The 115,343-nt window shown below is 63.0% G+C and carries 82 protein-coding genes (2 of these 82 cut by a window edge); 30 read left to right on the top strand and 52 right to left on the bottom strand.

Annotated elements, in window-relative coordinates:
• Nucleotides 1-748, bottom strand: partial view of an amidohydrolase family protein gene (locus HPY44_08840; protein ID NSW56107.1) — the 5' portion only. 128 nt of this gene lie to the left of the window's left edge; only the first 748 of its 876 coding nucleotides appear in the window; it begins with the start codon at nucleotides 746-748; its stop codon lies beyond the left edge, outside the window.
• A 155-nt stretch (nucleotides 749-903) separates the two neighbouring features.
• Between HPY44_08840 and HPY44_08835 the strand changes: the two genes are divergently transcribed.
• Nucleotides 904-2,097: a Gfo/Idh/MocA family oxidoreductase gene (locus HPY44_08835; protein ID NSW56106.1), complete on the top strand. Its 1,194-nt coding sequence runs from the start codon at nucleotides 904-906 to the stop codon at nucleotides 2,095-2,097.
• 119 nt (nucleotides 2,098-2,216) lie between these two features.
• Here the strand turns inward: HPY44_08835 and HPY44_08830 are convergent, their stop codons facing one another.
• Nucleotides 2,217-3,326 carry a hypothetical protein gene (locus tag HPY44_08830; protein NSW56105.1) on the bottom strand — a complete coding sequence of 370 codons (1,110 nt, stop codon included), beginning with the start codon at nucleotides 3,324-3,326 and terminating at the stop codon, nucleotides 2,217-2,219.
• Nucleotides 3,327-3,448: 122 nt separating this feature from the next.
• Here HPY44_08830 and HPY44_08825 point away from each other — a divergent pair, with 122 nt between their 5' ends.
• The 3 genes from HPY44_08825 (at nucleotide 3,449) to HPY44_08815 (ending at nucleotide 7,217) form a co-directional block, all read left to right on the top strand.
• Nucleotides 3,449-4,537 (top strand): hypothetical protein, encoded by a 1,089-nt coding sequence (locus HPY44_08825; protein NSW56104.1) that lies wholly within the window; start codon nucleotides 3,449-3,451, stop codon nucleotides 4,535-4,537.
• A gap of 136 nt (nucleotides 4,538-4,673) precedes the next feature.
• Nucleotides 4,674-5,933: an FAD-dependent oxidoreductase gene (locus HPY44_08820; protein NSW56103.1), complete on the top strand. Its 1,260-nt coding sequence runs from the start codon at nucleotides 4,674-4,676 to the stop codon at nucleotides 5,931-5,933.
• A 39-nt stretch (nucleotides 5,934-5,972) separates the two neighbouring features.
• Nucleotides 5,973-7,217 carry a hypothetical protein gene (locus HPY44_08815; GenBank protein ID NSW56102.1) on the top strand — a complete coding sequence of 415 codons (1,245 nt, stop codon included), beginning with the start codon at nucleotides 5,973-5,975 and terminating at the stop codon, nucleotides 7,215-7,217.
• A gap of 5 nt (nucleotides 7,218-7,222) precedes the next feature.
• Here HPY44_08815 and HPY44_08810 read toward each other — a convergent pair whose 3' ends face one another.
• The 4 genes from HPY44_08810 to HPY44_08795 all read right to left on the bottom strand — a co-directional run bounded on the left by HPY44_08810 (nucleotide 7,223) and on the right by HPY44_08795 (nucleotide 13,741).
• Complete coding sequence (locus tag HPY44_08810) at nucleotides 7,223-8,029, bottom strand: sugar phosphate isomerase/epimerase (GenBank protein NSW56101.1); 807 nt, start codon at nucleotides 8,027-8,029, stop codon at nucleotides 7,223-7,225.
• Between the two features lie 22 nt (nucleotides 8,030-8,051).
• Complete coding sequence (locus tag HPY44_08805; protein NSW56100.1) at nucleotides 8,052-9,272, bottom strand: right-handed parallel beta-helix repeat-containing protein; 1,221 nt, start codon at nucleotides 9,270-9,272, stop codon at nucleotides 8,052-8,054.
• Complete coding sequence (locus HPY44_08800) at nucleotides 9,272-9,517, bottom strand: hypothetical protein (protein NSW56099.1); 246 nt, start codon at nucleotides 9,515-9,517, stop codon at nucleotides 9,272-9,274. The genes HPY44_08805 and HPY44_08800 overlap by 1 nt, the downstream gene beginning before the upstream one ends.
• A gap of 81 nt (nucleotides 9,518-9,598) precedes the next feature.
• Complete coding sequence (locus tag HPY44_08795; protein ID NSW56098.1) at nucleotides 9,599-13,741, bottom strand: PD40 domain-containing protein; 4,143 nt, start codon at nucleotides 13,739-13,741, stop codon at nucleotides 9,599-9,601.
• A gap of 221 nt (nucleotides 13,742-13,962) precedes the next feature.
• Between HPY44_08795 and HPY44_08790 the strand changes: the two genes are divergently transcribed.
• Nucleotides 13,963-14,967: a succinylglutamate desuccinylase/aspartoacylase family protein gene (locus HPY44_08790; GenBank protein NSW56097.1), complete on the top strand. Its 1,005-nt coding sequence runs from the start codon at nucleotides 13,963-13,965 to the stop codon at nucleotides 14,965-14,967.
• A 25-nt stretch (nucleotides 14,968-14,992) separates the two neighbouring features.
• Here HPY44_08790 and HPY44_08785 read toward each other — a convergent pair whose 3' ends face one another.
• The gene (locus HPY44_08785; GenBank protein NSW56096.1) at nucleotides 14,993-17,275 is read right to left on the bottom strand and encodes a hypothetical protein; all 2,283 of its coding nucleotides are present in this window, start codon (nucleotides 17,273-17,275) and stop codon (nucleotides 14,993-14,995) included.
• A gap of 119 nt (nucleotides 17,276-17,394) precedes the next feature.
• The gene (locus tag HPY44_08780; protein NSW56095.1) at nucleotides 17,395-18,144 is read right to left on the bottom strand and encodes an IclR family transcriptional regulator; all 750 of its coding nucleotides are present in this window, start codon (nucleotides 18,142-18,144) and stop codon (nucleotides 17,395-17,397) included.
• 180 nt (nucleotides 18,145-18,324) lie between these two features.
• Between HPY44_08780 and HPY44_08775 the strand changes: the two genes are divergently transcribed.
• Nucleotides 18,325-21,360 (top strand): hypothetical protein, encoded by a 3,036-nt coding sequence (locus HPY44_08775; GenBank protein NSW56094.1) that lies wholly within the window; start codon nucleotides 18,325-18,327, stop codon nucleotides 21,358-21,360.
• A gap of 478 nt (nucleotides 21,361-21,838) precedes the next feature.
• The gene (locus HPY44_08770) at nucleotides 21,839-26,278 is read left to right on the top strand and encodes an NPCBM/NEW2 domain-containing protein (protein NSW56093.1); all 4,440 of its coding nucleotides are present in this window, start codon (nucleotides 21,839-21,841) and stop codon (nucleotides 26,276-26,278) included.
• Nucleotides 26,279-26,884: 606 nt separating this feature from the next.
• On the opposite strand, the gene HPY44_08765 is transcribed toward HPY44_08770, so the two are convergent.
• The 5 genes from HPY44_08765 to HPY44_08745 all read right to left on the bottom strand — a co-directional run bounded on the left by HPY44_08765 (nucleotide 26,885) and on the right by HPY44_08745 (nucleotide 29,783).
• The gene (locus HPY44_08765) at nucleotides 26,885-27,181 is read right to left on the bottom strand and encodes a hypothetical protein (protein ID NSW56092.1); all 297 of its coding nucleotides are present in this window, start codon (nucleotides 27,179-27,181) and stop codon (nucleotides 26,885-26,887) included.
• A 30-nt stretch (nucleotides 27,182-27,211) separates the two neighbouring features.
• Nucleotides 27,212-27,889: a response regulator transcription factor gene (locus HPY44_08760; GenBank protein NSW56091.1), complete on the bottom strand. Its 678-nt coding sequence runs from the start codon at nucleotides 27,887-27,889 to the stop codon at nucleotides 27,212-27,214.
• A gap of 45 nt (nucleotides 27,890-27,934) precedes the next feature.
• A complete protein-coding gene (locus HPY44_08755) occupies nucleotides 27,935-28,177 on the bottom strand; it encodes a hypothetical protein (GenBank protein NSW56090.1) in 243 nt (80 codons plus the stop codon).
• Between the two features lie 62 nt (nucleotides 28,178-28,239).
• On the bottom strand, nucleotides 28,240-29,214 hold the full coding sequence (locus tag HPY44_08750; protein NSW56089.1) for a hypothetical protein: 975 nt from the start codon (nucleotides 29,212-29,214) through the stop codon (nucleotides 28,240-28,242).
• Between the two features lie 80 nt (nucleotides 29,215-29,294).
• A complete protein-coding gene (locus HPY44_08745) occupies nucleotides 29,295-29,783 on the bottom strand; it encodes a pilus assembly protein (protein ID NSW56088.1) in 489 nt (162 codons plus the stop codon).
• A 450-nt stretch (nucleotides 29,784-30,233) separates the two neighbouring features.
• On the opposite strand from HPY44_08745, the gene HPY44_08740 reads away from it, so the two are divergent.
• From HPY44_08740 to HPY44_08720, 5 genes are all read left to right on the top strand, one after another.
• The gene (locus tag HPY44_08740) at nucleotides 30,234-31,391 is read left to right on the top strand and encodes a DegT/DnrJ/EryC1/StrS family aminotransferase (protein NSW56087.1); all 1,158 of its coding nucleotides are present in this window, start codon (nucleotides 30,234-30,236) and stop codon (nucleotides 31,389-31,391) included.
• A complete protein-coding gene (locus HPY44_08735; protein ID NSW56086.1) occupies nucleotides 31,391-33,223 on the top strand; it encodes a hypothetical protein in 1,833 nt (610 codons plus the stop codon). Before HPY44_08740 ends, HPY44_08735 begins: the two co-directional genes overlap by 1 nt.
• Complete coding sequence (locus HPY44_08730; protein NSW56085.1) at nucleotides 33,220-35,673, top strand: hypothetical protein; 2,454 nt, start codon at nucleotides 33,220-33,222, stop codon at nucleotides 35,671-35,673. Before HPY44_08735 ends, HPY44_08730 begins: the two co-directional genes overlap by 4 nt.
• 109 nt (nucleotides 35,674-35,782) lie before the next feature.
• Nucleotides 35,783-36,988, top strand: a complete 1,206-nt coding sequence (locus tag HPY44_08725; GenBank protein ID NSW56084.1) for an acetylxylan esterase — start codon at nucleotides 35,783-35,785, stop codon at nucleotides 36,986-36,988.
• A gap of 93 nt (nucleotides 36,989-37,081) precedes the next feature.
• Nucleotides 37,082-37,846 carry a succinylglutamate desuccinylase/aspartoacylase family protein gene (locus HPY44_08720; protein NSW56083.1) on the top strand — a complete coding sequence of 255 codons (765 nt, stop codon included), beginning with the start codon at nucleotides 37,082-37,084 and terminating at the stop codon, nucleotides 37,844-37,846.
• A 162-nt stretch (nucleotides 37,847-38,008) separates the two neighbouring features.
• Here the strand turns inward: HPY44_08720 and HPY44_08715 are convergent, their stop codons facing one another.
• Both HPY44_08715 and HPY44_08710 read right to left on the bottom strand, forming a co-directional pair.
• Nucleotides 38,009-40,729 carry a right-handed parallel beta-helix repeat-containing protein gene (locus HPY44_08715; protein NSW56082.1) on the bottom strand — a complete coding sequence of 907 codons (2,721 nt, stop codon included), beginning with the start codon at nucleotides 40,727-40,729 and terminating at the stop codon, nucleotides 38,009-38,011.
• Nucleotides 40,730-40,784: 55 nt separating this feature from the next.
• Nucleotides 40,785-41,645: a creatininase family protein gene (locus tag HPY44_08710; protein ID NSW56081.1), complete on the bottom strand. Its 861-nt coding sequence runs from the start codon at nucleotides 41,643-41,645 to the stop codon at nucleotides 40,785-40,787.
• A gap of 233 nt (nucleotides 41,646-41,878) precedes the next feature.
• Here HPY44_08710 and HPY44_08705 point away from each other — a divergent pair, with 233 nt between their 5' ends.
• Nucleotides 41,879-43,999 (top strand): beta-galactosidase, encoded by a 2,121-nt coding sequence (locus HPY44_08705; protein ID NSW56080.1) that lies wholly within the window; start codon nucleotides 41,879-41,881, stop codon nucleotides 43,997-43,999.
• A gap of 147 nt (nucleotides 44,000-44,146) precedes the next feature.
• Here HPY44_08705 and HPY44_08700 read toward each other — a convergent pair whose 3' ends face one another.
• Together HPY44_08700 and HPY44_08695 are read right to left on the bottom strand one after the other, a co-directional pair.
• On the bottom strand, nucleotides 44,147-45,661 hold the full coding sequence (locus HPY44_08700) for a sulfatase-like hydrolase/transferase (protein ID NSW56079.1): 1,515 nt from the start codon (nucleotides 45,659-45,661) through the stop codon (nucleotides 44,147-44,149).
• An 88-nt stretch (nucleotides 45,662-45,749) separates the two neighbouring features.
• The gene (locus tag HPY44_08695) at nucleotides 45,750-46,532 is read right to left on the bottom strand and encodes a PIG-L family deacetylase (GenBank protein NSW56078.1); all 783 of its coding nucleotides are present in this window, start codon (nucleotides 46,530-46,532) and stop codon (nucleotides 45,750-45,752) included.
• 185 nt (nucleotides 46,533-46,717) lie between these two features.
• Here HPY44_08695 and HPY44_08690 point away from each other — a divergent pair, with 185 nt between their 5' ends.
• From HPY44_08690 to HPY44_08680, 3 genes are all read left to right on the top strand, one after another.
• Nucleotides 46,718-47,944: a hypothetical protein gene (locus HPY44_08690; protein ID NSW56077.1), complete on the top strand. Its 1,227-nt coding sequence runs from the start codon at nucleotides 46,718-46,720 to the stop codon at nucleotides 47,942-47,944.
• 134 nt (nucleotides 47,945-48,078) lie between these two features.
• The gene (locus HPY44_08685) at nucleotides 48,079-48,957 is read left to right on the top strand and encodes a hypothetical protein (GenBank protein ID NSW56076.1); all 879 of its coding nucleotides are present in this window, start codon (nucleotides 48,079-48,081) and stop codon (nucleotides 48,955-48,957) included.
• Nucleotides 48,958-48,972: 15 nt separating this feature from the next.
• Nucleotides 48,973-49,911 (top strand): VWA domain-containing protein, encoded by a 939-nt coding sequence (locus HPY44_08680; GenBank protein NSW56075.1) that lies wholly within the window; start codon nucleotides 48,973-48,975, stop codon nucleotides 49,909-49,911.
• A 90-nt stretch (nucleotides 49,912-50,001) separates the two neighbouring features.
• Here the strand turns inward: HPY44_08680 and HPY44_08675 are convergent, their stop codons facing one another.
• The 6 genes from HPY44_08675 to HPY44_08650 form a co-directional block, all read right to left on the bottom strand.
• Nucleotides 50,002-51,114, bottom strand: coding sequence for a hypothetical protein (locus HPY44_08675; GenBank protein ID NSW56074.1), 1,113 nt, complete (start codon nucleotides 51,112-51,114; stop codon nucleotides 50,002-50,004).
• Between the two features lie 32 nt (nucleotides 51,115-51,146).
• Nucleotides 51,147-55,880 (bottom strand): VCBS repeat-containing protein, encoded by a 4,734-nt coding sequence (locus HPY44_08670; GenBank protein NSW56073.1) that lies wholly within the window; start codon nucleotides 55,878-55,880, stop codon nucleotides 51,147-51,149.
• Between the two features lie 83 nt (nucleotides 55,881-55,963).
• A complete protein-coding gene (locus HPY44_08665) occupies nucleotides 55,964-57,883 on the bottom strand; it encodes a hypothetical protein (GenBank protein NSW56072.1) in 1,920 nt (639 codons plus the stop codon).
• A 60-nt stretch (nucleotides 57,884-57,943) separates the two neighbouring features.
• Nucleotides 57,944-58,717, bottom strand: a complete 774-nt coding sequence (gene larB / locus HPY44_08660; protein NSW56071.1) for a nickel pincer cofactor biosynthesis protein LarB — start codon at nucleotides 58,715-58,717, stop codon at nucleotides 57,944-57,946.
• Nucleotides 58,718-58,853: 136 nt separating this feature from the next.
• Nucleotides 58,854-59,141: a hypothetical protein gene (locus HPY44_08655; GenBank protein NSW56070.1), complete on the bottom strand. Its 288-nt coding sequence runs from the start codon at nucleotides 59,139-59,141 to the stop codon at nucleotides 58,854-58,856.
• 49 nt (nucleotides 59,142-59,190) lie between these two features.
• The gene (locus HPY44_08650; GenBank protein NSW56069.1) at nucleotides 59,191-60,012 is read right to left on the bottom strand and encodes a sugar phosphate isomerase/epimerase; all 822 of its coding nucleotides are present in this window, start codon (nucleotides 60,010-60,012) and stop codon (nucleotides 59,191-59,193) included.
• Between the two features lie 860 nt (nucleotides 60,013-60,872).
• On the opposite strand from HPY44_08650, the gene HPY44_08645 reads away from it, so the two are divergent.
• A complete protein-coding gene (locus HPY44_08645; protein ID NSW56068.1) occupies nucleotides 60,873-61,862 on the top strand; it encodes a GGDEF domain-containing protein in 990 nt (329 codons plus the stop codon).
• Between the two features lie 148 nt (nucleotides 61,863-62,010).
• On the opposite strand, the gene HPY44_08640 is transcribed toward HPY44_08645, so the two are convergent.
• Complete coding sequence (locus tag HPY44_08640; GenBank protein ID NSW56067.1) at nucleotides 62,011-64,788, bottom strand: right-handed parallel beta-helix repeat-containing protein; 2,778 nt, start codon at nucleotides 64,786-64,788, stop codon at nucleotides 62,011-62,013.
• A gap of 179 nt (nucleotides 64,789-64,967) precedes the next feature.
• Here HPY44_08640 and HPY44_08635 point away from each other — a divergent pair, with 179 nt between their 5' ends.
• The 6 genes from HPY44_08635 (at nucleotide 64,968) to HPY44_08610 (ending at nucleotide 76,179) form a co-directional block, all read left to right on the top strand.
• Nucleotides 64,968-66,380, top strand: coding sequence for an MFS transporter (locus HPY44_08635; GenBank protein ID NSW56066.1), 1,413 nt, complete (start codon nucleotides 64,968-64,970; stop codon nucleotides 66,378-66,380).
• A gap of 35 nt (nucleotides 66,381-66,415) precedes the next feature.
• A complete protein-coding gene (locus HPY44_08630) occupies nucleotides 66,416-66,955 on the top strand; it encodes a sugar phosphate isomerase/epimerase (protein ID NSW56065.1) in 540 nt (179 codons plus the stop codon).
• Between the two features lie 428 nt (nucleotides 66,956-67,383).
• The gene (locus tag HPY44_08625) at nucleotides 67,384-71,211 is read left to right on the top strand and encodes a hypothetical protein (GenBank protein ID NSW56064.1); all 3,828 of its coding nucleotides are present in this window, start codon (nucleotides 67,384-67,386) and stop codon (nucleotides 71,209-71,211) included.
• A gap of 69 nt (nucleotides 71,212-71,280) precedes the next feature.
• Nucleotides 71,281-74,445, top strand: a complete 3,165-nt coding sequence (locus HPY44_08620) for a heparinase II/III family protein (protein ID NSW56063.1) — start codon at nucleotides 71,281-71,283, stop codon at nucleotides 74,443-74,445.
• Between the two features lie 73 nt (nucleotides 74,446-74,518).
• Nucleotides 74,519-75,217 carry a PIG-L family deacetylase gene (locus tag HPY44_08615; GenBank protein NSW56062.1) on the top strand — a complete coding sequence of 233 codons (699 nt, stop codon included), beginning with the start codon at nucleotides 74,519-74,521 and terminating at the stop codon, nucleotides 75,215-75,217.
• 17 nt (nucleotides 75,218-75,234) lie between these two features.
• On the top strand, nucleotides 75,235-76,179 hold the full coding sequence (locus tag HPY44_08610; GenBank protein ID NSW56061.1) for a GNAT family N-acetyltransferase: 945 nt from the start codon (nucleotides 75,235-75,237) through the stop codon (nucleotides 76,177-76,179).
• A 220-nt stretch (nucleotides 76,180-76,399) separates the two neighbouring features.
• Here HPY44_08610 and HPY44_08605 read toward each other — a convergent pair whose 3' ends face one another.
• The 7 genes from HPY44_08605 to HPY44_08575 all read right to left on the bottom strand — a co-directional run bounded on the left by HPY44_08605 (nucleotide 76,400) and on the right by HPY44_08575 (nucleotide 81,827).
• Entirely contained in the window at nucleotides 76,400-77,326 is a 927-nt protein-coding gene (locus HPY44_08605; GenBank protein ID NSW56060.1) for a type II secretion system F family protein, read from the bottom strand.
• 43 nt (nucleotides 77,327-77,369) lie between these two features.
• A complete protein-coding gene (locus HPY44_08600; protein ID NSW56059.1) occupies nucleotides 77,370-78,305 on the bottom strand; it encodes a type II secretion system F family protein in 936 nt (311 codons plus the stop codon).
• The gene (locus HPY44_08595) at nucleotides 78,293-79,645 is read right to left on the bottom strand and encodes a CpaF family protein (protein NSW56058.1); all 1,353 of its coding nucleotides are present in this window, start codon (nucleotides 79,643-79,645) and stop codon (nucleotides 78,293-78,295) included. The genes HPY44_08600 and HPY44_08595 overlap by 13 nt, the downstream gene beginning before the upstream one ends.
• Before the next feature lie 59 nt (nucleotides 79,646-79,704).
• Nucleotides 79,705-80,895, bottom strand: coding sequence for a response regulator (locus tag HPY44_08590; GenBank protein ID NSW56057.1), 1,191 nt, complete (start codon nucleotides 80,893-80,895; stop codon nucleotides 79,705-79,707).
• Between the two features lie 36 nt (nucleotides 80,896-80,931).
• Entirely contained in the window at nucleotides 80,932-81,393 is a 462-nt protein-coding gene (locus HPY44_08585; GenBank protein NSW56056.1) for a pilus assembly protein, read from the bottom strand.
• Nucleotides 81,390-81,557 (bottom strand): hypothetical protein, encoded by a 168-nt coding sequence (locus HPY44_08580; GenBank protein ID NSW56055.1) that lies wholly within the window; start codon nucleotides 81,555-81,557, stop codon nucleotides 81,390-81,392. The genes HPY44_08585 and HPY44_08580 overlap by 4 nt, the downstream gene beginning before the upstream one ends.
• A 99-nt stretch (nucleotides 81,558-81,656) precedes the next feature.
• Nucleotides 81,657-81,827, bottom strand: a complete 171-nt coding sequence (locus HPY44_08575; protein NSW56054.1) for a Flp family type IVb pilin — start codon at nucleotides 81,825-81,827, stop codon at nucleotides 81,657-81,659.
• 629 nt (nucleotides 81,828-82,456) lie between these two features.
• On the opposite strand from HPY44_08575, the gene HPY44_08570 reads away from it, so the two are divergent.
• The 3 genes from HPY44_08570 to HPY44_08560 all read left to right on the top strand — a co-directional run bounded on the left by HPY44_08570 (nucleotide 82,457) and on the right by HPY44_08560 (nucleotide 85,914).
• Complete coding sequence (locus HPY44_08570; GenBank protein ID NSW56053.1) at nucleotides 82,457-83,932, top strand: TrkH family potassium uptake protein; 1,476 nt, start codon at nucleotides 82,457-82,459, stop codon at nucleotides 83,930-83,932.
• A 36-nt stretch (nucleotides 83,933-83,968) separates the two neighbouring features.
• Complete coding sequence (locus tag HPY44_08565; GenBank protein NSW56052.1) at nucleotides 83,969-84,658, top strand: TrkA family potassium uptake protein; 690 nt, start codon at nucleotides 83,969-83,971, stop codon at nucleotides 84,656-84,658.
• Between the two features lie 140 nt (nucleotides 84,659-84,798).
• Complete coding sequence (locus tag HPY44_08560; GenBank protein NSW56051.1) at nucleotides 84,799-85,914, top strand: extracellular solute-binding protein; 1,116 nt, start codon at nucleotides 84,799-84,801, stop codon at nucleotides 85,912-85,914.
• A gap of 196 nt (nucleotides 85,915-86,110) precedes the next feature.
• Here the strand turns inward: HPY44_08560 and HPY44_08555 are convergent, their stop codons facing one another.
• The 3 genes from HPY44_08555 to HPY44_08545 all read right to left on the bottom strand — a co-directional run bounded on the left by HPY44_08555 (nucleotide 86,111) and on the right by HPY44_08545 (nucleotide 89,038).
• Nucleotides 86,111-87,451 (bottom strand): neutral/alkaline non-lysosomal ceramidase N-terminal domain-containing protein, encoded by a 1,341-nt coding sequence (locus tag HPY44_08555; GenBank protein NSW56050.1) that lies wholly within the window; start codon nucleotides 87,449-87,451, stop codon nucleotides 86,111-86,113.
• Nucleotides 87,452-87,562: 111 nt separating this feature from the next.
• The gene (nifU, locus tag HPY44_08550; protein ID NSW56049.1) at nucleotides 87,563-88,030 is read right to left on the bottom strand and encodes a Fe-S cluster assembly scaffold protein NifU; all 468 of its coding nucleotides are present in this window, start codon (nucleotides 88,028-88,030) and stop codon (nucleotides 87,563-87,565) included.
• Between the two features lie 93 nt (nucleotides 88,031-88,123).
• On the bottom strand, nucleotides 88,124-89,038 hold the full coding sequence (locus tag HPY44_08545) for a TIM barrel protein (protein NSW56048.1): 915 nt from the start codon (nucleotides 89,036-89,038) through the stop codon (nucleotides 88,124-88,126).
• Between the two features lie 85 nt (nucleotides 89,039-89,123).
• On the opposite strand from HPY44_08545, the gene HPY44_08540 reads away from it, so the two are divergent.
• Nucleotides 89,124-90,227, top strand: coding sequence for a DUF4139 domain-containing protein (locus tag HPY44_08540; protein ID NSW56047.1), 1,104 nt, complete (start codon nucleotides 89,124-89,126; stop codon nucleotides 90,225-90,227).
• Between the two features lie 67 nt (nucleotides 90,228-90,294).
• Here HPY44_08540 and HPY44_08535 read toward each other — a convergent pair whose 3' ends face one another.
• From HPY44_08535 to HPY44_08480, 12 genes are all read right to left on the bottom strand, one after another.
• Nucleotides 90,295-91,080 carry a creatininase family protein gene (locus HPY44_08535; GenBank protein ID NSW56046.1) on the bottom strand — a complete coding sequence of 262 codons (786 nt, stop codon included), beginning with the start codon at nucleotides 91,078-91,080 and terminating at the stop codon, nucleotides 90,295-90,297.
• A gap of 33 nt (nucleotides 91,081-91,113) precedes the next feature.
• Complete coding sequence (locus HPY44_08530) at nucleotides 91,114-92,457, bottom strand: hypothetical protein (protein NSW56045.1); 1,344 nt, start codon at nucleotides 92,455-92,457, stop codon at nucleotides 91,114-91,116.
• 4 nt (nucleotides 92,458-92,461) lie between these two features.
• Nucleotides 92,462-93,358 carry a DMT family transporter gene (locus tag HPY44_08525; GenBank protein NSW56044.1) on the bottom strand — a complete coding sequence of 299 codons (897 nt, stop codon included), beginning with the start codon at nucleotides 93,356-93,358 and terminating at the stop codon, nucleotides 92,462-92,464.
• 5 nt (nucleotides 93,359-93,363) lie between these two features.
• The gene (locus tag HPY44_08520; protein NSW56043.1) at nucleotides 93,364-94,845 is read right to left on the bottom strand and encodes a hypothetical protein; all 1,482 of its coding nucleotides are present in this window, start codon (nucleotides 94,843-94,845) and stop codon (nucleotides 93,364-93,366) included.
• Nucleotides 94,830-96,047 carry a hypothetical protein gene (locus HPY44_08515; GenBank protein NSW56042.1) on the bottom strand — a complete coding sequence of 406 codons (1,218 nt, stop codon included), beginning with the start codon at nucleotides 96,045-96,047 and terminating at the stop codon, nucleotides 94,830-94,832. Before HPY44_08515 ends, HPY44_08520 begins: the two co-directional genes overlap by 16 nt.
• 4 nt (nucleotides 96,048-96,051) lie before the next feature.
• Complete coding sequence (locus HPY44_08510; protein ID NSW56041.1) at nucleotides 96,052-96,828, bottom strand: hypothetical protein; 777 nt, start codon at nucleotides 96,826-96,828, stop codon at nucleotides 96,052-96,054.
• Between the two features lie 116 nt (nucleotides 96,829-96,944).
• The gene (locus HPY44_08505) at nucleotides 96,945-97,331 is read right to left on the bottom strand and encodes a hypothetical protein (protein NSW56040.1); all 387 of its coding nucleotides are present in this window, start codon (nucleotides 97,329-97,331) and stop codon (nucleotides 96,945-96,947) included.
• An 18-nt stretch (nucleotides 97,332-97,349) separates the two neighbouring features.
• Nucleotides 97,350-98,408 carry a Gfo/Idh/MocA family oxidoreductase gene (locus HPY44_08500; protein NSW56039.1) on the bottom strand — a complete coding sequence of 353 codons (1,059 nt, stop codon included), beginning with the start codon at nucleotides 98,406-98,408 and terminating at the stop codon, nucleotides 97,350-97,352.
• Nucleotides 98,409-98,450: 42 nt separating this feature from the next.
• On the bottom strand, nucleotides 98,451-99,281 hold the full coding sequence (locus HPY44_08495; protein ID NSW56038.1) for a hypothetical protein: 831 nt from the start codon (nucleotides 99,279-99,281) through the stop codon (nucleotides 98,451-98,453).
• A gap of 4 nt (nucleotides 99,282-99,285) precedes the next feature.
• Entirely contained in the window at nucleotides 99,286-101,748 is a 2,463-nt protein-coding gene (locus HPY44_08490; GenBank protein ID NSW56037.1) for an alpha-mannosidase, read from the bottom strand.
• A 153-nt stretch (nucleotides 101,749-101,901) separates the two neighbouring features.
• On the bottom strand, nucleotides 101,902-102,774 hold the full coding sequence (locus tag HPY44_08485; GenBank protein NSW56036.1) for a hypothetical protein: 873 nt from the start codon (nucleotides 102,772-102,774) through the stop codon (nucleotides 101,902-101,904).
• Nucleotides 102,775-103,053: 279 nt separating this feature from the next.
• Complete coding sequence (locus HPY44_08480; protein NSW56035.1) at nucleotides 103,054-106,926, bottom strand: DUF4962 domain-containing protein; 3,873 nt, start codon at nucleotides 106,924-106,926, stop codon at nucleotides 103,054-103,056.
• Between the two features lie 401 nt (nucleotides 106,927-107,327).
• Between HPY44_08480 and HPY44_08475 the strand changes: the two genes are divergently transcribed.
• Nucleotides 107,328-108,077, top strand: a complete 750-nt coding sequence (locus HPY44_08475; protein NSW56034.1) for a M48 family metalloprotease — start codon at nucleotides 107,328-107,330, stop codon at nucleotides 108,075-108,077.
• 58 nt (nucleotides 108,078-108,135) lie between these two features.
• Here the strand turns inward: HPY44_08475 and HPY44_08470 are convergent, their stop codons facing one another.
• A complete protein-coding gene (locus HPY44_08470; GenBank protein NSW56033.1) occupies nucleotides 108,136-108,549 on the bottom strand; it encodes a YjbQ family protein in 414 nt (137 codons plus the stop codon).
• 243 nt (nucleotides 108,550-108,792) lie between these two features.
• Here HPY44_08470 and HPY44_08465 point away from each other — a divergent pair, with 243 nt between their 5' ends.
• Nucleotides 108,793-109,725: an NAD(P)-dependent oxidoreductase gene (locus HPY44_08465; GenBank protein NSW56032.1), complete on the top strand. Its 933-nt coding sequence runs from the start codon at nucleotides 108,793-108,795 to the stop codon at nucleotides 109,723-109,725.
• Between the two features lie 246 nt (nucleotides 109,726-109,971).
• Nucleotides 109,972-110,205 carry a hypothetical protein gene (locus HPY44_08460; GenBank protein NSW56031.1) on the top strand — a complete coding sequence of 78 codons (234 nt, stop codon included), beginning with the start codon at nucleotides 109,972-109,974 and terminating at the stop codon, nucleotides 110,203-110,205.
• Nucleotides 110,206-110,367: 162 nt separating this feature from the next.
• On the opposite strand, the gene HPY44_08455 is transcribed toward HPY44_08460, so the two are convergent.
• The 5 genes from HPY44_08455 to HPY44_08435 all read right to left on the bottom strand — a co-directional run.
• Nucleotides 110,368-111,477 (bottom strand): isocitrate/isopropylmalate dehydrogenase family protein, encoded by a 1,110-nt coding sequence (locus HPY44_08455; protein NSW56030.1) that lies wholly within the window; start codon nucleotides 111,475-111,477, stop codon nucleotides 110,368-110,370.
• 70 nt (nucleotides 111,478-111,547) lie between these two features.
• Nucleotides 111,548-113,017 (bottom strand): IMP dehydrogenase, encoded by a 1,470-nt coding sequence (gene guaB / locus HPY44_08450; GenBank protein ID NSW56029.1) that lies wholly within the window; start codon nucleotides 113,015-113,017, stop codon nucleotides 111,548-111,550.
• A 21-nt stretch (nucleotides 113,018-113,038) separates the two neighbouring features.
• Nucleotides 113,039-113,920 (bottom strand): hypothetical protein, encoded by an 882-nt coding sequence (locus HPY44_08445; protein ID NSW56028.1) that lies wholly within the window; start codon nucleotides 113,918-113,920, stop codon nucleotides 113,039-113,041.
• A gap of 90 nt (nucleotides 113,921-114,010) precedes the next feature.
• On the bottom strand, nucleotides 114,011-114,955 hold the full coding sequence (locus HPY44_08440; protein NSW56027.1) for an ROK family protein: 945 nt from the start codon (nucleotides 114,953-114,955) through the stop codon (nucleotides 114,011-114,013).
• Between the two features lies 1 nt (nucleotide 114,956).
• A protein-coding gene (locus HPY44_08435; protein ID NSW56026.1) for a D-sedoheptulose 7-phosphate isomerase crosses the window boundary here: on the bottom strand, nucleotides 114,957-115,343 show its 3' portion. 279 nt of this gene lie beyond the right edge of the window; only the last 387 of its 666 coding nucleotides appear in the window; its start codon lies beyond the right edge, outside the window; the stop codon is at nucleotides 114,957-114,959.

The following is a 115,343-nucleotide window of genomic DNA, read 5'->3' as shown; positions in this document are numbered from 1 at the left end:
TGTCGGTGCCAAACAGGATGCGGTCGCTGAACTCTTCCAGGAACCAGTAGCCGAATTCCGGGTCGCGGCTGATGGCATTGAACCCGCTGCCGGCGGAGATGTCGCACCACAGGTTGTCATAGCGCCGCAGGAGCTCGATGAGTCGTCCCCCCTCGCGCACCGGGCCTTTCGGGTAGCCCATCCAGTCGTCCTCGGTAACGCCACCGTCGATGGCGGTCCAGAAGGCCATCGAGTGCCCGATAAAGGGCAGCTCCGGGAACATTCCCAGCACCTTCTCCAGCTTCGGCAGGCCGAGCTGGTCCACAAGGCCATACATGCCTCTGTCACGGCTTGCGACGTGAAAGATCATGGGCAGTCGCGCCTTCTCGATATGCTTCAGGAGGTTCAGCACTCGGTCGTCATCCCACCACAGATTGGCAGTCATCTCGCCGACCCCCTTGCACCCAAGTTCCTTGTAGTGCTCGAGCACCGGTGTGAAATCCACGTCGGGCCGGTTGTAATGCCAGCGCGGGTCCAGGTTGCAGAAGGGGATGATGCGGTCGCCATAGTTCGCCTGGATGTCCAGCACGTTCTCGGTAGTCTGCAGAATCATTCCGATTTCGTGATGCACCAGAGGCAGAACAACGCCCCGGTCGATCCCCAGGTCGTCCCACATGGATAGAAGCTCTTCGGGGCTAGTCCAGCGGCTGATCGCGCGCTGTCGGGGGTCATTGAGCAGAATGGAATGGGTGTGGATGTCAATGAACATGGGCTGGCTCCCTACCTATGGTTGTCTGATTGGTGGTTGATGCTTCAGGTTATTTCCCTCCGCGCTCACGGGTGTCCTTCGCGAAAAGTTCGGTTCTGGTCAGTCGACCCTCTTTCCGCTACAATCCGCCAAACACCGCGAAGGGAGTCTCCCCAATGGACGAATTGCGCATTGGCATGGTCGGAGCGGGTTTCGCCGCTGATTTTCATGCTCTCGCGTACCACGATGCCAAAGGCGTCGACGCCCGCGTCGTCGCTGTCACCTCCCAGCGCGAGGAGAGCCGCAATGCTTTCGCCTCGAAGTTCAGCGTTCCCCACGTCTGCGCATCCCTCGAGGAGATGCTGGATACCGTAGATGTGGATGTAATCGACCTGTGCGTGCCCACCAACGTTCACCTGCCCATGGCGCAACTCGCGGCGCAGGCGGGCAAGCATGTGGTCGTTGAGAAGCCCCTCACAGGTTATTGCGGCGAACCCGGACAGGCCCCTGACGAGAACATCGGCGACACGATCCCCCGTGCGCACATGATGGACTATGTGATGGGCGCCTGCGACCAAATGGAGAGTGTTCTGCGAGAGACCGGCGTGAAGTTCATGTATGCGGAGAACTGGGTCTACGCACCCGCGGTACAGAAAGCCCGCAGACTCATGGAATCCAGCGGGGGAACGGTGCTGCGCATGGTGGCTGAAGAGTCACACCCCGGGTCCCACGCATCCTACGCCAAGTATTGGCGGCTTGCGGGCGGCGGATCGCTCCTGCGCACCGGCTCCCATCCGGTGGGCGGGGTCTGTTACATGAAGCAGGCGGAGGGGCTCGCGCGCAAGGGCGCTCCGATCCGTCCGGCCCATGTCATGGCCGATACGGGTTTCCTGACGCGGATCGAGTCCTTCGTGGAGGAGCCGCGCAAGTATCTGAAGACAGGGCTTGTAGACTGCGAGGACTTCGGGGTGGTCATCATCACCTTCGAGGATGGCTCCATGGCACAGGTGTGTTCATCCGACGTGGTTCTTGGCGGCATCTACAATCATCTCGACGTATTCCTGAGCACGGGACGAATCCAGTGTCGCATCAACCCCAACGACGCCTGTATGGCATACGGTCCGTCTGAGGACTCCTGGGGCAATGAGTATCTGGCCGAGAAAATCTCCACACGCGCGGGCTGGAACTTCGCTTCGCCGGATGAGCACTGGGCCAGCGGGTATCACCAGGAGATACAGGATTTCGTGGACTGCGTCGTTCACGATCGGGAGCCGCTTTCGGGCTGGATGCTGGCGCGGGACGTGGTGGCGGTGATCTTCGCCGCGTACGTCTCCGCATCCGAGGGCCGACGGGTGGAGGTCCCGAGGTAGCTGCGCCCTGAGCGACGCCATTGGGCGAAGTTGGGTAAGCGGATTCAGAGCCAATGGTCCCGGCGGGATACGGGGAGGAGCACCGGCCCCCTGTCCTTCGTCGGTCGCATCTGCGTGTCTCAATGTTCCAGCCTCAGCAGTACCCCATCACCTGGCTGGAGAATCATTTCCGCGGTACCAGGTCTGGCCGGTGGCACCATGCATTCCCACCGGCCCTTCTCTCGGTCGAACATCATCGCTTGTTCCTGCGGGAATCTCAAGATGGCGTAACTGGGCCGCGTGATGCTCCGGTTCACGATCATCGCCAGTGTCCGGCCCTCGGGGTCCTCGAAAAGCCCGAGGGTCAGTTCCCGCCCTTGGAGTTGCACGGGGCAGTCAGGACCGATCCCCCGGGCGTTCTTGGGCACCGGGTCCGTGTGGACCACGTCCACGGACTGCAGCCGCACCAGTTCCGGCCCCATGGCGCGCATCTCCCGGTTGAGCTGCGCCACGTCCCTGCCGCCTTTGCGCAGCTGTGGCCGGATCTTCCGTCCGCTGCCATGTTCGAAGATCACGTAGCTGTTGAACCAGAGCACTCCCTTGACCCCGTAAGCGAGACTTGTGTACACGCTCTGGCGTAGTTTGGGACCATTGTCCGGCAGGGTGGTCTGTCCCTTTTCGCCCCACTCCCAGCGCTTGTCGGCATTGCCCTCGATCCAGCAGACCAGCGGGATGCCGGCCTTCAACGCCGCGGCGCGGTGAGCCTCGAGACGCCAGATGTGGTTCTCGGTTCCCCACCACCACTGGTAGTAGTCGTAGCTCAGCACCCGAGGCTGCACCTTGGCGATGTAGTCTTCGAGGTTCATCCACGCCATAAGATTCACGTACGCAGGATGTGACGGATCGGCCTCATGCAAGGCCGCCACCTTCTGCCCAATTTCCTCGAACTGCTCCGCCTTGGGCTCATCGTGCACGAAATACCCCCAGATCGCCGGGTCATCGCGCAGCGCGTTGACCTGCTCAGGACTGTAGTCCTTCAGGAGCACCGTCAGCCCGTGCTGCTTGCACAGGTCCAGCGTCTCGGGCGTGGCGAAGACCGTGGTAAACCCGGCTCTGCGGAAGGCCGATGCCTCGATGTCGTCTCCCGGTTGGCCCCAGACGCCGATCAGGAAAGAGTCCATCTCCCACGCTCCGCAGTGGGTGCAGGTAAGGATCACAAGTCCGGTCAGCGCGGCCAAGGTGCGCAGCATGGCAGCCCCTTCTCTGGCGGGTATCGTGTAACGGGGTGACGGCACCCTTGCAGCCTACAATTCCCTCTTCTATTATAGACGGGCGCGGGCCACAAGCGCCATGACTTCCCGGGAGTGCAACCATGACCAGCCTGATCGCGCGGAACGAGGCTTTCCTGCGGAACATCTACGACAAAGGGCCCTTCGAGGGCCACGCGTTCTGCCTGCATGCCGCATCCACTCCCATCCACACTCTTGAGCATGGCGACTACACCCTCTCGGACCGTCCCGTCAGTGAGTGGGTCCCGTGGATCGTGGACAACTACCAGCGACAGGTGGATATGCTGGAAGCCGTTGGCGATGACGCGGTTCCTACCGCTAAGCTTTCCACGGGCACCCACATCTACGCCGCGGCTTTTGGCTGCCCCGTTCACCTTTTCGAAGAGAGCAACCCCGCTGCCCTGCCCCTGGTTCGCACCGCCGAAGAAGCCGACGCGCTTCCGGAGCCGGACATCTGGAAGCAGCCGGTGCTGTACCGGGTCTTCGAACTGGGCGACCTCGTGCGGAAGGAACTGAGGCCCGACTTCTACTTCGGCCCGTGCGATGTCCAGAGTGGCTTCGACACCGCCTGTCTGGTCTGGAACAAACAGGATTTCTTCATGGCGATGATGGACGACGAAGAGTCACTTGCCGCAGAGCGCCTGATCGGGAAGTGCGCGCGGCTCCTGAAGACCTTTCTCGCCGAACTTCGGCGGGAGTTTCCCAACATGAGCCCCTGCCACTGCCCTGCCGCCTGGGCACCTCCGGAACGCGCTCCGTGGTTGAGCAACGACGAGTGCGGTGCGGTCAACAACGAGACCTACCGGCGGTTCGTCCAACCTGAACTGCTGGATCTGGCCGAGACCTTCGGCGGCCTGGGTGTTCACTGCTGTGCCGATGCTGAGCACCAGTTCCCGCTGTTCAAGGAAGTGCCCGGGTTCTACGCCTTCAATCGCGTTCCAGCACGGCGTGGCTGGGACCCGATCCTGGAGCACTTCGGCGGCCCCGATGCGCCAGTGCATGTGATCAGTTGGATCACGGATGCCGATATCCGCCGGCTTATCGACAATGCGCCCGAGGGCACGCGGTTCATCTTTGTGCGTGACGTAACCGACGTGGACCAAGGCCGCAGGTGGCTGGATGACATGCGCGCCCATTGTCCGCGGACGGACCGCGCGGGTGTAGCGGGGTAGGGCAGACGCACCGCCGACCGGGACGGTCGGTCTACGCGGTCCTCTGCGTGGTGCGGGCGTCTCGCCCGCCGCCGTCTGCTGTCTGTTCGGCCCGGTTGTCCTGCCGGACGCGAAGTCTTGTACTGGAGACCGAGACATGACCGACTTCGTCACCGAACCAGAGCGACACATACCCGTCTCGCACGACGTGGATCTGGTGGTCGCTGGCGGCGGAACTGCCGGTGTCGCTGCCGCTGTCTGCGCCGCGCGACTTGGCCTTTCCGTGGTTATGGTGGAGAACTCCGCCACCCCCGGCGGGATGGTGACTCAGGTCACCACGTGGCTCAGCGATTTCGAAAACAAGGGCGGCTTCGCGAGAGAGTTCCTGGAGGAAATCAACCACCGGGGCATCTGCAAGTGGCCGTACTACAATCCCTTTGAAGTTGTCCCTTACTTCGACTCGCTGATTGCCGAAGCGGGGGTGCGCCCGTTGTACCTGTCCGCCGCGGTCGCGCCACTTATGGTCGAGGATGGACAGCTCGGTGGTGTCATCGTCGAATCCAAGAGCGGCCGCCACGCTATCCGCGCAAAGGTGGTCATTGACGCCACCGGGGACGCCGACATTGCAGCCCGCGCCGGTGCAGACTTTCGCTTTGGCAGGCCGTCGGACGGCGCGTGGCAGTCGATCACCCTGTTCCATCTCATCACAAACTACACGGGTGGTTATATCAAGCGCGATGACTTCGCCCGCCTGGCCCAGGAGGCGGGGGAGAAGGCGGGGATCGCGAAGCTCCTGCCCTACGACCGTGCGGACGTGCGCACTCTGCCCGCCACTGCGCACTCGTACTGGTCCGGGCTGTCTCACGTAACGGATCTCAGTCCGCTGGACGCAGAGCAGCTCTCCCAGGCTATCGTCGCTCTGCGGAAGCAGGCCGACACCATTTTCCACGCTCTGCGCGATCATGTGCCCCAGTTCGCGGGCATCGAGTATGGGCATCTGTCGCCGATCCCGGGCATTCGCGAGAGCCGGCGCATCGTCTGTGATGCGAACATTATGCTCGAGGATGTGCGCGCCGGGACCCGCCACGAGGACGGATTGTTCACCGTCACCCAGGCTATCGACATCCACAAATGCCGCGCAGACGAGCCGGCGATTTATGTGGAGAAGGTGCAGCCGTACCATGTGCCGTATCGTGCCTTGCTGCCCGCGGGTCTGGAAGGCATCATCGTCGCCGGGCGCTGCATCGGCGGCGATCATGAGGCCGAGGCGAGTTACCGGATCATCGCCGACTGCTACGCCATGGGCGAGGCTGCCGCGATTGCTGCCCGTATGGCTCTCGACTCCGGCTGCGGTCTACGCGGCTTTCCGGTGTCTGATCTCGTGGGCGAGATGTCCGCGCGAGGTTACCAGCAGTAGCGCTCGAATCCATTCGTCTAGATGACAGGGAGCCCCCCCATGCCCATGTCCGACTCTGACCGCAACGTCCTTCGGGACCTGGCGAAACGCATCGCTGAGATCTCTGCGCTCCCGGTGCAGGCCGAGCGTTTCTCCCAGTGGAAAAGCCTGAACTCCCTGCGTCCAGTGCGCCCCATGCTGCTCATCTACCAGATCCCGTGGCACGAGATGAATGTAAATGATGAGCTGACGCCGCGCTGCGAAGACCCGGGGCTGCACGGTATGGAGATGGGGATGCGCCAGCGCATCTACCAGTGGGAGCATCTTCAGGACGACCAGGTCTTCGACGGCATCGTCTGGTCGGGGCTGGCCATCCGCGACACCGGGTTCGGCATCTCCGAGGACGCTGACGTCACCACTGAGAGCGGCCTCGCCAGCCGGCATTTTCATGAGCAGTTCCACAGTCTCGAGGATGTTATGGAGATCCAGATCCCGGAGGTGTACCACGACGAGGAGGCTACCGAACGGGGCTTTGAGTACCTGTCCGATCTGTTCGGAGACATCATGCCCGTACGCAAACGGGGCATCACCCACATGTGGTTCGCGCCCTGGGACCTGCTCATTACCTGGTATGGCGTGGAACGCGCCATGCTGGACATGGTGCTGAATCCGGACCTGGTGAACGCCTGCATGGAGCGCCTGGTGGACGGGCACCTGGCGCGATTGGCCCGCTGGCAGGAACTGAATCTGCTGTCGCTTCCCAGTGCAAACGACCGGGCGGGTTCAGGCGGCCTGAGCGCGACTGATGAACTGCCCCCGCCGGACTGCAACCCGGACAAGGTGCGCCCGTGCGACCTGTGGGGTTGCGCAACGCCCCAGATCTTTTCAGAGATCTCGCCCGAAATGCACTGGGAGTTCGCCCTGCGCCACGAGATGCGCTGGCTCACGCACTGGGGACTGACCTACTACGGTTGCTGCGAGCCCCTGCACACGAAGATGGACCTGTTGCGGCAGATACCCAACCTGCGCAAGGTGTCGGTCAGCCCCAAATGTGACAAGGTCTCGATGGCCCGGCAACTGGGGCGCGATTACGTGGCCTCGCTCAAACCGAATCCGGCGATCCTGGCGATGACCACCTGGGACCCGGAAGTCGCGCGGCGAGAGCTACGACGGGAACTGGAGCAGCTGCAGGGGTGCGTGGTGGAGATCGTTCTGAAAGACATTAGCACGGTCATGCGACAGCCGCAGCGTCTGTGGGAATGGGCGCAGATCGCCCGGGAGCTGGCCGAAGAGTTTGCGAGCTGACGGCCTCAGGCACCCAGGTCGCGCAACAGGCTCATCCCGCGCACGTAGTCGTCCGGTTCGGTGACGCCGGGGGCCAGTTCCAGGCAGAGCATGCCCTGATACTCGATCTCCCGCAGCGCGGTCACCAGTTCGAGAAAGTCAATGTGCCCGGCCCCCAGGGCGATGTGGTCCCGCGCGCCGTCAAAGTCGTGAACATGCACATGGATCAGCTTCGGCCCAAGCACCCGGATCAACCCACCAATGGTGCCGAAGCCGCGATACCCCGCGCCGTCGTCCATCGACACGTGGCCCACGTCGAGGGTGATGCCCACCGGCCCTTCGGCTTCGAGGACCAAGTCGTAGTTCGCGGTCAATTCGAACCCCACTGAGGTGCCGATCTCTACTGCCAGGAGCCCCAGTTCATCAACGGATCGCGCAAGCGCCTGCCTGCGAACCTCAAGGGGCGCGTCGGAATGGGTCTGGCCCTCATGCACCGTGACCACAGGCGCCCCGAGCTCCGCCGCCAGTTCGAGCGATCCCCGGAGCGTCTCCACCGAGGCCCGGCGCACCAGTTCATTCGGGCTACACAGGCTCACGTCGTAGTTGTCAAACTCCGCGTGAATGCTTACCTCAGCGAAGCCTGCGACCGCTTTCCGCAGTTTCGCTCGATCCTCAGTCGTCGCAGTGCGCACGTCGAAGCTCGCCCACGCGCCCCTGAAGGCGGGTGCCGTATGGAAGGCAACACCCTCCATCCCGTGATCGCGGAACCACCGGATCTGCTCGAAAAAGCCCACTTCGTCGCCCAGTCGCCAGACCATGCCGCCGATGATCATCGGTGCCCTCGCGTTCCCGTGCTTATTCCTCGGGTGAAGGGGATGGCTGGTCCAGGTTCCCCTCCACAAGTACCTTGCTCTCGGCTTCAGGACTGCATTCGACTGCCCGGTTGCCGTGCGCGTCGATGAGGTTTCCCCGGATCACGCCGCCCACAATACCGGGACCAATGTGCACGCCGACCCCGGCCGCTTCGATGTGGTTGTCGCCCAGGACCAGCCTCCCACCTTCGAAAGACACCGCGGGGGCATCGAAGCCGTCCATGTTCCGCAGGATGCTGCAACCAGTGATGACCACATGGTCCGCATCCCGGACAACCACCGACGGCGCGCCGTTCGATTTCAGTTCCGCGCCGGTCACCCGCACCCGCGATTTTCCGTCCACCACGAGGCTCTCCTGGTGCTCCCAGTAGGTGCCGCCGGTGATGCTGACAGTGTGCTCGCCGCGGATCACGATGCCCTGGGGGCAGAAGTCTGTGGAGCACCCGGTGAGGCAGCCCCAGGTGCCGCCCTCGATCTCGCAGCCTTCGATCTTGTCTTCCAGCAGGAACCCGTATCGCATGGCGAAGGCAAAACAGTCGGTGACGCGGATCAGATCATTCTTACCGAGATGGAACGCGATGCCCTTCTCCATGCCGCGCTTTGTCAGCCCGGCGTTCCAGACCTCGATGTTCCGCAAGGCGGGCACATCCCATGTCCCCGTCACCCGCACGCCCACGTTCCGGGGCGATACGATGAACACGTTCTCGATGTTCAGCCGGCCCACATTGCTCTTGCCGTCGGTGATGATCCCGTCCCACGGGTAGCGAATGCGACAATTGCGCACATATGCACCGATGCCCGAGATGAGTATGGCCGCGGGTCCGGTCTCCCAGTCATCTTTGGGTGAACAGGTGATGTCGATGCCCTGCAGCGACCCTCCCGCCCCGAGATGGAAGGCCGGGCCGTCGGTGTGAGTGGGGATAATCGCCGGGAGCGCGTTGATGTCCGCCGGCCACGCACCCACTGTCGGCCCGGTGATTCCGATGTTCTCCAGGGCGATGGTTGCGGAGATGCGATAGGAGCCACGCGGCACATACACATGGCGGCCGGAGTCCCTCCCGGCGGCTACAGCATTGAGGAAGGCCTGGGTATCGTCAGCCTGGCCGTCGCCAATTGCGCCGAACTCGCGCACATTGAGAAGGTCGGTCTGAGCGAAGGACGCGGCTGAGAGCAAAGCGCAGAGCAGAGCGGTCAGGGGTTTCATCATCGTGGCTCCTGTGTCTTGAAAATGACATGTGCAGTGATAGGCCGGTGGTCGGGAGCGTCCGCGACATTTCCCCAATCGAAGTCACCCTCCACCTGTACGATCCCGGATTCGATGTGCAAGAAGCGTTCGGGCTGAGTGCAGAAAGCGAAGTCCACCACGCTGTCGTGCCGGCTGTTCTGGGTTTTCACGAGCGCGGGGGGCCTGATCCAGACGAATACGCCGTCAAGCGTGAGGAGATCCACCCGGCGTCGTGTTCGGCTTCCCCGTTCTGCACGCGCCAGTCGAATGCGATTCCCCTCCATGCTGACATTTCTTGCGTGCATCTACCGCCACACCCGCTCATTCCGGTAGCCAAGCTCCGGCGTGAGAACCTGGCACTGGGCCACCTGTCCCACGGTGTCTCCCGTGAGTTGCCAGACGATGCGCTGGTCTGGGGTCACTTCGAGGATGTGGGCGCCGATCAGGTCGCCTTCATCCCGGGTATTCCAGTTGCACACGATGGTGTTTCCGTTTTCCAGTCGCTGCATACCCGCAAGAGTGCCAACGTTGATGTCCGCGAGGTCATTGGGCGACAGCTCCCAACAGACCGCGCCGTTCGCGTCATATTCAGTGACCGCGCCACCGGCGGTGATGAGGGTGTGCCCGTCATCCAGCCGCACCGCGGAGACCGGCATGGGCCTTCGGGGGAACTCGCGGATGACCTTGCCGTCGCGGTCCAATTCGCGAACCGCACCCTCGGCGGTGAAGGGCACGAGATACGTCCCCTGCGGGGTCTTACGGCAGAAGCGGAACTGCGCGTGCGGTTCCCTGACCGACGTGGACAGCTTCACTTCGTGGGTAATCTTGCCGGTGCGGTCTATCTCGATCAGGCGACATTCGCCCACGATGCCGATGAGCACCCTACCGTCGGGCAGGGGCTGACAGTTGGGAATCTCATTGGGGGGATCGGTCTTGTACTCCCAGACGGTGCGTCCTTCCCTGTCCACCTCGCGCACGCCGTGGGTCCACGCGACGAGAACATTGCCGTCTGGAAGCATCCACACGTCCTGCGGGTGGGGAATACTGTATTCCCAGCGAACCAACCCGGCAGCGTCGAGGATCACCACGCGATCATGCGCGTGTTCTGAAAGCAGAAGCGGGTGTGGGCCGTACATATTCTCATGCCAAAAGTTCCGTTTCAGCGGCCTGCCGCGGCCCTCGACGCCCAGAATGTTTAGTGGATCCACGTCCAACCCCGGCCAGACCAGTTCGCCCCGCAGTTGCGCGGCTTCCCGTGTGTATGCGCCCAGGCGGAGGGAATTGGAGTCCAGCCACAGGTTCACCGTGCGCCGGTCTCGTTCAGAGACGACCTTCCGGTGCTCTTCGCCCAGCAATGCCTGCCCGATCTTGGAGGCTCTCGCGCCGAAGCGGCCGGGGATCGTGCGCGACCCGCCATGCACGCCGCTGTACGCATTGGCCATGTCGGTGTACATGGCACCGGAGAACCAGAATGTGTAATCCTCCCGCAGGGCCTCGTAGCTCATATCCTGCGGGCCCTTGCCCTGGGCCTGGTGGCATTTCAGGCAGGTGTTTTCGAAGATCGGCTTGATCTGCCGGTAATAGCTGATGGGCTCGATGGGATCGATCTCCGGCTGCAGTTGCGAAGGCTCTCTCAAGAGCGCAATGGGTTTGTTCGCCACTCTCGGGGCGGTCTCTTTTGGCTCATGGCAACCCACGCAACTCAGTTGCTCGCCGGGATGCACGAAGGCCACCGAACGCATGGACTGCACCGCCATGTAGTTCTCGTCCAGCGCCTGGAAGATGAGTTCCTTCGCCACCGGCGCTTCGAAGTACGCGCTCCCGTCCTCCTCGACCGGCACAATCCCCAGCGGGATGCGCGGCGTGTTCTCGCGCTCGTAGCCGATCATCGGTTCGCCCATGGCGTGGTTCTCTTTGAGGATGTTCTGCGTGACCCGCAGCCACTTGATCTTCGTGCCCGGCGGGAAGGGCAGGTCGGAATCGTAGACATTCATCACCGCGACCGTAGCCTTCGGGGCATCCTCAGCCGCGGATTCGCCCTGTCGGGTGCGCGGGGGCATGACAGGCGGCAGCGGTCGTGGCTTCACGGGAATTGGCTCGACTATTCGCAGGCGCTCATCCTGCGGGCATGGGAGGGCTGCTAACTCGCAGAGAAGTTCGGTATTCCCGAAACGATCCACCAGCGCCAGGTCTTCCCACACATTGCACAGGTAGAAATCCTCACTGAGCGGCCAGGGGGTACCGTATTTGTAATGCCGTCGACCAGGAACCTCAGTCTCGGGAAAATGCTCGTCTGGCGTGACACGGCGCACCTGGGACATGTGTCCGTCGTCTTCGACCCGCAGATCCAGCATCGCAAGGGACCCATATACTTCGCCGTGGTGGGGTGCGGCGGTGCAGATGTACTTGTGCGAGCCAGGCACCGCGCGAATGCCCATCTCCACCAGCGGCGCGCCCATTCTGCTGTCGAACTCGCGCCCATTGGGGTAGACGCCCCAGGGCTTGTGATCCGGGAAAGTGTGGTACGGGTGAGGGTAATTGCCGTGGAGTGCGCGCGGGTCGGTGCCATCCGGGTTGCTGATCCAGATGCGGGTGCCCAGGCAGTTCTCGCGGTCAGTGTAGTCCCAGCGCGTGAACACCAGGCGCCCGTCGTTGTCCACCGAGGGGTTCCATTCGGCGGTCTCGTAGTAGCTCAGCGGCACAATGTTGGTTCCGTCGGCCTTCATGGAAAACAGCGTGTAGTTGCGGACCTTGAGATACGCCGCGAAACACCGGATGTGCCCGCCGCGCCGCTCGGAGATAAAGGCGATGCGTCCATTGGGTAACCAGCACGGGTCGAAATCGCTATACGGCCCGTCGGTGAGTTGCGTCAGTTCGCTCCCATCGATGTTCACCCGAAACAGGTGCCAGGCGGTCTTGCGCGAGTACGTCCAGCGATGCTCGGAGTTCTCGGTCCAGGCGAAAACCACGGTTTTCCCGTCGTATGACAGGTCGGGTGTCGCGAAGGCCCCGCGGTCGAGCTTGCGGCCCCTGAGGCGTCCGTTCTGGACCACGGAGTTTTCCAGGATGTTGACCGCGACCGGCTTATCCCGAAAGTTCCTGATGATGAACAATCCGCCGCCGGGCAGGGCATTGAAGCCGAAATACTGTGTGGAGAAATGTCCGCCCTGGTAATCCGCATTTGCCGGGTTCGAGCGTACTGAGCCCGCGAAGGTCCCCCGGGCAACGCAGAGGATGTCGTCGAAATCCAGCAACGGGTTGAGCAGAGAGGCCTTGCGCCGCAGGGCACAGGCAGCCAGATAGTATGGACCCACAGTGACCACATCCTCGTGGCTGGGCTCTCCATTCCAGGCTGCCTTGAGTACTGCCAGGTCCGCCGCCACAGGTTCGAGTTGCTCCCCCGCGCCTAAGTCGCGCAGACGGGTGATGAGCGCCGATGTGCGGCGCAGAGCCGTCCCCACGGGCCCGCCATCGTCCTCCCAGATCAGCGCGTGCGGGTCGAAAACTTGCTCGCGCACGGCCTGTGGATCGGCGGCGGATGGTCGAGAATCCGCATAGTCTCTCTGCCCGTATCCGGAAAGTTCCCGGTTCCACGCGCGCAGGACATTGTCCCGAATCGCCGGGCAGTCCACAGACTGCAGGCTCAGCCGGGCTGTGATGCCCTCCAGCGCGTGCCTCAGCGGCGCAGCGTCTTCAGGCGCAGGGAGGGGCTGCAGATTGGTGGGCATACCGCCCGGGATGCGCTGCTGGCCGGTGTAGACCCAGGCTGTGTCACGTTTGAGAGCAGCATCGTTCCCCAAAGGTGACTGGTCTTTGAACTTGCCGTCAACAGGGGTAGCGAAGACCCACACGCCGACATGATCCGGACCGGCAGGCATATTGACGCCGGAGGGCTCCACTGGGCCCTTCAGCGGCACCTGGGCCCCTCTGAGGATACTGAGTGAGCCGATGCGGCCCCAGCAGGACAACTCGCCGGTCACTAACGCACCCACCGCAAGTCCGCCCGGGATGCCCTCCTTCTCCAGGGCCGTAACCGTCTGGTCTGCTTTCATCTCGCCGTCCACGTACAACCGGACCCGGCGCTCTTCCATGATCATCCCGATCCGGTGCCATTTACCATCCACGATGTCAGTGTTCGCGCGAACATGGTCCGGCCTGCGACCAGGCAGATAGGCGGTGAAAATGCCGTCTCGGGGCGTGGTGAAAAGCTCCCAGTGGGTGGCCGAGGCCTTGGTCTCATTGGCCACGAGGATGTTGTAAGATTGCTTGTCCGTGAGCCGTGCCATGCATTCAACGGTTATCGGCGGCTTGCAGTACTCGGGCCTTCCCGCGATGATCGCGGACTCCCGGGGGCAGTCAAGGCCGAAGTGTGGGTTGTCCATTGCCGCCACAGCCGCGGGGATGATCAGGGCCGCAAGCAGGCCAGGGCGCACAACGCGCAGAGACATGACTCGCATCCTCCGTTGCAGGGCTGACGTCATCGGCAGACGCCGCTTCACAGTGGTGTGCTCCCAGGGCACAACTGCTCTGCGGCAACCGCAGGCGGTTGCAGGTGCGGAAAGCAGTGGCACACTCTTTGCGGAGGCCCCTTCGCCCGCGCCGCCTTTTCCTCCTGCCTTCATCAGCGCCCGTGCTACAATGCCCCCAATTCATCCCGGGAGGTCACCCCATGCCGGAAGTGCGCGTGAACCACATCGAGGTGCTGCTTGAGTCCTCCGATCTGCTCCGCGTTCCGTACTGGGAAGTGCTCAGCGGCGTGGAGGGACCTGCGCTCATGCTCATCGCCGCCCAGCATGGCAATGAGGTGCAGGGGATCGAGGTCATCCGTCGCCTGGTGGATATTGCCCGGACCGACCTGCAGCGCGGCTCGGTCCTCGCGGTGCCCTTCGGGAACCTGGTGGCGATTCGCAAGCGCCGTCCACACATCTCCTCGGGCCCCGAGCGCCCTTACGGTGACGCGGACGGTCACAACATGAATCTCACGTGGCCGGGGGACCCACAGGGCAATGACAGCCAGCGCATGTCGGCGGCAATCCACGACGCCGTTTGCGTGCGGGCCACGCACTGCCTGGACATCCACTGCTGGAATAAGTTCACCACACCCACCGCCCTGCCGCGCCAGGATTACGCGCCCAGCCTGGAACTCGCACGCATTGGCGCGTTGCCATTTGTGAACCCTCGCCCGCGCTCCCAGAACCCAATCAGCCGCGAGCATCCCAACACTATGGGCGCGCTGTTCAATGACAGCGGCCGGGCGGCATTGAGTGTCGAGCTTGCCGGACAGTACCTCGTGGACCTGGACCAGGTGGCCCTGGGCCTGCGGTGCGCAGTGAACATCGCCCGGCACCTGGGCCTGCTGCCGGGAGAGCCGGAGATTCCCGCCGAACCGCAGGTCTGGCTGGACACAGCTATCCAGCATGAGGTCCCCGCGCCGGCGAACGGCCTTTGGGTGCAATCAGCGGTGAAGCTGTGTGATTTCGTGGATGAAGGGCACCTGCTGGGGCATGTGCTGGCGGAAGAGAGTCTAGTGACGCTGCCGCTGACCGCACCGGTGGCCGGACGGCTTTCAGTGCTGGGCTGCCCGCGAGAAAACTGCGATGTGTCCCTGGCAGCCCAGCACCCGTATGTGACGGCAGGGGAGATCGTGGCGAAAGTGGTCGGGCTGGAAAGGTAAGTCAACCCGGCGCATATCCCCTCGTCTATCCCTGCTCCCTGGCCAGCGGGCATGCCAGTACGCACGCCTCGAAGTTGCACGGGCGATGCTTCGGAATTGCCGGCTGCTGCCGCAGGGCTGCATCCAGGGTGTCTGCGTCGATTTTGTCCGGAATTTCCACGTTCATCTCCCAACCCACGAAGTTCACGCCCTCCTCACCCACCAGCGAGTACCGCTTCGCCCAATCGCAGCGATCCCGATCCAACAGGTGAAAGGTTTCGGTGATCCCGCCAAGATCGAGGCGCACCTGGTCGGTGAAAGCGCAGGTGCGGCAGGCGTCCACGCAGCGCGAGCAATTCTCGCAAGTGGAAAGAACCGCCGCATCCGCAGGAAAACCATCCGGGGCAATCTCGGCGTCCGTCACGATCGCTGCGAAGCGTACATTCGGCCCGAACTCCGGTGTCAGCACGAACCCCCCTTTGCCGATGCGCCCAAGCCCTGCAGCCACCGCCGCGAAGCGATTGCAGAAGGCATCGGGCTGCTCGCCGCGAGGGTTACCGACCACAGAACCGGTCCCGGTGAGGTCGAAAGTGAGCGCGGCGCGGTGTCCCCGGTCCTCCAGCCAGCGCATCGCCCGGAAGCCCCAGAGGGCCAGAAGGTTGATGCTCTCGTATTGGGCAAATGCGTACGGGCCCACCGCTTCGGCAGGCTCCAGCGCGGTGCGTTCAACGCTGGCTCTGGGCAGACGCAAGCCCACCACGATTACCGATTTCGCGCCGGGCAGGTGGTCATCCGGCGTTTTCGTCCTGATCGTTTCGACGTGGATTTCCGGCTCATAGGGATGCATCCGCTGGGACTTGTCTCTTGCAACGAGATGCTCTTTTCCGTCGAACAGTTGGGCCAACGCGGGCTGCATCTCCGCAATACGCGAAGCGGGGGCTACTCCCACAAGATCAGCGCCCAGCTCGGTGAGGAATCGCTTCAAAGCCCTCGCCGCCTCGTCCGGACACGCTCGCGGCGCTTCCGGCGCCTTGAGTTCGCGGGAGGTGGGGCACAGCGGCGCGCTGCTGATCACGGTTGCAGTGGCAACCTGCCAATTCCCAGGGATCCCCTGCAATGTTGCCTGGAACGCTTTCTCCGGGAACTCCGTGCAGGACATGGCACTGTAACCCCGGCGCTCCAGCATTCGAGCGACGTCATAGGCCGCGAGCTCTACGAGGTACTGACGGGCTGAAGCCACCGTGTCGCGGCCCTCGGGTTTGCGATAGAAGACCCCGAGTGTCATGGCGCTCACGGCGTCCGGCAGTTCCTTTTTCAGATCGATGCCCTCGGCGGCCAGGTCTTGAGCGGAACTGACCACAACGAACTCCACACCTTGCCCCTGGGCCACCGCCGCAAGCTGATCCTGGAAGCTCCGGTCCACCACCGGCGCCGGCTCAAGGTCCCGTCTGCGCCGCGGGGCATTTGTGTATTCGGGCTGGAAGTAGCGCTTGTTCGCGGGAACGCAGTAGCGCAGACAGCTCCCCATCTCGCCGCCCCGGAATCCGTGGATCGCCACCTGCTCCAGGATCACGTCTTCATCAACCGTGTCGGGGATCGGCAGGTCGAGGTCCAGATCGAAATGTTCACCCCAAGCGCAGCGCCACAGGTTCTTCCGGGCGAAGGTGTAGCGCTTATCCTCGATCTCCACCACATTGAGACCATCGACTTCCTTGGACAGAGCCCCTGAAAGACAGTGCTTCACGCACAGATTGCACATGTCGCAGACGCTGCCGGGCTCCAGCAGCGGCGTGGGCTCCAACACCGCGTCGGTAATGACCGTCACATACCGCTGCCTCGCGCCGAACTCGGGTGTAATCGCGAGCCCGTTGTACCCGTGCTCGGCAAGCCCGGCAGCCACTGCAGCGTGAATGTGACTCACGTCCGGCGCGAAATGGGCTGTGAGGTCCTTGTAGCCCTTGTAGCGCCAGATATTGGAGCTGACAATGGGCACAGCCGCGTAGCCTTCGCGTTCCAGCATAAGCCCGAGACGGTACGAGATCTCGTCCAGCCGCGAGTTCATCCAGTACTGAACCCGGTATGGACCGATCTCCTGGGGATGCTTGATCCCACCCATTTCGATAGCAGCGTCGGGGTGGTGGATGGCCATGACCACCACGGATTTCGCTGTTGGCAGGATGCCCTGGGGCGACATGCGCGCTGGAGCCTTGGCGAAGCGCTCAATGTTGGCGATCCCCACGAGATCCACGCGCAGGGATTGGTAGGCGTACTGCTTGACGCGCCCGGTAAGTGCGCTGTCTACGACTCTGTGGGTGCAGGTGAGGTCCATCGTGGGAAGGGTCCTCCTGGGAAAAGTGGACGGTAGATGGGGCTAGGGCACGGTTTGCTCGCGCCGTCGGGCGAGTAAGGCTCCGCACAGTCGAAAAGCAGTAACGAGCACATTGTGAATCAGTCCAGCGCATGCGTGCCAAGGCGGTCCGCGGAGCTGCGCGCATCGGCGAGAAGGGCTTCCATGCGCTCCGGGTTGGCGCGCATGGATGGGAGGTAGACCCCCAGCGCCGCGAGCACCTGCCCGCCGGGATCGAAAACCGGGACCGCGAGCGCCGCGATGCCCCGGTCTTCCTCGATCTGCACCGCGTGCCCGTCTCGCCGCACCGCGCCAAGAGCTTCGGCCAATTCGGTCTCGCTTTCGATGCCACCCCAGGCTTCTCCGGGCAGCCCGTTCGCGTCCAGAATCTCCCTCAGTTCCTGGGCATCAGCCCAGGCGGCAAGCACGCGACCGGTCACCATTCCCCAGTAGCCGCTGCCTGTCTCGACGCTGGTTGCCACACGCACCACCTCTTGCCCCTCAGCACGCAGGACGGGCAGCCGCTTGCCATGGACCAGCGTGGCGAGCACGACCGATTCCCCTGTGAGCTCGGCGAGGGCGTGAACAGCGCCGGTTGCAGCTGCGATGAGCCCCCCAGAAAGGGCGCTTCCACGGGCGATATCCCTGCAGCGAGGTCCCAGGGTATAGCCGCCCTGATCATCCCGCCCCAGGTATCCGCAGCCCACCATGGTCTTCAGGATGTTGTGGGCTGTGGGAGCCGCAACATCCAAATGCCGGGCGATGTCCTGCAAAGGAGCGCCGTCACCTGACAGTGACCGCAGAACCAGGTAGTCCAGGACGCTGAAGGCCCGTTCGATGGACTGAATCACGGTGCGGCGCTCCTCTGGATATTCATTATAATTGAAGACACTTCAATTATAGTGAAGTCATGCGGAGGGGTCAAGCGGTCATCGAACTCCGGCCACCGGTAGCGGTGGGAGAAGGGAACTCCGCTCTTTCAGCGAAAAGCTGACTGCTGACACAAGGGCGTTCACGGAGGGCTGTCCATCATGCGCAACACCGCCCTGATCGCTGGCGTATTGTGGCTCTCGTGCGGGTTTGGCATCGCGCAGGAGCCGGTATGGTACCCGCCCACGGAACCTTCGCCTTATGTTCCGGATGATGCCCGGTTCATCGGTGCCGGGAACTCGAAGCTGACCCATTTCCGGGGAAGCTGGGAACTCGAAGATGGCATCAAGCGCGCGGTCCTGTGTACTGCGCCGCGAATGACCGTGGCCCTCTACCTCGAGGGCAAACTCATCGCCGAGGGGCACGACACCCATCAGGCGACGCCGGTCTGGATTGACGTGACCGACCTCGTTCACCCTAGAACCGTGCGCCTTGCGGCCAAGGTTCACTCGGACTGGACCCCGCAGTTGTATGTCCAGATGCGCGTGGAGTATGAGGACGGGACGTGGAAGGACTACATCACCGACCTGACCTGGCAGTGGTGCGACGATCCGCCCGAGGGCTGGGAGCGTGGTGAGGGTGGGGGAGAGTGGGTGCCCGTGACCGATCAGGGCGGCTACGCAGCGGGAGACGGCGCTTTCTGGGGCCGGGATTTCGCAATCCTGCCCCGCGAATTGCTTCAGAAACGCTTCGCGGCGCATAATCAGGCGCTTCGCGACTCTTGGGTGGCAGACCGGGCTAATGCTATCCGCATGGATACGCCGCCCGAGCGTCCGGAATGGGCTGCGCAGTTTGCCGACTTCTCGCGCATCGACCCCGCAACCGGGCAACTGCGGGACGGATCGGGCAAGGTGCGACATCTGTTCTTCACCATCTACGGCCAGTCCGGTGGGCTGGGTGTGACAGGCTGGGACCTGGATCAGCTTGAGGCCGACCTGGACCTCATGGCTGACAGTGGCGTGAATCTTTACGTGCGCATGCTGGGCTGGGGATCGCTGCTTGATGAGAATGGCGAGTGGGCGAAGCTGGAAAAGCAACCATCCGGCTCGGTTGCTTTGAACCTCCACTTTGACCGCACCGTGGACCTGCTGGACCATTTCGTGCGCCGCGCCTGGGCTCACGGACGCTACATTGTGTTCGAAGGTGATTTCTACTGGTCTGCGCACCCTATCGTGCCTCCGCCATACCGGGCGCGATACCACCTTTACCCGGAAGTGCTGGAAGCGCAGGCGCTCGCGACCCGGAAGATCATGGCCCGGTACTCCCAGTGTCCCCACGTACTGGGAATGATGATCGGCGAGGAGGACATTGTCCTGGAGCACGACCTGGACAACCCTCACCAGAAGGCGCTCTTCGCGGACTTCCTCGCCCGCAAGTACGGCACTCTCGAGGAGTTCAGACGCCAGACGTCGTGGGGGTATGACTACGCGGACCGCTCGGCATATGATCAGCGCGAATGGACGGCGGAACATTGGCCCGGGAAGCCCCGCGAGCAGGTGCTGGTGCCCGGCTTCAGAGGCAGGGAAGACCCTTTCGCCGATGCCACGACGTGGGAAGATATTCCGCTGCCATTGTGGCCGTGGCCGTTGGGCGTCTCCGAACCCCACGTGCGCAAGGGCGCGTGTACCTCCCACAACCAGTTCTCGCCCGAAGACCCGCTGTGGATTGACTTCTACGAGATGCGCGAGGACGAACTGCTGTTCGACATGCTGGTGAACTGGGCGAAAATCGTGCGTCAGGCGATGCCTAATCAGCTGCTTTTCTACTCCAACGCCCAGGACCTCACTGCAAGCTGGCATTTTCTGCACCTGTACCGCCGGGCCGAGCTGCCCTTTGACGTGATCGGCGTGGGCTGCCACGACAGCAATACCGACTTGGCCGATCTGCCTCCGTGGGCCACGGTGCGCAAGGCGATCAAAGTGATCTCGGCCTACAGGCCGTACGCGTTGGCCCCAGGCAGTCCGTCCGTCGGCATTGCGTCAGGGGAGGGAGAGGGCGGCAACCGCGATCGGCCGCAGGAGATCCTCAACTACTACCGTGGTGCGCTTTTCGACGAGATCGGCGGCGGCGCGGCGTGGACGCAAACCTACGCGTGGCCGCACATGAGCGGTGCCCACGACGGTGCGAAGCCCCACAGGACGCCGGTGCTGGAATGGATGGGCGAATTCATACCCGCCACCGAGGGCATAGAGTTCCCCCTGGACCGCCCGGTGCAGGTGCTGATCGTGCGCAATACCAATCTCGCGCACTCCAACATGAGCGGACTGGACTACGGCAATGTGCGGGCGGTGGCCGAGTTCCTGACACAGCTCAACGTGGAGTTCGACATCGTGCAGGACCGCGACCTGGTGTACGCGCCGGCCGGGGACTGCCCGCCCTTCAAGGTGGACCTGTCGCCCTACCGTCTGGTGATCATCCCACAAATGGCCATCGACTTCCCCGCCTGCGCCTGGACCGCGCTGGACGCCTGGCTCAATGGCGCGACGGAAGACGGCCCGAAAGTGCTCGCACTGGGATGGGTAGGCAAGCGTGGGCCGAGGCTGGAACCGAAGAAGGCGTTCCACCCCGTGCTGCAAAGATGGGTGGGCATGTGGGACTATGCCGGCACAGCGGACCTCAAAGGGAAGCAGACGGTGGAATTGGTCGAAGAGCCCGGGACACGCGAGCTGATGTTGAACTTCGGAAAGGTGCCGCCAGTGGGGACATTCGACCAGGGCGAGCCAGTGCTGAAGGCTGGCGACGGTTCGGTGATTGGTGCGCGCACACGGAGGGGCTACGCGTCAGTCTTCGCTTTCGGCTTCCCGCTTGGGTTCGCGCACGAGCCGCTCTGGGGACTGGAGCCGAGGCAAGAGCCACGGGACGCAATGGCGCCTTTGTTCGACTACCTGGCCGGCGAGGCCTGGATAGATCGTCCGGTGATCGCCCCACACAATGTGCGGGTGTATCTTGCCAGCCGGGGGGAGATGATCCTGATCCGGGAGCGGGCCGGAATTGGCGGCCCCGTCCGGATAGGGCTGATGCGTGATGAAGGGCGAAAGTACCCGGGGCTGGAACTGAGGATGGGTGAAGACGGGTACGTGTGGTTCACGGTGGATCTGGCGCCCTGGGAAGGCAAGTGGTACAAGGCGGAGGGTTGAGGCAAGGCTCGTCCGACCAGACCTTTGCAGGCGGGGCTAATATGCCGCCGGCTGTCTCTCATTGTCTGCCCGTGGATGCGGCAGGATGAGTGAAGGGCCGGGAAGAATGGGGTAGGGCGCTTCGTTCGCCACAGGATGTCGCTGCGAACGCTAGACACCTGAGACCAGTCCCTCCAGGGGTGCCTGAGAACATGGCGGTTGGGATGTGCGGAGGGACCATGTTGTCGCAGATGGCCTCGTGTCTCGCCGTCGAAGTACACGCTGGACGGCTTGGCGTCGACAGCATCCGTCAGGCGGGTCCCGGCGGATAGTTCATAACCGATGACCTGACACTGCGGCCCCTGTATTCCCGGTGACCCGGAATGCGCAGGCAAGCGTGGAGCGACTCTTGCGGAACGAGTGCGGTCGGGGTGAGTCGTGGAGTGTGGGACGCTGCATGTGGCACCCAACATTGTCAAGACGCACGGGAGCTGAACTCATGGGCAACGATCTGCTGTTCTCCCTGGCTCTAGCGATAACTCTTTGCGCGGCCGCCCTTTGCCAACCTGGAGAAAACCAGCCTGTTGAGGGCAGAACATGGTGGGACGCGCCTGACCGCGCGAAGAAAGTGGCCGAGCTGATACCAGGCCGAAAGCTTCCCCCGCAGACCGCCGCCACGCTGTTCGCAGACTGGACTCGCCAACAGGCCGAGCGCTGGCAGGCCGCGCACCCCGAGTCCAGCCCCGAGGCGGACTGGAATGTGCACGTTACCGCAGCGCCCACGGATGATGAGATCCGGGCCGAGTTCCCGCGACACATCGCACCTCTGGCGCGTGTGAAATCTGGGAAGGTGGACCCCTCAAAGCCCAGCGCCGCTCTCTACACTTACTGCCCCTTCTGCGGTTCGTACTCGTTCTCGGTGTTGATGGACCCTGCAAACGAGTACCACGCCACCACCAACTGCTGCAAGACCGACCTCTGGGGCCGGGAGCAGGATGCCCCAGCGGACTATGCGCTCAAGGCCAATGCAACCGCACAATTCCTCCATTTGGACGAGACTGTTCAGGAAGTGCCCTGCACGCTCTACAGGGATCGAGATGGTGTGGAGTGGGAGCTTTTCATCCGCACCTTTTTCGACCAGAAGCGCTGGCTCAGCGTCGGCTGCGACCTCGTGCGTAACTATGGACGGAAGTTCGAGGAGACCGCGGACCCCCTGTACGTTCACAAGATCGCAGTGATTCTTGATCAGGTGGCGGATACCTATTACGGCCTGCCGCTGTGTGACCACAACGAACTGGCCAATGGCAAAGATGGCAAGCCTCTCACCCGCGCCGAATGGGAGGCCGTGCCGCGGCCGGCAATCTTCGAAGTCAGCTATCTCGGAGCGTGGAGCCGCAGACTGCCCGGTGGCAGCCGAGGCTGGCTGAATATGATGGATGAGCACATCTGGGTGGAACCTTACGCCCGGGTACATCTGCATCCGGCGTTCCGGTACTATTCAGAGAGAACCTACGGCGATCCCGATGCGCTCGACCGGAAGATCGCGCAGAAGCTTCTGCGTGAACTGTCGCTCATGTTCAAGAGCGTTTTCTCCCAGAAACTGCTGACGAATTACCAGGAAGCCAACTACGTGGACCTGTGGATGCTCGGGGTTCTTCTGGGCGACGAGGAACTGCTGGACTTCGCCGGGCCTGCGCAGGAAGTGGCGATGTACAATCACACGTACCAGGACGGCATGAACGGTGAGGGCGCCCCAAACTACATGGCCATGCCGGGCGGGTATTTCTACCCATTCCTGCGCGATCCGAAGGGCTGGCTGCAGTTCTACCCCAACTTCCTTGAAGACCACCCGTTCTATTGGGCGGCAGATGCGGAGCTGCGGAAATTGGGCACCGTCCGCGGCATCCAGGTGGAGTTCGGAGATCAACACGAGTTCGCATTTCCCAGCAACTTCATCAACAATCCCAATCAGGTGCGAGAAAACGAAAAGATCGGCAGCCGCAACTGGCCCGGCTACGGTGTCGGGATCCTGCGGGTCGGCGGCCCTGGACACAGACAGGAGGCATGCCTGGCATACACCCGCGCTTCTTTGCATAACGCCCAGGATGCCCTGAGCCTGGAGTGCTGGGTGGATGGCGTGCCGGTCCTGCGCCGGGGTGGCTACGCGGCCCACTGGTGCAATGCCCGGCTGCAGTGGGAGCGACCGGAGTTCGCCGCCCTGAAGAAGATGGATTACCCCTTCGAGATGCAGGAGGGCCCGCGGGGCTTCGACAGCTGGACCTGGGTCTATGCCCACAGCGCATTGTGTCAGAACGGGGCGATTGTCGACCAGATCGGCACGGGGAAAGGCTGGGGTGACAACCGGGGATACGGGGAAGTCATCACCTTCAAGGGTGGCGAGGAAGCCGGCGCGCCTGGATCCGGGTTCCAGGTGCTGGATGTCAAGGACCACTACTCTTGGTCAGGCGTGGGGGTAACCGCGCCCGAGTTCCGGCGCACACTCATCGGTGTGGAGGGCCCTGACGGCAGGCCGTACATTCTGGACCTGACGAAACTCGTGGCGGGAGAGGAGCAGGCGCTTCTCAACAGCGCGTGGGGAGTGCGCGCGGAAGCGAACCTGCCGCCTGTGAAGGAGACGGCGGAGGACCTCGCGGCGGTAATCCAGACGCGGGAGGGCGTGGATGAGAACGTTGATTACCGGGCGTACAAGCAGGTCAAGGAAGTGGCGCGGCTCGGTCAGACCGGCGGTTCCTGGGACGTGACGTGGAAGACCGACATCGCCGCATTCGCTCCCCGCGACCCCAATGACGGCTCCTTCAAGCGCCCGGTGCCCGAGGACGTAGGCAAGGTCCGGCTGCGCATGCTGGGACTGGACGCGGATCCCGAGAACACCGAGCTGATAAGCGCCAGAGGGCCGTGGATTGGTTGGGTGAAGCAGCCCCTGCCCGGTGGTGCGCGGGTTGACGGAAATGTGGCCTTCCTGGGCGCACGGGACTTCATCATTGAGCGACGCACCGCCCGGAATGTGCCCCTCGAGAGCCTGTATGTGCATGTGCTGGAAGGTTTCAGGGAAGGCGAACAGAGCGCCATCAAGTCGGCGCGGCTTCTCAAAGCGGAGAGCATCGAAGGGAACGAGCGGGACATCGTGGCCCTTGAACTGGAGATGACCGGCGGGCACACCGACACAGTGATCTACCAGTCAGAACCGGGACGGATTCGGCTGCCCGGCGGCATTGAAACCGACGCTCGCTATGCGCTGCTCCGGACCGATGCCGAAGGCGAGGTCAGTACCGCGGAGGTCTGCCGCGGCACGGTCCTGAGGGCGCCCGGACTGGAGACCGCGATGCCCGGGGACTTCACCGGCGAGATCGTGGACGTGATTGGCGACCTCACCGGCACCCGCCAGCAGAGCGCGCTGATCATCAAGCCGGACAAGCCCTGGCCGGCGGGAGGCAACCTGCACGACCGGCAACTGCTCATCACCTTCGAGAGCCCGCTACGTGACGCCTGCAATGAGGGCTACCGGCTGGACAAGGTGACCGAACTGCCCGGCGGGTTGGTGCGAGTGGATGTGCAGGATCACGCGCCTTTCGTCACAAGCTGGCACCAGGTGACGGAGATGCCCGAGGACCGCCCCGGGGTCATCCGCACCTGGCGCCCCATGGTGGATCACGGCAACGGGCCCTGGTACAACGGGCTCAGAGTGTGGTTCCCGGAGCGCGACCGCACATACACCATCCGGCGGGTCAATGAGGTGGGCGGGGGATACGGCGGCGATACGCTGGAACTGGTGGAAGAGGTCGACCTGCGCTCCGAAGGCATCCGGATCGGCGACTGGTACGTGATCTACGGGGTCTGGCCGGGGCTGCGAGTCACGGTTGCCAACGACCTGACGTGGCGCAAGGAACGCGCCGAAGGATGGGAACAGCACAGCTTGCGAGGGACCGGGACGGTCACGGTCAGGACACGCGGGACGGAAGGAGCCCTGGCATTCCGCAGCGACGCAGGTACCTGGCAGGACGCGCCGCAGGGTCGCCAGTCATTCTCTCCAGCGGAACTGGGGTCTAGCGGGATCACGATCATCAGCGCCAAGCCGGAGTGGCTCAACCTCAATGACGCGGGGGCGCCGGCAGCGGCTGAGATCGCGCTGGACGGGAAGCCGGTGACGGTCGAAGCGGCGAGAGACCTTGGTTGGATCGACGCACCGCGAAAGCTGACGGTGGCCATCAGGGACGCCGACAATCCGCTGGACACACAGTCCCTCCAGGTCAAAATCAACGGTGTTCCCCCAGACCCTACCGCGGTGGCCCTGGACGATGACGGCCAGGGCGTGCGGCTGGAAATAGACCTGCAGGAGGCGCTGGCCTCCGAAGCGCACAGACCTCGCAGGCACCAGGTCGAGGTGAGCGTGACCGACCGGTCCGTAGAGCGCCATCGCGCCACCGTCTCCATCTCCTTCATCAACAAGGTCCCGCTGGAGACCGGGGTGACTTACCTGAGTGACCTCAAGGCTCTCAGTTCCTTCGCTCACGGCGGACTCATCCGCGATCGCGACTACGTGGGCAATCCGGCGGAAATCGCCGGCCGCATCTATCCCAAGTGCATCACCCTCTGCCCGGAACCCAGTCCGGACGGCGCCCATGGCCGGGTCGTCTACCAGGTGCCGGAGGAGCTGAGAAATGCGAAGCTGCTGGCTGAAGTCGGAATCAGCGATTCCAGCCGGGGCAACGGCAGCGCAACCTTCCAGGTGCAGGTGGGGGAAGCGGCCGAAGGCCCGTGGCGCACGCTGTTCACCTCGCCGACACTGCGGGGAGGAGACGATCCGGTCGCCCTTGAAGTCCCGCTGGATGGCGCGAAGTTGCTGCGCCTGTACACCACGGACGCGGGTGACGGGATCAACTCCGACCACGCGGTCTGGGGAAGCGCGAGGCTGAAATAGCTTCGGAAGCTGCGGCGGCTGGGCGGACTTGAGCACTCAGCCGCCCAGCATCCTTCCGCAGCAAGTCAACCGTCTCCAGCCGGCAGCCCGGATTGCTGCCGTGCTGTTCGCCGTGGTCGGAGTTGAACTCCGCCTGCAAGTAAGCCTGAAGCTGGCCCAGCCTGACCGGAAGCTCTCCCCGCACCGCGGCGCTGTCCTTGATCGTCACGGCCATGCGGTCCCCAAGCACATCGGCCCAGGCTCGCAGGCTTGAGAGCACCGAGCCGGCAGGCGGTTGTCTGGGGCCTCGTGCACCTGCACGGCCTCGCGTGCGTGGCCCGGTGCTCCCCGGCGGGCTTCCGGGCGCCAGTCCCCGTACAAGCCCTTTCAGGTCCGGACATTCCCAATCGGGTCGCCCTTGAAACGCCGCATTTCCCGGCACGGATTTCCAGGGATCCCACCGGGATTGCGACACGATTCGAGACTGTGGTTCGACCGGGTGCTGGGGTTTCTTCGTGAGGCGGGAGAGCGAGGGAAAGGCAGGCAGCCTCACACTTACCGGGCGTGAAACCGACGTGGGGCAAGCCCAGTGTCGCGAAGGCTAATGCGAAGGGAACGCTGAGGCGGCTACCTCCATCGGGGGCGACGTCCCCGTCGTCTCGGAGAGACAGGCTCGTCCCCGCCGTCGTCAGGAAGCGTGATTTGTGGGCCGTTGGTCTGCTCCGGGCCGGGTGGGTGAGCTATGGATGCATCTGCCATCTCGTCGAAACCGTTACACGTGGCGTCCGCACACATGCCGGCCGAATCGCCGATGCTGCCCCAAAGGGCGATGGACGCGCATGCGATGATTCCGAGCAAGAGCGCAAACTCGACGGTAGTCATGCCACGCGCGCCGTGGGGCCCTGCTCGCGTGATCGCCTGCATACTATTCGCCTCCTGCTGGAACGGCCCGGGTCACCCCAGTCGGTACCCGAAGCCTCTCACGGTCTTGATTACGTCTTGCACACCGGCCGCTGCCAACTTCCTGCGTATGGAAGCGATGTGGCTGGCCGCGGTGCGTGTGTGTCGCGATCGACGGTTTCCCAGTGTGCTAGCGAGTTCAGCGGGGCTGACAACTTCTCCGGAGCGTCGGGCGAGCTCGGCGAGAATACGGCGCTCTGCCTCCGTCAGCGCGACCTTGCTGTCCAAGATCTCCACCACGTTCGGCAACGAGCTGGAAACCTGGCCCTCGACAGGCCGGCCACGGTCATCCTCCGGTCCGCTGCTTGCGCTCGCGCGCCGTAGAACAGCCCCTATCCTGCAGGCTAACTCGGACAGGTTGAACGGCTTGGTCACGTAGTCATCTGCCCCTGCTTCAAGACCGACAATACGGTCCGCGTGGTCAGTCCGGCAGGACGTGATCACGATGGGAATATCAGAGCGCGCCCGTATCTCCCGGCAGAAATCGAGCCCGTCCTCGTCCGGCAGTATGAGGTCAAGAACAACCAGACCTGGCTCGGTGTCAGTGATTATCGCCCTTGCGGCACGGGCGCTCCCGGCACGGAGCACCTCATACCCTGCCCTCGCAAGCACACGCTCGACTGCGGCAGCCAGCACACTGTCATCATCGATGAGCAGTATCTGATCGGACATGGTCATCCCACCTCACGTGCCAACTGCTTCAAAACTCAGCCCCGTTCAATACGGCTCGGCGCTACCAGGCCCATCGACCCCGTCCACCGAATCCATTACGGTGGACAGAGCGCGGACCATGCTGCCCGTGAGCGTATGCCATGCCGCTGCCGAACTGACAACGACTACGGCCAGAACCAGCGCATACTCCACGCTGGTGACGCCGTCCTGATCGTTCCAGAACCCGCGGAGCGCCGCCCCCCGTGTCGTGCCTGCCAGAAGCCTCACACACCACTCCAGACTACTCACGCTGCCCATCTCCTCGCCGTTCTATTCTGCCCCGCGTTCGACCCGCTCATCCGCTAGCTAACCTACCTCATCAGCCTTGATGGACTGACGTTGCCGACAGCGCCTCCGGGTCGGATGAAGTCGATAAAGCGCCCGGTGATGCTCTTTGTGCCGCCAGCGTCTACTGCCTCCAGCCAGAAAGCGCCGACCTCAACCACCTCGAAACCCGCGCCGCTGCCGGTTCCGCCGTTGTACCGCACCAAGGGCACCATCATTATCCGCGGGTTATCGGCCCGGAAGTCGCCGAAGGTATCGGTGGCCCATGGAGGGAGTGCCGCGCTGTCGATCCGAGACTGCAGTGCGTTGACCCATTCCCCAACCCTCACGCCGGTATAGGCCGACAAGAGGTCTCCCTGATCGACGCGTTGGGCTTCCCAGTCGTCTTCGGTAGCCGTGCCAGCAAGGAGTTCGGTGAAATCCGCGCCGCCGCGGGGATCGAGAAAACCGAAACTCCCGGGGATGCCGGTTGGCGTATCCTGGATCAGAAGGCTAAGCTGAGTGCCGAACTCCAGCGGTGTCGCTGAATCCACCCAGAGCGGCACGACGCAGGTACTCCCGCCCATGCGCGATGTGACGGCTGACCGCATGACGCGGGTGCCGTGCAGTCCAACGACGGGGAGGAAGTAGTACTGCACGCGGCGCGAGACATTGACCTCCAGAGCTCCGCCGGTTGGGGCAGGTCCCACCTCGGGAATGATCTGTCCACTGGTGTAGACGTTCGTGGTGATCTCGAACTGGGTCTCGGGTGGAACGTTTCGCTCACTGACATCCTGCGCGACAGCGGTCGCGCGCTGAAAACATGGTAACTCCTGGGCTCCCGCCCACGCTCCGGCGTCCGCAATGACCTGGCACTGCTGGCATGCGATGAAAAGAAGACCGAGGTCCACGGCCGCTCCAAGCGCGGCTATTGCAACAGGCATCGCGACGATGATCATGGGCATGATGCCGCCGCGTCGCCTGCCAGGGAAACTCACTGCACCTACGCTGGAACTTTTCACTCTGGTTCACCCCTCCCGATGGGGTTTGGGCCCGCTCGCTGCTCGTACACGCATCGGCTCACGACGTGGCGTGAGTGCCACTACTCGCGGCGAGTGGTGACGCTGGTGTGAAGAAGCTTCACTGCCTCGCCCCGAGGCGTGCTGCCTGTTGCCAGGAACCAACCGAACAGCCCGGGGACGAGAAGCTTGTGCTGATAGCTGACCTCAACCCGAATGAGAGCTCCGTAAGGAGCGGTGTTGGTCACCCCGTCGTCCACAAGAACTTGCCAGGTGTCCGCGGGATAAGACTCGTCGGGCCGGTAAGTCTGGGTAACGGTCAGGCTGCTCGGGTCAAGAACCCCAAGGGATTCCTGAAGACGCGCCTCGACCTGCGCTGGCGTGAGTCCCACCGCTGCTGCGCGTGCCCCTTCGCGCGCCAGATTGTAGAGCTGCCCGGTCGTGCTGATGAGGTATCCGAATTCGATCATGCCGAACAGGATAACCATGAGAATGGGCAGGACCATCGCCAACTCGACCGTGGCCATTCCCCGACTGCGGCGGAGGCTTCGCGACACGACTGTGTTGATCATCTCAAATCACCCCGTCTCTCTCAAAGAGCCGCTGCCCCCGCGCGGACTGTTCTGATTTCTATCTGAGGCTGGTTTCTTCCCCAGAGCCGTTGCTCAATTTCGCTGAACTAAACGAGAGCATCGCTCTCTATTCGCTCTTTTTGACATCAAATCATGAGCTTCTTGAGTACAGGATCTATTCTATGCAAAAGCCAACTCCGTTCAATCCATGTTCAAGAAAGAAAACCTAAAGATTCTATATAGTCTTCTGTCCACCAATTTCAGACATTAGTACAGCAGTCTGCCGTAAAAGTCACACTCCGTCGGAACCTGTGCTAACAGCCGCAGGGAGAAAACAGCGTCGGCTCCGTAAGGGCTCCCGGACCCTAGCAGGGAACAGCCCCGAGATAGGCGAATACGTGGCGGGAAGTCGCGGCCACGGTGCCGGCAAAACCTCTCGGAGGTGGACTTATGCCCGTTCGCAGTTTCGGCGAGCGAGAGCTTGAGAACGTCAGGAAGGTGCTGGAGTCGGGGCAGTTGTCGTGTCTCGGTGGGGGACAGTTCACCGCCCGGTTCGAGGAGGCATTCGCCGGAGCACACGGCGCTCGCTACGGGGTGGCGATGAACTCGGCGATGTCCGTCTTGCATGCATCCGTGATCGCCGCCGGAGCAGGTGCTGGGGATGAGGTCCTGTGCGATCCCGTGTGTGTGTTTGGGGCAATGGCGGTGATGTACAACAATGCGGTTCCGGTCTTCGTGGACGTCAACCCGGTCACGTGGAATATGGACCCGGACTGTATTGAGGCTTGCATTACCGATCGCACCAAGGCGCTCATCGTGACTCACGTCTGCGGTCTCGCGGCCGAGATGGACCGGATCGTGGAGATCGCCCATCGCAACGGTCTGCTGGTTATCGAGGACTGCGCCCACGCGGTGCTGTGCCGTTACAAGGGGAGGTTTGTAGGCACCTGGGGCGATATCGGCTCTTTCAGTTTCCAGGCCAGCAAACAGCTTGGCCTGGGTGACGGCGGAATGGCGATTACGAACCGCGAGGATCTGGCGAAAGAACTGGCGCTACACGCTGGAGCGCCCACCTTCCTTTCCGTGGCCCACGGGCTGCACTTCAACTATCGGATAACTGAGCCGATCGCGGCAATCGGACTGGCCCAGTTGGAGGTGGTGGCAGGCTACATCGAGACAATGAAATGCAACGCGGCCGCATACGATGCCGCTGTTGCCGACTGCGACTGGATCACCCTGCAGAGAGGCCCGGAAGGCTCGGACCACACATTCCACCTGTGGGGCGCCAATTTCAATGGCGCGGAAAGGGGCATTTCGCGAGACGATTTTTCGCGGGTCCTGCAGGAGGAGGGTTGTGGAGTGAGCCTGGGATACACCAACATGCCCGCATATGACCATCCTCTCATACGGAACCGGATGGGCTACGGCCGGGGCTGCCCGCTGGACTGCCCCCTCTACCAGGGATCGGGCAACCAATACCCGCGCGGCCTGTGTCCACAGGCGGAGGCGCTATTCCCGCGGATCATGCTGGCCTACCCGTTCCAGGCCGAAGACGCTGCGAAGGCCGACGCCGAGCGCCTACACAACGCGGTTGGGAGACTGTGCTGATGCCGCCCGGTGCCCGGATAAAGGTCGCCTGGACCTACGATGCGGGGCTGCATGCCCAACTCAATGCCTGCGGACGGAATTACTGGCACCGGTACTGCGAGGAGATACTCAACCGTCTTGGCGTGAACGCTGACTCTCTGCCGCCTGCCCTTCTGGCTGACGAAGAGCGCCTCTCCGGGTACCGCGTCCTCATCGCGGGCGGCATGGATTGCACATCTTTCGACCCGGCGGCTGCATCAGTCCTCATGGACTGGATTTCCGGTGGCGGCACGCTCATCGGTTTTGCGTGCGGAGGACTGAATGAGGTCTTTGGAATTGAGGGCGGAGACTGGTGGCGGCAGAGCCCCGATGAATTCAGCATCTGCGCCTATCTGGAACTGACCGAGACACCGGTCACGCAGGGCATCCATTCGGACCTGCATCCCGACCAGCCATTGATTGCGGTATCACCGGTGCGTCTCGTTATGCCGCGTGGCGCCGAGACGATAGCTCGACTGCTGCGACCAGCACCGGATGATCCCGGTCGGGGCAGGGCCGCACTCCCCACTGGCTTCGCAGCCATCACCGGCCGCGACGTTGGGGCAGGGCACGCATTCTACTTCGCATTCGACGTGGCGCAGACGATGTGGGCGGTCCACCAGGGACGTCCGGTCGAAGCCGACTTCGACGGAGACGGATACCTGCGAGCTATGGACGCCAGGATCATCGAGCAGAACCAGCGCGAAGTGGGCTACAGTGATGAGCTCCACTTTCTGCTGCAGAATATGATCGGCCGCCAGCCGGTACCGATGATCCACCAGATCCCGCCGGCGGATGGTGAAGTGGCCGACGCTCTGATCTCCTTCGGAGGCGACGACGAAGGCACTCCTGAATATCAGGTGACAGCCTCCGATTTCATGCGCAGCCGCGGACTGCCATACCATATCAACTGCATGCCGGTTGAGGGACGTTTCGCCCTGAGCGCCGATGAAATCAGGCACATTGAGGGCAACGGTCACGAGCTTTCGCTGCACTATGATTTCATGGCGGGTTTTGACCACCCAACCGGTTTCACGCGGGAGGATGTGCGCCGGCAGTCGGCCCTGTTCAAGGAGGTCTTCGGGCGTCCGGCGGTGTGTTCGGTGAACCACTGGGTGCGCTGGGTCGGCTGGTGTGAACCGGCGCGGTGGATGGCTGAGGAAGGGCAGCTTGGTGATAATAGCTGGATGGGACTGATATCGCCGCCGGTCAACCCGGTGAATAGCATCGACCTCTCCTTCGGAACCGCCTTCCCGCGACGCGTCTGGGATGACTGGCGAAACGGGAACGAGCGTATCGACTTCGTGGAGGAACATATCGGTGCATACGAGGTGGGGTATCTGCAGGATGAGACGGATCCTGCGAGAATCCACGAGGCCGTGGACCTCGCCCTGCGATACCGACTGACCCTGGGGTTTTTCTACCACCCGATATACCTGGCGACTTTCCCTGCATGCCGCGCGGCAGTGGATGAGCTGCTGCGGTATCTGGCTGAGCGCAAGGCAACCTGCGTTTTCATGGGCAGCGACGAACTTGCCCGCTGGTGGCTGGCAAGGGCCGAAGCAACTGTTGAGGATGTGCGCGAGGTAGACGGACGCGTCTGCTTCCGGGCGACCTGCAATTACCAGGGTGGTTTCGTGGTGAAAGTCTGTACGGGCGAGACACCCGCCGTGTCGGCGATAGTGAACGGTGAGTGCGCGCCGGTGCGGATAGCACGGGAGTTCGGCGCGCACTGGGCCTTCATCGCCTTGCCGCCCGGTGCGCATGATGTGGTCCTCGCCGCCGCAACATGTGAAGACGGAGGCCTCGGATGAAGACAACCTGTGCCGCCGCGATAGTACTGGGAGTGACGCTCGCAATGACCGCACAAGCACAGAAACCCCTACTGCCTGTCGTTGAGGTCCAGGAGACAGTGTACACATACGAGCCGGCGAACAACGGCGCGGGGCCGATGTGGTGCTACGGCTCGACATGCATTGCGCGTATCGGTGACGACGTGTTCGTCAGTGGATTGGAAACCCTGAAAGACCAAAAGCCGCTGAACAACACGCGTTGGATGCTTTTCAAGCGTGGCTCGACGGGCTGGGACCTGATGCAGGCGGACCCGACAGGCCGCACCCGGGAGGGTTGTCCCATCGGCGCTTTCCCGGACGGCCGGCTCTTCATCTCGGCCAACCCGACGCTCACGGAGCCCGGCGCATACAACGGCCCGGCCCAGCCGCAGGTGCTCCAGTTCTCAGCGGCTTCACCGACGGACCCGCCGCAGGTGTTGCTGCCGGCATGGGAGGGTTCGCCGGGATTCACCGAGCACTCGTATCGGGGGTTCGCAGCTGACGGACCTGGGAACGAACTCCTGCTCCTCAATATCCTGCTGCACGAGGCGCAGCACTGGAGCTTCCGCGACCGCCAGGGGAACTGGTCCAAGTGCGGCAGGCTGGTGTTCCCGATGGGCGTGGATTACGAGGTGCCGGAACCGATCCGCCTGTGTTACCCGGTGGTGGCGCTGAAGAACCGCGCGGCGCACGTCTTGGCAATCAGCGACATCATTGAGCCGGTGAAAGCCTGGCGCGAGTACAAGCTGGAACTGAACAACGGGCGAACCTGGGACTACGATTTCCGACGGTTGTTCTACGCATGGACGCCGGATATCGTCAACGAGCCGTTCAGCGAGTGGGTGGAGATAGCCAGCCGAGAGAAGACCGCGGGGCACATCACGAACCTGGACATTTCGGTGGACGAGAGCGGCCGGGCGCACCTGCTTTGGCTGGATCAGAGCGTGTGGAACCCCAAGGTGCGGGACAAGTTCTTCCCGGATGTCCCCATCACCTACTCACTGGAGACTTGTGTGGTGGACAGTGGACAGGTAGTGCAGCGGAGGACCATTGCCGAAGGCGGAGAGGGGAAGTCGTCAGTGATCCCCGGCTACGCGCGTTTCCAGAAAACACCTGATGGCAGGCTCTTCGTATTCTATTACTGCTCGGGCACCGATGAAACCGGCAAAGGCATCGCGGAGAACCGCGTGGTCGAACTCTTTCCCGATGGGACCGTGGGCACGCCCGTGCGCGTGCCTCTGCAGGCACCGTTCACCAGTTTTATGACTGCCACCGAACGCGGCGGCTCGCCCCCGAGTGAAGTGCTTGACGTGCTCGGGCAGGCCAACGGCATGCCTGGGCTTACCTATGCCCGCATCAGACTGCTGAACGAGGTGCTGGCGGACTTCACATGGACTGCGCGCCAGTCGGAAGCAGGCGCGGTGCTGAACCTCGATGCGACCCATTCAGTTGCGGCGCAGGGCGAGATCGCCGGTTACACGTGGGACATCGGCGGAAATGAGGTGACGGGCAGACAGGTCCAGTATGCGCTCGCGGAGAGCGGACCCGTGACGGTGACGCTCACGGTACGGGATGCAGCGGGCCACGAAGCCTCCTCGACGCGCACGGTGCAGATGCCCCCAACTCCAGGGGACTTTGGGCTCGCCAAATGGGGGCTTGTCCTGCGAACCGAGTCTGAGGGGTTCGTGGCTCAGGGCGGCGGGGACATACAGTTGCGCAATGACAAGCTGAATGCGTCGGGGCTGTCGCTGTCCCACTGGAACACCCAGGATCACTGGCTGGAGTGGGAATTGGACATCCCACAGGAAGGCGAGTATTTCCTGGTGGCCCGTTACGCCACGCCCGAGAACGCCACGCGCATCCTGAGACTAAACGGGCAGGAAGTGGCCATGCGGTTCCCGTCTTCAGGAGGGTATGGGTCCCAGGGCGCGGACAATTGGGCGTACGCGGTTCTCCGGGGGGATGCAGGAGAGCCGGTCGCATTCAAGCTAAATGCGGGCAGGCATGCGGTTCGACTGCGCAATCCGGACGGGACCGGGTTGAACCTCGACTATCTGGACTGGATATCGAACACTGATGGCCCAAGAGAAGTCCCGGGCTACCGTATCGTCGATGAGGACGGCTACCGGTACGGGTTGCCGCTCCGGGGATCTCTGGTAGCGGGGAAGATCACGGGCGAGTTGGGCCACTGCTACACGTACCTTCTGGGGCCACGATACCCCGGCGACGGGATCCCGGGCGGCCTCCCGTCTACGCTGCGGCTCTACGAGGATGGAAAAGAGCTTGGCCCTGCCCACGCGCCCCACGTGGACGTGCGTGAGAAGGGGAACGGACGATACTCCCACTGGGTGACCGGCCTGTGGTTCTCGGCGTCAGACAATTCCGACCCGCGCACCAATGGCAAGAAATACACGTGGGAGATAGACGAATAGTGAAACGGAAATGGGGTGCTGACATCGAGTTTGATTCCCATCCTTACTCGGTGCCTGCATCCGTCTCCCTGAAACCCGACCTGTTCTAGCCGCGAGAGGAGGCTTGCTTATGACATCCCTGGTCCTCGCCATTGCCCTGATTGCCCTTTTTCTTTCCGCCTGCTCCGCGCAGCAGCCAGAAGTGCCGAACGCGCAGATGGGCAGCCTGTATCCCTTCGTACGCGCGACCGCTGCCGGCTCCCCGCTGGACCTGTCATTTCTCAATGACCGGTTCACCGACGTGGAAGCATGGAAAGCCCAGGGCCGGGCGAAAGTCCTGGAACTGCTGCAGTACTCCCCGCCGGAGTGCGACCCGAATGCGGAATTGCTGGAGCGCGTGGACTGCGGGGAGTACGTGCGTGAGAAGATTGCTTTCAACACCACGCCGGACATCCGGGTGCCGGCATACGTGCTGATCCCTAAAGGCTTCCCCGGACCGCGCCCGGCGGTAGTGCTCCTGCATGACCACGGAGCGTTCTTCGTGTGGGGGAAGGAGAAGCTTATTGGCCTGCCGGGTGAACACCCCGCGCTCACCAAGTTCAAGACCACGAGCTACTCGGGGCGCTCGGTGGGGGATGAGCTTGCGAAACGCGGCTATGTAGTGGTCGCCATCGACATGTTCTATTGGGGCGAGAGGCGGATGCTCCTGCCAGGCGATCCGCCTGTCTGGCACGAGCGCGAGAAGATGACGGAGGAAGACGTGGCGGCTTTCAACCGGCGCTCGGGGGCGGGAACGACCATTGCCGCCACGGGACTGTTCGAAGCGGGGATCACCTGGTCGGGTGTCATGTTCACCGACGACCTGCGCACCGTGGACTACATCGCCACCCGCCCGGAAGTGGATCCGGATCGCATCGCGTGCTGCGGTCTGTCGGTGGGCGGATTCCGGTCGGCGCATCTGGCCGGCCTTCACCCGCGGATCAAAGCAGCTGTCGTGGTTGGCTGGATGAGTACCTACGAGTCGATGCTGCAGAACCATCTCACAAGCATTGGTTTCATGAAGGTGATCCCCGGCATGTACCGCCACATGGACCTGCCGGACATCGCATCCATGAGCGTGCCCGGGGCGCTGATGGTAATCAACGGAATCCGGGACACGCTTTTCCCGCTGGACGGAGTGCATGCGGCGTTCGACAAGATCGCCCGGGTGTACGCCAAGGCCGGGGTGCCCGAAAAGTTCCGCGGCATCACTTATGACGGCCCGCACGAGTTCAATGCCCAAATGCAGGATGAGGCCCTCGCGTGGCTGGACAGGTGGCTTGAGCCTCAACGGTAGAGAGGGATGGGGAAACTGCGGGCCTCCGGCAGGCGTTCTTGCAGTGGTCGACAGGACCGCAGCCACTGCATCATCCACGGAGGAGCCGCTCGCATGCGGAACCGTTCGCGCCTGGTATGTCTACTGCTGGCAGCCCTTCCTGGCCTGTGCCCGGGAGACGTGGTGCGTTCCACCGGCATCATGGAAGGCACACCGTACGCCACGAAACTGTATGAGCGCTCGTCGGGAGTGCCCGGCCCGACGATCGTCATCATCGGCGGTCTTCACGGCAATGAGCCCGCCGGTTACCTCGCGGCGCGACGATTGGCCAACTGGAAGTGCCTGAGCGGGACCCTCGTGGTCCTGCCCGAGGCGCACATCGAGGCCATCCGGCGCAAGGTGCGGGCGTATCCGGGCAACATGAACTCAATGTTCCCGGGGAGAGAGAACGGCACCAGTATGGAGCGGCTGGCCTTTGAGATCTGGCGCAAGGCGGTGGTCGCCTACAAGCCGGACCTACTGCTGACTCTCCATGAGTCCCTGGATTTCCACGTACTCGACCCCAGCCGGTACGGCCAGAGCCTGGTGTATGACTTCCGTGAGCTCGACCCTCTGATGCAACGTGCGCTTGACCGGGTGAACCCCGACATTCCAGTTCCTCTGCACAGGTTCGTGCTCTTCCCAATTGCGTTCAAAGGGTGCCCGACGTATTCGGCCTGGAAGTGGCTCCGGGTACCGGCCACCAGCATCGAAACCTCACGCACGCTGGACCTCAACACACGTGTCGCCTACCAGCTCATGATGTGCATGGGGTTCCTGGACGAGTTCGGGATGGACTATGCTCAGCAGGACGTGCCCTATCTCAGCACGCGCGGATGAAAGGCACGACCACTGCAGACCAGGGGACCGGCATCGGATCAGAAACGGCCCCGGGCACAGGCATCGATCTCGATATGGCATGATCTCGGAGGCCAGTCCCCAGGGCCGGGGGCGAATCACAGGGCCGTGCAGGACAGACGACAGGTCAATCGGCCCCGTGCGCTACTTCTCCAGCAGCTCCAGCTTTACGTTGTCCACGTAGAACGCCACCGGCTCCACCGCATTGCTCACGAAGCCGACCCACTGCAGCGTCCGCATGGCCGCGTTCCCCGGTAGGTCTCTCAAGGCAATCTCCGGCTGTCCCGGGATCACCACGCGCAGGTCCCACAGTCCGTCGGCTTTCTTTCCAAGCCCTTCGGTGATCTCGATGTGTACCCACGTGTCAGCCGGGATCGTGGCAATCCGTGCGCCGCGCGCGGTGAGGGTCCCGTCTGCGTCGATGACAATGCTCGGGCCTGTGCGGAACGGGCTGGATCCATCGCGCCATTCATGGGCGAGGATCGCTCCATCCTGCATGCGCACGTCGAAGCTCACGCGCACCAGACCGCTGGTGAGATGGGGCATGTAGTAGATGTGGGGGTTCCAGGTCTCATCGAGTCCCGCTGCATCCTGAAACTTCAGGCTGTGCCTGCCGGACGCCGCCTGCTCGTCCGTTACCCGTATCCAGGCCGTATCCGTCTCTCCGTGGGTGTTCGGCCCATCGGCGGTAACGCCCACGGGGGATGTCTCGAACCCGTCATCTACGAGCTGCGGTTGTTCCTGTGGCACCTGTGAGAAGTCCAGCCGCGGCGACTGAAGGTCTCGCGCAGCAGCCACCAATTCGGGCGGGCTCGTGATGCCACAAGCGCTCAGATCGAAGGGCTGAAAGCCAAGGGCGAGGGCCGGCGACCCCGGCTTCAGGCGGAAGTCCCGCGCTTCAGGGGCCATGAAGAGTGGGTCGGCCACAACGGAATTCACGTCAAGGCCTTTCGCGCGCCATTCGTCCAGGGTCAGGTCACCCGGGAAGACGAGCGGCTCCCCGTTGGTCTGCCAGAACACATTGTAGTCGGACTCGAGGTCGCACTCGCGGCGGATGAGGTCGCCGTGGTCGAAGTAGACGATGTTGCGCTCAAGCTTGATGCTGGAATCCTTGTCGCGGCGGCCAAGGTGAATCTGGCTGCTATGGCCGAATGCGAAGATGTTGTTGCGCACCAAAAGCCTCTGTCCGTAGTGCACGGTGAGGCACCCGTGGAGCACGTCATGCACGAGGTTGTTCTCGATGACAATGTCGCTGCTGCCCTCGTCCGGATAGATCCCACCAGCGGTGACGTCGTGGATGTGATTGTGGTGAATGCGGGTGCCGGGTGAGACGCCGAGGGTGTAGATCGCACCCATGTCGGGCTGGAGCCACTTGCCGATCCCGTGCAGATGGTTGTAGCTGATGTCGTTACGGTGAGCCTGGGTCTCGGCATAGCCCCAACTCCAGCCCACTGAGATGCCCATCCAGGTGGTGTCGCTGATGTCATTGTGTGTGATCTGATTGTCGCTGGAATGGCCTACCCAGACGCCGCCCACCGCGCCCCCGTAGACTTTCCCAGAACCGTGGATGAGGTTGTTGGTGACGATATTGCCGCCAGTCTGGGTCTCGAGTGTCGGCGCGCGACCACCTTCACCGAGACGCACTGCGCCCGCGCCCATGTCGTAGATGTGGTTGCCCGCGATGCGGTTGCCCTTGCAACCGCGCTTGAACCAAATGCCGTACAGGCCGAAGTGAGCGATCTCGCAGTTCTCGACGGCGCAGTGGACCGCACCGTTTGCGTGGATCATGCCCGGCACGTCGTGGGCTGCCTGCCAATCGCAGTGCCCCTCGGGCTCCAGTTCGCAGCCTCCGAACATGAAGCGCAGGCCTTCGAATCTGATGTTGGCAACAACCATGCCGGCGTCGGGTTCGCCGGCAAGCACGATGAGCTGGTCGCAAACTGGCGCCGCGAAAGCAGTTGTGTTGGGGTCTTCACCGGGCAGGGGGATGTAGTAGACCTGCGAGCAGTCAGGACTCAGGCACCACTCGCCCGGCTCATCCAGCGCGGAGACCGTGCCCTCCACGTAGTAGGGCTGCTTACCCTCCTGCTGGGTGAAAGGCCACTTGGTGGCATTGCCCACGTGAACCGTGTTGGTCTCGGTATCGACCCGCTTGATGGGGTAGATGCCGGTCTCCCAGGCGTAGTGGACCACCACGTTTGCATTCAGGACATCGGGCCAGTTCTGGATGTCCCCGGGGACGAAGCGAAAGGCGGATTTCGAGACATCAACGGACCTGCCGGTTATGGGGTCAATCGGTGGGACCGCCTTGCCGGCCATGCGGAATGTGCCGGTATTCGGGCTGCGGGCAAGCCGCCGGCGTTCGCCGCCCACGAACAACTGGCGGAACTTCAGCGGATCCCGGAGGACTTGCGGCGCGTCGGCGACCCAGCGCCCAGTGTTGGCCTCAGGCCGCCAGCCGGTGATCCTCTGTGCGCCGGAAATGATGGGTTTTTCGCCGGGATACGCGGTGTAGGTGATCGGACTGTCCTCGGTGCCGGAATCTTCGGGGCCGAACAGGACAGGCGCGGATAGTTCGTAGGTCCCGGCCCGCAGTTGCACGGTCACCGGGCCGGGGAGTGTGCCGTCGTCCCTTCTGAGCGCGCGGACGGCATCCCGTGCGCCTGCGAGGGTCGCCACGGGGCCGTTCTTCCCGGCACCGTCAGGACTAGGCCGCAGACCGGTGCAGGTGTCGTCGCCCTGCGGGGAGACATAGAGCGTCACCGGCTCGGCGGAAGACGTGACCGCGCAGGCGAGTAACCCAAGGACCACCGAGAATCCCCAAGGGTAACGAAGTAACAGCCGGGCGCCGCTGAGTGTGGTCATGTCATTCTCTCCTGATGTCAAAGCGCTAGCGCGTCGTGGCCTTTGCGCTGTCCCGCTATCCTCCAAACAGCTTCCGTATCTCGTCGAACTCTCCCTCGGCGAGCAGGGCTCCGTAGGGCGTCCAGAAGCTGAAGTCGCGCCAGGCCGCCCAGACGTCTCCCGTCTTGCCGGCATGCTCAAGCTGGTGGTTCAGGAACGCCTGCTCGGCGCGCAAGAATGCTTTTCGCCGGCTTTCGTCCCAGGTGGGCATGTTCAAAGCGAGCGTGCCCAGGCGGTGGACCATCACGTCGCATAGCCGCCGGCCCAGTTCCGCTGAACTGTCGCGCTTGGCGTCCTCGCCGCCGATCCCCTGGTATGGTGGATAGCCTTCCAGTTGATCCAGGTCCACCAGGTCGGGCTTCAGCGCCATCATGAGGGATGTCTCGAAATGCCCGCCGTGGTCGCCGGTGTATCCCGCGTCCAGGGCGAGGATGTATTCGGGCGTGCCCAAAATCGGCACGTCCAGGCGCTGCATATTGCGGATTGCGGTCTCCCGGACGATCATCTGCTGCGAGGCCCCGTAGTGGCCGGTGAGGATGATGATGGCGCGGAAACCGTTGCGCACCAGTTCGGCGCAGAGACTGGACAGCCACGGCTCCAGCAGGCGGGAGGTCATAGTAGGCTCAGGTTCCATGACAATGGTGTGGGGCTGATCGACCCCACCGACTCCTCCGAACAGAGGCGGCAGGACGACCCCGGCGAAACGCTGAGCCGCCTCGACGCAGAGCGCGTGAGCCTTCACGGCATCCAGCCCCAGGGCGTTCTGGCGTCCGTGCCATTCGAGGGTGCCGATGGGGACGAGAGCCGTCGGGCAGCGCTCAAGCGCAGCCTCAAGCTCGAAAGGGAGCATGAGTTCGTACTGGACTTTGGCAGGCATCGCACACCTCCAGACGCTGAAACCAGGACCGTCCCAGGTGTGTTCGCCTGCCGAGCGGCAAGTCCTCCAGGCAGGTTTGCGGGGCGATGGCGAGAAAGCTTTGATATTCGGAAATTCGAACGCGGCACCTCAGCACGAATTAGCAGGGGATCAGGCCGATTTGCAGTCCGTGCCCCCCGCGAAGTGGGCATGCGGACCACCGGCCACGCCTCGACAACCAGGGAGGTAGGTCGATGTATCGTACTGTGAGGCCGGCGCTGCTGCTTATGGCGGGTATCATCGCCGGGTGCGCATGCGCCCAGAATACCCCGCTGGTGGCGATCGACGCCTTCGCGTGGCTGGGGAGCTGGTCTGCCCTGCAGTCGCCATCTGTGACGGCACCCGAGACAGACGGGGAAGCCACCGGCTCGCTGAACGGCGTCTTCGACGTCACCTGGAAGCGCGACGGCGATCATTATTCCGCACTCATCAAGCGCGCGAAGGGTGACTGGTGCGGGCGGTTGGCAATTCGCTTCACCTTCGCCGGCGACACCCGCGACTTCACCTATGCGATAAACGAATTGCCCGTCAGAATCCCCCTTCAGAAAGTCAATGCGGGGCACATTGTCTCAAGTTGGGCTTACGGATCGCCCCGCTGGATGATGGCTGAGTCCGGCTCTGGATCGGCGGGCGTGCTCGTCACCACCACTAGTCAGCACGGGTTCTTCGTTTACAGAAGCAAGACGAACACCATCGACGTTCACATGGCGCTGGATTGCAGTAAGGTGGGGCAGGAGGCCCGGATGGACTTCACCGTACTGATGCCTGCCGACGTAACCACCATGCAGGCTGCGGAACGCCAACGGTTCGGTTGGAAGCCCCCGCCGCCGGTAGACAAGAAGGCGGCTGCCACTCTGAGGGCAACGGGTATGGTCCGGGTGGATGACGCAGGTCGGGCTTTCGTAGATGGCACCAGCAAGCCCTGGTATGCGGTGGGGTGCAATCTCGCGCACCTGATGACCCTCAGCGAAGCGGATCAGGAGGAGGAACTCGCCAGGGCGCAAGCCGCGGGCATGACCGTGATCCGCTTCCTGATCCCGGACTGGTGCTACCGGCCAGCGTACGGGGTCTGGAATGAGGAGGCGATCCGCCGGCTACACGCCTGTATTGAGCGTTGCGCCGCCCATGGTCTTCGGGTACTCATTTGTTTGGAGTACAGCGCCATCGGAAGCCAGTTCAACGCCAGCCTGCACCTGTCGCCGGTGCCGGGTGACCTCTATATCCTCAACCGCCCTCTGGATGAATACCGCGAGATTGTGGAGCGCATTGTTGTGCCACTGAAGGATGACCCGGCGGTGTTCGCGTGGGATGTAAGCAATGAGCCGATGATCGAGCCAGACGGGCGCTCACCCCAGTTGAAGGTGAGATTCAGAGACTGGCTGCGCGCGAAGTACGGTACCGAGGATGCTTTGCGGACAGCCTGGGGAGAAGGCGCCCCCGAGGCTTTCGAGCAGGCAGAACTCCCGGGCAGCGACGAGTACGATGCGCAGGAGACGCGGCGCGCAAAGGACTTTTTCGCTTTCGCGGCCCGGGCGGCGGGGGAGAGCATGGTGGCCCGGCTGAAGCTGGTCAAGGCGGCTGATCCGGTGCACCCGGTGACCATCGGGCACTGGCACCACCGGCTCCTGTCGGACGTCGAGGGTGCCGAGGGGTTCGACTTCTGGGCGTACCACACCTATGACCTGTGGATGAACGGGCCCGCGATCTCTCACCATGTGCTGTATCTTACCGAGGGGCTGCGCAATGCCCTGCCGGACCGCCCGCGCCCGGTGATCATTGAAGAGTTCGGCATCGATCGGGGGCCGAAATACCCTGAGGAGATGCGTGCCGAGCATATACGCCAGTTCCTCGAGGCCGGGAAGCGGTGGGGGCTGGCCGGGGTGATGCACTGGTGGGAGATGTCGCCCGCGATGTACGAGGCGTACCGGGATACCATGCCCTATCAGATTGCCGGGGTCGTCGCGGGGCCAGTGCTCGGTGTCTATCTCCCGCGAAGCCAGGAATGGCAAGCGGCGTTCTATCCGCGCTACATGACGCGGCGGCTCTGGGGACAGGTGCTTCAGTCCGCAGCGGAATCGGGTTGGCAGGTGCGGTTTGTGTCCACGACGGCACAGGCGGCGGAATGTGACGCGCTGCTGGTGCTGGCCGACTCCACGGAGCCCGAAGAGGGGGCATTCATCGCCGGCGCCGGGCTGAGAGCACACTTCATCCCGGGCGGCGAAGAAGCGGCTGCGGGAATCTCGGCAGCGTCGGTCATGCCGAAGGATGCCGGCAAATGGACAGAGTACTGGAAGACAGCGCAGGAAGGTCTGTGAGGCGGTGGAGGGCATCAACGACCGGCGGCGCACAAGCCGCCGCCCTACAGGAGGCAACGGTGGCGGGCGGGACGACCGCCCCATGTCGCGAGACGCTGGCCGGTGGGGGAGCTTCGCGCAGGCCGAGCGTCCCCGTCGGCTTGCCGTTCAGCCCTCCCCGTGGTCCTCATCCACATCTGACACGAAACCGTGTTTCATGGCGGCCGCGGACCACTCCGGATGCTCTTCCTGCTGTCCGCGCCGATCCCATCGCCACGGGACCTGGTCCCCGGTCTCGATGAACCAGTCAACCATCGCCGCAATCATCTCGGCCTTGACGCCTTCGAGCCCCGGTTCGTCGATGAGATTGGTTACCTCATCCGGATCATTACGCAGGTCGTACAGTTCGTCGGTATCGTACATGCGGCGCACGTATTTCCAGTCGTGGCTGCGGATCATGACCGCCTTGCCGTGGACCCGGGGTTCGGTGAACTGCAGGTCAGGCCGCCCCCAGTAGATGTTCTCCTTTGGCCGGGCGGTTTCATGAGTGTGGATTTCGGTGGCCAGCGCGCCGCCCTCGGAGAAGACATACCTGCGGTGCTCGCCGGCTTCGCCCCGCAAGACGGGCAGCAATGACCGCCCGAAATGGGTGTGTCCGAGCTCAATTCCGCAGGCTTCCGCAATCGTCGGCAGCAGATCGATCATCTCTATCAGTGCGTCGGACGGGCCGGGCAGTGGCTTGCACCCGGGCACGCGTATGGCGAAAGGCACGTTGGTCAGACAGTCCTCGAAGGTGTTCTGCATCTTCTCGGTGGAGGCGTAATCACCGGCGAAATCCCCGTGGTCCGAGGAGGCAATGAGGATCGTGTTATCCCACTGGCCAGTCTGCTTGAGGGCATCCATAATCCAGCCCAGATTGCGGTCAGTCTTGGTAATCATTCCGTAATAGACCGCCACAATCTCCCGCAGTTCGTTGTCGGTGACTTCGTTCATTCTCATCCGCTCATGGACGCGCTTGATGATCTCAGGCTTGCCCCGGAAGTCCGCGGGCGGCTGGATCGGGAAAGGCACTTGTGCCCGGTCATACATGGAAAAGTATGGCTCATGAACAGCATACGGCGGATGGGGAAAGGTCTGGTTGACCAGGAGAAAGTAGGGCTCCGAGAGCGGGTTCGAGACGAACTCCGCCGCCTGTCGGGCAACGTAGTCATCCGAAAGTGACGGTCCGTAGTTTTCCGGCACCTCGCCCCACAGGAATGTGTGGTAGAGCCGGTCCCCGAGCTTCCAGGGCTCAACCTTCGCCACAGGCTGGCCGCCGGTCCCGACTACGCGCTGATGGCAGGAGTCGGGGATCACCGACTCCGCGATCATGTCGTTCTTGCCTCCCCACCAGACGTAGTAGCCCGCTTCCTTGAAGTACCGGAGCATGTTCGGCTCGTGGCGGCGAAGCATGTGGTGCATGGTGCGATGGCCATTGACGTGGCAATACCAGGCCGAAGCCATGGATGCACGGCTGGGAGTGCTCACCGGATTCTGCACGAAACAGCGCCGAAAGCCCGCACCTTCGGCCGCCAGGGCGTCGATGCACGGTGTCTGGATCACCGAATTGCCCCAGTACCCGGCGTCTTTGGCGCGCCACTGGTCGGTAAGGAAGAGGATCACATTGGGGCGGTCTGCGGGCATGTCGGGGCCTCCCGGTAAGCTCTGGGGCTGGTGGCGCCGCTGGAACCCACTCCGGGCGGCGCCGCCTGGTGGACGTGTCGCTCCGAAACTACCCGGGCAGCTTCTGAACCCGGTCGCCGAGAATCTCGCTGAGCGGGTCGCCGTCCTTACCAGACAGACCCACGTGAAGGTGCTGGCGGAAGCCTTCGGCGTACTGGACGGGCTTTGGAGCTCGCTTGCCCATGATCTCGCAGGCCTCCCGCATGGAAATCAGGTACGCGTCCTTGCCCTGGCTTACGTCCAGCCAGTCCTTCTGAGATGCATGCCGGCGCAGCATCTCTTCCTTGACTTCAATCTTGTCTGTCACATCCACGATAATCGAGGGCGGAATATCCTCGCGCAGTGGCCCAACGCAGCCGTAGGGCATGCAATGATAAAGGAAAACGTCCTGGAGGGTGGGCTCGACCCAGGGGTGGCTGATCCAGTTGCGCATGCCTCGGCAGAAGCAGGCGGAGACAGTGAGTCGTGAGCTGTTGGTGTGATCTTCCATATAGTCTACGGGTGATTGGGTGAGGACGATGTCCGGCTTGATCTGCCGGACGACCGCGGTCACCCGTCGCAACAATTCGGGCTCATAAAAGATCTCGATGTCGTTGACTAGACCCTCGTGGTAGGTGGCGCCGATGACCGATGCCGCCGAATGGCCCTCACCGGCGCGGATGCGAATGATCTCTTCGTGGGTGTGAACTGCCGTGCCGCAGTTTCCGTTGCCAATGGTGAAGATGTGGCACTCAAAGCCGGCGTCTGCCAGCAATGCCAGCGTGCCGGCCATCATGAACTCGACGTCATCGGGGTGGGCAGCAGTGGCAAGGGCAACCTTTGAATCTGCCATTTTCATCGCTCCTGGACTGAGATCTTGCGGGAGAATGCGGACCTTGCGGGAACGCATTCCGCATCCGGCGGTAGCCGGACTGGCTGTAATTCCCCGCACGGGGAAGGGATTCCTCTTGTGGTGTCTGAACTTGTGCGCAGACAAACCGAAACCGCTCACAAAATGAAAAGGAGAAAACGAGAAGCTTGCGGAGCATTCTTGACGATCGATGGGTTGAACTTGTGCGACAAGTGCAGACCAGCGCGCCGATCGACCCGTGCGAACTGGGCTGGGAGCCCGAGACCATCGTGCTCACGCGGGACTGCGACCGCCGGCCCCACGAGGCGGTCTACTGTGAGCGTCTGATCGCGGCGTTCCCGGACGCGAATGTTGTTGACCGCCGGGATATTCCTCACAACCGGGTTCCCGTGCCCGGCGAGACGGCGTCAGAACGCATCGCGCGAGGCAAGACGATGCTGGTCCTGGGAGCTATTCGAAAGCCTGTATCCATCAACCGGGACCCGGAGGCCAGGGACGGCACGCTGTGTGCGCCATACCACGCGGTCCATCCAACGTGGTTCTGCTTCTACGACTGCGAGTATTGCTATCTGGGTGGCAGCCCCGGCGTGCGATTTTCGCCGACGGTGCGGGTCTTCACCAACCAGCAGGACATCCTTGAGTCGATGGCGCGCGTACTGAAGGGCGCGCGGGAGACTGTGAGTTTCTATATCGGGAAAGTTCAGGATGGAACTCAGCTCGATCCGGTCGCAAACTACTCTCAGTCACTGGCGCCATTCGCCATGTACAATAGTCTTGCGCACATTGTCTTCTTGACTAAGAGCCACTCCATTGATAGGCTTACACTGGCGTTATCAGAGCAGTATGGTGACTTGACAGGTGATGAGCGCGGACATATCGCCGTCGCGTGGTCCATCAACGCGGAGGAAATCACAGCCCTGTTCGAGCACGGATGTCCGCCATTAGAGGAACGATTGTCCGCTGCCCGGGAATGGGCACGTGCCGGCGGAGAAGTTCGCTATAACATCATGCCGCTGATTCCGTTCGAGGGCTGGCAGGCGAGCTACGAGGACCTGATCAGACGGGCTTTCGGGGCAGCCATTCCATCGAGGGTGACAATAGGGGGCATCTGTTCATATCCCGGGGCTTTGGGCGAGCTTCGGAGGAGATCGCGAGCGGGCTATCTGTATGGCGCTGGTGCCGCAGCCGGCCACGGACGGCGGCAGCGGTGGCCGCAGGAAACCCGTGAGGAAATGTACGGCCTTATCAAACGCGCGGTCAGTTCTGTCGGGCCCCACACCCCTGTCAGCTTGTGCCTCGAGAACAGGGACGTATGGTGTTCGGTGGGGCTTGACCCGCGGCAGTCCAACTGCACCTGCGTTGCGGGCTGCTGCGATCTTCAGGGGGTGAGCTAAGGGGCCGGGTGAATACTTAGATGGATGAGAAGGACTTGCCGCATTTGCGGCGAATTGTGTTGGTGTGGTACCGAAGTGGGACGTAGAAATCGGCAGGACCGTTGCAGCCATCTCTACAAAAGGGAGTAGGTGCTATGAGAGAGAAAGTTGTCATCAGTTGCGCGTTGGCCCTGCTGGCAGTTCTCATGCTGCCCGCAGCCTTCGCAGCGGACGGCCCGCCCAATCTGGGCAACGCCGCCGTCTGCGGTGAGGACGGAGACAGCCGCTGGTTCGTGGACACCAGGTTCTTTGAGACCGGAGCAGGGGATGAGGACTGGGATAACGCGACGTATTCCATCGGTTTCCAGGCCCCCATCAACTACCACACCGACTTCATCCTGGGCTACTCCGCTATGGACGCCGTCGGGCCCAACCCTATCAATGGCGCCATCCGCAAGAGCGACCGCGATGTTTTGAGTGTGGGCTTGAAGCGGCGCATTTCGGGCGAGAACTCGAACCCGATCTGGGCTCTGACCGTCGGCGCTGACGTTGCGGCCGGCGGCGACACCAAGGGGATGAATACGACTCTGGGAGCCTCCGCGTACCAGAAGACCATCACCCCCGCCGCCAAGCTGCAGCTGGAGTTCGGCGATCCCGGCAGGTTCCAGTTCCAGGTTGCCGGCCAGATCGCCTGGTGGGACACCATGCTGCCGTCTGACAATGGCACGGTCATCGCGGGCTATGGCACTGTTGTCGGCGTCGGTGGCGGTGTTGTCTGGCCGTTCTCCAGCCGCCTTTGCCTGAACGGCGACGCCATGGTGATCGTTGACGGCGAGAATGCTGTCATGGCCGATAACACGCTCGATGATGAGGTCGTGTGGTCCGCCGGCGGCACCTACCGCTTCGGTGACGCGCACGATACCACTCTTAGCGTGTACGCGACCAATTCCATGAGCCCCACTCTTGCCGGCTCAATCATTGCTGCGTCGGAGGATTCGCTCGCTCTGGGAATCGCTCTCCGGCGGAGCCTGTAGGAAAGGAGCGGTACAGTGAAAACACACAAGCTCTTGACGGTACTGGCGAGTCTCGCGGTACTCGCGTTCCTCGCGGGCTGCAGCGGCGACTTCGCTCAGACGCTGCCATCTCCTGACGGGGTGCCGGCACAATCCAACATTCGCTTCCCCCTACAGGATGACCAAGGTAATGACATCAGAGGTGCGAAGTTGAACCAGTTCGCCCTCCAGGAGCGGCCCAGCGGGACCACAGATCCGTACCGAACCGCACGGGTCACTCGCCTCATTGAGACTGGCGGCACCACTGTCACGCAGGCCAATGTCATGCTCAACCTCGACGTCAGCGGTTCTATGGCATCGGGGTCGCGTATCGAGAGCATGCGAGATGCAGCCAAACTGTTCGTGTCGTTGATGCGCACGAATGATCGCACCGCGATCCAGCAGTTCGACGACCAGTGGAACCTGGTGGTAGACTTCACCAGTGATAAGGCTGCTCTCACGACGGCTATCGACACATTGTACCCCGATGGGTTGACCGCGATCTGGTCGTCCTCAATGGATGCGCTCGCGCACCTTGCCCAGGACTCTGCTCCTGGCGCGAAGGCCCTCGTGGTGATGACCGACGGCGAGGACAATTCGAGCTCCCATACGCACACGGACCTCATCAACGAAGCGAAGCGCTTGGGCATCCCCATCTACTGCATCGCCTTCCAAGTCCCGAGTCAGACGGCCGAGGACAACCTCCGCCAAGTCGCCGTGGAGACAGGGGGCCAGTACTTCGAGCCGGCGACGCAGCAGGACCTGCAGGATGCTTTCTTCGCAGTCTCGCAGTCGACTCAGGCAAGCTATCAGCTCTTCTGGAACAGCAACTATGCCCCGGGAAGCTTGGTTGACATCAGTGTGACTTACAGCGGCCCCGGCGGCCCAATCACCTTCGAGCGCAAGAACGTGACAGTGATCGCACCCACCGACTAGGTGGGCTCACGGAAATAACTGTTCGAGCGGAAACGAGCGCGGCCAAACAGCCGCGCTCGTTTCATTTGCTCGCTTGGTCTCAATATCCCATCAGAGCGTCGGGGGCTCCAGAACCCCGTAGCGCTCCGAGCAGTCGAAGTACCACTGCACCGCTTCCGGAGGCACGTTCCACGGAATGTGGTTGCCAATGCACATGAAGTACCCGCGGCACATGCGCCCGACCTCGCACATCTTCCGTGTCATCGTCTCGATCGCGTCCCGATCATTAGTTTGCAGAATGCGATTGTCGCCCTGCCCCGCGAGGAAGATGTCCGGATATCGGCGGGCAATCGCCTCATATTCGCCGAAGGGCTCGGAAATGATCCCGTGGGCGCCGCACGCCAAGACATCATCCACGATAAGGTCCGGGTTGCCATCAGTCATGAACAGGACCTTGATGCCGGCTTGGCTCATGGTCCCAAAGAACTCCTCATAGTAGGGGTAGATAAACTCGCGCATCCAGGCCGGTGAGCACACGGGTCCGCGCGCCATGCAGATGTCGTCGTGGCAGACGAAGTAGTTGATGTCCGTGAGAGCGGCGGCTTGGAAGACCTTGCGCGACAAGCACGCGAAGTCTGCCATTAGCCGCTTCAACTCGGCCTTGTGCCCTCCAGCGAGTTCGAGGAAGATCTCCCAGCCGAAAGTGAGCAGGGGCCACATGAAGAGCGTGTTGTAGAAGCTCCCGCCCTTGAGGTGGGAGGCTCGCGGGCCCCCGGGGCTGGGGAGTGGCCCACCTTGTATATCCCGCGCGATGTCCTCCACGGAGCGGGAATAGTCCATGCGCGCGATGACCTCGGCCTCGCGCAGGTCGAGGTGCTCCAGGGGCTGGTATGCCAGGGCCTGCTCCACCGAGGTGAATCCCTCGCCCCAGGCCCAGTGACCCGTGAGATTCGCGCCCCAACGGACACGGCGCCGACCGTCCTCGCCAACGAAGGATGACTGGTCTTCGGGAAGCGGCACGATGGGGTCATCTGTGGCCGGGACGCCCATGCCCATGTCGATGGGTAGCACTTCGAGGGCCTTGAGGGCGGCCTGTCTGGGGTGTTCGTACGGGTCGATGCCTGACACCAGGCGGATGAAGTCCGGATTGCTGATATGCTCCCAGTGCGGGATGCGATCCACAGGCTCCAACAGGATGCGCCTAAGTGCGCGGTCAGCGCCCATTCGGGATGCCCCTCCATCTGAATCTTGCCGGTTTACCACTGGAACCGGGCAACCTGTCCCTTGCTCGTGCCAACGGTAACGGCCCGCTCCCTTCCAGCGCCTGCCTTGAGGATCGAGACCGGTCTGCCATCCACCTTGCCCTGCATCTGAGCGCTGCCGGCTGCGTCGAGGACCCGGGTGGACCCGTTCTCGCAACCGACGAAGATGGTGCCTGGGACGCCATCGCTTGCCCCGAAAGCCGCGAGAACGGTGGGGGGGCTGGGCGAGCGGGTAGACCAGAGCTTCTCGCAGCGGTGGTTCAGCGCCACCACAAGGCCGCTGGAGAGGGCGACGAGGATCTCCTGCTTGCCGTCACCGTCCAGGTCCGCCACGTCCAGGTCGCGGATGTTGCGCGCCGGTATGCTGTTGCCTGGACCGAAGTTGGCGTTGAACAGGGCATTTCCCGCACCGTCCCAGATGGTAACGCGGTTCCAGACCCCGTTGATCTCGGAGACCACCTCGCGCTTGCCGTCTCCGTCCATGTCCACATAGAAAATGTGGTCGCGGGTCATCTGCGCCCAACTCCCCACGTAGACGTGTCCAGCGGGGACGGAAGTGAAGCCCCAGCCGCTGACCCGGTCTGGGGTGCGGCTGTTGACAATGGCCAGGCGCTCGGAGTCTGTGGGCTCCCGGGCGATAAGCAGGTTGGTGCTTCCTTCGGGGCCGTCGACGAAGGCGAATAGATGTCCGGGCCCCCAAAAGACCGGCATGCGGTGATCCAGCTTTCCGTTTTCGTCGATGATCTCCAGCGTGCAGGCGCTGCCCAGAAACGCCTGCTGCTTGCCGTTTTCAAAGGCCCCGCTGGTTATGGCGTGGACGCCCTCGTGACCCGGCGCGGACTTGAACCAGTAGGTCTTCGCAGCGCGGAAGACTTCGGGGTCCATGATGGAGGTGAACTCCCACTTGCGTTGCCAATTGCGGTCAAATGCGACGACTCTTTCGTCCCGGCAGCCGACGAGGAGCAGGGCGGGTTCGGGCCACCAGTGTAGGGAAAGAACTTGATCGGCCAGAATCAGCGTGGTCACGGTCTGCCCAGTGGAATCAAGGACCGCCACTGACTTGCCCGCCGCAACCGCCAGCAGGTTCCCTTCGTCGCCCGGGATTGTAACCTGCAATGCTGCCGCGCCGTCGACGGCCGCGCTGTACCCGGGCTCGAGAGAGGGAAGATCCGATGCAGCGCCGGCCTTGCGCGCGGCCAGAGCTTGGGTGCGTGACTCCGCAGCCGCGTTCAGAAGGCTTTCCAGATGGGCTGAAAGCGGCGCATTGGCGGAACCTGAGAGAGCGACGCCCATCAAGGTATGGCGGCCTGCGGGAAGGTCGAGGATCAGGCCGTCGGGCACAGATACGGCTGCGAGGGGCTGGCCGTTGAGCATGGCGCCTTCTGCGGGGGCTGCCGCGATGCGCACCGATGCCGGGGCCGCCGCAACGATAGAGAGCGCGCCCCCGGAGAAGTCCCAGTCCAAATCAACCGGCACATCGGAGATGGCCACAGTCAACGCACCCGCTGCAAGCGAAGTCATCGCCCGGGCGAAGACATGGTCGGCGGCGAGAACAGCGAACTGGGCTTTGCTGCCCCGGAACTCGCCCGTGAAGGCCACCGCCGGCTGAGGCAGGCGCAGGGCGGCTGCATTGTCAGACAGGCGCATGCAGCTCACTTGCGAGCCCTCGGCTTCGGGCCGCGCGATAAGTGTGAAGAAGATGCGGTGCTCACCCTCCCGGGCCTTGCCGGTCCACTCGAGGGTGGTGGTGCGGCCTTGCTGAGTCGCGATCACAGGGTCGGAGGGCGCAAGCTCGAAGTCTTGGTATTCAGGCGGCTCCGGCGCACCCTCTGGTCGGACGGTGATGCCTCGGAAGCCGATGAAAGCCCTGTCACTGCCTTCCTTGATGCCTACGACCTCGAGGCGGACCGTATGCTTGCCCACCGTCAGGGTGTGCCGACCCAGGGAGACCCGTCCGTTGACGGCATTGCCGGCATTGTTGTCGTACCGCTCCACCACGCGCTTGCCATCCAGGTAAATGCCGGCGACCCCACGGTCGTTGTAGTCCAAGAACTCCGCGAACACTTCGCCCGAAACCGGTTCGGGAACCTCAAAGACGACCTCCATCCAGTCGCCGATTTCACGCGAACGCAGAAGCACGATGTCCAGGCTGTCCAGGGAGACGATGCCGTCGGGCGCGGCGGGCTTACCGGTGTACTTGGCATCGCGGGCCCGGAACCGGGTCCAACCCGGCGGCAGCGCGGAGGCGGTGATGGGGTGGATCATCAACGCGTTTTCGTCCTGCTTCCAGACCCCGCGCCCGGTCTCCCACAAGGTCTGGACCTCCACGTTGTCGCTGTCTGCGCGAAAGGTGAGGTCGTCCATCACCAGAACATAACGGCCAACGCGCTGGGCGAAACCGCGACGCCAGTTGCAGTAAGCCGCCTTCGGCACATCAGCCACGAACGCCGCGGTCTGGCCGATTACATCACGCCAGCGCAGGGCTGCATCCATGGCCACCTGTGGCTCCACGAGGCCGTCGGCGCGGGTCAACAGCTGGTTATTGTAGCCTTCGAGAAGCGTGTTCCCGTCCAGCCGCAGCTCGAGAATCGCCAGGGTGTGATAGGGATTGCGCGAGGCGCCGTTGAAGCCGTCGATGAGGAGATAGTCGCCGGTGTCATCGGATGCAGTGCGGAACCCGGCGAAGTAGTAGGACTCGTCCGGGCTGAATCCCGTGGCGCGGCTCTCCCACGCGGGTTGCGGGAGAGAATGCACCAGCCATTTGCCGGCCAGGTCAGTAGGCGCGACCGGGCGCAGTTCGGGTTCGGGCCAGAAAGACTGGCCGAGGCGGAAGATGGTAGTGTCGATGCCCGTGCGCATGCGATAGTGAATCCAGCGACCGTCCCGCATGAGATATGCGGCCTTGTGCAGATAGTCGATGGCAGCCGAGTTCAGGGCATCGTCGGGTTCGCGGCCAGAGATGAGGATCTCCTGCCCACGCAGGAGCGTGGCCAGCGCCCCGCTCTCCAGGGGCTTGCGATCCCCGCTTAGGCACATCCACGTCAGAATCGGAGCGGTGCCGGTGTTGTACCAGAAGAGGTTGTCACTCTCGCCTTGGACCCACGCATGTTGCGCAAGCGGTGCGAAATGCAGTTCCGCGCCTCGAACGCACTGGGCCCAGACAGGGCTGGGGTAATCCTTCTGGAAGTAGCGGCCCAGGCAGTAGAGGGATATCGCAGACCACTGCCCATGGCGCGAGCCCACGTACGGCGGTGGCTCGTTCAGCGTGTAGACGCCTTCATCCTTGCGGTGATTGAGCTGGCGTGAGAAGGCGTTGGTGACCCTGAGGCGCTCTTCGTCGCTGAAAACGTCACTCTCCTCGATGAGGTCCCAGAAGAGTATGGCCAGGTGGGCGTTGTAGTGGTAGAAGCCCGCCAGCGGGTCGTCCTTGTTCTCGATGCGCTCCCCGTCGATGTCTGCGATCTCGGCTTTCGCTTTCTCGTCCGGGAAAGACAGGCGGATGAACTCTCGCGCGTGCTCAGGCCGGCCGGTCATGTAATACATGGCCGCCTGCTTGCTGATGCTGCACCAGCCGAAATACCCGGTGCTGCCGTACCCGCGCGAAGCGTCCCAGATCTCCATTTGCCGCACATCTGTGGGCGGATCAACGCCCCGCCCCAGCTTTATGTCCATGATCCGCCCGACAGTGAGCGCGCCCTGTTCTCCCCCGGCCTCGCGCAGGCGGGTGATGAGCTGGTCGACAGCACTCGACACCCCCTGGTCATCGCTGCCACCAGCGAAGATGACGTTGTGCCCGTCGCCGAAGGGATTGTGGAGGGTGCGGACCACGTGGCCCCCGGGACCGGGATAGCGCAAGTCGAGGAGGCAGTAATAGCGGTTGTACAACTCCTCGATGGTGCGGTTCGTGGAGCGGTTGCCGAGAGCGATAAGGTTGCCTCGGATGGGAACTGCGGCACCGTCGTCGGTATCACGCAGGATGGCTGGACGGACCCCGGTTATGTCGGCGATTGTCTGCTGGATTCGGCCGGCCATACCATCGTAGCGCCCATTCGCAGGTGTCACGATGGAGCAGACCGACTGCCCGTCCTCCACCAGGGGTGTTTCCAGGTAAAGCTTCTTCAGCGTACTGTAGACAGGGGGGACAGCGGGTGGAACAGGGGGCGGCGGCGGAGGAGGCGGCTCGACGCCGGATACAATTGCCACGGAGTCCACCATCACTTTCGGCGCGGGATCGCGGTGGGTGTACAGGTAGAGACGCGCCTGCTTTGTGCCCTCGGGAGCCACGGCCTTGACCGCGATGCGCGAATAGCTCTCCGAACTCTGAACCACCAGCGGCACCTGATGGAACTGGTCGGAAGGCAAGAATCGGAGCTGGAGGTACGAACCGGCTGATGATGCCCCCTCGTAGCCACGCACCATCACGCTGGCTTCATAGCACTCACCACCCCGGGCCGGAATGGTCTGGACGATCCCGATCTCCTGCCCGGGGTCATTGTCGTAGATAAGCACGGCGAACCTGCCTTCGTGGGGCATCTCAACGAGGCGAATATCGCGGTTGTCATCCCGGGCCATGTAAAGCGACCAGCCCAGGGGAACGCCATCTTCGGAAGTTCCGTCATCAAAGGAACCATTCTCGAGGAGATTCTCCGAGACCTGGGCAGAAATCGGGGTGACGGCCAGGACCGCGATGGCGGTCCAAAGCAGGTGAAAGTACGAAACTGGGCGCATGAGCGGCCTCCCGGGAATTGTCAGGCATCCACGGGAGGCCAATTCGCCGCGGAGGGGGAGAGACCTTTGGGCAGATTGCTCGATCAGTCCCTCGCTACGTACTGCACCACGGTCACGCCCGGGCCATCGAGCAGGACGGTCTGGGCGGGAACAGTGGCCAGGGGTGAGCCCTGCCAGAGCTGGTCCGTCTCGCTGATCGCCCGGTAGCGCACTTCTTTCAGGTCAGGCGCGTTCGACGGGGCAATATGCACCTCCACCGGCTCGGAACCCACACGGGCAAGAATCACATTGTGGGCGGACTTCGTTTTCACCAGCGCCGCGAGGGTCAGGTTGTCTTCGAGAAGCTCTATCTGCTGCAGGACTGAACCCCGAGGGGCATACTTCGCGAGGAACCAGGCTGCCCAATAGGAGATCTCCGGCTTGCCTGAGGCGGTGATGAGCCCCCACCCGCCGGGTTTGAGTTGGTGAAGAATGACCTTGTCCACGTACGGGCTTCCGGAGAGCACCGCGGCGGCCAGCCAACCAGCACCGAAAGCTCCCGATGCTCGCTCGTCGCGAGCATCGCCGGATTCATCGCGTGCGGAATTGAGGGCGAACTCGGTGACGAAGATCTCGGGCGGCAGTTTGCAGTGCTTCTTGGTCAGCGCCCTGACCTGCTGGAAATTGATCTGGTACGGCAGATCGCTGGTGCGGGTCTTGTAGGCGGCTTCAAACAGCGACTCGGACTGGGCTACGGCTGCGTGGGCACCGTAGAAGTGGAATGAGAGAAAGTCCAGGCGCTGGGCCTGCTTGAGGAAGCTCTCCATTCGGTCATCCCATGCGGAGGAGAACCCTGGGCCGCCGACCTTCGCAGCAGGATGGGCGGCGAGGATAAGTTTGACGATGCTGTTGTACGCGTCCGCCACGTGGTCAATGTCAGTGAAGGCGCCGGACAGGAGGGGCTCGTCGAAGACTTCGTAGTACGTGACCTTGCCTTCTTTCGCACGCCGGGCAGCAACGTTGCGGACTGCTTTGACGAACTCGGCGAAATACTTCTCGCGCAGGTCGGGACGTTCCACGGGAGCCGGTGGGACCCCCAGGCAGAGTACGGGCTTACAGTTGCACAGGCGCACCCAGTGAACGTGTTCATCGAGCAACTGCAGGTCATAGGAGCGGGTTGCCGGGTCGAAGTAGGCGTTTAACTCCAGCCGGACGACACTGGGGGCGAGATCAGAGACCAGCGCGAAAGCACCGGAAATAAGGTCGTCACTCTCGTTTTCCAGTACTGTGGGCGCCGGACCGAGACTCACGCCCACCTGCGCAAGATTGTATGGCCCGCTCCTGTCGAAGTCGGGTCTGAAGGTGAAGCTATCGTGGGGCGTACCCGCAACCGGCGCAGGGATTTCTGGAACATCGGGCTCCAATTCGACCTCGATCTGGTCTACCCGGAACTTGAACGCGCCCCAACCGCCGTTTTTCGCGAACTGCAGGAGGCGGATGTGCTGAATATCTTCGAGGGCGAGGGACTTGCCGGCGGAATCCTTGAACCCGAAAGAACGCAGGCTGTACTGTTCCCAGTTGGTGGAGTCCAGCCGGAGTACTTGCGAATAGGCCTCGTCGCGCTTCGGGCGCGTACTCTGCACCCGAAGGACCACCCGCACGAGTTCTCCCGAGCCGTCGCCGCGAATCCAGAAGGATAGTGTGCTACATCCGCGCTCAGCCCACTTGCGCCCGTCGACAGGGCGCGACACGCTGGCCCAGCCGGACCTGGAGCGCTCGAACTCGATGCGCCCTGACTGCGCGCCGCCCTCTGGAGCCCCGCCAGCCACCGCATATATCGCGCACTTCTTTGCGGGGGCCTGGCCGGCGGCTTCGTCGTCGTTGGTAAACCAGGCTCCAATTCCGGATTCGAAATCCTCGATGAGAACGCGGGGCAGAGGCTTTGCTGCACCGGGCTGCTGGCAGAGTGCGGACGGGACGGCGCATAGGACAAGCAGGACCGGGAGGAACGGGTGGATTCGCATGGCGATCACCTGTGGTTCGACGATGGCAGCTATTACGATTGCCAGGCGTGCGCTCCGCTATCAAGCGCCCTGGCGCGCGGCGGCCGCGATCTGTCGGCAGAGCATTGCCGCGAAATACCCGGCGCCAAAGCCGTTGTCGATGTTCACGACTACCACGCCGGCAGAGCATGTGTTGAGCATGGCCAGCAGGGCTGCGACGCCCCCGAAGCTGGCCCCGTAGCCGACGCTTGTGGGCACCGCAATCACGGGTTGTGATACCAGACCACCGACCACACTGGCAAGGGCGCCCTCCATACCCGCAACGACGATGATAACCCGCGCGGCCAAGAGACGTTCCCGATGCTCAAGGAGGCGGTGCAGGCCTGCCACGCCCACATCATGGATACGTTCCACGGTGCATCCCGCGCAACCGGCCACGATAGCGGCCTCGTCGGCCACTGCGATATCGGAAGTGCCTGCAGACAAGACCAGGCAGGGACCGGCGCAGCAGTCGACTTCCGGCTCGCCGATCTGGATGATGCGGGCGGCCTCGTGGTAGATAGCGTGAGGGAACTCGCAGGCGACCGCTTCATACTTCTCATGGTCGGCGCGAGTGCCCAGGATCACGTCGGCGCTGCCGCTGAGCGCCCGGAAGATGCCTACGATCTGTTGCGGCGTCTTGCTCTGGCAGAAAACTACCTCGGGGAACCCGGTACGCAGGGCGCGGTGGTGGTCCACCTTCGCGTAGTCCAGGTCCTCGAAGGGCAAGTGGCGCAGGCGCTCCATCGCGTCATCCACCGACACTTGGCCTTCCGCGAGTTGGGTGAGCATATCCCTGAGGCGTCGCTGGTCCATGGATCACATCTCGCATGCAAGATCAACCGGCAGGGAAGCCGGCCGGAATACGGCTTGCCGGCCCGCAACGCCGTTTTCTGCGCGCTGCGGGCCGACCGTAGGACGCACTCGAACGGGTGGCCTGTGGCCCTCGCGGCTATTGTTGTCCGCCGGCCTGGGGCGGTCTTGGCGCAGTCGCACCTGGCTGAGCCGGAGCCTGTGGCCTCGGGGCCTGCTGTTGGGCAGGCTGCGCGGCCTGTGGGGGCCTGGCTTGCTGGGCGGCGGCTTCCTGGGTCGGCCTGCGCATCAGTATGTTCACGGCGTTCTCGCCGCTCATCAGGATGGGCTCCCACCCCTCAAGAGCCATGGCTTCCAGGCGCTCATTGAGCATGGTGATGGGTGCCCGATCCGCCTTCGCAACTACGTGGTATTCGTACCTGGGCATCGCAGTCTCCCCTCCTGATTGTGGATTGGGTTACGGACGGCCTGACGCTCTACAACGAGAGTATCTCATCCATGGCAAGACTGGTAGCCTTCACGAGCTGCAGGGGGAAGTGGTTGTACGGCGGCATCATCTCGGCGGTGGCGGGGCCGTCGTAGCCAATCTGCTTGAATGCGGCCATGACGCGGTCCCACGGCACGTCGCCTTCGAGCAGGTCCACGAAGCCCTGGATATTGCCGATTGCGAGCTTGAAGTCCTTGAAGTGGACGGCTTTGATGCGCTCGCCGAGTATCTTGATCCACTGGTCGGGGTAGCCAAACGAGACCACATTGCCCACGTCGAAGTAGGCGCCCACGAAGGGCTTGTTGATGGCGTCGATGATGTTGCGGAACTCCACCGGGCTGTACAGGAACTTGTTCCAGACGATCTCCAGGCCGATATAGACACCTCGCGCAGCAGCTTCGTCCGCAATAGGGCCGGAAAACACTTCGATGGTCCGGTCATACGCCACATCATACTCGAGCTCGGGCGAGACGGTGCAGGGCACAGTCAGAATGGTAGAGGCGCCGAGTATCTCGGCGAACTCGAGCTGCTTGCGGGTGATCTCAAGCCCTTTGGCCCCCGCAGCATCGTCCACACCCACGGCGGGGTGTGCCCAGCCCAGACCTGTTGCGAAAGTGGGGGTCTCAATGCCAATCGCGACGGCCAGGTCCTTGATGCGTCGTATGTTGTCTGCCGGGGTCTCGGCGCAGATTTCGCCCTGAGCCTCGAGGGTCAACTCAATGGCCTGGAATCCAGCGTCTTTCGCCGCTCGCATGCGCTGCTCCACGGTCATATCTGCCGGGAACGACCAGTAACTGATTGACTTGAGCATCGTCGCGACCTCCTGCAGTCCGGATCTCGATGGATGCCGGTTGGTGTGCGCGGACTGAGCCCTGCGCGTCGGCGCAGGAGACCGTCGACGGGTCTCTCGCCTCGGCGGGGCAGGCTTCCGTGGGGACATTGCGACACATGAGGACCATGATCAGGCCAACGACGATCACCAGCCCGATGGCCTTGAGTTCCGGGCTTAGGCGGCTCTTCTTGCGGTCCGTCTTGTCGTAGCGATATATCTTGCGTCTGGCGAGCCGACGCCCGGAGTCCGGGGCCTCCACGTCGTTCGGAACGGGAATTGATCTTGGGGCTGAAGCGGCGCTGTGGACCGATGGCAGGCGACGCGAGCGCGAAGCCGGCGCGGATTGGCTTGTCCGGCGGTCCTTGCGCCGGCGGTGGGATCCTTCCCGCGTCGTGCGGCGGGCGCGGGGCACGGAACTGAGAGCCTCGGCAAGCGGCGCGACCCGTGTATCAGCCGGCTCATCGCCCTTGCGGCGCTTGCTCCGGACGGGTCTACCGTGGAAGCCCCGGGCACCGCATTCGGCACAGACGGGGGCGTCAGCGGGGACTTCCTTGCCGCATTCGGTGCAGATGACGGTGTCGTCTGACAAGGCTTCCGACTGCCTCCAGTATGCCCGGATGCTGGGAGCGTACCAGTGTTAGATTGCACCATTCCGTCCTAAACGTCAATACCTCGGCGCTGCCGGCAGACGCACCGACGCAGCTATGCAAAGGCCGCACAATCGCGGCTGTAAACGGCCGGGAAACACCGACGCAAAGGGGGTCCGGGGCGGTCAAGGTTCCTGTCGCCGGGTCCGATGCACCCAGCAGTGAAAAGACCACTGACCGAGGTGGGCTCGAATGCTGGATATACACAGGGCATCTCCCGAGCTTGTGGCCGCAGCCCCAGGGGCCCAGGCTTCTCTGCACGAAGCACTGGCTTCCGCCGGATCGCCTTTGGACGTACTGGAGGCCTGTGACAGGGCGCTGGGCGCTGATACTGGGTATGTCTGGGCTGTCACCGGCGCGCATCAGCCGTCGGAAGGTTTCGTCTACGGCTCAAAGCCCGCGGATGACGCCGAACTGCGCGCGCTGCTCGAGCAAATGAGAGAGAGCTTGAGCAGCGATTCCTGCCTGCGAGCGGATGGAACCCAGGTTCAGTTCGTCTGCCGATGGGCAAGTCCCGGGGCCGCGTTAGGACGACTGCGGACAGACGGCTATGACCAGGTGCGGCTCACCGCCAACGGCTCGGCCTATGGGCTGCTCCGCGCTGTACCGACGGACCTGACTGGGGACGATATGGACAGGCGGCGCGTGCAGGCGGTGCTGAGGGCCGCGGCCGGATACGCGATCCTCAGTCTCGAGCGCCTGGCACGGAAGCAGATGGTGGACCCACTGACAGGCCTGTGGACGCCGGAAGAGTTCGAACTTCGGGTGGGAGTGGAGGTCGAACGCGCACAGGTGTACCCGGTGGAGTTTTCGCTGGTGCTCATGGAAATGCGCATGGGCGCTGACCGCCTGCCGGGGTGCCTGACTGATCAGGAACTGGCTGCTGTGGGGAGGGTACTGCGCCAGAGCCTGAGGACTGCGGATTCCGCCGCGCGCATGCCCGACGGCCGCTTTGCGCTGCTCTTGCCCGTCACCAGCCAGCGCAGCGCGTTCATTGCAGTCTCACGAGTGTTGGACCGCCTGCGGCAGGATCCGGACCTGCCCGACGACATTGAATGTCGAACAGGTGTGAGCGGGTGGACTTTCGAGGGCTCAAGCGGGCCGGAGTTGTTCCAACAGGCGGGCGCGGCGTTAGAGAACGCACGTGCTGCCGGGGCGAAGGGCGCTTTCGTGTTCCTGTAAACGGAGGCGGGCGAGACCCCGCCCCACGCGACTGAAGGCGGACAGCCAGCGGCTGCGGCATTTTGACCGGAGGCGGGCAACCCGGTACGAGGCCCCGTCCGGCAGACGGCTGGAGACGGACGGCCGGGCTGCCCGCAGCGTTACGCTGTCACTCCCGGTATGCCCGGATGTCGTCGAGGTAGAGCGTTGTGGCCACCTGCGCGTTGCTCACGAACCCAATCCAGTCGAGGGTTTTCCACCCGGCGCTGCCGTTCTTCAGGCCCTCGAACAGCCTCGGCTCCGCGCCGGGGATGCTCACCTCCACGCTCCAAAGCCCGTCACAGCGTTCACCGAGGCCTGCCCGGATGCGGATCCCCACCCATTGCCCAGCGGGGACTTCCATCAGTTTCTGGTTCCCGGCGGCCAGCTCCCCCGCGACAATGTTCAGGCTTGGCCCCACCTGGTAAGGGTTCGCGCTGTCTCGCCATTCATGCCAGAAGCGGGTCTGGGGCTGGATGCGGATGCTGAAAGAGCACTCAGCCATTCCCTCCCGATAGCGCGGAGAATAGAAGAAGTAGGGGTTGAAGTCGTGGTCCAGCCCTTCGGCGTCCACAAGCTTCAGCGAGCGCTTGCCTGTGGCCGCCTCTTCCTCGGTGACCGCAATCGCCGCGCCGGCTCCGCCGAGACTGGCGTGGGCATCTGCCGGGGGCGCCCCAACGGGTGTGGTCTCGAAACTGTCGTCGATGACGGTCGGGGGAGCAGGAGGTGGTTCGGGACGCGGGGGTACTGGTGGATAGTGTATCCGAGCGGGCAGGGACTTCCACGCCGGATCGCCGTACAGCCCAGCTCGGCCGTAGTCGAAGGGTTTGAAGCCAAGCGCAAGCGCCGGCGACTCCGGCTTCAGAGTGAAATCACCGTTTTCCGGGTCCACGAAGAGCGGGTCGGCCATGACTGAGCCGGCATCCTTGCCGGACCTCTGCCAGTCCTCGAAAGTCATCCCCACGAAGTCCGCTGTGCCGGCCCCGGCATACCAGTAGACGTTGCTCCGCAAGATGACCCGGTCGTCCTTCCAGTTGCCCCAGAAAAGCTTCCCGGTCTTCCAGTAGACAATGTTGTTCTCGAAGGTGAAGGACACGTGCTCTTCTACGCGAGCCCGGGAGACCTGGTAGTCGTCCTGGCAGTACAGGATGTTGTTGCGGATCAGGTTCTCCTTGCCGTAATGCTGGTGGTAACCCGCGTCCTTGCACCCGTAGACCAGGTTGTTCTCCATGGTGAAATGCGTAGAGCCTTCGTCGTTGTACAGACCGAGCCCGCCCCAGCCGTAGCGGTCATAGGACTGAACATCGTGGATGACGTTGTTGCTGACGGTTGAGCCATCGGCGGTTCCGAGGGTGTACACGCCGCCCATGTCGCTCATGACGCCCCAGCCGAGATGGTGGATGTGGTTGAAATCGATGGTGTTGTCGCGGTTGAGGGTCGGACCGTATCCCCATCGCCAGCCCGCAGAAACCCCGCTGTAGAAAAAGTCGGCAATCTCGTTGTGGGTTATCTGATTGTTGGCTGTCTGGCCGATCCAGACGCCCACGCCGGATGTGAATATCCGGCTGCCGGCGCGGATGATGTTGTTGTCCACCACGATGCGGGAAGTGTGCTCTGAGGCATCGGGCCGTATCGCAGTCTCACCGATGCGCACTCCGCTTGCCCCCAGGTCGTACAGGTGAGAGCGCTCAAGGCGACAATCCGTGCAGCCCTTACGGAACCAGATGCCTGCGATGCCCGTGTGGGCGATCTCACAGTTCTCGAAGGTTACGTTCCGCGCGCCGTCCAGCATGACGGTGGCTGGGATCGAGGCGGCCGCCTGGGTGTCCGCGAAGCCATTGGGTGGCATGGTGTAGCCGGCGTAGCGGAAGGCGATGCCACGCAAAGCGATGTACTCGATGGGGATCCCGGCCGCAGCGTCACCGGTGAATGATGCGAAACTATCGATGACAGGCGCCACCACTCGCGCAGTGGCTGGCGACTCGCCCGGCAGGGGTTTGTAAAGCAGTGTGCCGGCGCGATCCAGGAACCACTCACCGGGTTGGTCAAGGGCAGCGCGGAAGTTCTCAAGGTGGTAGCGCTGCCCGTAGCCCCAGTAATGGAAGGCGTAGGTGTCGGGGCCTGAAGTGATGACCATGTGCGACCCGCCATCGACGGTCTGCAGGCGGTGGAGGCTGTTGGTCCAAGCGTGGTAGGCGACGACCGCAACGTCGGAAGTCTCGTCCGGGGAAAGGTCGAGCAGTGGCCGGATGTCTTCCTCGCGGGCGATGAACGCGCGTCTGGAAAGGTTGGCCAACTCGCCGGTGACCGGGTCGGCTGCGTAGTTCACTTTGCGGGCGGCGTAGAAGTAGTCCGGCACGGCGAGGGAGGTGGGGAAACGGGCCTCGAAGGCAGGGTCGGCGAGGTCGTGAAAGACTCGAGCATTGGGTGTACGGGCCCGGACCGCGCGGCGACCGTTGACCCAGAGCTGCTCAAAACGCCACGCCTTGCCGTCCAGATCGGGCACCTGGGCCGTCCAGAGTCCGTCCTCAGTGACGCGGAAGCCGGTGATCTCACGACCTCCCTCGAACGCTGGAGCGGCTCCCGGGGCCGCCTGGATAACCAAGGGCGCGGTAGCGCTGCCGCCGTGGTGTGGAGTGAAGGTCAGTGGCCGGTCCAGAGGGTAGATTCCATCCGCAACGGTGATCGTGATGGGACCGTCAGCGCCACCCTTCGCTTTCAGGTCGACAATACGATCGAGCGCGGCCCGCAATGAGGCAACGGGGCCGTCGGTATGCGCGGCGTTGGGGGTCGCCAGATATCCTGACCAGGCATCATTTCCCGTGGGCGACACGAACAAAGCCACATCCGCCGAGACGGCGGGCATGGCTGAGCTGGCGACAATGAGAAGAAGCGGGAAAAATCGCATAAGACCTCCTCCGGGCAGCCGCTATGGTGGCTCGCCCAGACATGTTGGCCGAGGAGACGCCGCGCACCTTCCTCTACCCGGCTGGAGGTCTCGCTTCTCCGCAGATTGAACTTCCCCAGACTGCGGGTCAGTGCGTGGGGGGAAACACCCAAACCGTTTGAGCACAGGGGAGATAACTCGTGGCTGAACGCGGCAACTCCAACCGGGACGAGACATCGGAAGCGCAGGAGAGTCTGGAGGCGGTGCGGCCGCAGGACCCGGCGCCCTATCCGGACGATGCGAGTGACGTGCACCTGGATGTGGCAACCCAGGACCGCAATGGGCTGATCTACGCGGCCCTGGTGTCGCTCATCTACCTGGCCGCGCCGGTGCTCTACGTGGGCTTCGTCCAGGCATCGCTGTGCAAGCGTCTTGAGACCTCAGACGCCATGGCGAACCTGCCCAGCAGCGTGTACCTGGCGATGGCATGGTTCCCGGTGTTCATCGCCTGGCTGGTGCCTCAGACGCGGCTGCTGAAGACAACAATCAGCGTGTCCTACCTGGTCTGCGCTCTGATGGGCGCCGGGGTAGCCATCGTGCTGCTGGTGGGGGCACCGCCGGAAATCATCGTCTGGTCGCTGGTGATCCACGCCGGAGTTCTCGGCTGTGCGAACGGGGCTGCATTCACCTTCAACTGGGAGTGCTTTGGCCGCGGGGTGTCGGAGCACAGGCGGGGCAAGGCCCTTGCGCTGGCGTTCGGATGGGGCCCGGGCTTTGCGGTAGCGGGGTCATTGGGAGCACAACTGATTCTGGACGGCAACCTGTTCGGCTGGAGCCCGCCGGTTCTGTCGGAGATTCAGTACCCGTACAACTTCGCGCTCCTGTTCGGCGCCAGCCTGCCGATCATGGCCTTCGGGGCCTACCTCGCGCAGCTGTACCGCTTCCCGATGCCGGTGCGGGATGCTGAGCGCGAACCGTTCAAGGTCGCAGTACTGGGTGGATTCAAACAAATCATCGGCTACCGGGTACTCCTGTTCGCGTGCATCGCATACCTGCTCATCTACTGCGGGAACATGGTGCAGAACAACATGAGCCTGGTGACCCGGGAGAAACTTGGCGTTGACCCCGACACTCTCGTGGGTTACCAGCTTGCTCTTCGATTCGGCTTCAAAATGCTGGCGGGGTTCCTCCTGGGCTGGCTACTGACGCGGACCAATCCGAAGGTTCCGCTGCTGGTCACCGCAGCGCTGCAGATTCTCGGCGTGCTATGGGTTCTTCTGGTGTCCGGCAACTGGTTCATGCTCGCCTTCGGAATCAACGGCGCAGGCGAACTTTTCGGCGTCTATTATGTGAACTACCCCGTTGCCTGTTCTCCAAAGTCGCAGATAAGACGCAATATCGCGTTCCTCATGATGGTCTCGTCACTGGTGAGCTTTGCGCCGGTTATGTACGGGTGGGTGTCGGATACCTGGAGTCTCACGGCAAGCTTCTGGGTGGCCCTGGGGATCCTCGGGGTAACCACCGCGCTGGTGGCAGTCTTCCTGCCTGCCCGACCGCGGCCCAGGGCTGAGGACATGACCGAGGCGGACCTGGAGCAGCCACAGACCGCGTGAACCGAAAGGAATTGCCTGGTATCAAGGCGGCCTAAGTGAACCACCCAACGCCTGCGGTGGCGCTTGAGCGTGCCTTCGGCGAACTCGGGCGCATCGGATATGACGACGTGGAGATCTGCATCAGCAACCGGTATGTCGTGGCCACCCTGGAGCAGATAGCCCCGGTGCGGAGAAAGCAACTGGCGGCGTGCCTCGAGGATAACGGCCTGGGAGTCCCCGCGCTGATCATCACGGGCCATCTTCATCACGAAGACCGGAAGGGAATGGGGGAGACCGTGGAACGGTTGCGGGTCTGTGGGCAGCCGGCGCGCGCCCTGGGTGCTGGGATGGAGCCCGTGCCGGCGGTGGGATTCGCCGGGCACGCGGCGGATTGGGAGACGATCAAAGACAGGATGGCGGAGCAACTCGATCAGTACGGGGCAGTTGCGGAGGAAGAAGGGTTTGTGCTGGCGGGTGAGGCCCACTGTACTGAGGCAGGCGATCGCTCGGAACGCGTGGGCCGGCTGTTGGGGGCGGAAAAGTGTTATCGCAATCTGCGTCGGGCATTTGAGCAGGCGGGTGTGGAGCGTTGGTGAGAAGACGGTACAAGCCCCCAACATCACTCGATCGCGAGCGGCAGAGCTGACCATCGACAGAGTGCTGCTGGTCATCGGTGACGCGGCGGGCTGAAGAACTCTTGCCCCCTGATGGTCGTTGGTTGCCCGGCGTTTACCGGGCGGGTCTCGGCGACCTGCCTCAAGTATGCGCCGGGGCCCGGCCCGAAGCAGACGGCGCCTCGGTCCTCCCAGGGCCCGTGGAGTTGTCGCGATGGATGCCACACCAGGCCCCGCCCCGTGCGCCTGACCACGAACACTGCTTCGAAAAGCAGTGCGAACCATGGGGGGTACACTACTGGCCGCGAACCGCGATGGCGCTTTCGTGGCCTCATCTGTTGCGGGCGGAGGATTGAGGGGCAGCAACGGCCAACAGTAACCCATTACAGTCCGAAAGAGGGTGGACAGTTATGCAGGGATACGCCGTGCTCACAATTGTGCTCTGCCTCGTAGTGCTGGTGGGTTGCCAGGCGGCCGAGACCCGGGTTGCTGAGCTATTGTGGAGCGGGGTAGATGCTTTCGAAACAGCCACCATTGAGAACTCGATGTCCTGCGCATTGCGTAAGCCGGGGAGAGCCGGCGGTGTGGGGATGAACGCGGTGTTCCTACATCCGCAGAATGCGGAGTTTTCGGTGGCAAATTACCCGCCGGTGAAGGTCGATCCGGCAGAGGGCCAACGGCTGTTCCTCCTGGGCTACGTGGGGATCTCCGACGGGTTCAACTGGGATGATGAGAAAAACCCGCCGGATGGGGTCCGGTTCCAGGTGGGCCTGGGCGCTCAGACGCTGGTGGACATCACCCTGAAAGAGAGCGCCTGGAAGGCGGTCGTGTCACCCGTGGACCTGGCCGCGCCGGGACCAGTTACGCTTTCGCTAAGGACCCATCCGGGCGAGGCGAACAATTCAAGCTACGACTGGGCCATGTTCGGGGATCCGATGCTGGTGTCCGTGGATGACCGCGTGCTGGAGCAGGGCGCGGAAGTGGTCGGGGTCAGCGGGGTGCTCATCGTGCGAGCCGAGAAACCGGGCGGCACTGTGACCGTGGAGGGCCTTGATGCGGCCGGGAACCCCGTAGCGAAGGCGGCGGCAAGCGCCGACCTGTCCACGATCTCCGCTGAGGGCGGCTATGCTTCTCTGCAGTTTGACTTCGGGAAATCACCAGACTGCGTGCGGTGGCGCTGGGAAGCGGAAGACGCGGGAGCTCTCGAAGCCTGGGGTGGAAGCTGGCAGCCGATGCTGGGGACGATCAGCGCCGGGCCGACCCGGGCAGTGAATTTCGAAGGCGAACCGATGAGGATCAAGGTAGCGGTGCCGAACACCGGCCGCGGCGCAGTTGTTCCGGAACATGGTGCGACGGTGACCTGCAACGGGGCCACAAAGCCCATTGAGCGGGTTGCGGCGGGTGAGACGGGGGAAATCGAGTTCGAGTTGGCCGACGTTAGCCGCATGCAGGTGACGGTCCGGCTGGGCGATCAGACCGCAAGCCAGTCGTGGACGAACCTGACCCGCCTTTGGCCGGCTCTGCCTGAACTGCCGGCGGGGCGGCCGGAAAAAGCCCGGGTGACCGAACTTGGCGCGCCATACCTGATGATCGAGAACCCCTTCTGCCGGTTCGTGGTGAACAAGGAAGCCACAGGCCTTGGCGCACTGGCATACGTCTGGGCAGATGACAAGTGGGAGCTTGCGGGGAGCGTTTGCCCCTGGGTGGAGTTCGTGCTGGCCGCCGGAGAGCAGGAGGCGCCGGCATTCCACATGGTGACGCCGGATACGGATGAGGACGGCGCGGGGTTCGACGCCGAGACCACGCTCAATGCGGGGATCGCCTGCAAGCTGTCCGCGCGGCTGTCTGATGATCGGCCGGGCATCCGGGTGGATGCGGAACTGGACGCGCTGCGCCCTGTAAAGTTGGCGGCCTTCCGTGGCCCAGCGGTGCATGCGGGCGACCGGTCGACTGGAGCAGACAAGGGGATCGCTATCTTCCCCGGGCTGGAGTATCTCTATGCGGAAGAGAGGAGCTCCAGCACCCGGGATTTGGCCCCACCGCTGAACAAGCGCTGGACTCCCCACAAGTTCAAAATAACCGTGCCTTTGATGATGGTCGAAACCCGCGATGGCGGCCCGGTTCTGGGAATCGCGTGGGATGCCACTCAGAAGTGGGATGGCGACAACATCGCTCCAGGCGCAGCTTTTGCGTCGCCGGACTTCCTCAACCACCAGGATAATCACTTCATGCAGCTTTTCCTGCCCTCCGTGCCGGACTTCGTGCCGGAGCACGAGCGCTTCGCCGCGGAGCCGGTGGCGCTGGAGCCCGGTAAGCCCTGGAGGCTGAGCCAGATTATCGTGGCGGGCGTGCCGAAGCCGGACGCGACCACGGCGTACGAGTGGTTCGACGAACTGATCGGCTACCCGCCAGCCGAGGCGTGGGCCCGGAGCTTCGAGGAGGAGGTGGCTCTGTGTCGCCACGGGTTCCTGAAGAGCGTCTGGGATGCGGAGACCAACAAGATGCGGCACGTGGTGGGCTGGAGCTCGTTCAACTCGCCCGGATATGCCACGCTTCTGCTCACGGACGCCCTCGGGGTGGCGGAGGGGGAGGACCGGCGGAAGGTCATGGACGCAGTGAACCTGGTGGGCAACCAGACCATCCAGCAGGAGGGTGAGAAGGGGCTTGCGAGTCGCGCTGGTTGTCACATCATGGGCTGGGAGTTCCCGTATCACTGGGGCCACCTACCGGGATCGTATGCGGGCATGCGCGACCAGGCCTATCAGGCGCTGGGAGACCAGGAGGAGAATGGCGGCTGGGGGTACTATCCAAGCGGCGACCAGAAGATGCTGGGCGAGCCAGGCACGCAGACATCGGGGATCGTCGGACGGAATGTGTACACCCTGGCGAAGTACGCGGCGATTTCCGGTGACCCGGTAGTTACTGCGGCTATGGAGAAGGGCCTGAAGCGCCTGAGGGAGTTGAACGTGCCCCGTGGTGCACAGGGCTGGGAGTGCCCTATTCTGGAGCCGGACGTGCTGGCTTCAGCGTACGCCTTGCGCGCCTGCGTGTGGGCATACCAGGCGACCGGCGATCCGCAGTATCTGGAGGACGCCCGGTTCTGGGCCCGCACTGGCCTGCCGTTCCAGTATGTCTGGGATGACGGAAAGCGGCCCGGGATGCGGTACGCGAGCATCCCCGTCTTCGGCAGCACCTTCTACACCCACACCTGGATCGGCCTTCCTGTGCAATGGTGCGGGCTGGTGTATGCCTACGGGCTCGTGGAACTCATGCGGTTCGATGACAATCCTCTATGGCGTCTGCAGGTGGACGGAATGACTTCCAGCGCTACCCACCAGCAGTGGCCCTGGGACAGCGGCGAACTTACGGGCACCTATCCAGACAGCTACGGCCAGTGGTTCACACACCGAAACCCGGTGTACATCAACCCTGAGGACATCGTGCTCAACGTTTTCGCGCTGCACGGAATGGACCCAGGCCTGCGCTCGCAGCCGGTGGAGACCGGCGCAGGACGCCTGCACGTGACCGCGCCGTGCGACATTCGGGCATCCGCCGAGGGCAGTGATCTGCGCATTCGGGGCAAGTATTTCCCGTCGCGAACCGTCTACCTGAGCGTGGCACCGGTCAGGCCCGGCGATGGGGCACTTGTGACGTCCGCCGGGACCGCACTCGCGAGAGTGGACGACCTTCCCGCGGGCAGCATCGGCTGGCACTGGAACCAGGCGCTGGGCATCGTGAGCATCGGCGTGCAGACGGACGCGGAGGGGAACCTGGATGTGACGGCCTCGGGGTTCGAACGACAGGAGCTCGCAGCTCCACAGGAACGGGATGTGTGGGAGTTCGATGAGGACACCCAGGGCTGGACGGAGGCCCACGCCTGCACGGTGTTCCAGCGTGACGGCGCGCTGCGGGTTACCAGCACAGGGCCCGATCCGTACTGTGTCAGCGGTCCTTCGGCGATCCCCGCGCGCACTTTCAAGCGACTGACAGCCCGGGTTCGCATGACCGCGGGCAATGCCGTCGGCCTTTTCTGGCGATCCAACACATCCCCGGCTTGGGGGCCGGATAAGGAGATGGCCGTGCAGGTGCCGGCTGACGGCCGGTGGCATGAGGTGGAGTGGGACCTGTCTGACCACCCGCTGTGGTCTGGGAACATCGTGCAGCTGCGCCTGGACATCGAACCTGCGAACGCACCTGCGGGCACGGTGCTGGATGTGGACTGGGTGAGGCCGAAGTGAGGTTGCGGCCCTGCACCGCAAAGCGGACGCAAGCAACGGATGATTGCCGCCCCCCAAGGAGGCAGTTGCATGCATGCACGAAACCTGATCGCGCTGAGTCTGCTGGGAGGGATAGTCCTGGCCCCGTCTCCCGTGGCGCATGCCAAGAGCAGCCAGACGTTCTATACGCCCGAGCGGATCGCCATCGGGCGGGAGAATGTGGAGAAACATGACTGGGCGAAGGCGCAACTCGCCCGAATCATGAACGGTGAGCCGCAGACTTACATCATCGGGCGCGAGTATGTCTCGGCGAAAGAGTACGCCGCCCAGAGCGATGAGTTCATGTGGCTCTTGCAGCCGACGACGCGTCTGCCGAGGGTTTCGACGCACGAAACCATGGCGGAGTGCCCCATTCACGGCACGGAAGTGCGGAAGATCAATGCCTTCCACCCATGGCGCATAGACCCGATCCGGCACCCGTACCAAATCCAGTGCGCGCTGGGAAAGGAATGGTACCCCAGCAATGACTGGGTGAACGGGGACATGACCTCGGGCGAGTTCCCCGACGACGGGAACGGGATCCTGCATAAGGGCCGGCGATTCTACATGCTGCGGGAGTATGCCCATGCGGCGTACTGCGCGGTGACGATCCCCTGCCTGCGGGCGCTCTCGCAAGCGTGGTTGCTTACGGGAGATACGCAGTATGCCCACAAGTGCGGGGTGCTGCTGGCACGGCTTGCGTCGGAGTACCCCAATCACGATGACCGCAAGGACAGGTTGTACCTGGCGCCCTACGGCGGCCGGCACCCGCATTACACCTGGAAAACAGGCGGGATGATCACCGACCTCATCTGGGAGACCTTCTGCACCGAGGCGGCGGTACTGGCGTACGACGCCATCTATGACTACCTGGGGCAGGATGAAGCGCTGATTGAGTTCGTGCGTAGCAAGGGCCTCCCGGTGGAGAATGCCGACGACCTGCGGAGGTATATCGAGAGGTACATTCTCAAGGCTGCAGCCGTAGGACTGCTCAACGGTGACATTCACGGTAACGAGGGGCACCACCAGGCGCTGGCGATGACCATCGCGCTGGTGCTGGATGACTACACCGGGCCCAGCCCGAACTCCCTGGACATGCTGGAGTATACGTACCACGGAGAGGGACGGGCTGCATACATACTGGCGAACGGGCTTTACAGGGACGGAGGCGGGCATGAGAGCCCGAACTACAATGCAATCAAGTTCGACTTCATCCGCGTGGCGCGGCTTATGGAACAGGCGCGTGGGCTGCATCCGGATCTTCTGCCGGTGGAGCGGTACCCGGACATCTTCGCCGAAGCAAAGGCCCGGGCGATGTTCGATTACTTCATCGACGTCATGGTGATGGACACCTTCATCCCCTCCATCGGTGATTGCGCGGGCAGGCTCGTGCCCAGGCGCGTGAAGCCTGACTACTATTCGTATGTGGGAGCGCCCAACCTGTACGCCTTCGAGCGCTTCGGCGACCCGAAGTACGCCCGGGCGAGCACCCGACCGAACGGAACGATGATCGCGGGGGAGTTGTTCGAAGAGTACCCGGCGGAGGCACTCGAGGCAGCGATTGCGGGCGATTCGGGGCAGATTGTGCGGCGCTCACGCCTGCTGGATGACTACGGCGTGGGAATCCTGGAAAGCGGTGAGGGCGACAATCGCCGCGCGGTGGTGCTCAACTACGCGGCCACACCGGGACACCGGCAGCAGGACAATCTCAATCTGGAGTTCTTCGCCCGCGGGATCGACTTGCTGCCTGATCTTGGCTACCCATTCGGTTGGGATTACCGCTGGGAATGGGATGCCAATATCATGGCTCACAATACGGTGAGCGTGGGGGAGACCCAGGCGGATACCCGCCAGCGCGTGGGCAATGAGTCCTCGCTGTTCGTGTCCGAGAGCGGCGTGCACGCGATTGTAGCGCATCACAACCCGTACCCGACGGAGGCGGGCCTGAGCAAGGCGGCCGCTCCAGGTGTGGACCTGTATGAGCGTACGGTCTTGCTGGTGGACATCGACCCCAAGCGGTTCTATGTGGTGGACCTGTTCGCGGTAAACGGCGGGGATCAGCGAGACCAGAGCTGGCACGGTCCGCTGGTGTCGCCGAAAGCGCCGGACCTCGACTGGAAGGTTCAGGAGACGGGAACGCTGGCGGGACCGGATGTGGCGCAGTTCGCCAGGTACAAGGACCGGTGGGGCCGGGAGTGGGTGAACTTCCCGAGCTTCGTGCGCAATATACGCCGGGCGCGATTGGATGGGCCGGCGGTCTGGACGTGGGACTACGGGATGGCCGAGAGGGACCGGCTCAACGTGCATGTGATCCCGCTGGGAGGGCCGCTGGAGGCGATTATGGGCACGGGACGCTCTCCTGCGCGGCCCCAGGACTGGGGACTGGACTACGTATTCCTGCGCAGAACGGCCGAGATCACGGAGAGATCCCTGTTCCTGACGGTACTCGATGCCTACCAGGGAGATGCGCCCACGGTGACAGGCGTGCGGGTCATTTCGCAGGACCCGCTGGAGATCGAGGTCAGCTACGAGGGAGGCAGCGATCGGGTGTGCATCGGCACTCCGGCCGGACCGAGCCTGACCACTGCCCACCGGGAGCACGGCATCCGCGTCATCTCAACTGTGAACGGCGAGATCCGGCGCGACGTGCAGGCAGGGCACTGGGCTCCGGGGCAGGGCCCCGGCTACGCCCATGCGGAGCTCGTGGCCACCGACTGCCCCGCGCAGAGGGTGGCAATCCCGTACTCCGAAGCGCTGGAGGCCATCTGTGAGCCCGGGAGAGCAGTGCGCATCTTCAATGAGTGGAGGACGGCGATGTTCCGGGTGGTAGCGACGGCGCGCGAAGGCGACCGGCTGTGGCTGACGCTGGACACGTCGGCGCTGCTCGCAAAGGGCCCGGTGACGGCGGTGGAGGATGGGAGGCTGGAGGTGGGCGCCCATTTCACGCTGTCCACGGGCGGCGTTGACAATGAGGGAAACCTAATTGAGAGCAGGCACCTGTATTTCGCGGGAAGCAGGCTTGGCGAGGGGGATGCAAGCCTGAAGGTATGCGGGACCTGGCGCAAGTCGGGATCGGAGACGCGGGTGTTCGTTGAAGGCGCCGACCGGGAGACCCTCGAACGGGCATTCCTGGGCAGAATGGCGAATATCTGGCAGTACGGGGTGGGGGATACGCTGGAAGTGGTGCGGGTTGAGGCGGATGTGGTGGGTGAGTGACAGTTCCGGACAGGCAGAATTGCCTGTCACACCCTCGGCAGCAGGACACGCGCCCATCGCGAGGAGAGATGAGATGACTGACAGGCCCTGCATCGTGGCGATTGGTGCGCATGCGGCGGATATGGAGTTTTCGGCGGGAGCAACGCTCATCAGACATGTCCGGGCCGGCTGGGATGCGCATCTCGTGCACTTGACGCTGGGCGAGAAGGGGCACGCGACGCTCTGCGTTGGGGAATACGGGGCGCAGAAGAGGGAAGAGGCGCTGGCGGCGGCGGAAGTCATCGGGGCACAGGCGCATTTCCTTGACTGCAAGGACGGCGAACTTGATGCGGATGAGGAGACGGCGCGGGAAATCGCGCGAATTCTCAGAGTGCTTCGACCCAGCGTCATCATCACCCACTGGAGCCGAAGCATCCACCGGGATCACGAAGCAGCCCACGAATTGACGCGGCGCGCGGTGTTTCTCGCTGCCATCCGGCACTTCGACCTGGACGGTCTGCCCGCTACGCGCTGCCCGCGGGCGTACTACGCGGACAACTGGGAAGACACGGAGGGCTTCCGGCCCTACGTGTACGTGGATGTGAGTGCGGAGATGGACGCCTGGGCGGAAGTGTTCCGGTGTTTCGCAATCGGCCGCGGGGAAGGCAGATACCCCTACTGGGACTGGTACCAAGCCCGCACGCGGCTGCATGGAATCGGCCTGCGCGTGGCCCACGCTCAGGCCTTTGCCATCGATGAAAAGGACATTTTCGTGACCCGCGAGACGCTCTGAGAAAGAGAGTGAGTCCGATGCCCCCTGGGGTGCGCCCGTACAGTTGCGAGGACGAAGCGTCGCTGGTTGCGGCCTGGAATGCGGCGCTGCCGTTGGATCCGATCGATATCGCGACATTCCGGCGCAAAGTGCTGCTGGACCCGAATTTCGACCCGTCGCGACTGCTGGTAACTGGCGGGATCGGGGACGTCACAGGGTTTTGTCTCCTGGTGATGCGCCGCGTCGCGCTGGAAGGGGTGGGGCTGGAATCCGGTAGGGCATGGATCACCGCCATGGGAGTGCGTCCGGCCCAGCGGGGCAAGGGGCTCGGATCGGCGCTGCTCGAGCGGGCAACGCAGCTGTGCCGGGAAACGGGGTGCAGTCAGGTGAGCATCGCACCCTATGCGCCCAACTACTTCGTGCCCGGAGTCGATCTGGACGGGTATTCCGATGGCCTGCGTTTTCTGCTGGCGCGGGAATTCGTGCAGGTTGCCGATGCAATCAGCATGGACGCAAATATCGTACTGCTGGACACGGCCGCGCACCTGACCCGCGAACCAGAGCTGGCAGCGGCGGGCATCCGGATCGGCGCCCTCGACCCGAGCCGCATCCCAGCGCTCATGGCTATGCTGCAGGAGCATATGCCGGGCGATTGGGTGCGCCATGCCCGAGAGCTTCTGATCGATGCATCTCGCGGGCACGCGAGTTACGACCAGTTCACGGTGGCGGAGATGAATGGGGAGGTCATCGGCTACTGCCAGTATGAAGGCGAGCATTTCGGCCCCTTCGGCGTGCGCGACGATTTCCAGGGCCGGGGGATCGGAACGGTGCTGCTGGCAAAATGCCTGGAAGCAATGCGGCGCGCCGGACACCACAACGCATGGGTTCTGTGGACCAGCGAGGACACCGCCAGGAAAGTGTACAACCGGTTCGGCTTCAAGGTGACGCGACGATTCGCCATTCTCAGGCGCGAACTGAGGTGAGGGAACGGGGGGCTTCACCCCGGCCCGCTCTCTTTCGCAGCAGGTCCACCGGCTCACGCTGAAGGCAAAAGGCTGTCGCCCCTGCGGGGCTTGAAGGCAACGGCCAAAGGCGGGCCACAGGTGCCCACAGTACGCGACCAGAAGACTAACGGCCGGCGCGGTAGGGGCCCGCGCGCTGCATACGGCAGACAGCGGAAGGCACGGGCCTCAATCCGACTGGTCAGAACCCAATGCGGCCGAAGGTGTCCATGATGTTCACGACGCCAGGGCCGAGAATGACCACGAAGATCCCCGGAAAGATGAAGAAGACCAACGGAAACAGCATCTTCACAGGGAGCATCGCTGCCACTTCCCGCACGGCGAGACTCCTTCGTGTACGCAAGGCGTCCGCCTGACCGCGCATCACCCCTGCGATGCTGGAGCCCAACTCTTCCGCCTGAATCAACGCTGCCACGAAGACTTTCAGCTCCAGAATGTCTACCCGTGTGGCCATCTCCTGCCAGGCTGCACGTCGCGTCTTGCCAACGCGAATTTCGGCAAGTACCCGCGCGAACTCGTCCAGCAGCGGCCCCTTGCGCCGTGCGATGACTTCTTGAACGCTGGCATCCAGACCAAGTCCAGCCTCCACGCTCACCACGAGAAGATCGATGACATCCGGCAGGGCCCTGCGAATCACAGACTGTCGGGCCTTCGCCTGGCTGTCGAGAATGTGACCGGGGGCGATCAGCCCGACCCCGGCGATCGCCAGCCCGACGGCGATACGCAGTGGCGGGTCCAAATGAGTGGTCTTGAGGACCACCAGACAACCTGCGATCCCCACAACAAGTCCAGCTCCCTGAACCAGGGTCCACGTGCCGGGATTCAGACCCCACGGCTGCCCGGCGCGCCCCAGGCGCAAGGCCATCGCTTTCGCCGATGCCTTCGGTGTCAGTCGCAGGGCGAAGGCATTGAGACGCTGGAACAGCGGGGACAGGACACGTTCACGGAAGCTGCCGCGGACCGCTTCCGGCACCTCGTCCACCGCGACCCCTGCCGCCAACTGAGCGAAACGGTTGGACATTGTGCGAGACTGGCTCTCCATGACTGCGGCCATGGCGGCGAAGGCTGCGGCAACGAAGACCAGCCCAGCGATGAGGATCAGTAGCACACTGCATCAGCCTCCGCGAGACCTGGATTTCCCCACTCGGCCCTTATATCTGAATATTCAGCATCTTCTTGATCAGGGCGAGCCCAGCCAGCATCGCGACGGATGCGCCGCCGAACATTATTAGCCCCGGCTTTGTGGAGAAGAGTGGTTGCAGGTAACCGGGACTTAGCCGGTCCACCACGAGTGCCAGGAATACGGGCAAGGCCGCCAGAATCCCTGCCGACAGGCGTCCTTCGGCAGTCAGGGCGTTGATCTCGCCGTGAAGACGCACGCGCTCGCGTATCATCTCAGCAGCGGTCTCGAGAATCTCGGCGAGATTGCCGCCGACATTTGCCTGGATCTGGCATGCGGTGACTACCAGTTCCACGTCCGGTGTGGGGCAGCGCTCATGCAGGTGCTTGAGGGCATCTTCCTGCGACACGCCGACATTCAACTCATCCAGCAATCGCCCGAACTCTTCAGAGATTGGCGGATCCATTTCGTCGCAGACCACCTGCATTGCGCGCAGGAAGGAGTAGCCGGAGCGCAAAGAGGAGGCCATCATTGAGAGGGCCTCGGCAAGCTGGTTCCCCAGAGACCTGCGCCGTGCGCTGATGCGGATGCTCACATAGAACCAGGGGATCATCAGCCCGACGAGGGCCAGTACTATGGCTCCGAGCAGCTGTCTCACCACCATGCCGATGACGAAGCCTGCCCCGGCGCATCCAAGCATGAGCGCGACAAGCTCGGAAGGGCGCAGGAGCAAGCCGGCCTGCAGCAGCATCCACTGAAGACGGCGGTTGACGCCCATGCGCTGGAGAGTGCCGGTGATGATGGGCGAGGCGTCTCCCGGACGGACGTGGGGTTGCGGAGCAGGCTCAACGGCCACAGGCTCGTCGCCGGATTCCTGCCTTCGCGCGGACGAGAAGGCCATGATCAGCGCGGCGATTGCGACCCCGGTGAGGAGTGTTGCGGCCGCGATGATGGCTACTGGGGGCATGCTTTCCTCGCTCCCATCCATGCCTGCTGCAGGTCGGTGGGCAGGCGGACGCCCTGAGCCGCAAGCTTGTCGGCGAAGAGCGGGCGAAGTCCGGTGAAGACAAACTTCCCCACTACGCGACCGGCCATATCCACGCCTTCCTGCTCGAACTTGTAGAGGTCCTGGGTTACGATCCGGTCGGATTCCATATGCTGGACTTCGGTAATATGCGTAATTCTGCGAGAGCCGTCGCGGAGACGAGCTTGCTGGACGATGAGGTCGATTGCCGCCGCGATCTGCTCGCGAATCGCGCGGGAAGGCAGTTCGGCTCCCGACATCAGCGTCATGGTCTCCAGGCGTGAGAGAACATCGCGGGGTGAGTTGGCGTGGCAGGTGCTGAGGCTGCCGTCATGCCCCGTGTTCATGGCTTGAAGCATATCCAGTGCTTCGCCGCCGCGCACCTCGCCGATGATGATGCGGTCCGGGCGCATACGCAGGGCGTTCCTCACAAGCTGGCGGATGGTGATCTCACCACGGCCCTCGAGATTGGGCGGGCGAGATTCCAGGGTGATGACGTGGCGCTGCTGCAGACGCAGTTCTGCGGCATCTTCGATGGTGACGATACGTTCCCCCGCGGGAATCATGGAGGACAGCACGTTGAGTGTTGTGGTTTTCCCGCTTCCGGTGCCGCCTGCAACCAGGATATTCAGGCGCGCTTCGACGCAGGCGCGGAGGAACTCCCGCATGGGTTCGGTGAGGGTGCCGAGAGAGATGAGGTTGTCCACGCTGAAAGGCTCGCGGGAGAACTTGCGGATAGTGACGCAGGGCCCGGTGACCGAGACCGGCGGGATAATGGCATTGACCCGGGAGCCATCCGGCAGTCGGGCATCAACCATGGGCATGGACTCGTCCAGGCGTCTGCCCAGAGGCGCGATGATCTTGTTTAGGATGCGCATCACGTGAAGGTCGTCGACGAACTGGCGCTCCACTTCCTCGACCTTGCCGTTGCGCTCCACGAATATTGCGCGGGGACCGTTCACCATAACCTCGGTGATCCCGTCATCGTCAAGGAGGGCCTGAATTGGGCCGAACCCGCGCACTTCGTTGTAGACCTCGGACAAGACCTGCTGCCGCATGCGCGCGGTGAGGGTGAAGCGGGAAGTCCGAGCGGCTTCGCTGGTAATGATGCCGACGCGTTCGAGAAGCTGCTCACGAGTCATGCGTTGCAGGTCCTGCAGGTCCGTCTCCGCGAGTAGTCGCTCGTGCACCTGAGTCTGAAGACGAAGCAACTGGGCTGCGAGAGCCCGGTTGCTCTTGGCAAGGTATTCATTGTCCCACGCTGCTTCGGGGTTCGCAGCCATGTCGGGGCCTGCCTTTCGTGACTGTGAGTGGGATGTGCTAGGCGGGTCTGTCGACGGGTTCAGGCGCCGGTCTCTTCAGGTGCGGGAACCCGTGCCCGCGCCTCCTCGACGATCTTATCGGCCAGCTGGGTGATGCTCCGTGAAAAGGGTGATGACGGCTTCGCAAGCACCGCGGGCACTCCGTCGTTCGCGGCTGCGTGCACAGTCTGAGAGTCATTGGGGACTGAGTGCCAGATTTTCTTCCGAGTGGCCTTGCGCAGCGCGGCCTCGTCAAAGGCATCCTGGTTTGCCGCGCGATTGAGCACGAGACGGAAGGACTCGTCGGTAACAAAATGGGGCACGAACGCGTCGATCATTTCGGCCAGTGCATTGAGTTCGGTGATGCTCCACAGGCTTCCCACGCAGAGAGCCAACTGCGCTCGGCTGGCGGCGTAAAGTGATCCCGGCCAGACGGTAGCAGGAAGATCGCAGATGATGTAGCGGTACCTGCGACGCAGAATGCCGAGCAGAGCGGCGATGAAGTTGACGGAAAGGATGTCCATCCAGGCGGGGTCAGGGCGCGCTGCGCCGGCGAGGAGCTTTAGCCCAGAGGGGTGGCTGAAGAGAAAGGTCTCCACCAGGTCCAGGTCCATCTCCATCGCGTAACCGGCCAGGTCCAGTACATTTCCCGCGGGTTTTGAGTTGAGCAGAAGCGCAAGGCTGCCGAACTGTCCCGAGAGGTCGACGAGGACCACCTTGTCGGGAGCGTGGGACAGGAGCGCTGCACCGAGATTTGCCGCCAGCGTGGACTTGCCGGCACCATCCCGTGGCGAAAGGAGGGCGATCGTCTGAGGCATGGCGTCAGGGTCGAGTGCCATGCGGTACTCAGGGTCCCGTCTCCGCGCAGGCAGCGTCTTGAGGTCCGCAATTATCTGGGCAAGCTGCTGTGGCGACGTGGCGGGGGTGATTACCGCCCTGGCACCGGCGCGCATGGCTCTGCGCAAGGTCTGTTCGCTGGAGTCGTCACACAGCAGTGCGCAGGCCACGCCGGGAGCAACGAGGGAGATCAGTTCGCAGGCCGAGGGCCCCGACAGGCCCGGGAGATGATCATGCAGGAGGAGTATCTCGGGACGAGTGGTGACGGCCATCTGGACGGCCTCAAGGCCGTCGCGAGCGTACCCCGTAACATGTACGTCGTCCACTGTTGCCAGCGCAGCCCGGATACCTTCTGCGAGGCCGGGCGCTATCTCGGTGATCAGTACTCGGATCATTTTCGGCGGGCTGCGTTTCTTCCCATTCGCGTCCCGCTACTCCCGGTTGGTGGTGCGTGAAACGACAAGGTCGATCGCTGGCTGTCCTGCGCCGCCGGCAAGCCGGCCAAAAAGGACGCCGAACAGAAGCACGTGCCTGCGCGTGACAGTCACGCGGATCTGAGAACCGATGGGCGCAGTGTTCCCTGACTCATTTTCGGGCAGCGGCGCCCAGGCTGTAAGGCCGTTTCCTTGCCTGCGGCGATATTCGGCCTCAATGTTCACGGTGCTGCAGCAAGGGTTGCCTAGTTGGTCCAGCAGGACCGCGCGGGCACCGTCCACGGTGTCGCCGATCGCCAGTCTGCGCACCGCCTCCTGGGAGGCGTGTGCGATGCTCACCGAGTGATGGATGATGTTACCCGCCTCGAGTATGCCCAGAATGAAGGCCATCAGCACCGGGATGACCAGCGCAAGCTCGACTGTGTAAGCTCCGTACTCCCGCCGCCTTGCGTCAGTCACTGCCCGAACGCCTCCTCTGTGGAGTTCTCGACCATGCTGCGCGTTATCTGCCCGAGAGTGCTGCAGGCCAGGTACGTCGCCAGGCAGACGGCGACCAGCATGAGAGCTGTTTCAGTGGTGACGGCCCCTTGCTCGTCGTTCCAGAGCCAGGTGATCCAGGCCACTCATCCATCCTCCATGTGGAGTCGGGCGCGAGGGTCGTGAGACGTGACCCTCGCGCGCAACGAGTCTGGGTGGTTGTGCTCGAGCACAACCGGCGAGCGTCAGGAACCGCTGATGGTGGTGTTGACTTCCTCCACCTTGTCACTCACGCTGCCGCCGAGGCTACCCCACGCCGTGATGCCGACGATCACGATGAGCACCAGCATCAAGGCGTACTCCACCGTGGTCAGCCCGTCCTCGTCATTCCACAACCGCCGAATCGCTCCGAACATTTGTCGCACCTCCATGTTTGGTCGTTCATCCGTGAACACGGGTGTGTCTGCTGTCAGGTCGAGTATCGACATGTGGGTGAGAAGCCTTTACCTTTCGGCAGTGACGACGGTGTAACGCCTGCGCCACCGATGAGTGATTATGTGTCGCGAAAACAGGTGACTTCGGTCAAGCCGGGGCTTCGGCTTTTTCTGACGGCATATCCGGTAACGAAAAGAGACGCCACGGTTACCTGATTTCTGTCGCCTCCCTCGGAGGCTCACGAGATCGGAGGTGGACCAATTCGATGGGTTCCGTTCCGCCTCGCTCCACTCCAGCCGTGGCTATAAGCTGCCGCCCGCTTCGCGGCTGTGAGGCGAAATGAGCACCAGCGCAATGCCAGCACTCTTTCAATTCGCTCGGCCGGCTGCGCGCACGCCAAACAGTGACAACAGCTGATCCCGGGAGGTCCAGAGAAGCCCGGGACAGCGGTAGATGACGCGCAGTCTGCAGAACTGAAACGCGCCCGTGAGTGATGTCATGAGTGCAGCGCAATCCCGTGCTGTGCTACAATGAACGCGTGAATCCTCGATCTATCCGCCACATAAGTCGCTCGCAGATGCGTTCCTTAGGGCCAGAGCTGCGGCCGCGCGTGTCCAGGCTGCGGGTGCTAGGCGAAGGCGCCCATGCCCTTGGTGAGTTGCTGCTCGTCCTGGGAGCTTCCATGTGCCTGCCCGCGCTGGTCGCACTCTGGTACGGGGAGAACGAGGAGTTTTGGGCATTCAGCGGCACGGCGGTGGTCATCGCCCTGATCGGCTTGTTGCTGGAACGAAGTTTTCCCCAGAAGCCCCTGTCGTGGCGTGCGGCGCTGGTGCTCTGCGTCCTTGGGTGGAGCTGCTACTCGCTGGCAGGAGGATTGCCAGTCTGGCTGAGCCGCGAGATACCATTCGTGGACGCGGCTTTCGAAGCCACCAGCGGATTCACAACCACCGGCTTCACAGTTCTGACAGGGATTGAGGATCTCCCGCACTCGATACTGCTGTGGCGGGTTGAGATGCAATGGCTCGGGGGCCTGGGGATACTTAGCTTTTTCCTGCTCGTAAGTTTCCCCGGCGGCGAGGCATTCCGACTGCTGCTGGTGGAGGGTCCGAAAGCCCTTGTTCAGCGCCCCTCGCCGGGAGTAAAGGGCACAATCTTGATCCTGTGGCGGATCTACATCGGCCTGACCGCGCTCAATTTCCTGGCACTCCTATTGCTGGGTGCCGGGGGGTTCAACTCTCTAGCGTATGCGCTGTCGACCGTATCCACGGGCGGATTTGGGCTGCATGACGCGAACCTCGGACAGTTCGCGCTGACCGGACACCCCAATGCGTACGGGATCGAACTCGCGACGATCGTGTTCATGCTGCTATCGGGGATCAGCTTCCTTAGCCACCACCTGCTCCTGAGTGGGCAGCCGCGGTCTACCCTGTTCGGCTCGGAGACGCGGACCTACTGGATGATGCTTGCCGGGACGGTGCTCTTGCTTCTCTTCGAAGGGTACCTGAGAACCGGTGAGGCTGCCTTCAGTCACGGTGAACTCCCGAGAAAGGCGCTGTTCCAGTCTGCGTCGTTGCTGAGCGGGGCAGGTCTGGCCACCACGGATTTCAGGTACTGGCTCAACTTTCCTGCCGGGCTGCAGGCGCTGCTCTTCCTCATGCTGACCGGGGGATGCGTCGGGTCCACATCCGGTGGGCTGAAGATCCTGCGGTTCCGTGTGCTGCGCCTGTATGCGTGGCATCACGTAAAGCGCAGCACGTATCCGCGGCGCTACGTGATGCCCTTCCGCCTCGGTGGCGCGCTGATCCCCGAAGAGGAAGTCAACGAGATGGTGGTGGTGGCTTTCTGCTGGCTGGCGCTCACGGCGCTGGGCGGGGTGATCACCGCTCTGTTCAGCCCCCACGGCGCTCTGGAGAGCATCACAGTGTCGCTGTCAGCAGTGAGCAACATGGGTCCCTCGCTCCTGACGCCTGCTGACCTTGCGACGTTCCCCCCGGCGCTCAAGGCTTACTACATTGTGGTGATGCTGGCGGGAAGGCTCGAGATCCTTCCGGTGCTGGCGCTTTTCTCGCGGCGCGTCTGGCAGTAGCAAACTCATGGGCGACGATGGACGGGAGGCAACGGGATGTACATTGTGATTGGTGGAGCCGGTGTTGTTGGTAGCGGGATTGCCCAGATCATGCGGGATACCCACGATGTGGTGGTAGTGGATATTGATGAGGCCCGTTGCGCCCAGATTTACGCCGAACTTGGGGTGCTCACCGTCCACGGCAGCGCGACGGACCTGGGTGTGCTGCAGCAGGCCGGGATTGACCGGGCTGATGCCGCACTGGCTCTGATGCGCAATGATGCAGACAACATCACTTTCACGCTGCTTGCACGGCAGTTCGGCGTCGCCCAGTGCGTCGTGCGGATGCGAGATTCGCGCTACCGGGACGCCTACGACCTGGCCGGAGCCACGTATATTATCAGTGAATTGGACCTGTACCTGCATGAGCTTGTGCTGGCGGTTGAGCGGCCCAGGGCACGCAGAATCGCGGAAATCGGCGGCGGTGAGGCAGAGATGCTGGCGGTGCAGGTGCCGGAGGGTGCAGCAGCGGCTGGATTGACGGTCCGTGAGATTGCCCAGCGCCCGAACTTCCCGCAGTCGGGGGTCATTGCGGGAATCCTGGACAAAGAGCGGAAACTCACGATTCCACGGGGAGACGCCGTGGTTCCGGGAGATAGCGAGGTGCTTGTCGTCGTCAAGGCAGAGGACGTTGCTGATGTGGTGGAATGCCTAACGACGGGACAACCTGATGGGAGGAAGTCCTGAGGGGTTGCACGGAGCGGGAACCTGGCCGGACAATGAGCGTCCAATCCGCGACGATACCTCGAGCCGGCCCGGCCCTGATGGGGAAGAGGGCACCGGCAGTCCCGCACCCTTTGGGATTTTTGAGTGTCAAAGGATCCACCATGACAGTTGCAGGCCGTGGAAAGCAGCGGTGCCTGGCACGGCTCATCGTCGCCACGATTTTGGCGGGAATGCCGATGATTGTCGGCTGCCCGCAGGGTGACGGGCCGATCCAAGTCGTTGTAGAGGACCAGACAAACTCGAACGTTAGTTCTCCGGAAGAGATCAGAGAGCTCGCGCGTCGAGAAGGTGAACTGTCCTGGTACACATCACTTCCGCAGGACGGCGCTGAGAAATTCCTGAAACTGTTCGAAAAGGAACACCCCTACATCACGACGCACCTGGTACGAGGAAGTACTTTCGACACCGTGCAAAAGGTCCAGAGCGAGATCGAGTCCGGGGACGTTCAGGCCGACGTACTTCACGTTCTTGATGTGGCGATTTTTACGCAATTGCGTCGAAAAGGCTCGCTCATGCAATATTCATCGCCTGAGGAGCGGGCGATACCCACACGCTATAAGGACCCCGGGTACTGGTCGGCGCTGCGTGTGGTCGGTCTCTGCATCGCGTATGACTCGCGGCGCATGAAGCGGACGGAAGCGCCCGACACCTGGCCAGCGCTGCTCGAGGAGAAGTGGAGGGGCAGAGTGGGGCTCAAGGACGCCCAGACCGCGGGATCGGCCTACGCGCATTATTACTTCCTACGCGAGGAGTATGGGGTGTCGTACTGGAAACGAATGGCCCGCCAGCGGCCGAGAATATACAAGACGTCTGACGAGACGTTGGACGCGTTGGAAGCCGGCGAGGTCGATCTGGTTAGCGGAGCAATGGGTTACAGCGTCTACGAACGGATGCGGGCCGGCAGCTCGATCCGCCCCGTGTGGCCGAAGGACGGAGTTCCCATGATGCTGGGGCCGGTGGCGATCCTCCGATCGGCGCCGCACCGTAACGCGGCGCGACTGTTTATTGACTTCGCGCTGTCGCAGAAAGGCCAGAGGGCACTGCAGGATATTCTGGGTGGCGAGTCAGTTCGGCCGGACGTCGAAGCACCCGCAGAACGGGCGCAGTTGTCGGAGCTGAATATCATGTCGCCTGCGGGGGGCTGGATGGAGTACGCGGATCGGCAGGAGACTTTGCGGAGCGAATACATGGCGGTCTTCCACCCGGGATCGGAGTAGGTGGGGGGGTGTTACTCGCATGGTGGATGCATCGGCGTTTGGCGCAGGGATAGGCCGTCCGAAGCGGCCGGGCGAAACGTTCCATAATCTCGATTATGTAAACTTCGCGCACGTCCCTCACAGGGGCAGCCCCCGCAGTGGCCCCAGGGCTCATCAATACCTGCCAGGAGGCTTTTCTCGCGGTGGCAAGCGCCCGTCAGCTTGACAGATCCGAGAACAGACCGCACGCCGCCTGGCCGACAATGCCAAAGGCCTCCGGCGAGACTATCGCCACCCGGCCCTCATACCCCTGGGCTTCAGGCAGATACGCTTCCGGTGTCGGGATGTAGCTTGGCGTGTAGTCGCAGTTCTCGACACAGACCACGCGGGCCTTGCCGTAGTTCCAGCGGATCGTGTGGTTCAGTTCCAGGAAGCATTCGCCCGGCAGGAAGATCAGCGCCAGGTCTCCGTAAGCCAGCCCGGCAATCCGCGTTTCGATCGGACCGCGTCCCACACGCCTGAGCAGTTGCAGGCGGAGCAGATCGTTGAGCAGCGGCCCGCCGCCCGGTACTGTCTCGCCGGCGTCCCTGCGGCGGCGGTAGTCGGCAATGTCTGCCTCAACGCGCGCCTCAAGTTCGGCCTGGCTCGCGATATTCTCGCGAAGTGGAAGCTCGACTGGCGCCACCTTGAAGCGCAGAGACGACCCGTCTACCGGCTCGGCGCTTTCTCGGGCCCTGAGTGCTCCTGCCGCAAGCAGTGCGCCCATGGCGGCCGCATCGTCCCTGCGGGACCGCCACCCGGTGAACTTACCCGGGTTCACGTTTCCACAGGGGCCGGTGAAATGGATCGCGGATGAGTTTACGAGCGTTTGTTCGATTTCCTGGATCGCATAGCCTGGAAAGTCCCCTGTGATGTAGGGGCCTTCGTCGCCGCCCGCAGCACTGGGGTGGCAGCAGTAGTTCAGGAGGACAATCTCGTCCCCGTCGCGCTTGAGGGAGACGACCCGTACCAGGGGGTCGATGTCCCCCACCGGATATTCCCGCTTCTGCTCGCTATCGCGGCTGCCGCGCATGACCACTGTCCCGTCAGGCATACGCAGACGGCGATTGGATGCGATCCCCTCCACAGGCGCCTCGCCGTAACGCACTTCTGCCGGGGCAATGCTGCGAGAAGCCTGAGCAGCGGCTTCCACCGCTGCCTCCCGGAATTGCGCCCAGAACTCGGGGCTGTAGGCCTTCAGCCCACGTTCTGCCAGGTACCGGCCGTATTCCACGCGCACACAGGGGCTTTCGTGGGTGTGGGTCCCGTGGACGATCACATGGTCCACGGGGACCCGCACGCGCTGAGCGACCTCGGAACGGATCATTTGGTCCTCGACCGCGTAAAGCCCAAGGACATCCGCGGAGAGAATGAAGACGGTGTGTCCGGCGTCAGTGAGCGCGATGGCGCGGATGAAGATGGGATCGTAGATCTCCTGGGCTTCATTATCGAGACCCAGCGCGCAGGGAGTTCCAATGGGTGGCGTGATCTCCCGTTTTCCGAAGCCGGCAGCCAGCATGCTTACACCTTCCTTACCGCGCGTTCAATCGTTTGCGGACGTGGCAGGCGGCAGGCCCGAGAACCTGCCGCATCCAGGATAACTTCGAAGGTCCGGGGAAATCAGGATCGGTTAGTGGTCTTCTCCCTCCTCGGGCCAGCCGTGGGGATCCAGCTTCTCCAGCCGCTCAGCTTTCTCCATCAGGCCCGGTGGTGGTTCGACCTCGGGATGACGCTTGAAATAGTCGATGAGCGCCGCAGCGATCCCCTGTTCGGCCAGCACGGAGCAGTGCATTTTCACCGGAGGCAAGCCGCCGAGCTCCTCGACCACGTTCTTGTTGCTGACCTCAAGCGCTTCCTCGAAGGTCTTGCCCTTGACGAGTTCCGTCACCATGGAGCTGCTGGCGATGGCCGCCCCACAGCCGAAGGTCTTGAACTTGATGTCTGTAATCGTTCGGGTGACAGGATCAACCTTGAGGGTCAGGCGCATCTGGTCGCCACACTGAGGGTTGCCCACGTCCCCCACCGCGTCGGGATCTTCGAGTTCCCCCATGTTGCGCGGGTTCTGGAAATGCTCCATAACCTTTTCGGAGTAAAGCATAGCGCATCATCCCTTTGCATCAATATAACTTGATTATATGTCTGCGGTAATAACTGTCAAGCGCGACCTGGCTGCGCGCCCTGTGGGTGTCCCTCATGCCACGTTGTCGCCAAAACAGATATTCTCCAGCCAGTACAGCCCCTCGCGGAAATGGTCCGGATCGGTATCCAGTGCATAGTATACCTCCAAAGTGGGGAGGGCGGAGGGGTTCGTTGTGAAAATCGCCTCAAGAATCGCACGGACGTCGATCCACGAGTCTTCGACGAGCTGCGATGGGTGCACCGGGTACTTTTTCTGGAGCCCCCGCTCGCGCAGGATCGCAAAATCGAAGTCCTCCGAGATACGGTTGTTGTGGATATGCAGTGAACCGACGCGGTGCGCCACCGCAGCGGCGAAATCCACCACGTTGAAGCCGTAATAGGCGGCATCCAGTGCGGCGTGGCCGACATCGAAGCACATGCTGATGTGTTCTGAGGGCAGGCGCTCTAATATCGCCAGGTAGGTTTCAGGACGGGCGATGAGCGGGTGGCTCATCATGTTCTCAAGGTGGAGCGGAACCCCGACCTCTTGAGCAACCCGGGCCAGCCTCTCCCCTGCCCTGACGGCCACGTCCACGGCGCGCGTCTCGTCCCAGCCGGGCGGGACCTGTTCGTGAAAGACGCCCACGGAACGCTGCAGATGAGTGACAACATAGATCGCATCCCAGTCCGGCGCGCGCCTGATCTCCCGCTCCACCAAGGCCAGGGCCCGGTCCTGGCGTTCGGCGTCAGTGTCGAAGACCGAGGCGAGAAGCGGGTACTCGGGGTACTCAACGTCTCGGTATAACGGGCTGTGTAGCCCCACCGTCCATCGGTTGCGCCGAATGAAATCGCGGATCTGCGCCTCCTCGTGTGACTGTTGCATCACCAGTTCCACACGACCTACACCGTAGCCCTCAATGCGCTCGAGGTGGTCGAGGGCTCCGGCGACGATTCCAATTCGGTTGCTGCGAGCTGGGTCTGACAGCATCTTCCTGCAGCCTCACAAAGGTGTGTCTGACGGGGACGGCGAAACGCTTGCCCGGACGCGTCCTAGACAGAGAGGAGCATTTTCCATGGCGCTGCGCACGACAGCTATGGTGTTTACAATTCTTTTCGCACTCGTCGGTGCATGTGCAGGCGAGCAGCCGGGGCGACTGGTAACCTCAACCGACTTGGCCGGTCCGATCCTGCGCCTGCCGATATCAGGTGATGCGTGGCTCCGGCAGACGGCGACGGTGCGTCTCTCGGCCGGCCCCAACGACATGGCTTTCGCCTTCGGGGCGCTGGAGATACCCCTGGACAAGCTTGAGATCGATATCACCGATCCGCCGGGCGCCGTCGAGATCACCGACACTGCAATCGCACCGGAGGATGGCGGGAGCATCCTGTGGCGGCTCTCCGCAGCACAGAATTGCGCCGCCACCATGGAGATCGCTTTCCCGCTCAAGGGCATTGAGTGGCGCTGCGAGTATGACCTTTCGCTTCCCAGCGATCCGGCAAAGGTCGAGGTCAACGCCTGGGCGGTCATCACGAATAAGAGCAAGATCGAGTTCCCCTGGGCCCAGCTGACCTTTCCGGGCGGACACCCGCTCGCAGCCCAGCTTATCCAGAATGAAACGGTCAAGCTGCCGCTGTTCAGCGCTGCAGGGCTGGCATGCGAACCTGCGTTGGTCTACGACCCGGCGAAGTATAAGGGCGATGTCACCGCGGTGCTGCGACTGGCACGAGACGGCCAGGACGTGTTCAGCGCCAAGGTCGTACCCGGCGGGAAGGTGATCATTCGCTCGCCCGGCCCTTCGGCCACCTATCTCGGGGAAGATACCCTCCCGTATCTTGCGCCAAATGAGCGCGTGGACGTCCGGCTGGGTATCGTGCCCGAAGTCACGGTTGCGCGCAAGGTGATCAAGTCCACCCAGGTCGAGCCGAAAACAGACGTCCGCAATAAGCTCGTACTCTTCCACCAGGACGATGAGATCGAGTTCGAGATCAAGAACATGCGCAAGACCGCGGTGCGCCTGGAGCTGAAGGATCGCATCGCCGGAGACTGGAAAATGATCAAGCACTCCGACGCATTCGAGCGTGAGGACGCGGAGACGATTCGATTCGACCTGGAGCTGGAGCCCGGCACGACACGCAAGGTCACCTATACGGCGCGGCGGATGAATCTGGAGCCATAGAGCGGCGGGCGGGACCGACGTCTGCGAACGCTGCGGTCCGCGTGGACCCCTGCCAACGGGTTGTGCTTCACCACTCAGCGGCAGGGGTTTTCCAGTACTCCCGCGCGAAGGCCGCGAGGTTGTTGACCATGGACTCGAAAACAATGCGCCCGAACTCTTCAGTGGCACAGGTCGGGTCGCCGTAGATCCCTGTCTCGCTCCTCTGAATTCCCCAGGTTGACCAGAATGCCGCCTTGCTTCCCGAGAAGCCATCTTTCGGGAAGAAGTCGGATTCGAAGCGGAAGATATCCTGGTCAGTCACGCGCTCCATGTCCACAGGCTCGCCGAGATGCAGGAGCAGCGACGTCTCGAACTCCCCGCCATGGATGCAGCCGCCCGGCGCGGATTGACGATGTTCCCGCACCGCGTTCGCTGCGAGTGCCGCTACCTGCACCACTGCGATGTACACTCCGGTCTCGTCTGCCACTTCCCGGGCCACCATTTCCAGTATGCCAGGGTGATGCCCGTGGCCGTTGACGAGGATGATCTTGGCAAAGCCCATGTCGGTGAGAGACTTGACCACGTCGAAGATCAGGTCGGCCACCACGCGAGTGCGCACTCGAATTGTTCCGGGCCAGTGTGCAAGTTCCCGCCCCGAGTAGCCCGTCCAGATGGCGGGGAGCGTGAGGGTCGGCGGATCCGGGTGGAGAAGCTTCTCGGCCCCAAGCACAGTGCGTTCAGCGATGAAGGTGTCCGCGCCAGTGGCGAGATGCAGCCCGTGCTCTTCGACCTGCCCGATTGGCAAGAGGCAAAGGGCATTGGCGGCGGCAAGTTCGCCGATCTGAGGGCTTGTCAGGCGCGCGAATTCAGGCATCGTGAGGCCTCCAATATGCATTCGCTGGTCGACCTATACGCGTTCGGAGACAATCCCGAGCATTCCACACAGCTCTTCAAGCCGGGAGGAGACGTCGCCGTAGCAGAGCGCGAAATGCTGACTGGCGATGGTGTTGAGGAGTCGTTGCGGGTCTCCGTCCAGGCGTACATTGAGCGCCGGGAAGCGCCCCTGGCGCAGTTCGGTTTCGACGCCGGTGCCGGTGCCGTATACAAGCCGGTAGTCCCCGCGGCCCTCAATGAGACGCGCGAAAGTCACCGGGCCTTGCTCCAGGACGCATGAACTGATCACCCCGTCGAAGCCTGGGTAATCCAGCTCGCGAATCACCGCGGCTGGGCTGTCGGCGGTCGCTTCTCGCGCGCCGCGGGCGAGACACGTGGGAGCGAACCCGCAGGCGCTGAGGAGCATGGTATCGCCAGTCAGGTCGAGAATGTCGCCGTAGGTAACGGTGTCCCCGGTAAGCCCTGCGAGCATGCACTGGGTCGCGCTGAGCATCACGTCTCCCTCGCATGCACACACAAGACCCTCATCCGCCAGCCGCGACAGGGGAACGCAGGCGGTCATCCCCCACTCCTGCGACAACTCGTACTGACATTTCACATTGAGGGCGTGGAGCGCATGGCGGTCGGCAAGTCGCCGCAAGGCCCCATACAGCCGTGCGGGCTTCGCAAGCCGCTCTGCGTCTACCTCGATGCCCATCCCCGCAGTGAGGTCGTCGATGAGCAGGCGCAGGTCGCTGAAGTCCAGGCTCTCGGCCAGCCGCACCAGTGTGTACGTGTCGAAATGAATGACCTCCGGGCCGATGTGTCGTCGAAGGAGCAAGTGGTCGAAGGTTCCAGGGTACATGGACATGGACGCGTAGCCCACGAGACCGATGCGAGTGCGCTTGAGCTGCTGGACGGCGTGGGCGGCCAGCGAGAAATCCACGGCGCGGGCGTAAGCCTGCGGCTCATCCGGGAAGCCGATGATGTGGGTGAACCGGTAGCCCATGCGGTCCAGGGTGCCCTTCATCACGCATCCCGCCACGAAAGAGCCCGTGGACTCGCGCCGGCCGTTCTCCTCATACATGCCAAAACTCCAGACGGCCAGGGGCAGGTGCTCAATCTCACGAACCGCAGCCACCGCGGTAGACGCCTCAATCCAGGTGCCCAGCCAGACGATCACTCCGTCCAGACGCTCTCCCGCCATTTCAAGCGCACGGGACGCGGCGGAAGCCGGGTCGGTGTGCGCGATCCCGTCGGAGATCGCGAGGATGCCACTATCGCGCAGGGCATCCACAGCCCGGGCCGCGAGCCTCTCCCCCACTTCATTCGGGTAATCCGGGTGCCCGATGTTGATGAGCCCGATTCGTGCAGCCATGCCGTCAGATCACCTCATTGCGCATCGGCCGGGTGGCCAGCCACAATCCAAGAACGATCGCCGCTCCCCCCAACATGAACGCCAGCCCGATCTTCTCTCCGAGCAAGGCCCAGCCCAGGAAAGTCCCCACGAGCGTTGCAAAATACTGGGTCGGTCCCAGGACGTTGGCATCCACGTATTCCAGGGCCTTGTACCAGACCAGCATCGCGATTGCGCTTGGACCGACGCCGATAAACACCGCGACTGCAAGCTCTGATCCGTTCAGTGGTTGCCACACGCCTTTGAGAGCCACAATGGGCAGGTAAAGCAGCCCCCCGAAGAACAATGCCAGCGCGCCGGTCTCGAGCCCGCCCAGGCGTTGTGAGATTCCCTTACCAAGCACCGTGTATGCGGCCCAACTGCAAGCCGACAGGGTCGCGAAAGCGCACCCCAGCAGGTCATTGCTGCCCCCCGGCGTTCCCGCGAGGTCGCCCAGGCTCACGAGAACGCACCCGGCCAGTCCCACCAGTAGTCCAACGGTTCGCAGCACCGGCACTCGTTCACCAATGAGAGGAGCGAAAAGAGCGATGAAAACCGGGTTTGCGTTCACGATGATCCCGGCATTGATGGAGGAGGTGAACTGCACTGCCAGGAAGACACCGGACCCCATGCAGAAGATGCCCATCACCCCCAACCCCGCGATTCGCGGCCACTCCGCAGCTGCGCGCTTCAGGCTTTCGCCACGACCGCTGAACATAAGGAAGGTGATCGCCGCGATCCACCCAATGTTGAACCGCAGGGCGGCCACGAACATCGGGTCAATTCCGCGTACATCCACCAGGTATCGTCCGGCGGCGAATACCGTGCCCCACAGGAGACTTGCGAGAAAGCCCAGTGCCAGGCCCAGAGCTTGGGTCGACATCCCCGTCATTCCACCGCCGCCGATCGCGGCCCGAAGCGAACCACAGTTATGCTGTAGGGCTCGCAATCAACCGCCGGCAGGCCGTCGGTGGTAGCAAGCGTCTCGACCGGGTACAGGCTGTCCGGAATGCGCCGGGCTGAGTAGCGGTACAGGTCCGCGGTAGTCACGTCACCCGGTACTTTGAGGCTCACCCGAAAGGAAGGTGTCGCGCGCTTATGGATAAGGATTACCGCGAGAACACCGGCTGGGTTACGGACGGCATATGCCTCCAGCGCGGCATCCGCGAGTTCGCCCCGCACGGCGCTCTGCGTGGTTTCCGGAGGGAGCGAGCAAATCGTCTTCAGAATGTCAGAACCTGAATGCAGGCCCGCAACCTGGTACAGGAGTGCGTGGGCATAGTAGCAGGCCTGCGGCTGGTATTCCGGCGGCCAGACGATGATACCGAAGCCGCCGATGGTGGCGAAATGCATCACCAGGTCGGCTGCGCCGACCGCCGAATTGCACAGCACAGAGGCGCTCAGGATGCCGCCGAAGGCGTTGGTACAGCGCTTGTCGGTAAAGGGCTTGCCGTCTTTGCTCCAGATTGCATTGGAGTTGTACTCGGTGCAGATCGCGAGTATCCGCTTGTCTGTGATGGGCGCCAGTTGCGCGCGGATGTACTCGGGGGTCTCCCGGAACCACGGAGTGCGCGACATCAGCTTGTCATTGGGGTCTTCGAGACTGTGGGTGTTGTAGATGTGGTAGCTGACGAAGTCCAGCATCGCTTCTCCGTCAGGGCGTTTCAGCACGTGCTTGCCGAACTCCGCGGTTTCCCAGGCCGCCCAGGTTGCGGCTCCGCCGATAATCGCGTCAGAATCCTGGGCGCGGATGGCCCTGGCTGCCAGCAGGTACATCTCCGCGATACCGTCCCACCCGAAGCAATCGGGCTTGTCGGCGCGAATGATATTCGGCTCATTGAAGACCTCGTACCACTTGCAGCGGTCTCCGTAGCGCCGGGCAATTTCCGACGCATACTCGGCCCAGGCCGCGCGACCTGGCTCTGTTTTCCACCAGCCGGTCTCCTCTGTGCCTCCGATCCACTCCGGCCCTGCCTGGCGCAGACAGAGCATGGGTTGCATCCCGCTCTCGATCACCTGGGTTACCGACCGGTCGGTGGGCTCCCAGTTCCAGGTGCTGACATCCGGACGGATGTCTGCCGCTGAAAGGAAAATGCGCACCACTGAGACGCCCACGTCCCTCAGCAGCTTCCTGGCCGCCGGCGACCCGTAAGCCCCCGGCATGGTCATCAGTTCACCCGTGATCCCATTGGAGGTATGGTGATCCGGCCCATCATAGTGCAGACCAAAGAAATCCGGGGCGATGGTGCTGAGGACCTCCTCGGTGACTACGACTTCCACAGACTGCTGCGGGGATCCAGTCGAGAGCACGCAGAAGGTGAGAGCCAAGACGATGAGTTCCGGGTAGGAGAGGTTCAACTTCGGGCCCATGCAGCCACTTCCTTTGCAGCTCGCGACCAGGTCATGAGCGCCCGGCCGGCATCGGCGTTGATCGTCTGGATGTCGCAGAGCTTCAGGTTGAACAGGTGGTCTCCGGCGGCTGACGCAAGCCTCTGCAATTCCTGACGCATCTCGTCCTCACCCCAAAGCAAGAGCACATTGGTGGGGTGCGAGTGCACCTCAAGAACAACATGCCCTGGCAGGCAGTCTGCAATCGGCGCCACCTGAGACCAGGGCGATACGTGGAACTCCCGCAAGTTCGGCAGATCGCGGATGATGGCGGCCTTGGCAGTCAAGTCCTCGCACCCATGGTAGTAGACCTTGCCCCACAGTTCGGCGATGGGCACGTTGAAAGGGTGCACAAACTCCGCGTATGTCTCGGGCCCGTACGATGCCGCCGACTGAGCGTGCAGATACCCCCAGGCTCCCGCAAGGCGCTTCTCGAGGCCCGGCGTCACTGTATCCCCGGGGCTGTGCAGGCTGGGCTCAGCTGCATCCACAAACCCGGCGGCTTCCCGCGCCCGGTGGTAGGTCACCATAGCGCGGCTGATGAAGTCCATCAACTGCTTCAGCCATTCCGGCCTGTCGTAGCAGTCGAAGAGCAGATTATCCATGCCTCGCAGACGAACCGCCCACTCGAAAGGCCCGTTATGGAGTGCGTCACAGTGCCAGCTCACGGGCACGAGATCGCCCACAAGGGCGTCCAACTCTTCGGCCTGTCGCGCCATGCGGTCCGGGTCATGCCGGAACACAGGTGCGCGCAGCTTTGACAGATCCTCCGGGTCATGCAGCGGCGGAACCGGCTTGTATGCGCCGCCGGCCATGCCGGTGGAGTGGAAGGACAGGGGCACGCCCCAGAGCTCATCGGGTGCCATCTCGGGAAGCGCGGAAAGACGCAAGGCAGGCTGGATCGGCGTGTCGTCGGGGATGTTGCGTGCGCGCCACAGCGAGTGCCGCAGATGCATCTCAACAATTCGCGCCAGGCCGGACTGGTGGTAGAAGGTCTCCTCGGGCAGAATCTGCTGCCACACGAGGTCCTGCCAGCCCTGGAACATGGCGCAGCTGACCGGGATCTCCGGGGTCTGCCCAGCGAAATGCGCGGTCCACAGGGCTCGACGGCGCTGCTGCTCATCGGAGTGGAACTCATCCCACAACTCGCGGGCCAACTTGGTCAGGACAGGGCAGGGCGGCATGGCATCACCCGCCGAACCGGCGGACGAATTCCACGTTCTGCCGGACCATATCCGGGTTGTCGCCGGTGAACATGCCCACGTTCGCTGCGTCCGTGGGCTTGATGTTCTCGTAAGCAAACCGGAAGGCTGCTTCGGCGTCCACCCGTCCAGCGCCCAGGATCTTGTAGGCGATGCACGGCTTGGTGATGCGGCGGATGGCGTCAACGGCAACCGGCGGGTCGGCGGGGTCGAAGCGCTCTCCCCCACCGGCATGAAGGCTCCCGCAGTTGTAGAAGCAGACCACGTGGAAATCCGCCGGTATGCCCGCCTGGAAGACCGCTACGTGGCTTGCGGCAACGTGCCCGGCGAGGCCCGCGAGCAGGCCCTGTTCATGGATAGAGTCAATCATCCGCGCAATCAGGCTGTAATCGCCCGTCTTGAAGCACTCATCAGTCACAGCACCATGGATGTAGTAGGCAATTGCGCCGTGGTCTGCAGCGGCTTTCACGTTGGCCTCGAAGCCCTCTGCTCCCACGCCCATCTGGGCAATCCACTGCAGAGTTCCGCCCTCATTGCGGAACTCCCGGAGCATGCGCCAGATATGGGCATCGGTGCGCAGGCAGCAGGTGTTGATACCCGCTTCCTGGCACTCGAAGAGCACCTGCTTGATGCGTTCGGTGGTGTAGTAGTCCAGCATTGCGGCGTCGCGCTCCGGGGTCTGATGCGAAAACCCGCTGAATGGATTGCCGCCGATGGTGAGACGGGTGATCTGGTAGTTGCCGATGGCGATAGTGGGTAGCAAGAAATTGACCTCGCGAGTCGGACTGGCGATACGTTGCTGCGAAGTGTTGGAAATCGGGCAGCGCAGAATGCCGCGCGTACCGGCTCCCCAACGCTTGCCGGTGGTGTGACGCCAGGCTAGCGACACAGTTGAAGCGCCAGAAAGACAAGCAGGAAGATTGCTGGTGTGCCCCCGAAACAGCCCGGGCGCGTGGCCACATTTCGCGGAGCGCTACCAGCGCCGCCCGGGACACCCTTGGCCAGGAAGTCCCGGTATTGCTTGAGCCCCGGCAACATCTTCTCTCTGAGACCATCCGTGTCCATGCGGCGGATCTCGTCGCCCTTGTCGCCGAACTGTGCGGCCATCAGACGACCAACAATGGGCACTTCGGCAATGAGATCCGGCCACACCTCGGCCAGCTCATCGCGCGCCGGGGCGGCTTCCTCATCTGAGTGAGCCGCTTCCAGGCGCGCGATAATGGCGTCGATCTTTGCGACAACTTCCATGCGCTTGCCGGGTTCCATCGCAGCGCTCCTTCGGTTCTACTGCAGCATAGGCAACGGGATCCGGCGGCCTTCGCGGGCGCTCTGGTATGCGCCCAGGATCATCCCCGTGCTGATCTTGCCCGCCCGGGCATCCACTTGCACTTTGCCCGCCTTGTACTCGTCCAGTATATTGCGTGTGACGTTGGCGATGCGCACGCCCTGGCTGTTAGGAATCTCTGCGGGCAGAACCTGCCAGCCTTGGTCGGCCTTGTCGGCCTGGTACATCTTCAGCATGATCGCACCAGGCGGCGGCGGTACATTGCAGGACGGGCCATCGCCGTAGTTCTCAATGATGACGCCCTTGTCGCCGTAGATCTCCACTGTGCTCTCCGCGGCCCAGATGACCGAGCTGTTCATGAGCATGCCCATCTCGCCATTGGCAAAGCGGTAGATCGCCAGACCCGAGTCATCCGGGGCACAGTTGGTAAGCACGTTGTCGATCTCAGCCACAACGCTCTTGGGCTCTCCCATCATCCAGTAGAACCAGTCCGTTGCGTGACTGGCGTCATCCATCCACATGCCCATATTCTGGATGGGGTCCACGTGCCAGCGGCTCGGGCCGGTGCAGAAGGCCTCATTGAACAGCAGGCTCAGACAGTGGCGGCGGCGCACAATGCCCACGCGGCCGATCTCGCCCGCATCCACGAGTTCCTTCATCTTCCGGTTCACCGGATCGTAGCGCATCTGGAAGGCCAGCGAGAACCACACGCCAGTGCGGTCGATGACCTCGATGATTCGGTCGCAGTCCGTCAGAGACAGGGCCATCGGTTTCTGAAGGATCACGTCCTTGCCCGCTTCGGCGCAGGCGATAACACAATCTGCGTGGCGGTTGGTCTCGGCTCCAATGATGCAGAGCTGGACATCGTCGCGGTCAACGATGTCCTCGAGGAACGGCGAATACTCGATCTCAAAGTTCTTCGCCTGCCCCTCCCCGCGCTCCCGATCATGGTCCCAGCAGGCCTTGAGCTCGAAATCGTCGTAGGTCTTGATCCCCGCGGAATACGTGGAAACGTGACCATGTGCGTAACCGACTACTGCGACACCCGTCTTTGACATTGCAGGGCTCCCTCCAACTGTGCGCTTGTTAGCGGCTTGTGGTCATCTTGTCGCGCAGATCTCGCGGACGATCCGCGCGTTCATCTCCACCTGGTTAGTGTACTTCTGCACCATGCCGACGATCACCGCGTCGACCGGCTTGATGTTCGCGAAAGCGATCTCGAAGGCCTCCCGGACAGCATCGGGAGTCGCGCAGTTTCGTCCGGCAGCGAGTATCTTGAAGGCGAAACAGGGCTTCTGCGTCGCGCGGATGGTGCGAAACATCACGTCGCGGTCGTTATCGTCGAAGGTCTCCTCCTGCTGCGCACCGGAGACGATGGCGCTCTCACGCGGACGCTGACCGAGGGTGTAGACGCAGGCCAGGTAGAAGTCTATGTCCCACCCATGCTCCTCGGCGTACTGTATCACTTCCGGCAGGTGCGTGCCCAGTCCCACCAGCAGACCCGACTCGCGCATGGTATCCAGGAGCGGGAGGACCTCGTCGATGCGGCCCTCGCGCCAGAGGGAGTCCGTGCGGCTGCCGTGATGATAGGCACCGACTGCTCCTGCCGCTGCAATCTGGCGGATATTCCCGTGCAAGTCTGCAAGCTCGCTCGCAGTCTGGGCGATGAACTGCAGGGTTCCTCCGGCATTTCGGTACTCGCGCAGTGCCCGGATGATATGCCGGTCTCCCCTGGCCTGAACGGTGTTGATCCCCTGGCGCTCACATTCGAACAGGGCGTCCACAATGGCCGCGTTGGTGTAGTAGTCTGCGAACTCGGCGTCCAGCTGGGCGGATGTATGGGAATTGCCGCTGAACGGGTTGCCGCCGATGACAAGGCGCGTGATATCATGCCGGCCGACACGGACCGTTGGCAGAAGAGGGTGGCTCACGCGATCATTCCTTCTTGCTCGCTCGCTCCAGCAATCCCTCTAGCATGTCGGTCTCGCGCAGCCTGCCGTTCTCGACCATGAGGGTTTTGATTTCGCAGGACCGGAAGGACAGGCGCGCAGGTTTCACGCCGGCCAGACGAAGAGTCGCAGTGGTGCGTGTCCCGTGGGCCTCGTATGCGCGCAGGACCATAGTTTCGCTGTCCTCGTGGCGTTTGATGACCTCAACGATGATTCCTGCGCGGTCCACCTCGAGCAGGCCGAAGGTGCGCTGCAGACTTCCCGTATGCGCAGGCTCCTCGCGCACCAGGCACGGGTGGTTGAGCTGTTGGGCCTGCCGCACCACCCCGGCCTTACGCCAGTCGCCCTCATGTGGCGCCAGAGCGCACGTGAAGCGCTGGATGCCTTGGTCGGTGAACTCGTAACGCTTGCGCGGATCGCGTACAGCGGGTTCGTGGAAGCAGTAGATCGGCGACCGCAGCACTCCGATGCGCACCTCGCCACCCAGGATGTCATATCCGTACCGGGCGTCGTTCAGGACCGCGAGGCCCGCAGTTGCGTCCCCGATCGTCCCGCTCACATCCGCCCATTTCTGAGCAGGCTCCTCATTACCGTTTGCTTCGCGCACCGCGAAACCATAGGGTGCCTCGTAGGTAGCCGTCACATTCTCCAGAGCGGTGGGGAATGCCAGCTTCACGAACTCATGCTCGCCGTGATAGTCCACGGTGATTTGCATGTCGATGCGCGGGATGCCCCGGTACAGGCGAATATCCTGAACCAGGGTGGATTCGCCGTAGTGCATCTCTACGACCACCCGGGCACGGACCGGGCCGATCTCAATGATTTCTATGCCCATCTCGCCCCGGAATGCGCCGACTTGGTCGCGGAAGCTGTCCACGCCATGACTCCATGTATCCGACAGGTCCTCCAGCACCACCGGCACGGCCGCCGGCGCGGCCAGCAGCTCCTGGCCCGTGCGCTTGTCCAGCAGGCTGGTGAGATAGCCCGCGACCGGATCGAACTCCAGACGGAACAGGTCGCTCTCGAGGAAGCTCCGGCCTGCGGTGAAGGGGGACGGCTGATCGGGCCCGGCTCCCTGTACTACACGGTACGTCCGGTACCCGCAGGCGGGCACTGTGGCCAGAAAAGCGATGCGGATCGTGGATCCGCGACCGCTGATGTTGGTGTGGAGAGTCTGGCACGGGACGGCTTCGCCGGCGTCGTCCACGACGTGCACGCGGTCATCGTGGTTGATCCAGGTGATCTCCGCCTCGACGACCTCAGTGCGCTCCCAGGAGAGTGTGTTGTATACCACCACCGGGCGCCCTGCTCCGGATGTGTCGATGCGCGAGGAGATGCGGGTCATCGCCTCGCGGGCTGCACGAGCGGCCAGCAGCTCGGCCTCACGATAGTCGGCGATCGCGTCATCGCAGGCAGGGCGTATACTGGTGCCCGCGAGGATGTCGTGGAACTGGTTGAAGAGCACCTTCTTCCAGGCGTGCTCAAGATCAGCGGCGGGGTATGGCAAGGCTGTAAGCACACCGGCCAGGCTGCTGAGTTTTTCGGCCTGCAGGAGCATGTTCTCCGATCGGCGATTGTGCTCCTTGATAGCAGAGACCGCCGTATAGCAGCCCCGGGCATGATACTGGAGTTCCTCGGCCACCACGGGGAACTTGTCCGCCTTGTCCCGGACTGCGTCGAAGAATGCGTCCGGTGTGCTGAAGATCGCGTTGGGGCCGTGGGGATCGGCCTGAACTTTGAGGATGCTGGCGATATTCGCCTTCGTTGGGCCGCCGCCGTGATTGCCGACGCCATAGAAACTCATGGTCTCGCGCAGACCTTTGGGGGTCTCCTCGGCGGCCTGGATAATCCGTTCCTCCAATTGGTCAGCCCAGGTGCCGTAATGTCCGGGCATTCGGGCGGCCAGAACGCGTGTGCCGTCAGGGCCTTCCCAATTGAAGAGCGTCGACGGCAGCTCCTTCTCGTGGGGGCCTGGACGGAAGAAGCAGTATTGGTTCATCCCCTGCCCAGCGAGGATCTGCGGAAGCGTCCCCGCGTGGCCGAATGTGTCCACGTTATAGCCGGTGGCCGCGATCCTGCCGAATTTCGCGTGGAAGTACCGTTGCCCGTAAAGCCCCTGGCGCACCAGGGCCTCACCACCGGGGATGTTGCAGTCGGGCTGTTCCCACCAGCCGTTGACGATGCACCAGTGTCCCCGCGCGACCCAGCGCTTGATCTCGGCAAAGAGATCGGGATCGCACTCCTCGATCCACTGGTAAGTCACCGCACTGCTGCGGCAGAAGATGAACCCAGGGGTGTCCAGGATGCGGTCAACCGCGGCGCGGCAGGAGTCGAGCACCTCCTGCCGCCCTTCCTCCCACCGCCACTGCCAGACGGGGTCAATGTGGGCATTACCGATCATGTGAACCGTGTACTGGGAGAGGTTCTTACGCGTCTTGCGTGAGGGCATAGGTTACCTCCGGGCCTTGGCTTTCTCGCAGGAGGTTTCCCTGCCGACAGCGGGGGACCTTCAGAGACGGGCGACACTAGAACGAGGCCCGCGCGTGTGTCGCGCGGGCCTCGCAGTTCACGTCACGGATCGCGGGGCAAGCCCCGAGAGCAACTACCAGTTGAAGGAAACGCCGCCGTAGAAGATGTCGTCCCAGTCGTAGTCAGCCCATGCGACACCCACGCGCCACGCGGTCGGCTCGCCATCCTTGGTGATGTCGTAGATCGCACCAAGGGTCAGGTCGCCGTCGGCCAGACCGCCGCCGACTTCCCATTCCTTGGCGCTGCCGATGCGGGTGCTGGCGCCGAGGTTGACGGTGTCGAAGTCAAGCAGGTCCAGATTGAAGGTCCAACCATTGGCGAAGTCCAGGGAAACGCCGAGGTCCAGCGTGCTGTCGACTTCGTCGGTAACGTCACGAAGCACGGCGCCAACGGCCATCTTCGAGACGCCCTTGATGACCGCGTCGTCTCCATCGCCGTCATAGGTCCAGACCTTGCGACCGGCGAGGTCAAACAGGTCCTGGCTGTCATCCATGTAGGGGGCATCCAAGGAGTCCACCCCAGGGCTCCAGACATCCATGTCGGTGTGACGCCAGTTGACTCCCACCTCGAAACCATTCACCGGCATGCCGAAGCCGAGGCCGTAGGATTCGGAGTAATCAGCGTCAACGTAGCCGGCGCCAATTCCCCAGCCCTTGACCATGCTGCGACCGCCATACGACAGGGCCCAGACATCCTGATCGCCGCTGAGGTTAGTGGCGAAAGATGCGGCATTGTCCATGGCGGGACCATCGGTCAGCCCGTCGACTTTTTCACCGGCAAGAGCAGCCGGGTTGCCGGACCATGCGATGCTCTGCGACGGGTTGCCGATGACGGTGTTTCCGCGCATGATCTCGGGGATGAAGAACGCGGACATGCTGCTGCCGCTGGCAAAGGCAGCGGTGCTGAGAAGCAGGCAAGCCACAACAAGAACTACGATGTGCTTCATGTGGTGTTCCTCCCTTCCGACGCTTTGCGCCGGAGCCTTTTGGTACGACTAAGATTGCTGCAGATCAAACTGCAGTGTACTGCCAGGGGAACCCTCGTCTCCCAGACCGCCCATGTCGGCCCTGCGGAAGATCGCCACGGTCGAGGTTACGAATTCCTCCACCGTATGTACTGGGCTTTACAGTTTGCAGACAGACTCCGCGGCACAAGGTTTCGCTATTCGGAGCACATTTCATGCACTTTTCGCCGGGCCGGGATCGCGGGATACCGGCAGTCGTCGTCACCCGACAGGGGCAAGCACAAAGCGATCGAGGTTCATACCCATGCCCATTCGGTTGGTGATCCGAACAGTGTGCGGCCCCGCACTCAGCCGCAGACGCACGGGGATGCCCGGAGCGCTCTCCAGGCGGAACGCACGCCATTCGTCGGCAATCGCGCGGCCCCAGCCCCCTGTGGGCTCGAACCAGACTGTCAGTGGACCACAGTCGTTCGCATCGACTTCAGCCAGGAACCCAGTCTCGCTGGCCCCAACTATCCACAGTTCGTACTCGCCGGCACGGGGAACGTCCAGTTTCCAACTGATCGAGTGACCGAAAACATTCCACGCCCAGAGATTGTCGCCCGCTGAGACGTTGGCGTGTCCGCCGCCACTTACCTGGATATTGCCGCCTGACTCACTCCAGTCACGCTCACACTCGAAGGTGATCCCATCGGGGATATCCTCGCGCCTGCGGGCCGGGAGGCTGGTTGCGCGACTGATCTGACGGAATTCAATGGACGGGGGCAGTCCGGGGCCGCTGATGGAGACGGACTCGCCCCCGTGCAGCCAGATTCGGCCTGCGTCCTCGCTGAGAGCGCCCGAGAGCCGGGCATAGGGCAGGCCTGTCAGTTCGTAAAGACCGCGTGGAGCGTCGGCATGTACGGTGATTACAGTATCTCCGCGACCGGCGCGCACTCCATGCCCCTGCAGTTCACGGTCGCCGAAAGTAACCATGGCCTGGAAATTGCCCGTGGGCATCGGATCAGTGGCCCAGACCTGGAAACACTGCGCTCCGTGCCCGACCTGCAGACGGATGCCCCCATCATCGTATCGCCAGTCTACCGGCTCGCCGTGCACTGTGATTGCGCGCGGCCGCTCGGGCCATGCGACCCACAGATCGCCAACTGGACCAACCGCATCGATGCGTCCGCCGTCCGCCCCGTAGGAGACGGCACAGGTGCACTGGCCGGATGCGATGACCAGCGGTTTGTCACCGGCCATTCGCGTGCCATCTTCAAGCAACAGCCCGGTGAGACTCCCTTGGGCATCGCGGGAGACTGCAGCAGTCTTTGCGTCGGTGGTGATCCCGCCAATGATCATGTCCCCCGTCACGTCGCCATCCCGGAATGCGACGAGGGAGGCGCCCCCGGAGGGGAAAGCGAGCGCAGCGCCCAGGCAGTTCTCCGCCTCAAGGCGACTGACGGTCGGACAGGCCTCCTTTTCCCCGGCTTTTGAGGGCACCAAAACAGACAGGAAGCGGGCCTCAGGGGCGCTCTCGGCCAGGGCTGCGGTGACGTGCCAGTTGTTCTCATACTTCGTATCCGGGGGCCACAAGGGTGGCGGATCGAACTGGTCCGTCTGGGTCAGTTCGAGACCGTGGGGTGCCAGGAAGCGCACTATCAGGGAAGCCTTGGGGCGGTTGATCGTCACGACCTGTGCTCCCGCATCAACGTCCATCTTGTCGATGGCGTGGAGCCAGTACTCGAACTTTCGAGGCTCATCGGACGCCAGGTCATCCAGGATCACGAAGACTCCCGGTCGCACATGCACCACGCGGCGCACTGCTTTACTGAGCCGTCCACCGTAGGCCTTGGTGGCGTCGGCATTTACGAGATCAAAGCTCTCGCCGTGGACGAAACGGCTGATCTGCCCCTGCGCGTGCCAGCCGCGATCCTGCCCCTGACCGCCGTCAAAAGTGATGCCGCACTTGGCCTTGGTTTGGCGGGTCCACTTGTCGTGGTGCGGCGAGCCGTAATAGTTGTAGTAGCCCGACGCGATGGCCAGCGGCTCGCCGAAGGCTTCGAGGACGAAGCAATTGTGGTCATTATGACCGTGGCTCACGGCGCCGTAAGGGGACGACCGCAGGGCCAGGTGAACGTCGTTGTCCGCGTCACCCAGTGCGCTGTGCATGGAGACGAGACCGACGCCCTCGAACAGTCGGGCATCGGGCAGGTCAACGGGTGGCCTTGCCTGGATGCTGTCGTCTCTCAACACCACGCCCAGAATGCTCGTCCCGCCGTCTTGTCCGAGATAGTCGGCATACCAGCGGACGCATGGGTCTCCGGTCAGGCTGCTGAACCAGTACATGAGCGACCCCGGCCGGCTGGGCTTCCACTGGGTGCCGTCGCCGAACGGCGACATCTGCGAGTATGGAGGCGTCAGGTAGAGCAGGTAGTAGGGGGTGTTGCGGAAGAACGGGCGCTGAGCGAGGTCGATGCCTGTCGCCTGCTTCAGGGCCACCACAAAATGCAGCGCAAAGCTCATGTAGGCCGACCAGTAGCCCGGACCCTCGTTCCAGCCGCCGTCATCCTTGCCCCAGGCCGGGTAGACGCCCCAGTAGATGCGGGTGATGTACTGGAGCCACTCGCGGGCTTCGGGCCAGTCATTGTGGAACTCCAGCGCTGCCTCGCCCAGGAAGCCGATGATGCGTCCTGCGTGGCTCTCGAAGGGGTTGTTTTCGTAGGGTTTGCGCCGCATAGCTGTATAGAAGTCCGCAGCGCGCGCCCGCATGGACTTCTCCACCAGTTGGCGCTCTTCGGGTGTGAACAAATCGTAGGTCCAGTCGTACGCCCGCACGCCGCGCATCATGATCCACATGGCGGGCTCATCATTGTGGAACACGCTGGTGGACCCAGCCGGGTCCCAGGAGAAAAAATGCAGAATCCGGCGCTTTGCCTCAGCCCCGCAGGCTTCGTCCCCTGTGAGAAGATACGCGAAACCCGCCTGCTCCATGATGTCCATGGGTGGGCGTGTGGAGCGGATCAGTTCCGTGTAGCGGATGGAACGCTGAGCCGGGTCTTGCGGCAGCATCTCCGGCTCCGGGTGGAGTTCCTCCCCGGCCCGCCGCCTGATGTTTTGCACAAGGCCTTGTGCCATGGACTTGAGATCGCCTTCGGAAGCCCGCCGGCGCAGTTCCGGCAATTGATCAGCGGTGACGAACAGGTGCGGTCGGGGCACGCTCACCTGGAACGCCTCGGGTTTCGGGTAAGGCCAATGGATGGCCTCGGCGCCCACTTCGAACTGCCTGGCTTTGCTCCAGATGGTGGGCCAGCCCTCGAGATCAACCCCGTAGCGCCAGAACCATGTGCCCGTCTCAAGCGGTTCCGAGAGCATCTCGCAACACCACGGCATGCCCTCCTGCGAGATGACGGGTGCACTGAAATCGGCGTTGCGCGACACCTGAAGCCGGTAAAGCGCCCCCGTCCCAGAAGGCAGCCAGCGAAAAGGCGGCGGGTTCAGATGTACGCGCTCACCGTCTGCGGGAGAATACGGCAGATTGCGGCCGAGAACCGGCTCGCGGTCCACAGCAGCCTCGCCCGTGAGGGCGATGCTACGCATTTCATGGTCGGTAGCCGGACGGATTGCCACATCATCCCAATGGGTCTCGCCCCGGGTGTACCACTGGAAAAGCTCGATCACCAGGTCCCGGGTGCCCTGTGGGACCGGGAAGGTGGTGGTCACCTGCGCCCAGTCCTCGGAGGGCGGGTACCACGAGGTCTCAATCCGCAGGTGGCGCCATATCTTGGGGTCGTCGTTGAACAGGAAGCGGATCGACGCGCCCTTGCCACGAGCTTCCGCGACGCCCCGGGTACGGTACCAGCCGGTGACGGTCACTCCGCGCGCATCAGCGGGCCACGGCACATGCTGTCGCCAGCACGAGCGATGCTCTTCGGCGGTCCCGCTGAGGATCACGTATCTCTGGCCGGAGTGGGCGCCTTCGGTACCGATGGCAAAGGCCCCGCCTGTGCCGAAGTTGATGGGCTCCCAGGACACCGGGCGGCCGTTGTCGCCAAGCTCCTCGAAGCCTGGGTTCACGAAGAGATTCGTCGCATCCTGGGCGGTGCAGATGCAGGAGAAGGCAAGGGCGAACAACACGGCGGCGGAGAGACGCATGGGGACTGGCTCCATTCAAAGGCTAAGGGTCTATAGCAGATTTCGCGCAAGGCGGAACGGAATCCTCCGCGATGCGCGGAATATGGGCACTGAAGAATGGACGACGACTGTGGGCTGGGGGGCACCCGTGCGCAACCAGATAGGGTGCACGCCCGGGATGGGCCGGTGGCTGCGGGTTGCGAACTCGGCAACGGCTTGGTCCTGGCACGATGCGACCGCTGACCTGGAGGAGCCGGCTTCGCGCGGGGTGAATAGCATTTCATCGGAAAAAGTCGGGATAGCTGCGTTGCCTCCCCGCAAGCCTTGGGGTAGAGTGGGTGAGTATAGACTAACGGACCGTGACTGCGGCTGATGGCGAAGACCCCAAGAACCACGGAATCAACCTTGGAGGACACGGAACCATGGCAATCCAAATGCGAGCCATGCTGACGCTCATCGCAGGGGCATCTTTGCTCTTGCTTATGGGTTGCGACGGCGATGGCACTTTCCTGATGAGCATGGACGATGAGATCAAGCTGGGACAGGATGCGGCGGACGAGTTCGAAAAAGAGAACCCAATCCTGAAGAGCGGCCCCCAGGTGACGCTGGTCAAGAGCATCGGAGACCGGATCGCCGCTGTTGCGATCCCGCCCCGCTATCCCTACGACTTCCGCGTCATCGACGACAAGACGGTGAACGCATTAGCCTTCCCCGGCGGCCGGATCTACTTCTACCGGGGACTGTTGGATGCCGTGAACAACGACCCGGACATGATCGCCTGGGTCATGGGCCACGAGGTGACCCATGTGGCCTTCCGGCACTCTGCCAAGCGCATCGAGCAGCAACTCGGGGTGGATGTTCTCACACAGGTGCTGCTAGGCAAGAGCAACGCCGCCCAGATCGCAGGAGCCGTCTCGGGCCTCATGTTCCTGGACTACGGCCGCGACAAGGAACTCCAGGCCGACCACCAGGGCCTGAAATACTCCGCGAACGCCGGCTATGACCCGACCGCGGCGATCGCCGTGATCAAGGTGTTCCAGTCCCTGCACGGCCAGACAGACCCGAGCAAGCTGGAGCTGCTCTTCATGACCCATCCCGGCGACAACACGCGCATCAACCAGGTCAAGCGGCTCTGCGACAAGTACGGTTACAGGGGCAAGTACTACCCGTAGACTGGCGCTGGCGCATCCATTCGTGGCAGGGCCCGGCGCATCGCACGGGCCCTGTCCCCTATTCCCCCATGACCTTGATGATCACGCGCTTGCGTCGCCGGCCGTCGAACTCCGCATAGTACACCTGCTGCCACGGTCCCAGGTCGAGCTCGCCCTCAGTCACCGGGATGATCACCTGGTGGTGGCACAGCAGACTCTTGAGATGGGCGTCCCCATTGTCCTCGCCGGTCCTGTGGTGGCGGTAGTCAGGTCCGAAAGGCGCCAGCCGGTCAAGCATCTCGTCGATGTCCTGGATGATGCCGGACTCCGCGTCGTTCACATAGATGCCTGCGGTGATGTGCATCGCCGAAACAAGGATCATGCCTTCGGCGATCCCGCTCTCATCCAGGGCTTCGCGCACCTCGGCCGTAATGTTGATGTATTCGCGACGGTTCTCGGTCCTGAACCAGAGGTACTTGGTGTGGGATTTCATGCTTCTCCCCCTTTGTCTGCGTGGTCTGATCTGTCCCTGTTCCTCGTGCTCTCCGAGCAGTCCTGCGCGGAGCGCTTACCAGACAGTCAGTGCTTCTAACGACGGCGTGGGACAACCCTTCGTAAGTGCCTCCCCCACGGAGAAGCCAAACGCTCAGGTGGGTTGATAGCGCTCGGTACTTTGCCGTATAGTGGAGCCGGTTGAGAGCAGTGGTCCGGATCGTTTCCGCTCAGGAGGAAGTCCATGCAAGGCAAACGCGTAATGGTCCTGGGAGCCGCAGGCAAAATGGGCAAGCATCTCGTGCCCAAGCTCGTGGAAAACGGCAACCAAGTGGACGTGCTGGCGCGCTTCAGCAGCCCCGATATCCTCGAGAGTTTCCAGAAACTGGGCGTTGGTATCTACAAAGTTGACCTGTCCGTGGAGGACGGGCTCAAGGACGTGCCCCGGGAGTATGACTGGGTTTACAACATGGCGGGTGTGAAGTTCGGCTCCGGCGCAAATCACCGGTACACCATCGAGCTGCAGGTCATGGCCACCGGCCGCATTATGGAGCATTTCGCGGGCAGCGGCGGCATTATGTACGCCTCCAGCGGCAATGTGTACCCGGACACCGAAGACGGCTGCACCGAGGAGGATATGCCTCAGCCACCCAGCTTCTATGGCATGAGCCGCCTGGGCGCCGAATGGATCACAGAGTATTTCTGCCGCCGGAATAACACGCCCGCGTTGATCCAACGTATCTTCTACGCCTACCACGAGGAGTTTGGCGTCCCCACGGACATCGCCCGACAGGTGCGCGACGGGGAAGAGATCGATATCACCACCTCGTACGTCAACTGCATCTGGCTCGACGACATCCTCGACCTGATGCTGGCATCAGCGGAGCTGTGCGCGGTGCCGTGCGAGATTCTGAATATGACTGGGACGAGCAAGGTGTCGGTTGTAGAGATCGCCGAGATGCTCGGCAAGTTCATGGGCAAGACCCCGCGGTTCAAGGGGACCCCGAAGGGCACAAGCCTTCTGGGCAAGGCGGACAAGATGGCGAGGCTGCTGTGGGAGCCGCCGACCTCGCTGGAGACGGGCCTGCGGAGAGTAGCGGAGTCCGTCATGGCCTACGAACACCCGCTGGACCACCCGACGGAGTGGGAGAAGCGAGACAAATTCGGGGAGAATTGAGGGTTGGGTCTGCCCGAAGGCGCACACCCGACATGGATATGTCGCAAGTAAGCGATTGCCGCGCACTTCCCGGTGGACTGTAGTGAAGCCCTGTACAGGATGAGCCGGCCAAAGCTACCCAGAGCGTCACCCCCCAACAGGCTGGCGCCCTGCAGTCCCGTCAGCCCCCGCAGGGGCACGCCCCCAGCGAGCGGACTCATCCAGCTTTCCTCGGCTCATCGGCTGGTCCACTCAGGGAGGTTAGTATTGTACGGCCCGATCCGAGAACCCATCGTCGATCCGTCCAAACTCACGGCGTACCTGTTAGTCAGCCGCCCACTCGACGACAAGTCCCAGTTCCTGGCACAGGCAGGTTTCACTTCCGACAACCCTGAAGTACTTCTCGACGCAATCCGCCAGCATGCAGCGCCCCACGATGCGGCGGAGGACGGGGACCACGAGTGGGGAACACTATTGAGGTGTTGGCAGTGCGGAGGCTGAGAGCAACCGCCTGAGCACATGGCCGGGGCAACGACGGGCGGGTAGGAAGCCTGCCCGTCGCGGGGAAGGCTCAACGGCCGGAAGACGGCGGAAGGCGGACGGCGCGGCGGGATACCAGCCCCGCCCTACAGACTGCGGAAGGCCATGCGCCACAAAGAAGCGCTATCCTCCCAGCACCGAGACCACCGCGTCGGCGAATTGGCTCGTGGATGCCGTGCCCCCCAGGTCGCGAGTGAGCACGCTCCCATCACGCAGCACGTCCCCCACCGCTGCCTCGATCCGCGCTGCGGCGTGGGGATGCCCCAGGTGCTCCAGCATCATCGCCCCAGTCAGGATTGCCGCGGTTGGATTCGCGATGCCTCTGCCCGCAATATCGGGCGCTGACCCGTGCGGCGGTTCGAACATCGATGGCCCCGTGACCGACAGGTTCGCTCCCGCGCACATTCCCAGGCCGCCCTGCAGAACGGCAGTCAGGTCGGTCAGGATGTCGCCAAACAGATTCGGGGCAACGATGACATCATACGCTTCTGGCTCGAGCATCAGCCTCATTGCCATGGCGTCCACGTTCTGCCAGTCGGCGCGTATGCCCGGATAGCCCCGGGCAACATCCTCGAAGACCTCGTTCCACAGCGTCATCCCAAAGTTGAGCGCATTGGCCTTGGTGGCGCTGGTGACACGGCGCACGCCGTCACGTCTGGTTGCGAGGTCGAAGGCGAACTCCATCACCCGGCGGCATCCGGCCTCGCTGTAGATTCCGGTCTGCAACGCGATTTCCGAAGACCTGCCAAAGGAGGGCCGAAGGCCCCGGTACTGCTCGAACTCCGGCGCACCTGCGGGATAGCGCCCGCCAATACCAACGTACATACCCTCGGTGTTCTCGCGCACCACCACGAGGTCGATTGACTGCGGCTCGACGTGGCTCAAGATGAAGCGCCCGCCGGGTAGGGGACGGATCGGGCGCACGTTCGCAAATTGGTCGAAGCCGAAGCGGATACGCAGAACGAGGCCGCGCACAGCGACTTCCTCGGGCACAAGGTCCGGCATCCCCACCGCGCCGAGGTAGATGGCGTCGAACTGCGACAGATCATCAAGCGCGGATTCCGGCATGAGTTCGCCGTACCGTAGATAGTGCTCACAGCCCCACGGGAACTGCACGAACTCGCAGCGCACGCCCTCGGCCTGCCCTGCGGCGTTGATGACCTTGATCCCCTCGGGCACGACTTCCTTGCCAATTCCGTCGCCGGGAATGACCGCAACGCGGTGGGTCGCCATGTGTGCCTCCATGCGAAGACGCCCAGGCGCTAACCTGGGCGTCGGTGGTTCGCTTATTGTCCGGCGACCATCACTCGGGAATCTGATAGTTGGGCGCTTCCTCGGTGATGGTGATGTCGTGGGGATGACTCTCGCGCAGACCCGAGCTGGTGATCTGGTAAAACTCGGTCTGGGTGCGTAGGGCTTCGATATCCGCCACACCGCAATAGCCCATGCCGGCGCGCAATCCGCCCACAAGTTGGGTCACCACGGCGGAGAGCGGCCCTTTATAAGGCACCCGGCCCTCCAAACCTTCGGGAACCAGCTTTTCCACAGCCACATCCTGCTGGCCGTAGCGGTCACGGACAGCCTGGCGTTCGCTCATGGCGGCGAGGGACCCCATGCCCCGGTAGACCTTGTACGTGCGGCCGCGGTACAGGACGCGCTCACCGGGGCTCTCTTCGGTACCCGCGAAGAGCGCGCCGATCATCACGCTGGAAGCACCCGCCGCGAGGGCCTTGGTCACGTCGCCCGAGAACTTGATCCCGCCGTCTGCGATAATCGGGATGTCCTTCTCTTCGGCCACCTTGGCCGCGTCCATGATCGCAGTAATCTGTGGTACGCCCGAGCCGGAGACAACGCGGGTGGTGCAGCTTGCACCGGGCCCCATGCCGACTTTGACTGCATCTGCACCCGCTGCGATGAGATCCCGGCAACCGTCGGAGGTCGCGATATTTCCTGCGATGACCGGGGTGTCCGGGAAGGTCTCCTTGAGCTTCGCGACCATCTCGATCACATTGCGCGTGTGGCCGTGAGCGGAGTCCAGCACCAGCACGTCCACACCGCGAGAGACCAGGGCCTGGGCGCGCTCCATGCCGTCGCTACCCACTCCCAGCGCGGCCCCCACCCGCAGTCTGCCCAGGTCGTCCTTGCAGGCCTGCGGATACTTGGCGACCTTCTCGATGTCCTTGATGGTGATGAGCCCCAGGAGCCGGAAATCATCGTCGACCACTGGCAGCTTCTCGATGCGGTGCCGGTGGAGAATCGCCTTGGCTTCCTCGAGAGTGGTGCCCTCGCGCGCGGTGACCAGGCCATCCCGGGTCATGGCGTCGCGCACCCGCTTGCTCATGTCTGTCTCGAATCGCAGGTCGCGGTTGGTCAGGATGCCCACCAACTTCCCGTTCTCCGTGATGGGCAGGCCGGAAATCTTGTACTTGGACATGATCGCCTCGGCCTCACCGATGTGCGCGTCAGGGCCGAGGGTGATCGGATCGATGATCATGCCACTTTCCGAGCGTTTCACCCGGTCAACTTCGATCGCCTGCTGCTCCACATCCAGATTCTTGTGGATGATCCCGATGCCCCCCTCACGGGCGAGGGCGATGGCGAGCTCGGCTTCGGTCACCGTGTCCATAGCGGCGCTAATGAGCGGGATGTTGAGACGGATGTCCCGGGTCAGGCGGGTGGCCACGGATACCTGGCTCGGAACCAGGTCCGACTTGCGCGGGACCAGAAGGACATCGTCGAAAGAAAGGGCTACTCTGGGCTGATCGTTGATCACTGAGCCCCACCTCGCTTCGGATCAGAGTGTGGTGCGCTGGGATGCGACATATTCCTGCTTCCATTCCTCGTCCTGCGGGTCATCGAAGATAATCCCGCGCCAGATGAGCTCCGTGAAATCGTAAGGACGCTTCAGGAAGGCCATGAGTTCCGGCGCGTCGGCTCCAGAAGGATAGAGGCCCTGCCCGGCGATGAGCCCCAGTTCGGGCACATCCGCGCACCGAGCGTGACGCAGGATCGGGACGTTCTTGTATCGGGGATTGGTGACCCACCCCCGGTCTTCGGTGCGATACCAGGCGAATCCCTGGCAGAGCTCGGCTCCGCCATAGACTGATGCGAAATCCGAGCAGACCCAGTTGGTGGTGACCAGAACGTTATCCGGGTCGGGGTTGATGGTCACGTGGCCGAAGTTGGGCGGCATAATAGCCTTCTCGCCCTGGCGGCACTCCAGAGCAATGCAGTTCGTGACTTCCACCGTGTCCGGGCCTGCGCTGATGTCCGTAACTTCCTGCATCAGGAAGATCGCCGTGCCGTATGCGACCTCGTAGACCTCGGGATAGCTGGGGCCACCCTTCCAGATGGGTGGGTGATAGTGGCCCGAGGTCTTCATGAGTTCCTGGCCGAAAAGGTGCTGTCGGAAAACGCTAAGGTCATAGCGGAGGCTATGAACGCGCAGAAGATCTTCCTTGCCGCGCAAGCCGAGATTGCGATACATCCAATAGACGATCTCCTGCTCCATACCGACCACACAGGAGGGGTCTTCCAAGACCGCAGCAAGTGCACCGAAACTGCGGGTGGAGTACTCCGGGCGCTGCATTTTCGCATCGGGCGTATCCACGAAAGCGACGCGGCAGGTATGGGGATCCAGGTATATGTTGAGCCCGGCGTCGGTTAGAAGTTGCACTGGGTGGTCCTCCGGATAGTGGTTGATTTGGCCTGTTCGACGCCGTCAGTCGTCTTTACGGGGCAGATTTCGCCGACTGGGACCGTCGGCCTACGCGAAATGCTGCAGGGCAACGGCGGCTGCCCCGACTATCCCTGCATTGTACCCGAGTTGGGCCGCCACAATCGAGGTCCGCTCCGCCGGAATGTCCATGGCGTACCGGCGGAAAGCTTCGCGGACCGGCTCCAGGTAGACCTCACCCATCTCCGGAACTCCGCCCCCAAGCACAATGACTGCCGGGTCTATCAAGTTTGCGGCCAGTGCAAGGGCGAACCCCATGCGGGACGCCGATGTTTCCACAAGCCGGCGCGCTTCAGGGTCGCCCGCCGCGGCCAGTGCGCCCAGCGCCACTCCGGTGATATCCTGTCGCGCTTCATCACCAAATCTGACACCTGATTGCAGCGCCTGTCGGGCCTCCCGGCCCAGCGCCTCTCCCGAACAGAACGCTTCCACGCAGCCTCGCTTGCCGCAGGTGCAGACAGGGCCGTGGGGGTCGACGACCATATGGCCGAACTCCCCGGCATTGCCGTGAGCGCCATGAAGAATGCGGCCATTGACGATCACGGCGCCTCCCACGCCGGTACCGATGTTCACGTACAGCACTGGGTCGAACCCGCGGGCAGCACCGAAGACCGCTTCGCCCAGCCCTCCCGCGTTGGCGTCATTCTCCAGAACCACCGGAAGGCCGAACTCGCCACGGAAAGCGCCGGCAATGTCCACGCCACCCCAGCCGCCGACGTGATGTGATAGCCGCGGGCGATCCGCCTCGAAATCCACGGGCCCGCCAAAACCGATCCCGATGGCTGCGGGGGCCTGTCCCCCACTCTCCAATGACCTGTGGGCGATGTCAAGCAGTCGCGAGAGCACCCGCGGGCCGCCTTCGGAGCGCGGCGTAGATTCCCGGACCAGTCCGCGGAGCGCGCCATCGCGGGAGACGAGACCTGCGCTGATGCGGGTGCCGCCGACATCAACCCCCAGGACCCACGCAGGCTCCATTTCACGCCTGCTCCTGTGTCAGCGCCCGCTCAACCAGCCCACAGACGATATGCCCGATAGTGATGTGACACTCCTGGATGCGCGGGGTCGAGTCGTGCGGGACCTTGATACACAAGTCGCAGAGTTCGCCCAGCGCACCGCCGGACTTCCCCGTCATCCCTATAGTCCCGGCACCCCGGTCTTTCGCCAGCTTCACCGCGTTGACACAGTTCTCTGCATTCCCGCTTGTGCTGATTGCAATGAGCAGGTCGCCGGGACCGAGCAGACCCTCCACCTGTCGGGCGAAGACTTGGTCAAAACCGAAATCGTTGCCGATTGCGGTGAGGATCGAGGTGTCGGTGGTGAACGCCACGGACCGAAACGCGGGACGATTCAGGCGATAGCGGCC

The organism is Armatimonadota bacterium (genome assembly GCA_013314775.1).
Lineage (GTDB): Bacteria > Armatimonadota > Zipacnadia > Zipacnadales > JABUFB01 > JABUFB01.
Note: the sequence above shows the minus strand (reverse complement) of the source record. Positions and strands in the feature narration are given on the sequence as shown.

Coding starts and splice junctions, on each gene's coding strand:
- HPY44_08835 (NSW56106.1), top strand. CDS start 904: ATGGACGAATTGCGCATTGGCATGGTCGGAGCGGGTTTCGCCGCTGAT.
- HPY44_08830 (NSW56105.1), bottom strand. CDS start 3,326: ATGCTGCGCACCTTGGCCGCGCTGACCGGACTTGTGATCCTTACCTGC.
- HPY44_08825 (NSW56104.1), top strand. CDS start 3,449: ATGACCAGCCTGATCGCGCGGAACGAGGCTTTCCTGCGGAACATCTAC.
- HPY44_08820 (NSW56103.1), top strand. CDS start 4,674: ATGACCGACTTCGTCACCGAACCAGAGCGACACATACCCGTCTCGCAC.
- HPY44_08815 (NSW56102.1), top strand. CDS start 5,973: ATGCCCATGTCCGACTCTGACCGCAACGTCCTTCGGGACCTGGCGAAA.
- HPY44_08810 (NSW56101.1), bottom strand. CDS start 8,029: ATGATCATCGGCGGCATGGTCTGGCGACTGGGCGACGAAGTGGGCTTT.
- HPY44_08805 (NSW56100.1), bottom strand. CDS start 9,272: ATGAAACCCCTGACCGCTCTGCTCTGCGCTTTGCTCTCAGCCGCGTCC.
- HPY44_08795 (NSW56098.1), bottom strand. CDS start 13,741: ATGTCTCTGCGCGTTGTGCGCCCTGGCCTGCTTGCGGCCCTGATCATC.
- HPY44_08790 (NSW56097.1), top strand. CDS start 13,963: ATGCCGGAAGTGCGCGTGAACCACATCGAGGTGCTGCTTGAGTCCTCC.
- HPY44_08785 (NSW56096.1), bottom strand. CDS start 17,275: ATGGACCTCACCTGCACCCACAGAGTCGTAGACAGCGCACTTACCGGG.
- HPY44_08775 (NSW56094.1), top strand. CDS start 18,325: ATGCGCAACACCGCCCTGATCGCTGGCGTATTGTGGCTCTCGTGCGGG.
- HPY44_08770 (NSW56093.1), top strand. CDS start 21,839: ATGGGCAACGATCTGCTGTTCTCCCTGGCTCTAGCGATAACTCTTTGC.
- HPY44_08765 (NSW56092.1), bottom strand. CDS start 27,181: ATGCAGGCGATCACGCGAGCAGGGCCCCACGGCGCGCGTGGCATGACT.
- HPY44_08760 (NSW56091.1), bottom strand. CDS start 27,889: ATGTCCGATCAGATACTGCTCATCGATGATGACAGTGTGCTGGCTGCC.
- HPY44_08745 (NSW56088.1), bottom strand. CDS start 29,783: ATGATCAACACAGTCGTGTCGCGAAGCCTCCGCCGCAGTCGGGGAATG.
- HPY44_08740 (NSW56087.1), top strand. CDS start 30,234: ATGCCCGTTCGCAGTTTCGGCGAGCGAGAGCTTGAGAACGTCAGGAAG.
- HPY44_08735 (NSW56086.1), top strand. CDS start 31,391: ATGCCGCCCGGTGCCCGGATAAAGGTCGCCTGGACCTACGATGCGGGG.
- HPY44_08730 (NSW56085.1), top strand. CDS start 33,220: ATGAAGACAACCTGTGCCGCCGCGATAGTACTGGGAGTGACGCTCGCA.
- HPY44_08725 (NSW56084.1), top strand. CDS start 35,783: ATGACATCCCTGGTCCTCGCCATTGCCCTGATTGCCCTTTTTCTTTCC.
- HPY44_08720 (NSW56083.1), top strand. CDS start 37,082: ATGCGGAACCGTTCGCGCCTGGTATGTCTACTGCTGGCAGCCCTTCCT.
- HPY44_08715 (NSW56082.1), bottom strand. CDS start 40,729: ATGACCACACTCAGCGGCGCCCGGCTGTTACTTCGTTACCCTTGGGGA.
- HPY44_08710 (NSW56081.1), bottom strand. CDS start 41,645: ATGCCTGCCAAAGTCCAGTACGAACTCATGCTCCCTTTCGAGCTTGAG.
- HPY44_08705 (NSW56080.1), top strand. CDS start 41,879: ATGTATCGTACTGTGAGGCCGGCGCTGCTGCTTATGGCGGGTATCATC.
- HPY44_08700 (NSW56079.1), bottom strand. CDS start 45,661: ATGCCCGCAGACCGCCCCAATGTGATCCTCTTCCTTACCGACCAGTGG.
- HPY44_08695 (NSW56078.1), bottom strand. CDS start 46,532: ATGGCAGATTCAAAGGTTGCCCTTGCCACTGCTGCCCACCCCGATGAC.
- HPY44_08685 (NSW56076.1), top strand. CDS start 48,079: ATGAGAGAGAAAGTTGTCATCAGTTGCGCGTTGGCCCTGCTGGCAGTT.
- HPY44_08675 (NSW56074.1), bottom strand. CDS start 51,114: ATGGGCGCTGACCGCGCACTTAGGCGCATCCTGTTGGAGCCTGTGGAT.
- HPY44_08670 (NSW56073.1), bottom strand. CDS start 55,880: ATGCGCCCAGTTTCGTACTTTCACCTGCTTTGGACCGCCATCGCGGTC.
- HPY44_08665 (NSW56072.1), bottom strand. CDS start 57,883: ATGCGAATCCACCCGTTCCTCCCGGTCCTGCTTGTCCTATGCGCCGTC.
- larB (NSW56071.1), bottom strand. CDS start 58,717: ATGGACCAGCGACGCCTCAGGGATATGCTCACCCAACTCGCGGAAGGC.
- HPY44_08655 (NSW56070.1), bottom strand. CDS start 59,141: ATGCCCAGGTACGAATACCACGTAGTTGCGAAGGCGGATCGGGCACCC.
- HPY44_08650 (NSW56069.1), bottom strand. CDS start 60,012: ATGCTCAAGTCAATCAGTTACTGGTCGTTCCCGGCAGATATGACCGTG.
- HPY44_08645 (NSW56068.1), top strand. CDS start 60,873: ATGCTGGATATACACAGGGCATCTCCCGAGCTTGTGGCCGCAGCCCCA.
- HPY44_08640 (NSW56067.1), bottom strand. CDS start 64,788: ATGCGATTTTTCCCGCTTCTTCTCATTGTCGCCAGCTCAGCCATGCCC.
- HPY44_08625 (NSW56064.1), top strand. CDS start 67,384: ATGCAGGGATACGCCGTGCTCACAATTGTGCTCTGCCTCGTAGTGCTG.
- HPY44_08620 (NSW56063.1), top strand. CDS start 71,281: ATGCATGCACGAAACCTGATCGCGCTGAGTCTGCTGGGAGGGATAGTC.
- HPY44_08615 (NSW56062.1), top strand. CDS start 74,519: ATGACTGACAGGCCCTGCATCGTGGCGATTGGTGCGCATGCGGCGGAT.
- HPY44_08610 (NSW56061.1), top strand. CDS start 75,235: ATGCCCCCTGGGGTGCGCCCGTACAGTTGCGAGGACGAAGCGTCGCTG.
- HPY44_08600 (NSW56059.1), bottom strand. CDS start 78,305: ATGCCCCCAGTAGCCATCATCGCGGCCGCAACACTCCTCACCGGGGTC.
- HPY44_08595 (NSW56058.1), bottom strand. CDS start 79,645: ATGGCTGCGAACCCCGAAGCAGCGTGGGACAATGAATACCTTGCCAAG.
- HPY44_08590 (NSW56057.1), bottom strand. CDS start 80,895: ATGATCCGAGTACTGATCACCGAGATAGCGCCCGGCCTCGCAGAAGGT.
- HPY44_08575 (NSW56054.1), bottom strand. CDS start 81,827: ATGTTCGGAGCGATTCGGCGGTTGTGGAATGACGAGGACGGGCTGACC.
- HPY44_08565 (NSW56052.1), top strand. CDS start 83,969: ATGTACATTGTGATTGGTGGAGCCGGTGTTGTTGGTAGCGGGATTGCC.
- HPY44_08560 (NSW56051.1), top strand. CDS start 84,799: ATGACAGTTGCAGGCCGTGGAAAGCAGCGGTGCCTGGCACGGCTCATC.
- HPY44_08555 (NSW56050.1), bottom strand. CDS start 87,451: ATGCTGGCTGCCGGCTTCGGAAAACGGGAGATCACGCCACCCATTGGA.
- nifU (NSW56049.1), bottom strand. CDS start 88,030: ATGCTTTACTCCGAAAAGGTTATGGAGCATTTCCAGAACCCGCGCAAC.
- HPY44_08545 (NSW56048.1), bottom strand. CDS start 89,038: ATGCTGTCAGACCCAGCTCGCAGCAACCGAATTGGAATCGTCGCCGGA.
- HPY44_08540 (NSW56047.1), top strand. CDS start 89,124: ATGGCGCTGCGCACGACAGCTATGGTGTTTACAATTCTTTTCGCACTC.
- HPY44_08535 (NSW56046.1), bottom strand. CDS start 91,080: ATGCCTGAATTCGCGCGCCTGACAAGCCCTCAGATCGGCGAACTTGCC.
- HPY44_08530 (NSW56045.1), bottom strand. CDS start 92,457: ATGGCTGCACGAATCGGGCTCATCAACATCGGGCACCCGGATTACCCG.
- HPY44_08525 (NSW56044.1), bottom strand. CDS start 93,358: ATGTCGACCCAAGCTCTGGGCCTGGCACTGGGCTTTCTCGCAAGTCTC.
- HPY44_08520 (NSW56043.1), bottom strand. CDS start 94,845: ATGGGCCCGAAGTTGAACCTCTCCTACCCGGAACTCATCGTCTTGGCT.
- HPY44_08515 (NSW56042.1), bottom strand. CDS start 96,047: ATGCCGCCCTGCCCTGTCCTGACCAAGTTGGCCCGCGAGTTGTGGGAT.
- HPY44_08505 (NSW56040.1), bottom strand. CDS start 97,331: ATGGAACCCGGCAAGCGCATGGAAGTTGTCGCAAAGATCGACGCCATT.
- HPY44_08500 (NSW56039.1), bottom strand. CDS start 98,408: ATGTCAAAGACGGGTGTCGCAGTAGTCGGTTACGCACATGGTCACGTT.
- HPY44_08490 (NSW56037.1), bottom strand. CDS start 101,748: ATGCCCTCACGCAAGACGCGTAAGAACCTCTCCCAGTACACGGTTCAC.
- HPY44_08485 (NSW56036.1), bottom strand. CDS start 102,774: ATGAAGCACATCGTAGTTCTTGTTGTGGCTTGCCTGCTTCTCAGCACC.
- HPY44_08480 (NSW56035.1), bottom strand. CDS start 106,926: ATGCGTCTCTCCGCCGCCGTGTTGTTCGCCCTTGCCTTCTCCTGCATC.
- HPY44_08475 (NSW56034.1), top strand. CDS start 107,328: ATGGCAATCCAAATGCGAGCCATGCTGACGCTCATCGCAGGGGCATCT.
- HPY44_08470 (NSW56033.1), bottom strand. CDS start 108,549: ATGAAATCCCACACCAAGTACCTCTGGTTCAGGACCGAGAACCGTCGC.
- HPY44_08465 (NSW56032.1), top strand. CDS start 108,793: ATGCAAGGCAAACGCGTAATGGTCCTGGGAGCCGCAGGCAAAATGGGC.
- HPY44_08455 (NSW56030.1), bottom strand. CDS start 111,477: ATGGCGACCCACCGCGTTGCGGTCATTCCCGGCGACGGAATTGGCAAG.
- HPY44_08440 (NSW56027.1), bottom strand. CDS start 114,955: ATGGAGCCTGCGTGGGTCCTGGGGGTTGATGTCGGCGGCACCCGCATC.